General features: G+C 72.2%; 106 protein-coding genes and 1 pseudogene (2 of these 107 running past the window's edge). 49 read left to right on the top strand and 58 right to left on the bottom strand.

Annotated elements, in window-relative coordinates:
- The 3 genes from OOJ98_RS18540 to OOJ98_RS18530 all read left to right on the top strand — a co-directional run.
- On the top strand, window positions 1–984 hold the 3' portion of the coding sequence (locus OOJ98_RS18540; protein ID WP_267056006.1) for a hypothetical protein. It extends 123 nt beyond the left edge of the window; the window shows 984 of its 1,107 coding nt (coding positions 124–1,107); its start codon lies off the left edge, out of view; it ends in the stop codon at window positions 982–984.
- Window positions 985–1,087: 103 nt separating this feature from the next.
- Complete coding sequence (gene msrA / locus OOJ98_RS18535; RefSeq protein ID WP_267056005.1) at window positions 1,088–1,810, top strand: peptide-methionine (S)-S-oxide reductase MsrA; 723 nt, start codon at window positions 1,088–1,090, stop codon at window positions 1,808–1,810.
- A 182-nt stretch (window positions 1,811–1,992) separates the two neighbouring features.
- Window positions 1,993–2,199: a hypothetical protein gene (locus OOJ98_RS18530; protein WP_267056004.1), complete on the top strand. Its 207-nt coding sequence runs from the start codon at window positions 1,993–1,995 to the stop codon at window positions 2,197–2,199.
- Here the strand turns inward: OOJ98_RS18530 and OOJ98_RS18525 are convergent.
- The gene (locus OOJ98_RS18525) at window positions 2,196–3,011 is read right to left on the bottom strand and encodes a helix-turn-helix domain-containing protein (RefSeq protein ID WP_267056003.1); all 816 of its coding nucleotides are present in this window, start codon (window positions 3,009–3,011) and stop codon (window positions 2,196–2,198) included. The genes OOJ98_RS18530 and OOJ98_RS18525 overlap by 4 nt on opposite strands.
- 140 nt (window positions 3,012–3,151) lie before the next feature.
- On the opposite strand from OOJ98_RS18525, the gene OOJ98_RS18520 reads away from it, so the two are divergent.
- Both OOJ98_RS18520 and OOJ98_RS18515 read left to right on the top strand, forming a co-directional pair.
- Complete coding sequence (locus tag OOJ98_RS18520; protein ID WP_267056002.1) at window positions 3,152–3,589, top strand: VOC family protein; 438 nt, start codon at window positions 3,152–3,154, stop codon at window positions 3,587–3,589.
- Between the two features lie 30 nt (window positions 3,590–3,619).
- A pseudogene (locus OOJ98_RS18515) lies at window positions 3,620–3,721 on the top strand (DUF4291 domain-containing protein); the annotation flags it as partial.
- On the opposite strand, the gene OOJ98_RS18510 reads toward OOJ98_RS18515, so the two are convergent.
- Both OOJ98_RS18510 and OOJ98_RS18505 read right to left on the bottom strand, forming a co-directional pair.
- Window positions 3,703–4,209, bottom strand: coding sequence for a hypothetical protein (locus OOJ98_RS18510; protein ID WP_267056001.1), 507 nt, complete (start codon window positions 4,207–4,209; stop codon window positions 3,703–3,705). The pseudogene OOJ98_RS18515 and the gene OOJ98_RS18510 overlap by 19 nt on opposite strands.
- Before the next feature lie 369 nt (window positions 4,210–4,578).
- Entirely contained in the window at window positions 4,579–5,616 is a 1,038-nt protein-coding gene (locus tag OOJ98_RS18505; protein ID WP_267056000.1) for an NAD(P)-dependent alcohol dehydrogenase, read from the bottom strand.
- A gap of 157 nt (window positions 5,617–5,773) precedes the next feature.
- Between OOJ98_RS18505 and OOJ98_RS18500 the strand changes: the two genes are divergently transcribed.
- Entirely contained in the window at window positions 5,774–6,628 is an 855-nt protein-coding gene (locus tag OOJ98_RS18500; protein WP_267055999.1) for a helix-turn-helix transcriptional regulator, read from the top strand.
- A 72-nt stretch (window positions 6,629–6,700) separates the two neighbouring features.
- On the opposite strand, the gene OOJ98_RS18495 is transcribed toward OOJ98_RS18500, so the two are convergent.
- Together OOJ98_RS18495 and OOJ98_RS18490 are read right to left on the bottom strand one after the other, a co-directional pair.
- On the bottom strand, window positions 6,701–7,969 hold the full coding sequence (locus OOJ98_RS18495) for an Ig-like domain-containing protein (protein ID WP_267055998.1): 1,269 nt from the start codon (window positions 7,967–7,969) through the stop codon (window positions 6,701–6,703).
- A gap of 323 nt (window positions 7,970–8,292) precedes the next feature.
- Window positions 8,293–8,619, bottom strand: a complete 327-nt coding sequence (locus OOJ98_RS18490) for a hypothetical protein (protein WP_267055997.1) — start codon at window positions 8,617–8,619, stop codon at window positions 8,293–8,295.
- Window positions 8,620–8,727: 108 nt separating this feature from the next.
- Between OOJ98_RS18490 and OOJ98_RS18485 the strand changes: the two genes are divergently transcribed.
- Window positions 8,728–9,009, top strand: coding sequence for an LPXTG cell wall anchor domain-containing protein (locus OOJ98_RS18485; RefSeq protein ID WP_267055996.1), 282 nt, complete (start codon window positions 8,728–8,730; stop codon window positions 9,007–9,009).
- A gap of 92 nt (window positions 9,010–9,101) precedes the next feature.
- Here OOJ98_RS18485 and hutH read toward each other — a convergent pair whose 3' ends face one another.
- From hutH to OOJ98_RS18460, 5 genes are all read right to left on the bottom strand, one after another.
- Window positions 9,102–10,643: a histidine ammonia-lyase gene (hutH, locus tag OOJ98_RS18480; protein ID WP_267057019.1), complete on the bottom strand. Its 1,542-nt coding sequence runs from the start codon at window positions 10,641–10,643 to the stop codon at window positions 9,102–9,104.
- A 228-nt stretch (window positions 10,644–10,871) separates the two neighbouring features.
- Window positions 10,872–12,035 (bottom strand): GGDEF domain-containing protein, encoded by a 1,164-nt coding sequence (locus OOJ98_RS18475; protein ID WP_267055995.1) that lies wholly within the window; start codon window positions 12,033–12,035, stop codon window positions 10,872–10,874.
- A 92-nt stretch (window positions 12,036–12,127) separates the two neighbouring features.
- Window positions 12,128–12,916 carry an enoyl-CoA hydratase/isomerase family protein gene (locus tag OOJ98_RS18470; RefSeq protein ID WP_267055994.1) on the bottom strand — a complete coding sequence of 263 codons (789 nt, stop codon included), beginning with the start codon at window positions 12,914–12,916 and terminating at the stop codon, window positions 12,128–12,130.
- Window positions 12,917–12,979: 63 nt separating this feature from the next.
- On the bottom strand, window positions 12,980–14,203 hold the full coding sequence (locus OOJ98_RS18465; RefSeq protein WP_267055993.1) for an adenylate/guanylate cyclase domain-containing protein: 1,224 nt from the start codon (window positions 14,201–14,203) through the stop codon (window positions 12,980–12,982).
- Window positions 14,204–14,319: 116 nt separating this feature from the next.
- Window positions 14,320–15,180, bottom strand: a complete 861-nt coding sequence (locus OOJ98_RS18460) for a biotin--[acetyl-CoA-carboxylase] ligase (protein ID WP_267055992.1) — start codon at window positions 15,178–15,180, stop codon at window positions 14,320–14,322.
- Window positions 15,181–15,311: 131 nt separating this feature from the next.
- Between OOJ98_RS18460 and OOJ98_RS18455 the strand changes: the two genes are divergently transcribed.
- The 4 genes from OOJ98_RS18455 (at window position 15,312) to OOJ98_RS18440 (ending at window position 18,313) form a co-directional block, all read left to right on the top strand.
- Window positions 15,312–16,913 (top strand): acyl-CoA carboxylase subunit beta, encoded by a 1,602-nt coding sequence (locus OOJ98_RS18455; RefSeq protein ID WP_267055991.1) that lies wholly within the window; start codon window positions 15,312–15,314, stop codon window positions 16,911–16,913.
- Between the two features lie 25 nt (window positions 16,914–16,938).
- Window positions 16,939–17,145 carry an acyl-CoA carboxylase epsilon subunit gene (locus OOJ98_RS18450; RefSeq protein ID WP_267055990.1) on the top strand — a complete coding sequence of 69 codons (207 nt, stop codon included), beginning with the start codon at window positions 16,939–16,941 and terminating at the stop codon, window positions 17,143–17,145.
- A gap of 404 nt (window positions 17,146–17,549) precedes the next feature.
- Entirely contained in the window at window positions 17,550–17,678 is a 129-nt protein-coding gene (gene mmpB, locus OOJ98_RS18445) for a morphogenic membrane protein MmpB (protein WP_267055989.1), read from the top strand.
- 23 nt (window positions 17,679–17,701) lie between these two features.
- Window positions 17,702–18,313, top strand: coding sequence for a nucleoside triphosphate pyrophosphatase (locus OOJ98_RS18440; protein WP_267055988.1), 612 nt, complete (start codon window positions 17,702–17,704; stop codon window positions 18,311–18,313).
- A 20-nt stretch (window positions 18,314–18,333) separates the two neighbouring features.
- On the opposite strand, the gene OOJ98_RS18435 is transcribed toward OOJ98_RS18440, so the two are convergent.
- Complete coding sequence (locus OOJ98_RS18435; protein WP_267057018.1) at window positions 18,334–18,780, bottom strand: hypothetical protein; 447 nt, start codon at window positions 18,778–18,780, stop codon at window positions 18,334–18,336.
- A 391-nt stretch (window positions 18,781–19,171) separates the two neighbouring features.
- Here OOJ98_RS18435 and OOJ98_RS18430 point away from each other — a divergent pair, with 391 nt between their 5' ends.
- Window positions 19,172–20,926 carry a biotin carboxylase N-terminal domain-containing protein gene (locus OOJ98_RS18430; protein ID WP_267055987.1) on the top strand — a complete coding sequence of 585 codons (1,755 nt, stop codon included), beginning with the start codon at window positions 19,172–19,174 and terminating at the stop codon, window positions 20,924–20,926.
- A gap of 446 nt (window positions 20,927–21,372) precedes the next feature.
- Window positions 21,373–21,942, top strand: a complete 570-nt coding sequence (locus OOJ98_RS18425) for a TetR/AcrR family transcriptional regulator (protein ID WP_267055986.1) — start codon at window positions 21,373–21,375, stop codon at window positions 21,940–21,942.
- Here OOJ98_RS18425 and OOJ98_RS18420 read toward each other — a convergent pair.
- Window positions 21,939–22,898: a DeoR/GlpR family DNA-binding transcription regulator gene (locus tag OOJ98_RS18420; protein WP_267055985.1), complete on the bottom strand. Its 960-nt coding sequence runs from the start codon at window positions 22,896–22,898 to the stop codon at window positions 21,939–21,941. The genes OOJ98_RS18425 and OOJ98_RS18420 overlap by 4 nt on opposite strands.
- Before the next feature lie 153 nt (window positions 22,899–23,051).
- Complete coding sequence (locus tag OOJ98_RS18415; protein ID WP_267055984.1) at window positions 23,052–24,491, bottom strand: NAD(P)H-quinone dehydrogenase; 1,440 nt, start codon at window positions 24,489–24,491, stop codon at window positions 23,052–23,054.
- A gap of 224 nt (window positions 24,492–24,715) precedes the next feature.
- Between OOJ98_RS18415 and OOJ98_RS18410 the strand changes: the two genes are divergently transcribed.
- The 4 genes from OOJ98_RS18410 (at window position 24,716) to OOJ98_RS18395 (ending at window position 29,333) form a co-directional block, all read left to right on the top strand.
- Window positions 24,716–25,153 carry a gamma-glutamylcyclotransferase gene (locus OOJ98_RS18410; RefSeq protein ID WP_053728283.1) on the top strand — a complete coding sequence of 146 codons (438 nt, stop codon included), beginning with the start codon at window positions 24,716–24,718 and terminating at the stop codon, window positions 25,151–25,153.
- Window positions 25,154–25,373: 220 nt separating this feature from the next.
- Window positions 25,374–26,198, top strand: coding sequence for a purine-nucleoside phosphorylase (locus tag OOJ98_RS18405; RefSeq protein ID WP_267055983.1), 825 nt, complete (start codon window positions 25,374–25,376; stop codon window positions 26,196–26,198).
- 70 nt (window positions 26,199–26,268) lie between these two features.
- Entirely contained in the window at window positions 26,269–27,930 is a 1,662-nt protein-coding gene (locus OOJ98_RS18400; protein ID WP_267055982.1) for a phospho-sugar mutase, read from the top strand.
- A gap of 296 nt (window positions 27,931–28,226) precedes the next feature.
- Window positions 28,227–29,333 carry a glycosyltransferase family 39 protein gene (locus OOJ98_RS18395; RefSeq protein WP_267057017.1) on the top strand — a complete coding sequence of 369 codons (1,107 nt, stop codon included), beginning with the start codon at window positions 28,227–28,229 and terminating at the stop codon, window positions 29,331–29,333.
- Window positions 29,334–29,358: 25 nt separating this feature from the next.
- Here the strand turns inward: OOJ98_RS18395 and OOJ98_RS18390 are convergent, their stop codons facing one another.
- From OOJ98_RS18390 to OOJ98_RS18380, 3 genes are read right to left on the bottom strand one after another with little or no spacing between them, the layout of a single operon-like run.
- A complete protein-coding gene (locus OOJ98_RS18390; RefSeq protein ID WP_267055981.1) occupies window positions 29,359–29,994 on the bottom strand; it encodes a PH domain-containing protein in 636 nt (211 codons plus the stop codon).
- 38 nt (window positions 29,995–30,032) lie between these two features.
- Window positions 30,033–30,650 carry a class F sortase gene (locus OOJ98_RS18385; protein ID WP_267055980.1) on the bottom strand — a complete coding sequence of 206 codons (618 nt, stop codon included), beginning with the start codon at window positions 30,648–30,650 and terminating at the stop codon, window positions 30,033–30,035.
- Window positions 30,651–30,710: 60 nt separating this feature from the next.
- The gene (locus OOJ98_RS18380) at window positions 30,711–31,799 is read right to left on the bottom strand and encodes a hypothetical protein (RefSeq protein WP_267055979.1); all 1,089 of its coding nucleotides are present in this window, start codon (window positions 31,797–31,799) and stop codon (window positions 30,711–30,713) included.
- A gap of 243 nt (window positions 31,800–32,042) precedes the next feature.
- Here OOJ98_RS18380 and deoC point away from each other — a divergent pair, with 243 nt between their 5' ends.
- The 3 genes from deoC to OOJ98_RS18365 are packed head-to-tail and all read left to right on the top strand — an operon-like array spanning window position 32,043 to window position 35,368.
- Window positions 32,043–32,999, top strand: a complete 957-nt coding sequence (deoC, locus tag OOJ98_RS18375) for a deoxyribose-phosphate aldolase (protein WP_267057016.1) — start codon at window positions 32,043–32,045, stop codon at window positions 32,997–32,999.
- A gap of 10 nt (window positions 33,000–33,009) precedes the next feature.
- Window positions 33,010–34,482 (top strand): aldehyde dehydrogenase family protein, encoded by a 1,473-nt coding sequence (locus OOJ98_RS18370; protein ID WP_267057015.1) that lies wholly within the window; start codon window positions 33,010–33,012, stop codon window positions 34,480–34,482.
- Window positions 34,475–35,368 (top strand): aldehyde dehydrogenase family protein, encoded by an 894-nt coding sequence (locus OOJ98_RS18365; protein WP_267055978.1) that lies wholly within the window; start codon window positions 34,475–34,477, stop codon window positions 35,366–35,368. Before OOJ98_RS18370 ends, OOJ98_RS18365 begins: the two co-directional genes overlap by 8 nt.
- Window positions 35,369–35,462: 94 nt before the next feature.
- Here the strand turns inward: OOJ98_RS18365 and OOJ98_RS18360 are convergent, their stop codons facing one another.
- A complete protein-coding gene (locus tag OOJ98_RS18360) occupies window positions 35,463–35,873 on the bottom strand; it encodes a hypothetical protein (protein WP_267055977.1) in 411 nt (136 codons plus the stop codon).
- Between the two features lie 134 nt (window positions 35,874–36,007).
- Between OOJ98_RS18360 and OOJ98_RS18355 the strand changes: the two genes are divergently transcribed.
- Window positions 36,008–36,640 carry an ATP-binding protein gene (locus OOJ98_RS18355; protein WP_267055976.1) on the top strand — a complete coding sequence of 211 codons (633 nt, stop codon included), beginning with the start codon at window positions 36,008–36,010 and terminating at the stop codon, window positions 36,638–36,640.
- Window positions 36,641–36,776: 136 nt separating this feature from the next.
- Here the strand turns inward: OOJ98_RS18355 and OOJ98_RS18350 are convergent, their stop codons facing one another.
- Window positions 36,777–37,559, bottom strand: a complete 783-nt coding sequence (locus OOJ98_RS18350) for a SigE family RNA polymerase sigma factor (protein ID WP_267055975.1) — start codon at window positions 37,557–37,559, stop codon at window positions 36,777–36,779.
- Between the two features lie 193 nt (window positions 37,560–37,752).
- On the opposite strand from OOJ98_RS18350, the gene afsQ1 reads away from it, so the two are divergent.
- From afsQ1 to OOJ98_RS18325, 5 genes are all read left to right on the top strand, one after another.
- Window positions 37,753–38,430, top strand: a complete 678-nt coding sequence (afsQ1, locus tag OOJ98_RS18345) for a two-component system response regulator AfsQ1 (RefSeq protein WP_189762146.1) — start codon at window positions 37,753–37,755, stop codon at window positions 38,428–38,430.
- Between the two features lie 40 nt (window positions 38,431–38,470).
- Window positions 38,471–39,976 (top strand): HAMP domain-containing sensor histidine kinase, encoded by a 1,506-nt coding sequence (locus OOJ98_RS18340; protein ID WP_267055974.1) that lies wholly within the window; start codon window positions 38,471–38,473, stop codon window positions 39,974–39,976.
- A complete protein-coding gene (locus OOJ98_RS18335; RefSeq protein WP_267055973.1) occupies window positions 39,973–40,602 on the top strand; it encodes a hypothetical protein in 630 nt (209 codons plus the stop codon). The genes OOJ98_RS18340 and OOJ98_RS18335 overlap by 4 nt, the downstream gene beginning before the upstream one ends.
- Before the next feature lie 112 nt (window positions 40,603–40,714).
- The gene (locus tag OOJ98_RS18330; protein ID WP_267055972.1) at window positions 40,715–41,266 is read left to right on the top strand and encodes a VanZ family protein; all 552 of its coding nucleotides are present in this window, start codon (window positions 40,715–40,717) and stop codon (window positions 41,264–41,266) included.
- A gap of 93 nt (window positions 41,267–41,359) precedes the next feature.
- Window positions 41,360–41,563: a PspC domain-containing protein gene (locus tag OOJ98_RS18325; protein WP_267055971.1), complete on the top strand. Its 204-nt coding sequence runs from the start codon at window positions 41,360–41,362 to the stop codon at window positions 41,561–41,563.
- Window positions 41,564–41,572: 9 nt separating this feature from the next.
- On the opposite strand, the gene OOJ98_RS18320 is transcribed toward OOJ98_RS18325, so the two are convergent.
- The 3 genes from OOJ98_RS18320 to OOJ98_RS18310 all read right to left on the bottom strand — a co-directional run bounded on the left by OOJ98_RS18320 (window position 41,573) and on the right by OOJ98_RS18310 (window position 43,919).
- Entirely contained in the window at window positions 41,573–42,268 is a 696-nt protein-coding gene (locus tag OOJ98_RS18320) for a hypothetical protein (protein WP_267055970.1), read from the bottom strand.
- A 77-nt stretch (window positions 42,269–42,345) separates the two neighbouring features.
- Complete coding sequence (locus OOJ98_RS18315; RefSeq protein WP_267055969.1) at window positions 42,346–42,639, bottom strand: hypothetical protein; 294 nt, start codon at window positions 42,637–42,639, stop codon at window positions 42,346–42,348.
- A gap of 125 nt (window positions 42,640–42,764) precedes the next feature.
- On the bottom strand, window positions 42,765–43,919 hold the full coding sequence (locus tag OOJ98_RS18310) for an adenosine deaminase (protein WP_267055968.1): 1,155 nt from the start codon (window positions 43,917–43,919) through the stop codon (window positions 42,765–42,767).
- 114 nt (window positions 43,920–44,033) lie between these two features.
- Between OOJ98_RS18310 and OOJ98_RS18305 the strand changes: the two genes are divergently transcribed.
- The gene (locus OOJ98_RS18305) at window positions 44,034–44,798 is read left to right on the top strand and encodes a S9 family peptidase (RefSeq protein WP_267055967.1); all 765 of its coding nucleotides are present in this window, start codon (window positions 44,034–44,036) and stop codon (window positions 44,796–44,798) included.
- A 19-nt stretch (window positions 44,799–44,817) separates the two neighbouring features.
- Here the strand turns inward: OOJ98_RS18305 and OOJ98_RS18300 are convergent, their stop codons facing one another.
- The gene (locus OOJ98_RS18300; protein ID WP_267055966.1) at window positions 44,818–45,723 is read right to left on the bottom strand and encodes a LysR family transcriptional regulator; all 906 of its coding nucleotides are present in this window, start codon (window positions 45,721–45,723) and stop codon (window positions 44,818–44,820) included.
- A gap of 120 nt (window positions 45,724–45,843) precedes the next feature.
- Between OOJ98_RS18300 and OOJ98_RS18295 the strand changes: the two genes are divergently transcribed.
- Window positions 45,844–47,127, top strand: a complete 1,284-nt coding sequence (locus OOJ98_RS18295) for an MFS transporter (protein ID WP_267055965.1) — start codon at window positions 45,844–45,846, stop codon at window positions 47,125–47,127.
- A 91-nt stretch (window positions 47,128–47,218) separates the two neighbouring features.
- Entirely contained in the window at window positions 47,219–48,211 is a 993-nt protein-coding gene (locus OOJ98_RS18290; RefSeq protein ID WP_267055964.1) for a sigma-70 family RNA polymerase sigma factor, read from the top strand.
- Window positions 48,212–48,371: 160 nt separating this feature from the next.
- Here the strand turns inward: OOJ98_RS18290 and OOJ98_RS18285 are convergent, their stop codons facing one another.
- Window positions 48,372–49,709 (bottom strand): tetratricopeptide repeat protein, encoded by a 1,338-nt coding sequence (locus OOJ98_RS18285; RefSeq protein WP_267055963.1) that lies wholly within the window; start codon window positions 49,707–49,709, stop codon window positions 48,372–48,374.
- Between the two features lie 133 nt (window positions 49,710–49,842).
- On the opposite strand from OOJ98_RS18285, the gene OOJ98_RS18280 reads away from it, so the two are divergent.
- The 4 genes from OOJ98_RS18280 to OOJ98_RS18265 all read left to right on the top strand — a co-directional run bounded on the left by OOJ98_RS18280 (window position 49,843) and on the right by OOJ98_RS18265 (window position 51,986).
- Window positions 49,843–50,094 (top strand): hypothetical protein, encoded by a 252-nt coding sequence (locus tag OOJ98_RS18280; protein WP_267055962.1) that lies wholly within the window; start codon window positions 49,843–49,845, stop codon window positions 50,092–50,094.
- Window positions 50,091–50,369, top strand: a complete 279-nt coding sequence (locus tag OOJ98_RS18275) for a hypothetical protein (protein WP_267055961.1) — start codon at window positions 50,091–50,093, stop codon at window positions 50,367–50,369. Before OOJ98_RS18280 ends, OOJ98_RS18275 begins: the two co-directional genes overlap by 4 nt.
- Before the next feature lie 282 nt (window positions 50,370–50,651).
- Window positions 50,652–50,795, top strand: coding sequence for a hypothetical protein (locus tag OOJ98_RS18270; protein WP_267055960.1), 144 nt, complete (start codon window positions 50,652–50,654; stop codon window positions 50,793–50,795).
- 6 nt (window positions 50,796–50,801) lie between these two features.
- Entirely contained in the window at window positions 50,802–51,986 is a 1,185-nt protein-coding gene (locus tag OOJ98_RS18265) for a methyltransferase domain-containing protein (RefSeq protein ID WP_267055959.1), read from the top strand.
- 34 nt (window positions 51,987–52,020) lie between these two features.
- Here OOJ98_RS18265 and OOJ98_RS18260 read toward each other — a convergent pair whose 3' ends face one another.
- The 12 genes from OOJ98_RS18260 to OOJ98_RS18205 form a co-directional block, all read right to left on the bottom strand.
- Entirely contained in the window at window positions 52,021–52,314 is a 294-nt protein-coding gene (locus OOJ98_RS18260; protein ID WP_267055958.1) for a lipid asymmetry maintenance protein MlaB, read from the bottom strand.
- A gap of 209 nt (window positions 52,315–52,523) precedes the next feature.
- Window positions 52,524–53,801 (bottom strand): thymidine phosphorylase, encoded by a 1,278-nt coding sequence (locus OOJ98_RS18255; RefSeq protein ID WP_267055957.1) that lies wholly within the window; start codon window positions 53,799–53,801, stop codon window positions 52,524–52,526.
- 103 nt (window positions 53,802–53,904) lie between these two features.
- A complete protein-coding gene (locus OOJ98_RS18250) occupies window positions 53,905–54,297 on the bottom strand; it encodes a cytidine deaminase (RefSeq protein WP_267055956.1) in 393 nt (130 codons plus the stop codon).
- Complete coding sequence (locus tag OOJ98_RS18245; RefSeq protein ID WP_267055955.1) at window positions 54,294–55,583, bottom strand: ABC transporter permease; 1,290 nt, start codon at window positions 55,581–55,583, stop codon at window positions 54,294–54,296. The genes OOJ98_RS18250 and OOJ98_RS18245 overlap by 4 nt, the downstream gene beginning before the upstream one ends.
- Window positions 55,580–56,704: an ABC transporter permease gene (locus tag OOJ98_RS18240; RefSeq protein WP_267055954.1), complete on the bottom strand. Its 1,125-nt coding sequence runs from the start codon at window positions 56,702–56,704 to the stop codon at window positions 55,580–55,582. Before OOJ98_RS18240 ends, OOJ98_RS18245 begins: the two co-directional genes overlap by 4 nt.
- Window positions 56,701–58,266: an ABC transporter ATP-binding protein gene (locus OOJ98_RS18235; RefSeq protein ID WP_267057014.1), complete on the bottom strand. Its 1,566-nt coding sequence runs from the start codon at window positions 58,264–58,266 to the stop codon at window positions 56,701–56,703. The genes OOJ98_RS18240 and OOJ98_RS18235 overlap by 4 nt, the downstream gene beginning before the upstream one ends.
- Window positions 58,267–58,495: 229 nt before the next feature.
- Window positions 58,496–59,560, bottom strand: a complete 1,065-nt coding sequence (locus OOJ98_RS18230) for a BMP family protein (protein WP_267055953.1) — start codon at window positions 59,558–59,560, stop codon at window positions 58,496–58,498.
- A 140-nt stretch (window positions 59,561–59,700) separates the two neighbouring features.
- The gene (locus OOJ98_RS18225) at window positions 59,701–60,948 is read right to left on the bottom strand and encodes an amidohydrolase (protein WP_267057013.1); all 1,248 of its coding nucleotides are present in this window, start codon (window positions 60,946–60,948) and stop codon (window positions 59,701–59,703) included.
- A 181-nt stretch (window positions 60,949–61,129) separates the two neighbouring features.
- Window positions 61,130–62,221, bottom strand: coding sequence for a hypothetical protein (locus OOJ98_RS18220; RefSeq protein ID WP_267055952.1), 1,092 nt, complete (start codon window positions 62,219–62,221; stop codon window positions 61,130–61,132).
- Between the two features lie 15 nt (window positions 62,222–62,236).
- Window positions 62,237–63,196: an N-acetylneuraminate synthase family protein gene (locus OOJ98_RS18215; protein ID WP_267055951.1), complete on the bottom strand. Its 960-nt coding sequence runs from the start codon at window positions 63,194–63,196 to the stop codon at window positions 62,237–62,239.
- Window positions 63,197–63,208: 12 nt separating this feature from the next.
- The gene (locus OOJ98_RS18210; protein WP_267055950.1) at window positions 63,209–64,471 is read right to left on the bottom strand and encodes an acylneuraminate cytidylyltransferase; all 1,263 of its coding nucleotides are present in this window, start codon (window positions 64,469–64,471) and stop codon (window positions 63,209–63,211) included.
- Entirely contained in the window at window positions 64,471–65,844 is a 1,374-nt protein-coding gene (locus OOJ98_RS18205) for a DUF6716 putative glycosyltransferase (RefSeq protein ID WP_267055949.1), read from the bottom strand. The genes OOJ98_RS18210 and OOJ98_RS18205 overlap by 1 nt, the downstream gene beginning before the upstream one ends.
- 188 nt (window positions 65,845–66,032) lie before the next feature.
- On the opposite strand from OOJ98_RS18205, the gene OOJ98_RS18200 reads away from it, so the two are divergent.
- Both OOJ98_RS18200 and OOJ98_RS18195 read left to right on the top strand, forming a co-directional pair.
- Entirely contained in the window at window positions 66,033–67,016 is a 984-nt protein-coding gene (locus tag OOJ98_RS18200) for a glycosyltransferase family 2 protein (RefSeq protein ID WP_267055948.1), read from the top strand.
- The gene (locus OOJ98_RS18195; RefSeq protein ID WP_267055947.1) at window positions 67,016–68,380 is read left to right on the top strand and encodes an alpha-2,8-polysialyltransferase family protein; all 1,365 of its coding nucleotides are present in this window, start codon (window positions 67,016–67,018) and stop codon (window positions 68,378–68,380) included. The genes OOJ98_RS18200 and OOJ98_RS18195 overlap by 1 nt, the downstream gene beginning before the upstream one ends.
- A gap of 35 nt (window positions 68,381–68,415) precedes the next feature.
- Here the strand turns inward: OOJ98_RS18195 and dnaN are convergent, their stop codons facing one another.
- Both dnaN and OOJ98_RS18185 read right to left on the bottom strand, forming a co-directional pair.
- A complete protein-coding gene (dnaN, locus tag OOJ98_RS18190; protein WP_267055946.1) occupies window positions 68,416–69,573 on the bottom strand; it encodes a DNA polymerase III subunit beta in 1,158 nt (385 codons plus the stop codon).
- Window positions 69,574–69,650: 77 nt separating this feature from the next.
- The gene (locus OOJ98_RS18185; protein WP_267055945.1) at window positions 69,651–70,298 is read right to left on the bottom strand and encodes a TetR/AcrR family transcriptional regulator C-terminal domain-containing protein; all 648 of its coding nucleotides are present in this window, start codon (window positions 70,296–70,298) and stop codon (window positions 69,651–69,653) included.
- Between the two features lie 63 nt (window positions 70,299–70,361).
- Between OOJ98_RS18185 and OOJ98_RS18180 the strand changes: the two genes are divergently transcribed.
- Together OOJ98_RS18180 and OOJ98_RS18175 are read left to right on the top strand one after the other, a co-directional pair.
- Complete coding sequence (locus OOJ98_RS18180) at window positions 70,362–71,834, top strand: FAD-dependent monooxygenase (protein WP_267055944.1); 1,473 nt, start codon at window positions 70,362–70,364, stop codon at window positions 71,832–71,834.
- Window positions 71,835–72,080: 246 nt separating this feature from the next.
- The gene (locus OOJ98_RS18175) at window positions 72,081–73,262 is read left to right on the top strand and encodes an acyltransferase (RefSeq protein ID WP_267055943.1); all 1,182 of its coding nucleotides are present in this window, start codon (window positions 72,081–72,083) and stop codon (window positions 73,260–73,262) included.
- Here OOJ98_RS18175 and leuE read toward each other — a convergent pair.
- Both leuE and OOJ98_RS18165 read right to left on the bottom strand, forming a co-directional pair.
- The gene (gene leuE / locus OOJ98_RS18170) at window positions 73,249–73,902 is read right to left on the bottom strand and encodes a leucine efflux protein LeuE (RefSeq protein ID WP_267055942.1); all 654 of its coding nucleotides are present in this window, start codon (window positions 73,900–73,902) and stop codon (window positions 73,249–73,251) included. The genes OOJ98_RS18175 and leuE overlap by 14 nt on opposite strands.
- A gap of 78 nt (window positions 73,903–73,980) precedes the next feature.
- Complete coding sequence (locus tag OOJ98_RS18165) at window positions 73,981–75,561, bottom strand: methylmalonyl-CoA mutase (RefSeq protein WP_267055941.1); 1,581 nt, start codon at window positions 75,559–75,561, stop codon at window positions 73,981–73,983.
- A 204-nt stretch (window positions 75,562–75,765) separates the two neighbouring features.
- Here OOJ98_RS18165 and OOJ98_RS18160 point away from each other — a divergent pair, with 204 nt between their 5' ends.
- A complete protein-coding gene (locus tag OOJ98_RS18160) occupies window positions 75,766–76,668 on the top strand; it encodes a L,D-transpeptidase family protein (protein WP_267055940.1) in 903 nt (300 codons plus the stop codon).
- A gap of 283 nt (window positions 76,669–76,951) precedes the next feature.
- On the opposite strand, the gene OOJ98_RS18155 is transcribed toward OOJ98_RS18160, so the two are convergent.
- The 3 genes from OOJ98_RS18155 to OOJ98_RS18145 all read right to left on the bottom strand — a co-directional run bounded on the left by OOJ98_RS18155 (window position 76,952) and on the right by OOJ98_RS18145 (window position 80,699).
- Window positions 76,952–77,986, bottom strand: coding sequence for a hypothetical protein (locus tag OOJ98_RS18155; RefSeq protein WP_267055939.1), 1,035 nt, complete (start codon window positions 77,984–77,986; stop codon window positions 76,952–76,954).
- Window positions 77,986–78,648 (bottom strand): RNA polymerase sigma factor, encoded by a 663-nt coding sequence (locus tag OOJ98_RS18150; RefSeq protein WP_267057012.1) that lies wholly within the window; start codon window positions 78,646–78,648, stop codon window positions 77,986–77,988. The genes OOJ98_RS18155 and OOJ98_RS18150 overlap by 1 nt, the downstream gene beginning before the upstream one ends.
- A 305-nt stretch (window positions 78,649–78,953) precedes the next feature.
- On the bottom strand, window positions 78,954–80,699 hold the full coding sequence (locus OOJ98_RS18145) for a glycoside hydrolase family 20 protein (RefSeq protein ID WP_267055938.1): 1,746 nt from the start codon (window positions 80,697–80,699) through the stop codon (window positions 78,954–78,956).
- 190 nt (window positions 80,700–80,889) lie between these two features.
- Between OOJ98_RS18145 and OOJ98_RS18140 the strand changes: the two genes are divergently transcribed.
- The 5 genes from OOJ98_RS18140 to OOJ98_RS18120 all read left to right on the top strand — a co-directional run bounded on the left by OOJ98_RS18140 (window position 80,890) and on the right by OOJ98_RS18120 (window position 85,255).
- Window positions 80,890–81,618 (top strand): 2-oxo-4-hydroxy-4-carboxy-5-ureidoimidazoline decarboxylase, encoded by a 729-nt coding sequence (locus OOJ98_RS18140; protein ID WP_323177911.1) that lies wholly within the window; start codon window positions 80,890–80,892, stop codon window positions 81,616–81,618.
- A 203-nt stretch (window positions 81,619–81,821) separates the two neighbouring features.
- Complete coding sequence (gene sdhC / locus OOJ98_RS18135) at window positions 81,822–82,202, top strand: succinate dehydrogenase, cytochrome b556 subunit (RefSeq protein ID WP_267055937.1); 381 nt, start codon at window positions 81,822–81,824, stop codon at window positions 82,200–82,202.
- 8 nt (window positions 82,203–82,210) lie between these two features.
- Window positions 82,211–82,693, top strand: coding sequence for a succinate dehydrogenase hydrophobic membrane anchor subunit (locus OOJ98_RS18130; RefSeq protein ID WP_267055936.1), 483 nt, complete (start codon window positions 82,211–82,213; stop codon window positions 82,691–82,693).
- Window positions 82,694–82,724: 31 nt separating this feature from the next.
- Window positions 82,725–84,479, top strand: coding sequence for a succinate dehydrogenase flavoprotein subunit (gene sdhA, locus OOJ98_RS18125; RefSeq protein WP_267055935.1), 1,755 nt, complete (start codon window positions 82,725–82,727; stop codon window positions 84,477–84,479).
- Window positions 84,479–85,255, top strand: coding sequence for a succinate dehydrogenase iron-sulfur subunit (locus OOJ98_RS18120; RefSeq protein WP_267055934.1), 777 nt, complete (start codon window positions 84,479–84,481; stop codon window positions 85,253–85,255). Before sdhA ends, OOJ98_RS18120 begins: the two co-directional genes overlap by 1 nt.
- A 144-nt stretch (window positions 85,256–85,399) precedes the next feature.
- Here OOJ98_RS18120 and OOJ98_RS18115 read toward each other — a convergent pair whose 3' ends face one another.
- On the bottom strand, window positions 85,400–86,842 hold the full coding sequence (locus tag OOJ98_RS18115) for a protein kinase (RefSeq protein WP_267055933.1): 1,443 nt from the start codon (window positions 86,840–86,842) through the stop codon (window positions 85,400–85,402).
- A gap of 383 nt (window positions 86,843–87,225) precedes the next feature.
- Between OOJ98_RS18115 and OOJ98_RS18110 the strand changes: the two genes are divergently transcribed.
- Window positions 87,226–87,870, top strand: coding sequence for a TetR family transcriptional regulator (locus OOJ98_RS18110; protein ID WP_323177928.1), 645 nt, complete (start codon window positions 87,226–87,228; stop codon window positions 87,868–87,870).
- Here OOJ98_RS18110 and OOJ98_RS18105 read toward each other — a convergent pair.
- The 3 genes from OOJ98_RS18105 to OOJ98_RS18095 all read right to left on the bottom strand — a co-directional run bounded on the left by OOJ98_RS18105 (window position 87,867) and on the right by OOJ98_RS18095 (window position 92,238).
- Window positions 87,867–90,080, bottom strand: coding sequence for an alpha-N-acetylglucosaminidase (locus OOJ98_RS18105; RefSeq protein ID WP_267055931.1), 2,214 nt, complete (start codon window positions 90,078–90,080; stop codon window positions 87,867–87,869). The two genes, OOJ98_RS18110 and OOJ98_RS18105, sit on opposite strands and share 4 nt — an antisense overlap.
- A 190-nt stretch (window positions 90,081–90,270) precedes the next feature.
- Entirely contained in the window at window positions 90,271–91,833 is a 1,563-nt protein-coding gene (locus tag OOJ98_RS18100; protein ID WP_267055930.1) for an ABC transporter substrate-binding protein, read from the bottom strand.
- Between the two features lie 132 nt (window positions 91,834–91,965).
- Window positions 91,966–92,238 carry an SCO4848 family membrane protein gene (locus tag OOJ98_RS18095; RefSeq protein WP_267055929.1) on the bottom strand — a complete coding sequence of 91 codons (273 nt, stop codon included), beginning with the start codon at window positions 92,236–92,238 and terminating at the stop codon, window positions 91,966–91,968.
- On the opposite strand from OOJ98_RS18095, the gene OOJ98_RS18090 reads away from it, so the two are divergent.
- Window positions 92,237–93,673: a D-alanyl-D-alanine carboxypeptidase gene (locus OOJ98_RS18090; RefSeq protein ID WP_323177910.1), complete on the top strand. Its 1,437-nt coding sequence runs from the start codon at window positions 92,237–92,239 to the stop codon at window positions 93,671–93,673. The genes OOJ98_RS18095 and OOJ98_RS18090 overlap by 2 nt on opposite strands.
- Window positions 93,674–93,675: 2 nt before the next feature.
- Here OOJ98_RS18090 and OOJ98_RS18085 read toward each other — a convergent pair whose 3' ends face one another.
- Genes OOJ98_RS18085 through OOJ98_RS18070 form a run of 4 tightly spaced genes read right to left on the bottom strand, consistent with a single transcriptional unit; the run spans window position 93,676 to window position 96,540 of the window.
- Window positions 93,676–94,593 carry a YihY/virulence factor BrkB family protein gene (locus OOJ98_RS18085; protein ID WP_267055927.1) on the bottom strand — a complete coding sequence of 306 codons (918 nt, stop codon included), beginning with the start codon at window positions 94,591–94,593 and terminating at the stop codon, window positions 93,676–93,678.
- Entirely contained in the window at window positions 94,581–95,057 is a 477-nt protein-coding gene (locus OOJ98_RS18080) for a GtrA family protein (RefSeq protein WP_267055926.1), read from the bottom strand. Before OOJ98_RS18080 ends, OOJ98_RS18085 begins: the two co-directional genes overlap by 13 nt.
- Window positions 95,054–96,004: a decaprenyl-phosphate phosphoribosyltransferase gene (locus OOJ98_RS18075; protein ID WP_267055925.1), complete on the bottom strand. Its 951-nt coding sequence runs from the start codon at window positions 96,002–96,004 to the stop codon at window positions 95,054–95,056. The genes OOJ98_RS18080 and OOJ98_RS18075 overlap by 4 nt, the downstream gene beginning before the upstream one ends.
- Window positions 96,001–96,540, bottom strand: a complete 540-nt coding sequence (locus OOJ98_RS18070; protein ID WP_267055924.1) for a phosphatase PAP2 family protein — start codon at window positions 96,538–96,540, stop codon at window positions 96,001–96,003. The genes OOJ98_RS18075 and OOJ98_RS18070 overlap by 4 nt, the downstream gene beginning before the upstream one ends.
- 216 nt (window positions 96,541–96,756) lie before the next feature.
- Here OOJ98_RS18070 and OOJ98_RS18065 point away from each other — a divergent pair, with 216 nt between their 5' ends.
- Together OOJ98_RS18065 and OOJ98_RS18060 are read left to right on the top strand one after the other, a co-directional pair.
- The gene (locus OOJ98_RS18065; protein ID WP_267055923.1) at window positions 96,757–98,166 is read left to right on the top strand and encodes an FAD-binding oxidoreductase; all 1,410 of its coding nucleotides are present in this window, start codon (window positions 96,757–96,759) and stop codon (window positions 98,164–98,166) included.
- Between the two features lie 46 nt (window positions 98,167–98,212).
- Window positions 98,213–98,968 (top strand): decaprenylphospho-beta-D-erythro-pentofuranosid-2-ulose 2-reductase, encoded by a 756-nt coding sequence (locus OOJ98_RS18060; protein ID WP_267055922.1) that lies wholly within the window; start codon window positions 98,213–98,215, stop codon window positions 98,966–98,968.
- A 10-nt stretch (window positions 98,969–98,978) separates the two neighbouring features.
- Here OOJ98_RS18060 and OOJ98_RS18055 read toward each other — a convergent pair whose 3' ends face one another.
- The 3 genes from OOJ98_RS18055 to glyA all read right to left on the bottom strand — a co-directional run bounded on the left by OOJ98_RS18055 (window position 98,979) and on the right by glyA (window position 102,584).
- Window positions 98,979–99,557, bottom strand: coding sequence for a 2'-5' RNA ligase family protein (locus OOJ98_RS18055; protein ID WP_267055921.1), 579 nt, complete (start codon window positions 99,555–99,557; stop codon window positions 98,979–98,981).
- Between the two features lie 111 nt (window positions 99,558–99,668).
- Window positions 99,669–100,682, bottom strand: coding sequence for a tryptophan--tRNA ligase (trpS, locus tag OOJ98_RS18050; RefSeq protein WP_267055920.1), 1,014 nt, complete (start codon window positions 100,680–100,682; stop codon window positions 99,669–99,671).
- A gap of 630 nt (window positions 100,683–101,312) precedes the next feature.
- Window positions 101,313–102,584 carry a serine hydroxymethyltransferase gene (gene glyA, locus OOJ98_RS18045; RefSeq protein WP_267055919.1) on the bottom strand — a complete coding sequence of 424 codons (1,272 nt, stop codon included), beginning with the start codon at window positions 102,582–102,584 and terminating at the stop codon, window positions 101,313–101,315.
- Between the two features lie 210 nt (window positions 102,585–102,794).
- On the opposite strand from glyA, the gene rocD reads away from it, so the two are divergent.
- Window positions 102,795–104,030 (top strand): ornithine--oxo-acid transaminase, encoded by a 1,236-nt coding sequence (rocD, locus tag OOJ98_RS18040; RefSeq protein WP_267055918.1) that lies wholly within the window; start codon window positions 102,795–102,797, stop codon window positions 104,028–104,030.
- Window positions 104,031–104,064: 34 nt separating this feature from the next.
- Here rocD and OOJ98_RS18035 read toward each other — a convergent pair whose 3' ends face one another.
- The 5 genes from OOJ98_RS18035 to OOJ98_RS18015 all read right to left on the bottom strand — a co-directional run bounded on the left by OOJ98_RS18035 (window position 104,065) and on the right by OOJ98_RS18015 (window position 108,960).
- Entirely contained in the window at window positions 104,065–105,027 is a 963-nt protein-coding gene (locus OOJ98_RS18035; RefSeq protein WP_267055917.1) for a hypothetical protein, read from the bottom strand.
- A 7-nt stretch (window positions 105,028–105,034) separates the two neighbouring features.
- Complete coding sequence (locus OOJ98_RS18030) at window positions 105,035–105,448, bottom strand: hypothetical protein (protein ID WP_267055916.1); 414 nt, start codon at window positions 105,446–105,448, stop codon at window positions 105,035–105,037.
- 1 nt (window position 105,449) lies between these two features.
- Entirely contained in the window at window positions 105,450–107,213 is a 1,764-nt protein-coding gene (locus tag OOJ98_RS18025) for a hypothetical protein (protein WP_267055915.1), read from the bottom strand.
- A 225-nt stretch (window positions 107,214–107,438) separates the two neighbouring features.
- Window positions 107,439–108,626 (bottom strand): glutathionylspermidine synthase family protein, encoded by a 1,188-nt coding sequence (locus OOJ98_RS18020; protein WP_267055914.1) that lies wholly within the window; start codon window positions 108,624–108,626, stop codon window positions 107,439–107,441.
- Window positions 108,627–108,684: 58 nt separating this feature from the next.
- The gene (locus OOJ98_RS18015) at window positions 108,685–108,960 is read right to left on the bottom strand and encodes a hypothetical protein (RefSeq protein WP_267055913.1); all 276 of its coding nucleotides are present in this window, start codon (window positions 108,958–108,960) and stop codon (window positions 108,685–108,687) included.
- A 180-nt stretch (window positions 108,961–109,140) separates the two neighbouring features.
- Between OOJ98_RS18015 and OOJ98_RS18010 the strand changes: the two genes are divergently transcribed.
- Window positions 109,141–109,483, top strand: the start of a protein-coding gene (locus tag OOJ98_RS18010) for a hypothetical protein (RefSeq protein WP_267057010.1). Its footprint extends 545 nt past the window's final position; the window shows 343 of its 888 coding nt (coding positions 1–343); the start codon lies at window positions 109,141–109,143; its stop codon lies off the right edge, out of view.

Below are 109,483 nucleotides of genomic sequence, written 5' to 3'. Positions count from 1 at the left end.
GCGGCGTACGGGTTCGTCCGGCAGGAGGAGCTCGACGTGCGCCTGCCGGGCCCCGACCAGGAACTCCTCGACGTGCTCGCGGTGGTGCAGGGCACCCAGGACTGGAAGCCGGCCCAGCGGCTGCTCGCGGCGACGCCCAAGGAGGGCGAGCGGCGCTGGCAGCGCGTCCAGGCCTTCGCGGGCGCGGCCTCCCTCGAACTGGCCGGGCACCCCGGCGTCGGCGGGGCCTGGCTGCGCAAGTGGCGCTCGGAGGCGCCGAAGGACGCGGGGGCCGCGCAGGTGCACGCCGAGTTCCTGGTGCAGCAGGCGTGGCGCTCCTCGTCGGTGGGCCGGGACGACTTCCGCATCATCCTGGAGGAGGCCCGCACGGTGTGCGGCGAGGCCGCGCTGCTCGCCCCGGGCGACCCGGTGCCGTACATCGTCGAACTCGCCGTGGCCCGCGGACTCGCTTACCCGCGCGCGGAGTTCGACCAGCTGTGGGCGAAGGTGCTCGACCGCGCCCCGCAGCACATGGGGGCGCACCTCGCGGCGCTGCACTACCACTGCGAGAAGTGGCACGGCTCGCGCGCCCAGGCCGACGAGTTCGCCACGGCGTCCGCGGCCCGCGCCTCCCGGGGGTCCCTGCTCCCCGCGCTGCCGCTCTTCGCGGTGTACGAGCACATGACCGACATCGTGCTGGTCAGCGACTTCTACGGTACGGCGGTGGTGAGCCGGGCCATGGACGGCGCCCTGCACGCCGTGCACCAGGCCCGTCCCGAGGACCCGGCCCTGCCGCTCGTCCGCCATCTGCTGGCCTCCTTCCTGGTGCCGGCGCAGCGGTGGGCGGAGGCGATGGAGCAGTTCGTCGCCCTCGACGGCCATGTGGGCGCCGTGCCGTGGACGGTCTCCGAGGACCCGGCGGCGCAGTACACCCTGTGCCGGGCCCTCGCGGTGGCCGGCTACGAGGCGAACGGCGGGAACCCGGCGACGCTGGGGCGGCTCTAGGCGCGGGTCGGCGCGGCGGGGGTTCGGGTCCCTGACCGGTGCGGAATCTCTGGGCCCGCCCGTACGTTGCCCCTAGGCACCGGATCTCTCCGAGGAGCCCACGATGATCTTCGGCCGCCGCCCGCCCGAGCTGCCCACCCCCGAGCAGGCCCTGAAGGGCCGCCCGGAGCCCGAATTCACCCTGCCCGCACGGCACACGGTCCTCGGCAACCCGCTGGGCGGCCCCTACCCCGAGGCCCTGGAGGTCGCGGACTTCGGGATGGGCTGTTTCTGGGGCGCCGAGCGCAAGTTCTGGCAGACGCCGGGCGTCTGGACGACGCTCGTCGGCTACCAGGGCGGCAGCACCGTGAACCCTGCGTACGAAGAGGTCTGCTCCGGCCTGACCGGGCACACCGAGGCGGTCAGGGTGGTGTACGACCCCGCGGTCGTCCCGTACGAGCAGCTCCTGAAGGTGTTCTGGGAGAACCACGACCCGACGCAGGGCTTCCGCCAGGGCAATGACGTGGGCACCCAGTACCGCTCGGCGATCTACACCCACACCCCGGCCCAGGCGGCCACGGCCCAGGCCTCCCGCGAGGCGTACCAGAAGGTCCTCACGGCCGCGGGCCACCGCACGATCACGACGGAGCTGCTGCCCGCGGAGGGCCGCCCGTTCTACGCGGCCGAGCCGTACCACCAGCAGTACTTGGACAAGAATCCGGACGGCTACTGCGGTATCGGCGGCACGGGCGTCAAGCTGACGGCCCCCTTCGAGACGAACTGGGGCGCGTCCTGCCCGACGGGGATCGCTCCCGCGCCGGGGGTCACGTCGGAGACGAGCGAGTAGCCGAGGGCGCTGCGGCCGGACCGCCCCGGGCGTCCGGCCGTGTGGTGCGTTGCCCTTCCTGGCGTAAGCGGCACGCGTGGTCGGGTGATGTTGCGCGGCGGAGGGGGCCGGGCGGTCGCGGACGGGCCCGTCGTCGGGGTGAATGGCTCGCGTGAGAGCTGAGCGGGCGACGGGCGGCGGGCGTGAGTGATCCGAGGACGACCATGGGGGACGCGGTGCATCTGCGGCTGCCGTCCGCCCCGCCGAAGCCGGCGCCGGGGTGTCCGGTCTGCGCGGAGCTGGCCGTACGGCGGCGGACGGCGCGGGACCGGGGGGACTTCTCGGCCGCCACGGACGCCGATGTGGAGATCCGCCACCATCCCCATCCGGGGCGCGGGCGGCGGCGCTAGGACCGGTCCAGGCGCTGGACCAGGATCGCGTCCGTGCCCGACGCCGTCCCGGGGCGGAGCACGGTCATCGTCGAGCGGAGCGGGGGCGCGGGCGGCGCGGGGACCAGGTCCACCGTGCGGGAGGCGAAGTCGCCCACCGAGCGGCAGGACCACCAGGCGTCCAGGTCGGAGCGGGCCTCGCGCAGGCGGGCGCTCAGGCGGCGGACCCGGTCGTCGTCGGGGCTGCGGTCCGCGCGGCCGCGGAAGTGCCGGTGCAGGTCCCTCGCGACCGGTTCCCACGCGGGCAGCAACCGCTGGTGGGCCGGGTCGGTGAGCAGCAGCAGGAGCAGATTGCGGTCCGGGGCGGGGATGCGTCCCGGGTCGGGCCACAGGCGTGCGTACGCCTCGTTCCATGCGGTGATGAAGAGCGCCGGGTCCAGGGCCACGGCCGGGGTCTCGGTCCAACTCTCCATCAGGGCAAGGGTGTTGGGGTCGTGTGTCGCGGCTGACTGCTCGGGTGCCGCGTACCCGGCGAGAGTCAGCGCGTGGGCGTGGGCCGTCGCGTCCAGGCGCAGGGTGCGGCTCACCGCGTCGAGGACGTGGCGCGATGTCTCGACCCTGCCCTGTTCGAGCCAGGAGTACCAGGCCACGCCCACCCCGGACAGGGCGGCGACCTCCTCGCGGCGCAGGCCCGGCGTGCGGCGCCGACGGCCTTCGGGGAGGCCCAGATCGGCGGGGCGCAGGCGTTCGCGGTGGGCGCGCAGGAAACCGCCCAGTTCGCGCCGCCGAGACGGCTGTCCCGCGCCGGTGTCCGTGCTCGTGTCCGTCACCATGTCGTCCGCCCCTCTCTGCGGGCGCGTACGCCCGCACCCGCTCCGCGCCGGCACCCTCTGCCCGCCCTCAGCCTATGACCGGCAGTCACCGCATCAACCGGGTGCTGGTTCCGCCCGGCTGGAGCACGGAAGCTGCCGTCATGACGAAGCAACAGGACACCCTCCCTCTGGTACGGCGGCGCAGCAACGACTCCTCCGCCCTCACCGCGCCGCGCGCCTTCATCCGCGTGTTCACCGCGCCGGGCACCCTTGAGTCCCGCACCCGCTTCTACGAGGAGGTGCAGGGCCTCGAACGGGACATGTGGATCACCTATCCGGCCAAGGGGCTCGCGCTGGCGGCGGTCGGCGGATTCCTCGTCATCGAGGGGGCGGACGAGGACATCGCACCGTTCCTGTCCGCCGCCGGCACCCTGCTCGTCGACGACGCGGCCGCGCATCTGGCGCGGCTGACGGAGCGCGGCGCGGAGATCGTCGAGCCGCTGCACCAGGTGCCCACGGGCGCCGCCTTCTACGCCCGGCACCCGGACGGCACGGTGGTGGAGTACGTCGAGCACCGGCCGACCCCCGACGGCGACTAGCTCGGGCCGCCGCACATATTCGCTGGCCACACGCCGCTCGCGCACCGCGTCCACGGCCTTGTGCGGGCCGGGGAGCTCGCTGCCGCGCGGGAGCTGTTGCCGGACGAGCGGGTCTATCCCGGGCCCGGGTAGGCGCGCCGGGTCCGCCCGCTCCGTCCCTTCCCGACCGCGGCCCGGCAGCCCATCGCGGCGGACCCGGCGGCCCCGGCCAGGGAGAGCAGCAGCACCGGATCGACCCAGGACGGCACGAGTTGCACCGTGGTGCCGTCCGGCCAGGTGCAGAGGGTCGACGGGGGAAGGGTCCGGCTGACGATCGTGATGCCGTCGTTGCCGCCGTCTCGGTAGGCCTGCGCGGCATCGCGACCGGTGCGTGCCGTGACGCAGGCCCGGGTGGGCCGGGTGTCGAAGCCGCTCAGGTTGGCGAAGGTGAGCGTGACGACGGCGACGCTCAGGCAGAGCGTGGCCGCCTCGGCGCAGCGGCCGGGGCGGGTCCTGGCGTATCCGGCGCGCCGGGTCGCGAGCAGGTGGACGGCCTTGGCGAGGAGGAGGGCGGTGGCGGGGAGCGTCAGGAGGAGGATGGCGGTGTAGAGGATGGTGGGCTCCGGGGAGGGGTGGGGCACGACTGGGCCTCGCCGCACTTCGCCCCGGCCGGGCCCCAACCATCCTCTCTTACGCGGCAGTTACTCCCCTACCACCCGCGCCACCGCGCCGCCTGGACCGCGCCCCCAACCCCGCCTTCGTCTGCGGACCGTGCCCGCGTCCCGCGCAGTTCCCCGCGCCCCCAGGTGGGCTGCCCCTGGCAGGGTGCCATGCCCAGGCAACCCCGCCTACGTCTGCAGACCGTGCCCGCGTCCCGCGCAGTTCCCCGCGCCCCCAGGTAGGCCGACCTTGGCAAGGTGCCATGTCGAGGCCACCTCAGCCTGTCCGGCGTTTGAGGACGAGCGGCCTTCAGGCGCGAAACGGGGTCTGGGGCGGAGCCCCAGGGTGGGTCAGATCGTGGCGGTGTCGATGACGAAGCGGTAGCGGACATCGCTCGCCTCGACCCGCCCGTACGCCTCGTTGATCTGATCCGCCCGGATCAGCTCGATCTCCGCGCCCAGCCCGTGCTCCGCGCAGAAGTCCAGCATCTCCTGGGTCTCGTCGATGGAGCCGATCATCGACCCCGCGAGGATCTTGTTGCCGCCGATGAGGCCGAACATGTTGAGCGAGTTGGGCTCCTCGGGCGCGCCCACGTTGACGAACGCCCCGCCCGTCTTCAGGAGCGCCAGGTACGCGCCCAGGTCCAGCGGCGCGGAGACCGTGGACACGATGAGGTCGAAGGAGCCGGCGAGCTCCTTGAAGGTGGCCTCGTCGCTCGTCGCGTAGTAATGGTCCGCGCCCAGCTTGAGCCCGTCGTCCTTCTTGCGGAGCGACTGGCTGAGCACGGTCACCTCGGCGCCCAGCGCGTGCGCGATCTTCACGCCCATGTGGCCGAGGCCGCCGAGCCCGAGGATGGCGACCTTCTTGCCGGGGCCCGCCTGCCAGCGCTTGAGGGGCGAGTACAGGGTGATGCCGGCGCACAGCAGCGGGGCCGCGACGTCGAGCGAGACGCCCTCGGGAATGCGCAGGGTGTGGTCGGCGTCGACCACGATGTGCGTGGAGTAGCCGCCGTAGGCGGGCTTGCCGTCCCGGCCGATGGCGTTGTACGTCGAGACGCCGTCCGAGCAGAACTGGTTCTGCCCCGACCGGCAGGCCTCGCACTTCCCGCAGGAGTCGACGAAGCAGCCGACGCCCGCGTGGTCGCCCACCTGGAACGTGGTGACGTCCGAGCCGACCTCGGTGATCACACCGGCGATCTCGTGGCCGGGCACCATCGGGAAGATGGCCTGGCCCCAGCCCTCGTTCACCTGGTGGATGTCGGAGTGGCAGATGCCGGCGTACTTGATCTCGATGAGCACGTCGTTCGCGCCCACCGGACGGCGCTCGATGGTGGTGCGCTCCAGGGGAGCCTTGGGGGCGGGTGCGGCGTAGGCGGCGACGGTGGTCATGCCGTTCTCCTCAGATCTTTGGGGTACCCGATCAGCCTGCCCGACTTCCCTCCTGTCACCCAGGCCCCTGTTCTGCCTACGACCAGCGTGCGTACCACTGGCAGGGACAGGCTCCCGGTCCTACGTCCACGCCGTCGGGCGCGGATACTGGGGTGTCATGGACCAGCGCGCCGAACTCAGCGAATTCCTCCGCTCCCGCCGGGCCCGGCTGAAGCCCGAGGACGTGGGGCTGCCCGACCTCGGGCGCCACCGCAGGGTGCCGGGCCTGCGCCGGGAGGAGCTGGCGCAGCTGGCCGGGGTGTCGGTCGCGTACTACACGCGCCTGGAGCAGGGCAACGCGCAGAACGTCTCGGTGGAGGTCCTGGACGCGATCGGTCGGGCGCTGCGCCTCACCGACATCGAGCACGACCACCTCACCCACCTCGCCAAGGGCAAGACGAAGAAGAAGCGCGCGGCGTGCCGGCCCCAGCATGTGCGCCCGGCGCTGCAGCAGCTGATGGACGCGATGGACAACGTGCCGGCCCAGCTCATCGGCCGCCGTCTCGACATCCTCGGCTGGAACCGGATGGCGGCGGCGCTCCTCGGTGACATGGCGCAACTGCCGCCGCAGGAACGGAACATGGCGCGCCATGTCTTCCTCGACCCGGCGGCCCGCTCGCTGTACGTGGACTGGCACGGCAAGGCGGTCGACGTGGTCAGCATTCTGCGGCTGTGCGCGGGCTGCTACCCGGACGATCCTCAACTGTCCTCGCTGGTGGGCGAGTTGTCGGTGAAGAGCGAGGAGTTCCGCACCATGTGGGCGGCGCACACCGTCGCCGACAAGGGGCACGGCGTCAAGCGGCTGCGCCACCCGGTGGTGGGTGAGCTGACGCTGGCGTACGAGACGCTGACGCTGCCCGAGGAGCACGACCTGTCGCTGGTCACCTTCCACGCGGAGCCGGGCTCGGCCTCCGAGGAGTCGTTGCGGCTGCTCGGCAGCTGGAGCGCCGATCAGCCGGTGCGGGTGGCCTGAGCGGGCCCGGGGGGCGCGCGGCATGCGAACGGGGGCCCCGGAGGGCCCCCGTCGTGCGCTGCGGGTCGAGGGTCAGGCGGCGGAGCCCGCCGTCCACTGGTCCCAGCTCATGTTCCAGCCGTTGAGGCCGTTGTCCGGCTGGATCGTCTTGTCGTGGGAGTTCTTCATGATGACGACGTCGCCGGTGATCGAGTGGTCGTAGAACCAGGCGGCCTGGGTGCTGTCGTCGCCGGCGCCCTTGGTGTCGGACAGGCCCACACAGCCGTGGCTGGTGTTGGCGCTGCCGAAGACGGACTTCGCGCCCCAGTAGTTGCCGTGGATGAAGGTGCCGGACGCGGACAGGCGCATGGCGTGCGGCACGTCCTTGATGTCGTACTCACCCTTGCCGTCGTCGTCCGTGAAGCCGACCGTCGCACCGTTCATGCGGGTCTCCTTGTACTTCTCGGAGATCACCATCTGGCCGTTGTACGTCGGGTGCTCGGGCGAGCCCGCGGAGATCGGGATGGTCTTCACGACCTTGCCGTCCTGCGTGACGGTCATGGTGTGGGTGTTCGCGTCGACGGTGGAGACCTGGTTGCGGCCGATCTTGAAGGTGACCGTCTTCTCCTGGACGCCGGTGATCCCGTTGGCACCCTGGACGCCGTCGAGGTCCATCTTCATGGTGACGGTCGAGTTCTCCTTCCAGTACTCCTGCGGGCGGAAGTCGATGCGCTGCGAGCCGAACCAGTGCCCGACGACTTCCTGACCGCTGCTGGAGGAGACGGTGATCTTGGACTGAACATCCTTCTTGTTGGTGATCGCCTTGTCGAAGTTGATCGACACCGGCATGCCCACGCCGACGGTCGAGCCGTCCTCCGGCGTGAAGTTCCCTATGAAGCTGTTCTTCGGGGAGACGGTGGTGAAGGAGGTGTTCTCGTGCGCCTGGCGCCCCTTGGCGTCCGCCGCGGTCGCCGTGATCTTGTACGTGGCCGAACGCTTCAGCGCCTTGTCGGGCGCCCAGCTCAGGCCGTCCGCGGATATCTTCCCGTCGACCTTGGCGCCCTCGGCGGAGGTCATGGTCACATCGGTCAGCTTGCCGTCGGCGACGGCGACCTTGGTGTCGCTGTTGATGCCGACGTTGGTGGCACCGTTCTTCGGGGTGATGGTGATCTTGGCGTCGGAGGTGTCCTTCTCGGCGGCCTTGTCGGCCGCCGCCTGCGCCGATGACGAGCTGTCGGCCTTGGCGCCCTTGTCGCCGCCGCCGTTGCAGGCAGAAAGGACCAGTACGCCGCCGAGCACCGCGCACGCCGCCGCGAGCCCCTGCCTGCGCCGCTTACTCTCCGTCTTCACACGCTTCTCCATCGTCGCCGTCCCCCACGTCATCACCACTAGAACATCAGACTGCTCTACCCAGTTCCGCAGCGGGGGTGAATGTGGGACACACCACGCGTCGGAGGACGGGTCGGGGCGGGACGGTACAAGATCGCCGAAAGGCGTCCCTGTCGCGCCGTCCCGCCCCGGCCGCCGCCGGGCGGGGCGCGTCCGTCGGTCGTTGTCGCCGAGGCCGTCGTTCGGGCCCCGGCCGTCAGCCGCCGTCCAGCCGGCGGTCACCGTCCCTCACGCGATCGCCGTCTCTCCCGGGCGCACCGCACCTGCCCGGGGCACCGTCCGTCCCGCGGTCGTCTTCAGTCCTCGTCATTGCTGTCCTCATCGTCGAGGTCCCACTCCTCGTCATCGGGGTCGTATCCGACGCGCTCGCTGCTCCAGGAGGCCTGGACCAGTTCCGCGCCGGGCAGCGCCTCCACGAGGCCGACCGGGTCCACCAGGTAGGCGAGGGCCTCCGCTCCGTCTTCCCGTACCGCCGCCTCGGCATGCGCGCGTTCCTCGGGGCGCATCGCCGGATCCTCGGCGACGCGGGTCAGCGCGGCCGCCGCCAACTGCCCGGCGTCCTCGATCTCCAGGACCAAATCGACGCGCAGCCGCACATACCGTGATGTCTCTTCTTCGCTCATGCGAGGGAGCGTAGAGCTCAAGCCATCCGCGACTTTCCCGCGACCCGCTGCTTTCACTAGCATCAGCGCATCCCGTCAATTCGACGTACTCGCAAGGGGATCGCTCACTTGTCCGTCGCTCGTCGTCCCCTGCTCACCGCCACCGCGGCGGGGACTCTGCTCTGCGCTCTGTGGTTCGTGCCGTCCGCCAACGCCACGGATGAACACCACCCCACCACCGCCACCCCCCGCTCCGCCTACCGGACCGGTCCGGCCCAGGACGAGGCCCCCCTCGCCCTCGCCGACACCGGCGGCGCCGACACCTCCCCCTACTTGGTCGGCGGCACGCTGTTCCTGGGCCTCGGGGCGGGGTTCGTGATGTATTCGGTCCGCCGCTCGAAGCCCTGCTGAGCCTGCCGGCACGGGTGCCGGAGCGGGCGTACGCGAAAGGGCCGCCCGGGAGGTGACATCCCGGGCGGCCCTTCGCGTACGGCGGGAACGGGTCAGGCGAGCGGGCCCGTCACCGGTTCCACCGCGGCGACCAGCCCGCCCTCGCGGACGAACGTGTCCGCGGCGGCCAGGTCGGGGGCGAGGAAGCGGTCGGGGCCGGGGCCCTGGACGCCGGCCGCGCGGGCCGCGGCGATGGCGGCCTGCGAGGCGGGCGCCGGGGTGAGGCCCTTGCGCAGTTCGATGCCGCGGGTCGCCGCGTACATCTCGACGGCGATGATGCGGGCCAGGTTGTCGACGGCGGTACGCAGCTTGCGCGCGGCCGACCAGCCCATGGAGACGTGGTCCTCCTGCATGGCGGAGGACGGGATGGAGTCGGCGGAGGCCGGCACCGCGAGCCGCTTCATCTCGCTGACCAGGGCGGCCTGGGTGTACTGAGCGATCATCAGGCCCGAGTCGACGCCGGCGTCGTCGGCGAGGAACGGGGGCAGGCCGTGGCTGCGGTTCTTGTCGAGGAGCCGGTCGGTGCGGCGCTCGGCGATCGAGCCGAGGTCGGCGGCGACGATGGCGAGGAAGTCCAGGACGTACGCGACCGGGGCGCCGTGGAAGTTGCCGTTGGACTCGACGCGGCCGTCGGCCAGCACCACCGGATTGTCGACAGCGGAGGCGAGTTCGCGCTCGGCGACGGTCAGGGCGTACGCGATGGTGTCGCGCCCGGCGCCGTTGACCTGCGGGGCGCAGCGCACCGAGTACGCGTCCTGGACGCGCGGCGCCTCTTCCTCCTGGAAGTGGCCGACGAGGCCCGACCCCTTGAGCACGGCGAGCATGTTGGCGGCGGACGCGCCCTGGCCGGGGTGCGGGCGGATGGCGTGCAGCTCGGGCGCGAGCACCTTGTCGGTGCCGAGGAGCGCTTCGAGGGAGAGGGCAGCGGTGATGTCGGCGGAGGTGTAGAGCTTCTTCAGGTCGGCGATGGCCATGCACAGCATGCCGAGCATGCCGTCGGTGCCGTTGAGGAGGGCGAGGCCCTCCTTCTCGCGCAGCTCGACGGGTTCGATGCCGGCGGCGGCGAGCAGTTCACCGGCGGGCTTCACGACCCCGTCGGGGCCCTCGGCGTCGCCCTCGCCCATCAGCGTCAGGGCGCAGTGCGAGAGCGGCGCGAGGTCGCCGGAGCAGCCGAGCGAGCCGAACTCGTGGACGACCGGGGTGATGCCCGCGTTGAGCACGTCGGCCATGGTCTGCGCGACGGAGGGGCGTACGCCGGTGTGCCCGGAGGCGACGGTCTTCAGGCGCAGGAACATCAGCGCGCGCACGACCTCGCGCTCCACGCGGGGTCCCATGCCGGCCGCGTGCGAGCGCACGATGTTGCGCTGCAGCTGGGCGCGGAGCTCGGGGCTGATGTGCCGGGAGGCGAGGGCGCCGAAGCCGGTGGAGACGCCGTACACCGGCTCCGGCTTGGCAGCCAGCGCGTCGACGATCTCCCGCGCCCGCGCCAGAGCGGCGAGCGCGTCGGCGGAGAGCTCGACCTTCGCGTTGCCGCGGGCCACGGCGATGACGTCCTCGGGGGTGGTCCCGGAGGTCCCCACCACGACAGTGTGCATATCCATATTCAGCACCCTACGGATTGAATCGTCGCGTGTCACTAGCAGAGCCGCCAGCAGGCCGAGGAAGCACATGCCGCCCGGCACGAACCCCGCCAGGGGCGCGGGGAACTGCGCGAGACGCGGGCACGGTCCGCAGACGAAAGCGGGGTTGATCGGGGCCGCGGTGGCCGCATGGGCCGGGGCGGGCGGGCTGAGGCGGTTTCCGTTCGGCGCCCAGCCGAAGGGTCAGCTTCGGCCCCGGAAGCGGCGGCGGTCGTGCGGCGGGGTGGGCGGGTTTTCGGCGAGGGCGAGGACCGCTCCGTCCCGCCCCGCCACCACCGGCTTCGCCGACCGCGCCGCCTTCGCCCGGTACTGCGCCGCGTCCGCGAGGCGGAACAGGCGGCGTGCCGAGCGCACCTCGCCGATCGGGTCGCCCGTCGAGGCCACCCCGCACGCGACGCCCTCGCCGAGCTCCAACTCCCCTGCGCGCAGGCACAGTTCCTCGCCCACCGCCACGACCTCGTCCGCGGAGGGCCCGACCGCGAGGAGGCAGAACTCGTCCCCGCCGAGCCGCGCCGCCAGCGCCCCCGGCAGCTTCGCCCCGCACAGCGAGAGCACCGAGCCGAAGCGTTCGAGGAGCCGGTCCCCCACCGCGTGGCCGAGCGTGTCGTTGACCCGCTTGAGCCCGTTCAGGTCGCACACCACCAGGCTGACCACGGAGCCGCCCACCCGGTGCCGCTCGACCGCCTCGTCGAGGTGCATGTCGACGGCGCGCCGGTTGGCGAGACCGGTCAGCGGGTCGGTGAAGGCGAGGCGGCGCACCTCTTCGAGCCGCTCGGTCTGGGCGATCCCGGCGGCCACGACGGAGGCCAGCACGGTCGCGAAGTCCGCGTCCGCCGCGTCGAAGACGGCCGCGCCGACGGGCCGCGCCACATACAGCTCGCCCCACGCCCGCCCGTGCAGCACGATCGGGGCGACCACACAGCAGCCACGGCCGCGGCGGCGCAGCGCGGCCACGCGCTCGTGGCAGTAGCCCGCGTCGCCCTCGGGGGGCGCGACGGCCGTCTCGACCCACGCGTTGGGCTCGCCGCGGCCCTCCCCCGGGCTCTTGAAGAGCAGCGGAGACCCCCACCGCTCGTGCAGGAACTCGGTGATCTCGGGGAACTGGTGCACCGGATACGTCTCGTCCTCGGGGAACTCCTCCTCCCCGTGGGCCCGTTCGCCCTCGTTCACCAGCACGCGCAGCCGGCCCAGCTCGCGCTCCCACACCGAGAGCGCGGCGAAGCTCCCGCCGAGCGCTTCCTGCGCCCCGAGCGCCGCCGCGCGCCAGGATTCGCGCGGCGTGTGTGCCGCGGCCATGGCCTGTGCCAGCGAAACCACGGCCCGCAGCCGGGCATCCTCTCCACCCATTCCTCCAGCTTAGGGAGGTTTGGGAGGTTTTGACCCATGGGGGCGTCGACGCGTATTCCCTCACGCGTCCGCCGGTCCACCCGGCGGTACGGTCACTCCCCGGGCCACTCCGGCTTCCGCTTCTCGTTGAACGCGGCCACACCCTCCGCCCGGTCCCCCGAGAACGCCACCGAACGCCACGCCGCGTCCTCGACCTCCAGGCCGGCCCGCAGATCGAGCCCGTGCCCGAGCCGCATCGCCCGCTTCGCCGCGCGCAGCCCGACCGGCGAGTTGACCGCGATGCGCCCCGCGAGCGCGAGCGCCTCCGTACGGGCGTCCTCCGCGAGGATGTCGACGAGCCCCAACTCCCTTGCCTCCGCGGCCTCGACGCGGCGCGCGGTGAAGACCAGCTCGGCCGCGCGGGCGGCGCCGACCCGGCGCGGCAGGAGCTGCGTACCGCCGCCGCCGGGGATGACGCCGACGGAGACCTCGGGCAGGCCGACCACGGCGGTCGCGTCGGCCACGATCACGTCGCAGGCGAGCGCCAGCTCGAAGCCGCCGCCGAGCGCGAAGCCGTGCACGGCGGCGACGGTCGGCATGGGCAGGTCGAGCACGCCGGTGTAGGCGGCGCGGGCGGTGGGCCGCTGGCGTACCAGCTCGGCGTCGCTGAAGGAGTTGCGCTCCTTGAGGTCGGCGCCCACACAGAAGGCCCGCTCATGGGTCGAGGTCACCACGGTGACCCGGGCGTCGGGGTCGGCGCCGAGCGCGTCGCAGGCGGCCGCGATGGAGCGGGCCATCTCGCTGGAGACCGCGTTCATGGCCTTGGGCCGGTCGAGCACCAGCTCGGCGACGTGCCCCTCGCGCCGTACGACGACGAACTCCCCGAACCGCTGCTCAGCCATGGCAACCCCTCCGTTAACGAACGTTACGTCGGGGCGATCCTAGGCCGTGCCCGGCCCGGCCCTCTAGGACGGGCCCTGGGCCTCGCGGCGGTGCAGCAGCCAGGGCTCGACCACGCCGAGGCCGCGCACGGGCCGCTGCCACATGGGCTGGAGCGCGAAGCGGTACTTCGCGGCCGGTACGGGCTCCTCGCCCTCCTTCTCGGCGGCCAGCGCGTCCTGGGCGGCCTGCGCCTCGGAGACGGGTGCGTCCCCGGCGCGGGCCAGCTCCTCGGCGAACGCCCCGTCGACCAGGACGGCGTCCTTGGGGGCTATCGAGGTGAGCCGGCTCGCGAGGTTCACGGTGGTGCCGAACACGTCGCCCATGCGGGTCGTGACGGTGCCGAAGGCGATGCCCACGCGCAGGGCCGGCATCGTCTCGTCGCCGGCCATCGTCTCGATGAGCCGCAGCGAGATCTCGGCGGCCGTACCCGCGTCGTCGGCGGCGAACAGCACCTCGTCGCCCAGCGTCTTGATGAGCCGCCCGCCGTGCGCCGCGACCAGGTCGGCGGCGGTGGTCTCGAAGGCCTCGACCAGCTCGCCGAGCTCCTCCTCCTCCAGGCGCCGGGTGAGCCGGGTGAACCCGACGAGGTCGGCGAAGCCCACCGCGAGGCGGCGGTCCACCATCTCCTCGTCGTCGGCCGCCTGCACCACACGCCCGGTCGCGGCGGCCAGCTGGCGCCGCCACACGTACACGAGGAACTCCTCCAGCTCGGGCAGGAGCAGCTCGACCAGCGGATACGTGACCTCGGTGCGGGTCATGCCGGGCTCGGGGGGCTCGGTCAGGCCCTCCAGAAAAGAATCGATCTGCCATTCGGCCAGCCGGGCGGTGGTCTGCCCCGTGGAGCGCGCGACCTGCACCGCCATCGGCTCGCTGAGCAGCCCCGCCTCGACGAGACCGGCGAGCCGGCGCAGGGCCAGCACGTCGGCCTCGGTGAGCGCCTTGGCCTGCCCGATGTCGGCGAACCCCATCGCCCGCCAGAACCGGGACGCCAGCTCCATCGACACCCCGGCGGTCCGGGCCGCCTGGAACGGCGTGTAGCGCCGGTCCGCGCCGAGGATGAGCTGCTCCAGACGGATGGCGAGCGGGTCGTCGGTGGGCTCGGCGGTGTGGTCGACGGCGTGGTGCGGGGTCGGGTACGCGGACGACGCGGGTTCGGCGGGGGTACGGGAGCTGCCCGAGGTGGCCCCGGAGCCGCTGCCGGTGTCGCCACCGTCCTCCGCACCGGACCGTGTCTCGTCGACGGTCACCGGCCGCCTCCTGCCCGTTGCCTGCGCACTGCCCTGCCGATCTGTCGCTGGATCGGGCTCCACGATACGGCAGGTGTGCCGTAGCTCACGTCGCGGGAGCGTGTCCCGGCCAGGGCTTACGGTGCGTCCGGGCGCAGGTGGACGATGTCGCCCGCCGCCACCGGGCGCTGCACGCCCTCCCCGGTGGCCAGGACGAGCCGCCCGTCGCCGTCGACGGCCACCGCCTCGCCCCGCACCGACTGCCCGCCGGGCAGCTCCGCCCGCACGGTGCGGCCCAGGGTCGCGCAGCCCGCCGCGTACGTCTCCTGGAGCCCGGACGCCGCGGGGTCGCCCGCCGCCGCGCGCCAGCCCCCGTACCCCTGCTCAAGAGAGCGCAGCACGGCCCGCAGCAGGGTGTCGCGATCGGTGGAGACGGCGCCGGCGAGCGCGAGGGAGCCCGCGCCCGGCACCGGGAGTTCGTCCGCGCGCAGCGTCACGTTGAGGCCGATGCCGACGACGACACCGTCCGCGCCGGCCCGCTCGGCGAGGATGCCGCCGGCCTTGCGCTCGTCCCCGTCCACGGTGACCAGCAGGTCGTTGGGCCATTTCAGGGCTGTGTCGACGCCCGCCGCGCGCGCGAGCCCGGTCGCGACCGCGACGCCGGTGAGCAGCGGCAGCCATCCCCAGCGCTCCACCGGGACCGCCTCGCCCGGCTTGAGCAGGACGGAGAAGAAGAGCCCCGAGCGGGCCGGAGCGGACCAGCGCCGGTCGAGCCTTCCGCGCCCCGCGGTCTGCTCCTCGGCGACCAGGACCGCCCCCTCGTCGAGCGCGTCGGCCTTCGCCGCGAGGTCGGAGTTGGTGGAGCCGGTCGCCGTGACCACGTCCAGGGAGGTCCACAGCGCGTCCGGCCGCAGCAGGGCGCGGCGCAGCGCGGTGGCGTTCAGGGGCGGCCGGTCGAGGTCGGACCAGCGGCTGTCGGAAGCGTCCGGGGGTGTCATGCAGCCAGGTTAGGCGGCAAATGCAAGGGCCTCCGGGTGTGGCCAATGCCGCACTGCCGAACCGTATCGGCACCACTACCCTACGAGTCAGTAGCCACCATCCCCGTGACCAGGCAGGGAGCCGCATCCCGATGTCCGAGCCGGAAAACGCCCAGAGCGACGCCACCGTCGACGTCCACACCACCGCCGGAAAGCTCGCGGATCTTCAGCGCCGCATCGACGAGGCGACCCACGCCGGCTCCGCGCGTGCGATCGAGAAGCAGCACGCCAAGGGGAAGCTGACGGCCCGTGAGCGGGTCGAACTCCTCCTGGACGAGGGCTCGTTCGTGGAGCTCGACGAGTTCGCCCGGCACCGCTCGACCAACTTCGGGATCGAGAAGAACCGCCCCTACGGCGACGGTGTCGTGACCGGGTACGGAACGGTCGACGGCCGCCCGGTCTGCGTGTACTCGCAGGACTTCACCATTTTCGGCGGCTCGCTCGGCGAGGTGTACGGCGAGAAGATCGTGAAGGTCATGGACTTCGCGATGAAGACCGGCTGTCCGGTCATCGGCATCAACGACGGTGGCGGCGCGCGCATCCAGGAGGGCGTCGTCGCGCTCGGCCTGTTCGCCGAGATCTTCCGCCGCAACGTCCACGCCTCGGGCGTCGTGCCGCAGATCTCGCTGATCGTCGGCCCGTGCGCGGGCGGCGCGGTGTACTCCCCCGCGATCACCGACTTCACCGTGATGGTCGACCAGACCTCGCACATGTTCATCACCGGGCCCGACGTCATCAAGACGGTCACCGGCGAGGACGTCGGCTTCGAGGAGCTCGGCGGCGCCCGCACCCACAACACCACGTCGGGCGTGGCGCACCACATGGCGGGCGACGAGAAGGACGCCATCGAGTACGTCAAGTCCCTTCTCTCCTACCTCCCTTCGAACAACCTGAGCGAGGCGCCGGCCTTCCCCGAGGTGGCCGATCTGGAGACCTCGGACGAGGACCGCGAGCTCGACACGCTCATCCCGGACTCCGCGAACCAGCCGTACGACATGCACACGGCGATCGAGCACGTCCTGGACGACGGCGAATTCCTGGAGACCCAGGCCCTGTTCGCGCCGAACATCATCACCGGCTTCGGCCGCGTGGAGGGCTTCCCGGTCGGCATCGTCGCCAACCAGCCGATGCAGTTCGCGGGTTGCCTCGACATCGACGCGTCCGAGAAGGCCGCGCGGTTCGTGCGGACCTGCGACGCGTTCAACGTGCCGGTGCTGACCTTCGTGGACGTGCCGGGCTTCCTGCCCGGTGTCGACCAGGAGTACGGCGGCATCATCCGGCGCGGCGCCAAGCTGATCTACGCGTACGCGGAGGCGACGGTGCCGCTGATCACCGTCATCACGCGCAAGGCGTTCGGCGGCGCGTACGACGTCATGGGCTCCAAGCACCTGGGCGCGGACCTCAACCTGGCGTGGCCGACGGCGCAGATCGCGGTGATGGGCGCGCAGGGCGCGGTCAACATCCTGCACCGCCGCACGATCGCCGCGGCCGAGGACCAGGAGTCGACGCGGGCCGAGCTGATCGCGGATTACGAGGACACGCTCCTGAACCCGTACATCGCGGCCGAGCGGGGGTACGTGGACGCGGTGATCATGCCGTCGGAGACGCGGGCGCACATCGTGAAGGGGTTGCGTCAGCTGCGGACGAAGCGGGAAGCGCTGCCGCCCAAGAAGCACGGCAACATCCCTCTCTAACCATGACGTGCCGTCAGGAGGCGCTGTGATCAAGGTAGTTCGGGGCAATCCGACCCCGGAGGAGTTGGCTGCCGCGCTCGCGGTGGTGCAGGCGCGGGCCGCGGCGACGGCGTCCGCGGTGCCGGGTCCTCCCCAGCCCCCCGAGGGCTGGTCCGACCCGGCCCGCATCGCCCGCCGCACCCTGCCCCACCCGGGCACCCGCACCTGGGCCCGCACGTACTGGCCGTCGTAGCCTCCCCTGGGCAGGGAGCCCAGCGCCCTTTCAGCCCGTCCGGCGTTTGAGGACGAGCGCCCTTCAGGCGCGAACGGGGTCTGGGGCAGAGCCCCAGGTCCTGAACCCCAGCCCCTTTCCCCCGGAGGTTTCGGGAAGGGGCGGGGTGGGGCCATCCCGGGGCCTGGGGCGGAGCCCCAGCAACCCCGGTCTACGTCTGCGGACCGTGCCCGCGTCTCGCGCAGTTCCCCGCGCCCCTAAAGAGGTAGGGCACCCGGCGTCGCAGCCCACCGCCCGCGCCCACCGCGGCGGAGCCGCGCAAGGGCACAGCCCCGCGCCCGGCGCGGCGGGGCTGAGTTGCGGCTCAGGGGAGTGAGTACCCGTACTCAGGCGCGGCAACAGGCACCCGCCGCACTATCGGTTGCATGCTGTGGTCAGACCCCGAGAACGAGCCGCCCAAGGAACTGCGCGACGCGCAGGCGATGATGCGCCGGGCGGGGCTCTTCCTCGCCCTCGCCATGGTCGTGGCGATGGTCGTCGTCGGTCTCCACTGAGCGGGCCGCGCGGGGCGCCTACGATGGCGCCCATGACTGCTCAGCGCCGCCTCGTCCTCGCCTCCCAATCCCCCGCCCGGCTCGGGCTGCTCCGGCAGGCCGGCTTCGCGCCCGAGGTGATCGTCAGCGGCGTCGACGAGGACGCCCTGACCGCGCCGAGCCCCGCCGAACTCGCCCTCGTCCTCGCCGAGGCGAAGGCCGACGCCGTGGCCGGCCGCCCCGAGGCCGCGGGCGCCCTCGTCATCGGCTGCGACTCCGTGCTCGAACTCGACGGCCGCGCGCTCGGCAAGCCCGCCGACGCCGAGGACGCGACGGCCCGCTGGAAGTCGATGCGCGGCCGCTCCGGCGTCCTCCAGACCGGCCACTGCGTGATCGACACGGCGACGGGCGAGCGCGCCGCGCGCACCGCGTCGACGGTCGTACGGTTCGGCGAGCCCACCGACGCGGAGATCGCGGCGTACGTGGCGAGCGGTGAACCCCTGTACGTGGCGGGCGCGTTCACGCTCGACGGCCGCTCGGCGCCGTTCGTCGACTCCATCGAGGGCGATCACGGCAACGTCATCGGCCTCTCGCTGCCGCTCCTGCGCAGGCTGCTCGCCCAGCTGGGGCTCTCGGTCACCGACCTCTGGGCGTAAGGGCGCCGGGGCGCGGACGCTCAGGCGGTGGCCGGGGCTCCTCCGGGCGCGTCCTCCGGCTCCGGTCCCGGCGCGGGCCGCTCCTTCGCGTACGCAAGGAGTACGAAGACGAGCAGCGCCAGCACGACCATCAGGCACGCGAACGCGGACCAGCCGACCAGGCCGACCAGGAACGCGCCGAGCACGGCGTGCACCACCGCGCAGGCGATGAGCGTGATGCGCGCGACCCGGCCGGGCGCGCGGTCGCGTATCCCGATGATCAGCAGCAGGATCCCGCACACCGTGAGGAAGAGCCCGAAGAGTCCGCCCGCGACCCAGGCGCCGCTGGAGATCGCCTTCGGATCGACGCCCGCGAGGGACATGTGCTGGTTCGCCGCGACCCTCCCCAGCACCCAGTTGACGAGCACGATGGCGCAGGCCTCGGCGAAGAGAACGAGCGCGGCCACGATGGCGATCAGTCGTCGCAGCACGGCACGACCCCCTGTTACCCCTAGTACGGCTGTGGCGCGCAGGCTACTAACCAGTAATGGTTCGTACAAGGGTCCGGGCGAGAACGGTCGCGCCCGCGCGGCCGGGCGTCCCGCCGCGCGGCGTTCCGGTCGCAAAGAATCATTCGGCCCTTCGTAGGGACCCGACAAAGAAACGCAGGGACCTGCTGGTGCCCGAGACAGAGACCTTGACCACACCCCACCGCTACTGTGCGGTACGGGAGCCCGGCGTACCGTGGTGCGACAAGGGATTTCGCGACTTGAGCGTGCCTCGAATCACACTCCGTGTGGGCAAGCTCACCATTGGGGACGGGTCGTAAGCCAGTGTGCGGCTTCCCTAAACTCAGCTTGTTTCAAGGAGGGAGCCATCGTGCGCAAGGTGCTCATCGCCAACCGAGGCGAAATCGCTGTCCGCGTTGCTCGGGCCTGCCGGGATGCCGGAATCGCGAGCGTAGCCGTCTACGCCGATCCGGACCGGGATGCGTTGCATGTCCGGGCAGCGGACGAGGCATTCGCCCTGGGCGGTGACACCCCGGCGGCCAGCTATCTGGACATCGCCAAGGTGCTCGCGGCCGCGGCCGACTCGGGAGCGGACGCCGTCCACCCGGGTTACGGATTCCTTTCCGAGAACGCCGAGTTCGCCCAGGCGGTGCTCGACGCGGGTCTGACGTGGATCGGCCCGCCGCCGCAGGCCATCCGTGACCTGGGTGACAAGGTGGCGGCCCGTCACATCGCCCAGCGCGCGGGCGCCCCGCTCGTCGCGGGCACGCCGGACCCGGTGTCGGGTTCGGACGAGGTCGTGGCGTTCGCCCGCGAACACGGCCTGCCCATCGCGATCAAGGCCGCCTTCGGCGGTGGCGGCCGCGGCCTGAAGGTCGCCCGCACCCTCGAAGAGGTGCCCGAGCTCTACGACTCGGCCGTACGCGAGGCCGTGGCGGCGTTCGGCCGGGGCGAGTGCTTCGTCGAGCGCTACCTCGACAAGCCGCGCCACGTCGAGACGCAGTGCCTGGCCGACACCCACGGCAACGTGGTCGTCGTCTCCACTCGTGACTGCTCGCTCCAGCGCCGCCACCAGAAGCTGGTGGAGGAGGCCCCGGCGCCCTTCCTGACCCAGGCGCAGAACGCGGAGCTGTACGCCGCGTCGAAGGCGATCCTGAAGGAGGCCGGCTACGTCGGCGCGGGCACCGTCGAGTTTCTCGTCGGCACCGACGGCACGATCTCCTTCCTTGAGGTCAACACCCGCCTCCAGGTCGAGCACCCGGTCACCGAAGAGGTCACCGGCATCGACCTGGTCCGCGAGATGTTCCGCATCGCCGACGGCGAGGAGCTGGGTTACGACGACCCGGCCATGCGCGGTCACTCCTTCGAGTTCCGTATCAACGGCGAGGACCCGGGCCGCGGCTTCCTGCCCGCGCCCGGCACCGTCACCCTGTTCGCACCGCCGTCCGGTCCCGGCGTGCGCCTCGACGCGGGCGTCGAGTCCGGCTCGGTCATCGGCCCCGCCTGGGACTCGCTCCTCGCCAAGCTCATCGTGACCGGCGCGACGCGTGAGCAGGCGCTCCAGCGAGCGGCCCGTGCACTGGCGGAGTTCACCGTGGAGGGCATGGCGACCGCGATCCCCTTCCACCGCGCTGTCGTCGCCGACCCCGCGTTCACCTCCGACCCGTTCACCATCCACACCCGGTGGATCGAGACGGAGTTCGTCAACGAGATCCCGGCGTTCACGGCCACGGCCGACGCGGACACGGACGAGGAGCCGGGGCGCGAGACGGTGGTCGTCGAGGTCGGCGGCAAGCGTCTTGAGGTCTCGCTGCCCTCGTCGCTCGGCATGACGCTGGCGCGCACCGCCGCGGCCGGCGGCGCCAAGCCCAAGCGCCGCGCCGCCAAGAAGGCCGGCTCCGCCGCCTCCGGCGACACCCTCGCATCGCCCATGCAGGGCACGATCGTGAAGGTGGCGGTCGAGGAGGGCCAGGAGGTCAAGGAGGGCGACCTCATCGTCGTACTCGAAGCCATGAAGATGGAGCAGCCGCTGAACGCGCACCGGGCGGGGACGGTGAAGAGCCTCTCCGCGGAGGTGGGGGCGTCGGTGTCGTCCGGCGCGATGATCTGCGAGATCAAGGACTGACGCGTCCACGCGGAGAGCCCCGGCCGAGCACACGGGCCGGGGCTCCCCCACACCCCCTGGGGCTCCGCCCCAGCCCCCGTTCGCGCCTGAAGGCCGCTCGTCCTCAAACGCCGGACGGGCTGGGGCGACCTGTACTGGGCATGCCGCCCGGCCTGGAGTAGCCAGGGGCGCGGGGAACTGCGCGAGACGCGAGCACGGTCCGCAGACGAAAGCGGGGTTGCTGGGGCTCCGCCCCAGACCCCGTACGCGCCTTAAGGGCGCTCGTCCTCAAACGCCGGACAGGCTGAGGGGGCCCGCATGGGCCGGGTCGGGCAGCCGTACACGCTGAGGTGGTCTCGGCATGGCACCCTGCCATGGGCAACGCACCCAGGGGCGCGGGGAACTGCGCGAGACGCGGGCACGGTCCGCGGACGGAGGTGGGGTCGCCGGGGTGGCATCCTGGGGGTATGGATGGGACATCGGGGCGGCCGTTGCGGGCGGACGCGCGCCGCAACCACACCCGCCTCCTCACCACGGCCAGAACCGCCTTCGCGGAACACGGCACGGACACCTCCCTGGAGGACGTGGCCCGCGGGGCCGGTGTGGGCATCGGCACCCTGTACCGGCACTTCCCCACCCGGCACGCCCTGCTGAGCGCCGTCTTCCAGAGCGAGGTCGACATACTGCTCGCGCGGTCACGGGAGTTGCTCGACGCCGAGCAGCCCTGCACCGCCCTCATCGAGTGGCTGCGCGCCATCATCACGCACGCCGGGGTGTACCGCGGCCTGGCCCGCGCCCTCATGTCCGCGTCGGGCGACGCGAGTTCCGCCCTCGCGCGGTGCAGCGAGCCGATGCGGGAGGCGGGCGACGCCCTGCTCGTACGGGCCCGTGAAGCCGGTTCCGTACGCGCCGACGTCACCATCGCCGACCTCATGCAGCTGACCAACGCCATCGCGCTCGCGGCCGAACAGACCCCGGACGACCCGGAGTTGGCCGACCGGCTGCTCGCCCTCACCTACCGGGGGCTCAAGGGCTAACGCCGGCGCAGGTCCGCCACCCTCGCGCGCTCCGCCGAACCCTGCGGCTCGCCCATCGCCGCCGCGCTGCGCAACTGCGGTCCCGTACCGGGTGCGTGGGTGCGGCGCTGGCCGGGGAGGGGCATGTCGCGGCGGGGCGGCCGGCCGGGCGCGGCCTCGCCGGAGGGCGCTCCCGACGAGCCCGCCACGGCGATCTGCACCCCCTGGTCGGCCAGCGCCTGCAACTCGGTCGCGGCCCGGTCGTCGTGGCCCGGGGGCTCGTCGGTGACCAGGCGTGTGATCACGTCCGTCGGCACCGTCTGGAACATGGTGTCGGCGCCCAGCTTGGTGTGGTCGGCGAGGACCACGACCTCGGCCGCCGCCTGGACCAGCGCCCGGTCCACGCTCGCGGAGAGCATGTTGGAGGTGGACAGACCGCGCTCGGCGGTGAGGCCGCTTCCGGACAGGAAGGCGCGCGAGACCCGGAGGCCCTGGAGGGACTGCTCGGCTCCGCTGCCCACGAGGGCGTAGTTGGAGCCGCGCAGGGTGCCTCCGGTCATGACGACCTCGACCCGGTTGGCGTGGGCCAACGCCTGGGCCACCAACAGGGAGTTGGTGACGACGGTCAGGCCGGGGATCCGCGCGAGCCGGCGGGCCAGCTCCTGCGTGGTGGTCCCCGCTCCGACGACGATGGCCTCGCCCTCTTCGACGAGACCGGCGGCGAGGTCGGCGATGGCCGTCTTCTCCGCGGTGGCTAGATGGGATTTCTGCGGGAAGCCGGACTCGCGGGTGAACCCGCCCGGCAGTACCGCACCGCCGTGCCGGCGGTCGAGGAGTCCTTCGGCCTCCAGCGCCCGCACGTCCCGCCGTACGGTCACTTCGGAGGTCTGGACGACACGGGCGAGCTCACGGAGCGATACCGCCCCGTTGGCGCGCACCATTTCGAGGATCAATTGGCGACGTTCTGCAGCGAACACGAAACTGACAGTAACCTGGGCGGCCGAATCTTCTCAGCAGTTTCCGCCGAATAACGGAAGGTGCACCCAAAGGGGGTCGCCGAGTGGTATACGGGCCCCGAGTGTTCCCCGGGCCCGTTCCTCCCTCGCCAACCCCCAGCCCCACCAGGGGAGTTACGCCTCGCCCGCCTTCTTACGGGTGTGCAGCTGGCGGGCCACCTCGGCGATCGATCCCGACAGCGAGGGGTACACGGTGAACGCGTTCGCGATCTGCTCCACCGTCAGGTTGTTGTCGACCGCGATCGAGATGGGGTGGATCAGCTCGCTGGCGCGCGGCGCGACGACACAGCCGCCGACGATGATGCCGGTGCCGGGGCGGCAGAAGATCTTCACGAAGCCGTCCCTGATGCCCTGCATCTTGGCGCGCGGGTTGCGCAGCAGCGGCAGCTTCACGACCCGGGCGTCGATCTTGCCCGCGTCGACGTCGGCCTGGGTGTAGCCGACGGTCGCGATCTCGGGGTCGGTGAAGACGTTGGAGGAGACCGTCTTCAGGTTCAGCGGGGCCACCGCGTCGCCCAGGAAGTGGTACATCGCGATGCGGCCCTGCATGGCGGCGACCGAGGCGAGCGCGAAGATGCCGGTCACGTCGCCGGCCGCGTACACGCCGGGGGCGGAGGTGCGCGAGACCTTGTCGGTCCAGATGTGGCCCGACTCCTTCAGGCGGACGCCCGACTCCTCCAGGGCCATGTTCGCGGTGTTGGGGATCGCGCCGACCGCCATGAGGCAGTGGCTGCCGCTGATGACACGGCCGTCGGAGAGGGTGACCTCGACACGGTCGCCCACGCGCTTGGCGGACTCGGCGCGCGAGCGGGCCATGACGTTCATGCCGCGGCGGCGGAACACGTCCTCCAGGACGGCGGCCGCGTCCGGGTCCTCGCCGGGCAGCACGCGGTCGCGCGAGGAGACGAGGGTGACCTTGGAGCCGAGCGCCTGGTAGGCGCCGGCGAACTCGGCGCCGGTGACGCCGGAGCCGACCACGATGAGCTCCTCGGGCAGCTCGTCCAGGTCGTACACCTGCGTCCAGTTGAGGATCCGCTCGCCGTCGGGCTGCGCGTCGGGCAGCTCGCGCGGGCTGCCGCCGGTGGCGATGAGGACGGCCTCGCAGGTGAGGATCTCCTCGGTGCCGTCGGCGGCGGTCACGATCACGTCGCGGGTGCCGTCGATGCCCTGGGGTCCGGCGAGCCGGCCGCGGCCCCGCATGACGCGGGCGCCCGCACGCGTCACGGAGGCGGTGATGTCGTGGGACTGGGCGAGCGCGAGGCGCTTGACGCGCCGGTTCACCTTGCCGAGGTCCACGCCGACGACCCGGGCCGACTGCTCCTCCGGCGGGGTGTCGTCGGCGACGAGGATGCCCAACTCCTCGTACGAAGAGTCGAAGGTCGTCATCACCTCGGCCGTCGCGATCAGGGTCTTCGACGGCACGCAGTCGGTGAGCACCGACGCCCCGCCCAGACCGTCGCAGTCCACGACGGTCACCTCCGCGCCGAGCTGGGCGCCCACCAGGGCCGCCTCGTATCCGCCCGGTCCGCCACCGATGATCACGATCCGCGTCACGAAAAAGTCCGCCTCGTAGTGTCGATCCCGGCCTGCCTGCCCGCCCGGCCGGGGGTCCGGGGCGGGGCCCCGGGGGAACGCAGTACGTACCTCATTGTCCCGCACGCTTCAAGCGTCTTCGCCCCGGGGGCGCCATTCGGCCGTGGTGGCGGATCACGGCGCGGCCCCGCCGCGGGCGGGCGGCGCGAAGAGCCCCCGCGGGCCACTGTCGTACCCTCGACACCATGTCGCTCTACGCCGCGTACGCCGGCAACCTGGATCCGCGGCTGATGACCCGCCGCGCCCCGCACTCTCCGCTGCGCGGCACCGGCTGGCTCAACGGCTGGCGCCTGACGTTCGGCGGGGAGCAGATGGGCTGGGAGGGCGCCCTCGCGACGATCGTCGAGGCACCGCGCTCGCAGGTCTTCGTCGCCCTGTACGACATCGCGCCGCTCGACGAGGAGTCGATGGACCGGTGGGAGGGTGTCGGGCTCGACATCTACCGCCGGATGCGGGTGCGCGTGCACACCCTGGACGGGGAGGACGCGGCCTGGCTGTACGTCCTGAACGGGTACGAGGGCGGCCTGCCCTCCGCCCGCTACCTCGGCGAGCTGGCCGACGCGGCCGAGTCCGCGGGCGCGCCCCACGACTACGTGATGGAGCTGCGCAAGCGGCCCTGCTGAGGCCCGCCGCAGGTCACGGGCGCCCGGTCACCTCGTGTGGCCGGGCTTTCGTGTGAAGCCACAAACGGATCGGACAGTTCCGTTATCCTGCACATCTACGCGCGTAGGACTTCAGCGGTTACGCTCGTGCGCGTACTTCTTCTTTACCGGGGGAAAACCCCCCGGACCCGGCCGGACAGACCCGGGCGGGACGACGTTCCTTCGCGAGGCGAGAGACCCAGTGAACGCATCTGCCATCCCGGACCTGCTCCAGGACGACCCCCACGCCGCCGCCGACGCCGCCGCCACGCGCCTGCGCGAACTCACCGGCGCCGAGACCCACGACGTCGCCCTGGTGATGGGCTCCGGCTGGGCCCCCGCCGTCGACGCGCTCGGCACCCCCGAGGCCGAGTTCCCCGTGACCGAGCTGCCCGGCTTCCCGGCGCCGGCCGTCGAGGGCCACGGCGGCAAGATCCGCTCCTACAAGATCGGCGCCAAGCGCGTCCTGGTCTTCCTCGGCCGTACGCACTTCTACGAGGGCCGCGGCGTCGCCTCCGTCTCGCACGGCGTGCGCACCGCCGTCGCCGCCGGCTGCAAGACCGTCGTCCTGACCAACGGCTGCGGCGGTCTGCGCGACGGCATGCGCCCCGGCCAGCCCGTCCTGATCAGCGACCACATCAACCTGACGGCCACCTCGCCGATCATCGGCGCCAACTTCGTGGACCTCACCGACCTGTACTCGCCGCGCCTGCGTGCGCTGTGCAAGGAGGTCGACGAGACGCTGGAAGAGGGCGTCTACGTCCAGTTCCCCGGCCCGCACTACGAGACCCCGGCCGAGATCAACATGGTCCGCGTGCTCGGCGGCGACCTCGTCGGCATGTCCACCGTGCTCGAAGCCATCGCCGCCCGCGAGGCCGGCGCGGAGGTCCTCGGCATCTCCCTGGTCACCAACCTCGCCGCCGGCCTGACCGGCGAGCCGCTCAACCACGAAGAGGTCCTCCAGGCCGGCCGCGACTCGGCGGCACGCATGGGCGAGCTCCTCACCCGGGTGCTCGACCGCATCTGAGCCGCACCGGCGCCCTCCCCCGAACCGAAGCACCTACAGCACCGAAAGCCCTCCCCGAAAGGCTGACAACGTGACGCAGGATCTGATCGCGCGGGCCAAGGCCTGGCTGGCCGAGGACCCCGACAGCGAGACGCGCGACGAGCTGGCCAAGCTCATCGAGAGTTCGGCCGACGCCGGGCACGCCGCGGAACTGGCCGCGCGGTTCAGTGGCACGCTCCAGTTCGGCACCGCCGGGCTCCGCGGTGAGCTGGGCGCCGGGCCGATGCGGATGAACCGCTCCGTCGTGATCCGTGCCGCCGCCGGCCTCGCCGCGTACCTGAAGGCCAAGGGGCAGGGCGACGGACTGGTGGTCATCGGGTACGACGCCCGCTACAAGTCGGCGGACTTCGCGCGGGACACCGCGGCCGTCATGGTCGGCGCCGGGCTGAAGGCGACGGTCCTGCCGCGACCGCTGCCCACGCCCGTACTGGCCTACGCCATAAGGCACTTGGGCGCCGTCGCCGGTGTCGAGGTGACGGCGAGCCACAACCCGCCGCGCGACAACGGCTACAAGGTGTACCTCGGCGACGGCTCCCAGATCGTGCCGCCGGCCGACGCGGAGATCGCCGCCGAGATCGACGCGGTCGCCTCGCTGCACGACGTGCCGCGCCCCGAGAGCGGCTGGGAGGTGCTCGGGGACGAGGTCCTGGACGCCTATCTGGAGCGTACCGACGCGGTGTTGACCCCCGGGTCCCCCCGCACCGCGAACGTCGTCTACACGGCGATGCACGGCGTCGGCAAGGACGTGCTGCTCGCCGCGTTCGCACGGGCCGGGTTCCCCGAGCCGGTGCTCGTGGCCGAACAGGCCGAACCGGACCCGGCGTTCCCGACCGTGGCGTTCCCCAACCCGGAGGAGCCGGGCGCGATGGACCTGGCGTTCGCCACGGCCCGCCGCGAGGAGAGCCGGGCCGGCGGGGTGGACCTCGTGATCGCCAACGACCCGGACGCCGACCGCTGCGCCGCCGCGGTCAAGGACCGCGACGGCCAGTGGCGGATGCTGCGCGGCGACGAGGTCGGCGCGCTGCTCGCCGCCCACCTGGTCGCCAAGGGCGTGACCGGCGTGTTCGCCGAGTCGATCGTGTCGTCCTCGCTGCTCGGCCGCATCGCCGAAGCCGCGGGCCTCGGCTACGAGGAGACGCTCACCGGGTTCAAGTGGATCGCCCGCGTCGAGGACCTGCGCTACGGCTACGAGGAGGCGCTCGGCTACTGCGTGGACCCCGAGGGAGTGCGCGACAAGGACGGCATCACGGCCGCCCTGGTCTTCGCCGAGCTGGCCTCCGCCCTGAAGGAGCAGGGCCGCACGGTCCTGGACCTCCTCGACGAGCTGGCCCTTGCGCACGGCCTGCACGCCACCGACCAGCTGTCGGTCCGCGTGGACGACCTCACCGTGATCTCCGACGCGATGGCGCGCCTGCGCGAGCAGCCGCCCGCCTCGCTGGCCGGCCTCGCGGTGACGAAGGCCGAGGACCTCACCGAGGGCACCGAGCACCTGCCGCCCACCGACGGCCTGCGCTACTACCTGGAGGGCGCCCGGGTGATCGTGCGCCCGAGCGGCACCGAGCCGAAGCTCAAGTGCTACCTGGAGGTCGTCGTGCCGGTCGCCTCCGCCGAGGGGCTCGACGCGGCCCGCGCCAAGGGCGCCGAGCTGCTCGCCGGCATCAAGAAGGACCTGGCGGCCGCCGCCGGCATCTGACGGACACGGGCGCGCGAACCGGGGCGGTGGTCAATCGACCACCGCCCCGGTCCTGCTTTCGGGTGATTTCGTACGGCAGTTGACGCAAGGGTGCCCCCGGGAGCCGGGACGCGCGAGAAAGGGTGACCCGTACCTCTCGCCGTGCCCGAGCCAAGGAGCTGCCCCACGTGCCCCCGACCGGCCCGCCCCCAGCGACGGCCACGGACCGTCGCGGCCCCGTCCCCGCCGCCCGCCGCCGGGCGGTCCCGCGCGGCGCGGCCGCCCGGCCCCCGGCCCGTGAGCGCGCCCGCACCGCCCTGCGGTACGCGGGGCCCGCACTGCTCGGCTATCTCGCGGTACGCCTCTTCGGGGTGGCCGTCCTCGCGCAGTGGGCGCACGTCCGCCACCACGGCCTGTGGCCGGTGCTCGCGAAGTCCTGGGACTCCAACTGGTACCTGGGCATCGCGAACCACGGCTATGTGCTGCCCGCCGACCCCAAGGAGCCCAGCGACCTCGCGTTCTTCCCGCTGTACCCGGTCCTGGTGAAGGCGGTCGCCGCGGTCACGCCGGGCTCCCGGGCCAGTGTCGGGCTGCTGCTCGCCGTCGCGTTCTCGCTCGTCGCCGCCTGCGGGGTCTTCGCGGTCGGCGACCGGCTGCACGGCCGCCGCACGGGCACCCTGCTCACGGTGGCGTGGGCCGCGCTGCCGGTCGGGGTGGTGCAGTGGATGGGGTACACCGAGTCCCTTTTCACCGCGCTGACCGCCTGGTCGCTGTATGCCGTCCTGACCCGGCGCTGGGTCCTCGCGGGCTCCCTCGCGGCGCTCGCGGGCCTCACCCGCCCGACCGGCGTCGCGCTCGCCGCCGCGGTCTCGCTGGCCGCGCTCGTCGCCCTCGTGCGCGACCGGCACGTGGCGGGGCGCCCGGCGCGCGCCGTGGTCCTCGGCGGGCTGCTCGCACCGGCCGGCTGGTGCGCCTACGTGGCGTGGGTGGGGGTGCGGATGGGGCGCTGGGACGGCTACTTCGCGGTGCAGAAGGTGTGGGAGAACCAGTGGGACGGCGGCATCGGCACCCTGCGCGACATGCGCGAGCTGCTCGTGTACGCGAACCGTCCGCCGCTGTTCCTGGTCCTGGTGACCGTGGTCCTGATCCTGTCCGCCGCGCTGTACGTGCTCTCGCTCGCGGACCGACAGCCGCTGGTGCTGCTGGCCTTCACGGGCGTCCTGCTCGTGGTGGTGCTCGGCAGCGGCGGCGTCTACTTCCCGCGGGCCCGCTTCCTCGTCCCCGGCTTCCCGCTGCTGCTCCCGCTCGCGCTCGCCCTGGCGCGGGCCCGGCGTACGACGACCGTCCTGGTGCTCGGCGCGGCCACCCTGTCGTCGGCGTGGCTCGGCGCGTACATGCTGCTGGTGTGGCCGGGCCCGCCGTGAGGGGGCCCGGCCACCTGCGAGCGGGTCAGCCGATGGCGAGCAGGACCACGAACAGGACCGCCCCGACGACCGCGGGGACGATGACCTCGTACGCCCAGCGGATGCCCACCGCACCCTGCGCGCTCTCGCGTGACGCGCCCTGTTCGGCGAGGTCGCGTAGGTCGCGGATGTTCTGGTCGGTCGACGCCATCCGCGCGGTGGAGTCGGTGACGTCGGCGGTCGCCGACACGCCGCGGCCCGCGTCGAGCGAGGCGTCCCGTGCCTGGCGGCGGGCGGCGCGCTTGCGCTGGCGCAGCGAGACGGGGAGCGCCCACAGCTGGTACTTGCCGCCCGACTGGTCGAAGACCTCGCTGGAGTAGCCGGCTCGTACGTCCGCGACCGACGCCCACGGCAGGGTGATGGTGCGGAACGGGTTGCGGACCAGGAGCCGGTCGGCACTGGCGAAGACCACGGGGCGCAGGCTGAACGCGACGATCAGCGGCACCACGCAGAGCAGCACGGCGAGCGACAGCCAGGGGGCGTTGCCGTGGCCCTGGACTACGGCGTCGATGCCGAGCCAGAGGCCGAGCGCGAGCAGCAGCGAGCCGCCCGCGATGCCGGCGGTCGAGCGGTAGGTCCGGTCGGCGTAGGCCGGCTCGGTGGGCGGCTTGGGGCTCGTCATGGCCCGATTCTGCCTCACGCCCCCGGAGCCGGTCTTCCTCAGGCCACCAGATCCGCGTAGACGATGATGTTGTCGGGCCGGTGGCCGCCGGTCAGCGCTCCGCCGCAGGTGATGATCCGCAGCTCGGGGCGGTCGGTGTCGCCGTACACCTTCGCGGTCGGGAAGGTCTTCTTGTCGACCTGTTCCAGGGCCCGGACCGTGAAGCGTGCCGTTCTTCCGTCGGCGCGGTCGACGGTGACGAGATCACCGACCTTGACCTTGGAGACATCGCGCAGGACGGCCGGGCCCTCGACGGTGTCGAAGTGGCCGATGAGCACGGCGGGTCCGGTCTGGCCCGGGGTGACCCCCTTGTCGTACCAGCCGATCCGGTCGGCGTCGGCGACGGAGGGCACCTCGACGGAGCCGTCGGCGGCGAGCCCGAGGTCGAGGACGGGAGCGGCGTCGACCCCGGCCGACGGGATCCGTACGCGCACCGGCCTGGAGGCGGGCAGCGGGGCCGCGGCCCGGGGGGAGGCGGGTGCGCTGGAGGCGGCGGAGATGCTCGGCGGCGGGGTGGCGGGCTGCGCGGCGTCGGATCCGCAGCCGGTGGCCGAGGCGCCGGCGGCGAGCAGGAACAGGGCGGCGGCGGCCGAACGGGCGGCGCGGGTACGGGACATGGGGCGCTCCGGGGACGGAAGAGCGGCGGGCCTCCCCGGGGGGAGGCCCGCCGTGGACGATCAGATGCGGGCGGCCGAGCGGCGCCGCACCGCGACGAACCCGACCGCGCCGGCGGCGGCGACCGCGGCCGCGCCCCCGATCAGCACGCCCTTGTCGTTGCCGTCCTGCTGGAACTCGGCGCCGGCCGCGACGGCGCCCTTGGGCACGACGGTGGTCTGGCCGGCGTTCTGGGCGGGGGTGTTGGCGGCGGGGAGGCTCGCCGCGGTCTTGGCGGGCGTGGTGTTCACGCAGCCGGCCGGGAGCTTGGGGAAGGCGGTGTAGCCGTACGGGGTCCCGCCCTGGGTGCGCTGTCCGAGCCTCGGCGTGCTGGTGTTCGCGCCGTCGATGATCACGCCGAGGGCCTTGTCGTTCGGGTGGGCGCGGTCGACGGTGGAGACGGTCTTGAACCGGGTGTCCCGCAGGACCGCCTTCGGACCCTGGGGGCTGTTGGTGAGCTTCACGGAGTCACCGGCTCCGTAGACGCTGCTGACGACCAGCGTCACGGTGCAGCCCGAGCGGGTCGCGGTGTACTCCGAAAGCACCGCGCCCGTCGAGGCGTTGAGCGTCAGGTGCATGCCGCCGTAGAAGCCGTCGACGTCCTGGCCCTCGGTGCGGAGCACCGTCCTGCCGCTGCTCGCGAGGTCGGCGCGGTAGCGGCCCTGGGCGGTCCTGGTCACCTCGACCTTCTCGCCGTCGACCAGCTTGTAGGTGCCGGAGACGAGGCAGGAGGCGGGCAGCGCCGGGAAGGGCTGCGCCTTCCAGGACTTGTCGCCGGTCTCGGTGCGCTGGAAGAAGGTCACCTTGCCGTCGGTGCCCTCTTCGAGCCGGATGCCGTGGCCGTAGTCCATCGGGTGGGCGCGGTCGACGGTGGCGAGGACGGCGCCCTTGGTGTCCAGGAGCTCCGCCTTGGGGCCCTTGGCCAGGTCGTTGCTGAGGACGACGGTGGTGTCCGGCAGCTGCGACACGACGGTCTTGGTCACGTGGCAGGGGGCGGCGGCCGGGGTGGCCGCGAAGGCGGCGGCCGGGGTGAGGAGGGCTCCGGCGAGCGCGGCGACGGCGATCGTGGCGCGGAGCGGGGTGCGGAGGGAGGTGCGGGCGTAGGTCGACATGAACGACTCCGTGGAACAGGGCGGCCGAAGGGCCGGAGACAGTGGTGGTGGAGGTCGCATGCCGCCTCCTCTGCCGGGTGGGGCCGTTGAGGCTGGGCGGGGCTGCAAGGAGAAATCTATGGATCACCTGTACGAGAAGGGTCCATTCCATGTCACAGCGGTGTGACAGACCTCACCCGGGGTCGGCTGCCCCGGGAGGGCTGTACAGGCAGCTACGCGCGTAGATATGCTCATCTGGTGACCATGCCCACCAATGCACCTTCTGCTGCCCTCGCCGACGCGACCGCGTCCGACGGCGCGCTGCGTCGCTTCCTCCACGGGCTCCCCGGCATCGACCCGGTGGGCCTGGAAGCGCGTGCCGCGTCCCTCGGCACCCGCTCGATCAAGACGTCGGCCAAGGCGTACGCCATCGACCTGGCCATTTCGATGATCGACCTGACGACGCTGGAAGGCGCGGACACCCCGGGCAAGGTCCGGGCGCTCGCCGCCAAGGCCGTCAACCCCGATCCGACCGACCGCTCCGCTCCGCACACCGCCGCCGTCTGCGTGTACCCGGACATGGTGGCGACCGCCAAGGAGGTGCTGAAGGGCTCGGACGTCAAGGTCGCGTCCGTCGCCACCGCCTTCCCGGCGGGCCGCGCCGCCCTGCCCGTCAAGCTCGCCGACGTACGGGACGCGATCGCGGCCGGCGCCGACGAGATCGACATGGTGATCGACCGGGGCGCGTTCCTCGCCGGTCACTACCTCAAGGTCTACGAGGAGATCGCGGCCGTCCGCGCCGAGTGCGGCGACCGGGCCCGCCTCAAGGTCATCTTCGAGACCGGCGAGCTGTCGACGTACGACAACATCCGCCGCGCCAGCTGGCTCGGCATGATGGCCGGCGCCGACTTCATCAAGACGTCGACGGGCAAGGTCGCGGTCAACGCCACCCCCGCCAACACCCTGGTCCTGCTCGAAGCCGTACGGGACTTCCGCTCCCAGACCGGGACCCAGGTCGGCGTGAAGCCGGCCGGCGGCATCCGCAACACCAAGGAAGCCATCAAGTTCCTGGTCCTGGTCAACGAGACCGTGGGCGCGGACTGGCTGGACAACCACTGGTTCCGCTTCGGCGCCTCCTCGCTGCTCAACGACCTCCTGATGCAGCGTCAGAAGCTGGCGACCGGCCGCTACTCCGGCCCTGACTACGTGACGGTGGACTGAGACCATGGACATGAAGACACCGACATCTGTTTTTGACTACGCGCCGGCTCCCGAGTCCCGCTCGGTCGTCGACATCGCGCCGTCCTACGGCCTGTTCATCGACGGCGAGTTCACCGAGGCCGCCGACGGCAAGGTCTTCAAGACCGTCTCGCCGTCCACCGAGGAGGTCCTGTCCGAGGTCGCCCGCGCCGGCGCCGAGGACGTGGACCGCGCCGTGAAGGCCGCGCGCAGGGCGTTCGTGAAGTGGTCGGCGCTGCCCGGCTCGGAGCGCGCCAAGTACCTGTTCCGCATCGCCCGGATCATCCAGGAGCGCAGCCGCGAGCTGGCCGTCCTGGAGACCCTGGACAACGGCAAGCCGATCAAGGAGACCCGCGACGCGGACCTCCCCCTGGTCGCCGCGCACTTCTTCTACTACGCGGGCTGGGCCGACAAGCTCGACCACGCCGGGTTCGGCCGGAGGACGACAGACGGGCACAGCGGTGCGAACCCCCGTCCGCTGGGCGTCGCGGGCCAGGTCATCCCGTGGAACTTCCCGCTCCTGATGCTGGCCTGGAAGATCGCCCCGGCGCTCGCCACCGGCAACACGGTCGTCCTGAAGCCCGCCGAGACCACCCCGCTCTCCGCGCTGTTCTTCGCGGACATCTGCCGCCAGGCGGGCCTGCCCAAGGGCGTCGTCAACATCCTCACCGGGTACGGCGACGCGGGCGCGGCCCTGGTCGAGCACCCCGACGTCGACAAGGTCGCCTTCACCGGCTCGACCAACGTCGGCAAGGCCATCGCCCGCTCGGTGGCCGGCACCTCCAAGAAGGTCACCCTGGAGCTGGGCGGCAAGGGCGCCAACATCGTCTTCGACGACGCCCCCATCGACCAGGCCGTCGAGGGCATCGTCACCGGCATCTTCTTCAACCAGGGCCAGGTCTGCTGCGCGGGCTCGCGCCTCCTGGTCCAGGAGTCGATCCAGGACGAGCTGCTCGACTCGCTCAAGCGGCGCCTGTCCACGCTGCGCCTCGGCGACCCGCTGGACAAGAACACCGACATCGGCGCCATCAACTCCGCCGAGCAGCTGGCCCGTATCACCGCGCTCACCGAGACCGGCGAGGCGGAGGGCGCCGAGCGCTGGTCCGCCCCGTGCGAACTGCCGTCGGCGGGCTACTGGTTCGCGCCGACGCTGTTCACCAACGTCACCCAGGCGCACACCATCGCCCGCGACGAGATCTTCGGCCCGGTCCTGTCGGTGCTGAGCTTCCGCACCCCGGACGAGGCCGTCGCCAAGGCCAACAACAGCCAGTACGGCCTGTCGGCCGGCATCTGGACGGAGAAGGGCTCGCGCATCCTCTCGGTGGCGAGCAAGCTCCGGGCCGGAGTGGTGTGGGCCAACACGTTCAACAAGTTCGACCCGACCTCGCCGTTCGGCGGCTACAAGGAGTCGGGCTTCGGCCGCGAGGGCGGCCGGCACGGCCTGGAGGGCTACCTCGATGTCTGAGACTCCGACGCGGCTGCGCGTCTTCAAGACCTACAAGCTGTACGTCGGCGGGAAGTTCCCGCGTTCCGAGAGCGGCCGGGTGTACGAAGTGGTCGACAGCAAGGGCACGTGGCTGGCCAACGCTCCGCAGTCCTCCCGCAAGGACGCGCGGGACGCGGTCGTCGCGGCCCGCAAGGCGTTCGGCGGCTGGTCCGGCGCGACCGCGTACAACCGGGGCCAGATCCTCTACCGCGTCGCCGAGATGCTGGAGGGCCGCAGGGCCCAGTTCACGCACGAGGTCGCCGAGGCCGAGGGGCTCTCCAAGTCCAAGGCGGGCGCCGTCGTGGACGCGGCGATCGACCGCTGGGTCTGGTACGCGGGCTGGACCGACAAGATCGCCCAGGTCGTGGGCGGGGCCAACCCGGTCGCCGGCCCGTTCTTCAACCTCTCCACGCCCGAGCCGACCGGCGTCGTGACGGTCCTGGCCCCCCAGGACTCGTCCTTCCTCGGCCTGGTCTCGGTGATCGCGCCGGTCATCGCGACCGGCAACACCGCGGTCGTCATCGCCTCCGAGAAGGCGCCCCTGCCGGCGCTCTCGCTGGGCGAGGTGCTCGCCACCTCCGACCTGCCGGGCGGCGTCGTCAACATCCTGTCGGGCAGGACCGCCGAGATCGCGGCGCCGCTCGCCGCGCACCAGGACGTCAATGCGATCGACCTGACGGGCGCGGGCGCCGACCTCGCGCGCGATCTGGAGATCGCGGCGGCGGACAACCTCAAGCGCGTGCTGCGCGCCAAGGCCGTGGACTTCACCGCGGACCCGGGCACCGACCGCCTCACCGCGTTCCTGGAGACCAAGACGGTGTGGCACCCGACGGGCTCGCTCGGCGCTTCCGGCTCGGCGTACTGAGCCGACGTACGGGGCCCGGGTGGGCCACCCGGGCCGTTCCGACCACGCGAAGGGGCCCCGCCGGTGACGGCGGGGCCCCTTCGCGTGCGCCGGGTCAGCTCGGCAGGATGCCGGTGACCCCCTCCACCAGCGGGAGGTCCTTGAGGGCGGCGCCGCTGGTCAGGACGCCGGTCGCGGCGGTCGTCGACACCGGCTTGAAGTCGGCGACCTGGGTGGCGACGCCGTTGGTGAGCGGGTCGACGCCGGTGTTGGCCAGCGGGTCGAGCCGGAGCCCCGTCAGCGGTCCGACGGCGTGGCCCACCGACCCGGTCAGACCCTGCGCGGCGGCCGTGAGGTCGTCGGCGGTCGCGCTGTGACCGAGCGCGGCCGCGGGGAGCGGCGCGGCCTGGGCGGCCGTGCCCGCGCCGGCGAGGGCCGCGCCGGCCGCGGTGACGGTGAGCCCGGCACGCAGCAGCGCCCGGCGACGCCGGGCCCCGGCGGGGTTGGGGGCCTCGTGATGTCCCATGGGGTTCCCACTCACTCTCGTACGAAATGGAGCGTAATCACGCGATCGCGAAGCGTAGTTGAGATGTGATGCTCGATACCAACGGCGTCCCGGAGGGGTCCCACGCACGGGTGCATGGCCCACACTGGTGACCCGTGAGTTCATCTGCCATTGTCACGCGCGTCGTTCTGCTCTCGGGGCCCTCCGGCTCCGGCAAGTCGTCCCTCGCGGCCCGCACCGACCTGCCCGTGCTGCGCCTCGACGACTTCTACAAGGAAGCCGACGACCCGACCCTGCCGCTGGTGGCGGGCAGTTCGGACATCGACTGGGACTCCCCGCTGTCCTGGGACGCCGACGCCGCGGTCCGCGCCGTCGTCGAGCTGTGCGGGACGGGCCGTACCGAGGTGCCCGTGTACTCGATCGCGACGAGCTCCATCACCGGCAGCACCGCGCTCGCCATCGGCCGCACCCCGCTGTTCATCGCGGAGGGCATCTTCGCCGCCGACATCGTCACGCGCTGCCAGGAGCTGGGGGTGCTCGCGGACGCGATCTGTCTGCGCGGCCGCCCTGCCACGACCTTCCGCCGCCGGCTGCTGCGCGACCTGAGGGAGGGCCGCAAGTCGGTGGCGTTCCTGCTGCGCCGCGGCTGGCGGCTGATGCGCGACGAGCGTGCGATCGTGGCCCGCCAGTCGGCGCTCGGCGCGCACCCGTGCGACAAGGGGGAGGCGCTGGGCCGTATCGCCGGAGCGGCGGCGGGCCGCTCCCGCACGGCGGCCACCGCCGTCTAGCGCGCCCGGACCCCTGATCCGCCCGGACCCGTCCGGATCCGCCGGGACACAACGAAGCGGCGGGGCCGATGGCCCCGCCGCTTCCCCGTGTCCCCCCGCGGGTCCCCCGTGGACCCCGCGTCCCCTCCCCCTGCCTTCAGGCCACCAGCTCGCCGAAGGACTCCTCCTCGTCACGGCCGAAGCTGAGGACCTCGTCCTCGCGCAGCCGGCGCAGCGAGCGCCAGATGCTGGACTTCACCGTGCCGACACTGATGTCGAGTATGTCCGCGATCTCCGGGTCGGTACGCCCCTCGTAGTACCGCAGGACCAGCATCGTGCGCTGCGTCTCGGGCAGGCGGGCCAGCGCCTGCCAGAGCACCGCGCGCAGTTCGGTGCCGCGCATCGCGTCCGTGTCGCCCGCCGTCTCCGGCAGCTCCTCGGTCGGGTACTCGTTCAGCTTGCGCCGCCGCCAGGCGCTGATGTGCAGGTTGGTCATGGTGCGGCGCAGGTAGCCGCCGACCGCCGCCTTGTCGCTGATGCGGTCCCAGGCGCGGTAGGTGGAGAACAGCGCGCTCTGGAGCAGGTCCTCCGCCTCGAAGCGGTCGCCGGTCAGGTGGTAGGCGGTGGCGTACAGGGAGGCGCGGCGCTCCTGGACGTAGGCGGTGAACTCCGCCTCCGACACCGTCGCGCGCTCCCCCGAGCCCTCCCGGTACGCCGCCTCTCCGGTTCCCCCCGGAATGTTGCCCGCGGCCGGAACCGCGGGAGTGTCGAGCACCGTCATGTAGGGCACGAGGTTCGGCTGTGCGGACGACGGGTGCTGACGCCCGGCGCCGCGGGCGCACCCCCGCATGCTCGCGGCACCGGACTTCTCGGTGCTCCGTACGACGTCGTGGAGACGCGTCACAACTGCGCTGGAGTTGGTGCTGTGCAGTGCGTTCATCTCGCGCCCCCCGTCGGGTGGAGTCTGTGTTTCATCGGCGTGCTTGGTTACGAGGAAGAGCCTGCCCGGGGGAGTTCATCGAGCTGTCCGCCGAGTGTCACAGGCCTGTCACAGCGCTCCCGCCGCGCGCCGGTGCGGTCCCGGGGGCGGACGGGGGTCGTGCTCCTTCTCCCCATGGGCCAGAATGACCTCTGTGCCTTTCCTGTTGCTGATCGAGGACGACGACGCCATCCGCACGGCCCTCGAACTCTCCCTGTCACGCCAGGGCCACCGTGTGGCCACCGCGGCGACGGGAGAGGACGGCCTGAAACTGCTGCGCGAGCAGCGGCCGGACCTGATCGTGCTGGATGTGATGCTGCCCGGGATCGACGGTTTCGAGGTGTGCCGCCGTATCCGGCGCACCGACCAGCTGCCGATCATTCTGCTGACCGCGCGCAACGACGACATCGACGTGGTGGTGGGCCTGGAGTCCGGCGCCGACGACTATGTGGTCAAGCCGGTCCAGGGACGGGTCCTCGACGCCCGGATCCGGGCGGTGCTGCGCCGCGGCGAACGGGAGGCCACCGACTCGGCGGCGTTCGGCAGCGTGGTGATCGACCGGGCCGCGATGACCGTCACCAAGAACGGCGAGGACCTTCAACTCACCCCCACCGAGCTGCGGTTGCTGCTCGAACTGAGCCGCAGGCCCGGCCAGGCGCTCTCCCGTCAGCAGCTGCTCCGGCTCGTGTGGGAGCACGACTACCTCGGCGACTCCCGGCTCGTCGACGCCTGTGTGCAGCGGCTGCGCGCCAAGGTCGAGGACGTACCGTCGTCACCGACCCTGATCCGTACGGTCCGCGGCGTCGGCTACCGCCTGGACACCCCGTCGTGAACCTGTCGCACCGTCCCCGTACCCCCGAGAAGCAGGGCAAGTGAAGCGAGCCGTCCTCGCCGGTCTGCGCTGGACCAGTCTGCGTCTGCGGCTCGTCGTCGTGTTCGCGCTCGTCGCGCTCACCGCCGCCGTCTCCGCGTCCGGCATCGCCTACTGGCTCAACCGCGAGGCCGTACTCGTCCGTACGCAGGACTCGGCGCTCAACGACTTCCGCCAGGGCATGCAGAACCGGGCGGCGTCCCTGCCGCTCCAGCCGTCCGAGCACGACCTCCAGGTGGCCGCGCAGCAGATGGCGGACAGCTCCAACTCCCGTTACAACGTGGTGCTCGTGGACGAGCGCGCCCCGGGCAAGCCGGTCGCGGGCGCCTCGAACCTCGACGACTTCACGCTCGACGACGTCCCCGACCCGCTCCAGGACGCGGTGACCAAGAAGCAGAAGGTCACCCAGGCCAACGCCTACCCGTACCACCTGTTCTGGCAGCGGATCACGCTGCACGGCCATCCGTACCTGGTCGGCGGCACGAAGATCATCGGGGCCGGTCCGACCGGATACATGCTGGCCCCGCTCGACCAGGAGCGGCGCGACCTCAACTCGCTCGCCTGGTCGCTCGGCATCGCCACCTTCCTCGCGCTGCTCGCCTCCGCGCTGCTCGCGCAGGCCGCCGCGACCACCGTGCTGCGGCCCGTGCAGCGGCTCGGGGACGCGGCGCGCCGGCTCGGTGAGGGCAAGCTCGACACCCGGCTGCGGGTCTCCGGCACCGATGAACTCGCCGATCTGTCACGGACGTTCAACCGGACGGCCGAGAACCTGGAGAAGAAGGTCACCGACATGAGCGCGCGCGAGGAGGCGAGCCGCCGCTTCGTCGCCGACATGTCGCACGAGCTGCGCACGCCGCTGACCGCGCTGACCGCCGTCGCCGAGGTCCTCGAAGACGAGGAGGACAGCCTCGACCCGATGATCGCGCCCGCGGTGCGGCTCGTGGTCTCCGAGACCCGGCGGCTCAACGTCCTGGTCGAGAACCTGATGGAGGTGACCCGCTTCGACGCGGGCACCGCCCGGCTGGTCCTGGACGACGTGGACATCGCCGACCAGATCACCGCCTGCATCGACACCCGGGCCTGGCTGGACGCCGTCGAGCTCGACGCGGAGCGCGGGATCATGGCCCGCGTCGACCCGCGCCGCCTGGACGTGGTGCTCGCCAACCTGATCGGCAACGCCCTCAAGCACGGCGGCTCCCCGGTGCGGGTCGCGGTCCGCGTCGAGGGCGACGAGCTGGTGATCGCGGTACGCGACCACGGGCCCGGCATCCCCGAGGACGTACTGCCGCACGTCTTCGACCGCTTCTACAAGGCCAGCGCCTCGCGGCCGCGCTCGGAGGGCAGCGGGCTCGGCCTGTCCATCGCCATGGAGAACGCGCACATCCACGGCGGCGACATCACCGCCGCCAACTCGCCCGAGGGCGGCGCCGTGTTCGTGCTGCGCCTGCCCCTGGACGCCACCCCGCCCGCCGACCCCGAGACGCCGGAAGGGAGCGGGGCGCCGTGAGGAACCTCCGTCACCGGGCAGCCGTCGTGCTGGCCGGGCTGCTCGCGCTGGGCGCCACCAGCGGCTGCGGCATCCGCCCCACCTCCGTCCCCGTCGACGCGGGCCCCGCTCCCTCGCGGGTGGCGTGCACGGTCCCGCAGTCCGCGATGACGCCGCAGTTCGAGGGCGTCACCGTCGAGGTCTATCTGGTGTGCGGAGCGCAACTGGTCACGGCCGAGCGTTCGGTGCGCATCCCCGAGAGCAAGGGCGCGGCCGACCGGGTCCGCTTCGCGCAGACGCTGCTCGACCAGCTCATCACCGAGCCCTCGGCGGCGGAGAAGGACGCCGGGTACACCACGGAGGTCAAGGGCCCGCTCACCGTCACGGCGGCCCGCGCCCACGACGCGGCGGGCGCCCTGCGGCTGAGCCGTGAGCCCGACGACCTGTCCGCGCTCGCCCTCTCGCAGGTGGTGTGCACGTTCGCGGAGAACACCCCGGCCGCGCCCGGCACCCAGCAGGTGGTGCTCGGCGGGCCCGGCGAGGACCCGGCGCGCGGGTACACCTGCACCGCGGAGATGAAGTCCCGCCCGGACAGCACGGCCACCCTCGGCGAGATCCCCGCTCCCCTGCGCTCGCCGGGCTCCTAGGGCGCGCACGGCGCCGGGCGCGTACGGAGCGGCGGGAGTGTGACGCGTCGCGCACCCGGAATCACCCGGGTGCGGCGGAACCGTTCGCGGCGCGGGCCGCGTCTTGGGCAGCGTGCAGCAGCAACTTGGTCACGACGGCGGCGCCGTCATCCGGTTCCGCGTGGTGGGAGGCGTGCTCCTCCTGGCGCATCTGCTGCTCGTGGCGTGGGTCACGCTCCGGCCACGGGACGTGATGTGGGTGACGCCCACCAACCTCACACCGTTCGCCGGCATCAAGGCCGACCTCGCGCTCGGCCCCCTGGAGGCGGCCCACCGCATCGGCGAGGGCCTGCTGCTCCTGGCCCCGCTGGGGATACTGCTCCCCCTGGCCGGCGGCCGGCTCTCGGTCTCCCCGTTCGCCTCGCTGGTCCGCACGGTCCTGGCCGGGGCGCTGATCTCGCTCGGCATCGCCCTGCTCCAGACGTCCGTGCCGGGACAGGTGCCCGATGTGGACGCGCTGCTCCTGAACACCGCGGGCGTGGCCCTCGCCCACCTCGCGGTGGTGCCGGCGGGCCGGCGCAATCTCCGTCGCAGGAACCAGCGCGAGCACCCCGCGCCCGTCCTTCGGGAGGAGTCTCCTCAGGGGCGTACCCCGACGATTCCCAGGGTCGGTATCGCCCCGTAGCCCGACGCCCCCCGGCGCGTGCGGCGGGACCATGGACACATCGCGAGGGAGCCCACACGGAGCGGCTCCCCTCCAGCTCCGAAGGAGCCTTCCATGAGCGCCCCTCTCATCCGCCCCACCGAAGGCCGCAGGATCGGCGGGGTGTGCGCAGCGCTCGCACGGCGCTTCGGCACCTCCGCCACCACGGTGCGCGTGATCTTCCTGGTGTCGTGCCTGCTGCCGGGACCGCAGTTCCTGGTCTACCTGGCCATGTGGGCCCTGATCCCCGGCGAGAAGTCGCCGCGCGCCGCCTGGTAGCCCCGGTGCTCAGCCCGGCAGGGTCCTGGCGAGCTTGGTGAGCTGCGCGTCAGCCACCTCGTGCGGCACGGTCACCGTCGTGGGCGCCCGCGGAGACAGGTCGATCGCCATGAACCGTACGACGGTGGCGCCCCGGCGCACCACGACGATGTGCACGGGCGCGGTCTCGCCCTGGCCGAGCACCGACGCCGTCCAGCTGACCGACTCGTCGCCGCCGACCGCGTACGGCAGGGGCCGCACCTCGCGGTAGGCCGCCGCACGGCCGTCGAGTACGGTGCCGAACCCGCCGCCGCAGCGGGTCAGGGCGGTGCGCAGGCGGCCGAGGAGCTCCCGGGCGTCCGGGGCCGCGTAGGCGGAGAGCGACGCGGAGACGGCGAGGCCGGGGGTGTCGCGCGCGCCGAGCCCCCGGCTCACGGTCGCGCGGGCGCGGTCGTCGGGCCGCTCGCCCATGACCTCGGCCAGCGGCGCGCAGGCGGCGCGGTCGGCCCGCGGGGTGCCCCGGGTGGCGTCGGGCGGGGGATCGCCGGAGACCTGGTAGCCGGGCACGTCGGCCGGGGCGAGGGCGGCGCGTTCGAGGGCGGCCGGGGTCCGGGAGGCGCCGCCGACGGATTCGACCGGGCCGGGCGGCGCTCCGGTGCAGGCGGTCGCGGCGAGCAGCGCGGTCAGGGTGAGCACCGCCGCTCGGGCGGATGCCGTCGGACGCATGATCCCGACCCTACTCACACGCCGCAGGGGCGCGCACCCGGCTCACGGGTGTGCGCCCCTGCGGGGGTCGGCGTGGGTCAGCTGAGGCCGGGCAGGCCGCCGCCGGCGAGGTTGCTCGCCACGGGGCCGGTGGGCAGACCGCCGAGCAGCCCGGTGACGGGGTTGGAGTCCGAACCCTTCTGGCCGCCGGCCAGCGCCTCGGGGGAGGCAGCGGGCAGCGCCTTGGAGACGAGGCCGAGCGGGGTCCCGGCGGTCACGCTCGACAGCGTGCCCATCGGGAGCGCGGGGGCGGCGGACGCCGTCCCGGCGGCAGCGGCGGCGAAGGCGGCACCGAGGGCAACGACACCGAGCGTCTTGGCAGACTGCTTCATCAGAAATTCGTCCTTGGGGTGGGGAGGGTGAGCGGCTCGCCAAGTTAGTCAGCGAACGGCTCGTGCCGCAAACACCCGAAAACGGCCGGTCGTTCACACGTCCGGCCGTTTCACGCCCCTCGGGATCAGTCGCCCTGTACCGAAGAACCGCTGGTCGTAGCGGTCTGCTGGAACAGCCATTCGGACTTCAGCTCGGCATAACCGGGCTTGATCACGTCATTGATCATGGCCAGCCGTTCGTCGAAAGGAATGAATGCTGATTTCATCGCATTGACTGTGAACCACTGCATGTCATCGAGTGTGTAGCCGAACGCCTTCGTCAGGTGCTCGAATTCCTGGCTCATGCTGGTGCCCGACATGAGCCGGTTGTCGGTGTTGACCGTGGCCCGGAAGTGCAGCTTGCGCAGCAGCCCGATGGGGTGGTCGGCGTACGAGGTCGCGGCCCCGGTCTGGAGGTTGGAGGTGGGGCACATCTCCAGCGGGATCCGCTTGTCGCGCACGTACGAGGCGAGCCGGCCGAGCTTCACCGTGCCGTCCTCGGCGACCTCGATGTCGTCGATGATGCGCACGCCGTGGCCGAGCCGGTCGGCGCCGCACCACTGGAGCGCCTGCCAGATCGACGGCAGGCCGAAGGCCTCACCGGCGTGGATGGTGAAGTGGTTGTTCTCGCGCTTGAGGTACTCGAAGGCGTCGAGGTGGCGGGTGGGCGGGAAGCCCGCCTCGGCGCCCGCGATGTCGAAGCCGACGACGCCCGAGTCCCGGTAGGAGTTGGCGAGTTCGGCGATCTCCAGGGCGCGGGCGGCGTGCCGCATCGCGGTGAGCAGCGCACCGACGCGGATGCGGTGTCCGCCCGCGCGGGCCCGCCTCTCCCCTTCGCGGAAGCCCGCGTTGACCGCCTCGACGACCTCGTCGAGGGTGAGGCCCTGCTCCAGGTGCTGCTCGGGCGCGTACCGCACCTCGGCGTAGACGACGCCGTCCTCGGCGAGGTCCTCGGCGCACTCGGCGGCGACGCGGAACAGCGCGTCGCGGGTCTGCATGACGGCGCAGGTGTGCGCGAAGGTCTCCAAGTACCGTTCCAGCGAACCGGAGTCGGCGGCCTCGCGGAACCAGATGCCGAGCTTGTCGGCCTCGGTCTCGGGCAGTCCGTCATACCCGGTCTCGCGGGCGATGTCGATGATGGTCCCGGGACGCAGACCCCCGTCGAGGTGGTCGTGGAGCAGCACCTTCGGGGCACGGCTGATCTGATCCGGGGTGGGCACGGATGCGGTCTGGCTCGTCATCTGGGCACTCTAGCCCCTACGCGCGTAGATCGCCGGGCGTCCGAACGCCGTCGATACGTAACAGTGACCGTGCGGACGGGTGGAGTACACCTCGGCTTCTGAGACTGTTCTGCCATGGCACAGCAAGCGATTCCCCTGCCTGCTGCCCGGCTGGGACGGGCCGTCGGTGCGACCGGCACCGGCGCGACGGTCAGCGGCGTGGTCCTCGTACTGCCGGACGGCGATCCCGTCTCGGTACGCCGGCCCTCCCCCCTGGCGTACGCGGCCGCGCTGCCGCTCGCCCGCAGACTGGCGCGGGACGGACGCGGAGCGGGACTGGTGGCGCACGGCGTGCACTACCGCGGCAACGGCTGGAACGGCGGCGACGCCCGGCTCGCCCTGGACGCGGAGTGGGCGGCCGACGAGGCCGTACGCCGCTACGGGGACGTGCAGGTGTGCCTGGCCGGGCACGGCATGGGCGGCCGGGCGGCGCTGCGGGCGGCGGGCCACCCCGCGGTCAACTCCGTTCTGGCGCTGGCCCCGTGGATCCCGCCGGACGACGTGGCGGCCGATCCCGAGCCGGTGAAGCAGCTGGTGGGCCGCCGCGTGATGATCGTGCACGGCACCAATGACGCGCGCTGCGACCCGGAGCTGTCCTTTCGGCTCGCCGAGCGCGCCAAGAAGGCCAACCGCGACACCTGCCGCTTCGAGGTCCACTCCGACGGCCACACGATGCGCCAGCACCGGCCCGAAGTCCACGCCCTGGCCGTGGACTTCGTCCTCGGCACCCTGCTCTCGCGCCCGTACGCCCGGCCGGTCGAGGACGCCTTCGCCGCACCCCCGCCGCTGGGGCTGCGCATGCCGCTGGCCGCCGGATTCGGCAAGTCCCTCCATCCGTAGGGGACTTGGCGCACGCTCCCTATTCGGGGATCAGCTTGCCCCGCCGGGAGAGCAGGAAGGCCTTGAAGGCGGCCACCGGCGGGGTGTCCGGGTGGCCGTCGAGCCAGGCGACACCGATCTCGCGCACCGCGCGCGGGGCGGTCACGGTCAGCTCGACGACGCCCGGCCGCGCCACCGCGGGCGGCGGGAGCAGCGCCACCCCGAGCCCGGCCGCGACGAGCCCGCGCAGCGTCTCGGCCTCCTCGCCCTCGAAGGCGATGCGCGGCGCGAACCCGGCCTCCGCGCACAGGTCGTCGGTGATGCGGCGCAGGCCGTAGCCGGGCTCCAGGGTCACGAACGTCTCGTCGGCGGCCTCCGCGAGCCGCACCCGCTTGCGCCCCGCGAGCCGGTGGTCGTCCGGCACCACCAGACGCAGCCGCTGCTCGTCGAGGCGCCGGGCCACCAGATCGGGCGCGTCGGGCACCGGCGAGGTCAGACACAGGTCGAGCTCACCGGCCCGCAGCCGCTCGATCATCGCCTCGCCGTAGTTCTGTACGAGGGTGAAGCGGATCCGGGGGTGGTCGGCCCGGAAGGCGCGGATGAGGCCCGGCACGGTCTCGGAGCCCATGGTGTGCAGAAAGCCGAAGGCGACCTTGCCGGTGCCGGGGTCGGCGTCGGCGCGCACCGACTCGGCGGCGCGGGCGATCTCGGCGAGCGCCCGTTCGGCCGAGCCGAGGAAGGCGCGGCCCGCGGCGGTCAGCGCGACGGTGCGGCCCTTGCGCGCGAACAGGGCGACCCCCAGGTCCTGTTCGAGGCGGACCATGGCGCGCGAGAGCGTCGACTGCGGCACGCCCAGCTCGACGGCGGCCCGGGTGACGTGCTCGTGCCGGGCCACCCCGACGAAGCCGGCGAGGCGCGGCGCGAGCTTCATCGCGGCGTCTTCCATGGATTCTTCGTAACTGTTCAATGACACGCGCGCCTCTGGCCTCGGCTGATGCGGGAGTGGATCGATTATCCCCCATCTGTGCATTGGACGCATAAATGCAGGCGGGCCTACGGTTTGGTCATGCCTCCCGCCAGTACCGGGGCGTCCACCACCGTGGCCGCCTCGACCTCGCCGTCCCCGCTCCAGCTCACCCCGGGCGCCGCCGGTTACCGCCGGATGAGCTTCGCGCTCTTCGCCGCCGGTGTCGCCACCTTCGCCCTCCTCTACTCCACCCAGGCCCTGCTGCCGCTGATCTCCGCCGACCTCGGCGCCACGGCGAGCGCGGCCAGTTGGACGGTGTCGGCCGCGACCGGCGCGCTCGCCCTGTTCGTGCTGCCGCTGTCCGCCCTGTCCGAGCGGTTCGGGCGGACCCGGATGATGACGGTGTCCCTGGCGGTCGCGGTCCTGGTGGGTCTCCTCGTGCCGTTCGCGCCCAGCGTGGGCTGGCTGGTGGCGCTGCGCGCGGTGCAGGGCGCGGCGATCGCGGGACTCCCCGCGTCGGCGATGGCGTACCTGGCGGAGGAAGTGAAGCCGAAGGCGCTGGTCGCGGCGATCGGCCTGTTCGTCGCGGGCAACTCGATCGGCGGCATGAGCGGCCGCATCCTGACCGGCTGGGTGGCGCAGGCCTGGGGCTGGCGCGCGGCGCTCGTCGCGGTGGGCGCACTGGCCGCCGTGTGCGCGGTGGTGTTCCGCCTGCTCCTCCCCAAGGCCCGCAACTTCACGCCGGGTTCGCTGAACCCGCGCGCCCTGGCCCGCACCGTGCGCGGCCACCTCACCGACCCGCTCCTGGTGCGCCTGTACATGATCGGCGCGCTGTTCATGACGGTGTTCGGCGCGGTCTACACGGTGATCGGCTACCGCCTCACCGCGGCCCCCTTCCACCTGCCGCAGGGTTTGATCGGCTCGATCTTCCTGGTCTACCTGGTCGGTACGGTCTCCTCGGCCGCGGCCGGCAGGCTGGTGGCGCGGGTGGGCCGCCGGGGCGCCCTGTACCTGGCGGTGTCCACCACGACGGCGGGCCTGCTGCTCTCGCTGGCCTCGTCGCTCCCCGCGATCCTCGCGGGCCTCGTCCTGATCACCGCCGGATTCTTCGCGGGCCACGCGGTCGCGTCCTCCTCGGTCAGCCACACCGCCAAGCAGGGTCGCGCCCAGGCGTCCGCGCTGTACCAGTCCGCCTACTACCTGGGCTCCAGCGCGGGCGGCACGCTCGGCGCGGTCGCCTTCCACGCGGCGGGCTGGCCGGCCACCGTGCTGCTCGGGCTCCTCGCGGTGCTCGGCGTCGTCTCCGTCACCCTGTACGGCTCGCACGCGGCCCGCGCCGAGCGCCGCACCCAGCGCCTGCACCTGGCACACGCCCGCCACTGACCTGCGCCTTCGCGGGTTCCCGCGCGATTGTCAGTGGGGTCGGGTAGCTTCCGAAGTGCTGGTATCGCGCGGCACGACACGGGGTGGACCGATGAGTGATCTGGTGACGGCGACGGATCTGGACGTACGCCTCGAAGAGCACCGCAGGGAGCTGACGGGGTACTGCTACCGGATGCTCGGCTCGGCCTTCGAGGCGGAGGACGCGGTACAGGACACCCTGGTGCGGGCGTGGCGAGGCATCGACACGTTCGAGGGCCGCTCCTCGCTGCGCTCGTGGCTGTACCGCATCGCGACCAATGTGTGCCTGGACATGCTGACGGCGGGCAACAAGCGGGCCCGCCCCATGGACCTGACGGCCGCCACCCCGGTGGCCAACGCCCAGCTCAACTCGCGCCCCGAGGTGACCTGGCTGGAGCCGGTGCCGGACGGGCGGGTGCTACCCACCATCGAGGACCCGGCGGAGGCGGCGCTGGCCCGCGAGTCGGTGCGGCTCGCCTTCGTCGCGGCGCTCCAGCACCTGCCGCCCAGGCAGCGCGCGGTGCTGATCCTTCGGGAGGTCCTCGCGTGGAAGGCGGCGGAGGTCGCCGAACTCCTCGGCACGACGGTCGCGTCGGTCAACTCGGCGCTCCAGCGCGCCCGTTCGACGCTGGCGGACTCCGGCCCGAAGCAGACGGACCCGGCGGACCCCCTCGACGAGGAACAGCAGAAGCTCCTCGACCGCTATGTGGCGGCCTTCGAGGGCTACGACATGACGGCCCTGACCGCCCTGCTCCACGAGGACGCGACGCTGTCCATGCCGCCGTACGACCTGTGGCTGCGGGGCCACGACGACATCGTGGGCTGGATGCTGGGGGTGGGCTCGGTCTGCCGCAACTCCCGCCTCCTGCCGACGGTGGCCAACGGCACCCCGGCCTTCGCCCACTACCACCCGGACCCCGAGGGCGGGTTCACCCCATGGGCGCTGATGGTCATCGAGACGACCGAGGGCAAGGTCTCGGGCATCACCTCCTTCCTGGACACGTCCCGCTGGTTCCCCCTCTTCAACCTTCCGGCCCGTCTGGACGGGGAGGGTGAGCCGGCCTGACCGGGGGCCGCGGCCCAGGGTGCCCTGTAGGGGCGCGGAGCGGAGCCTTGTGCGCGGTTTCAGTGCGACGTCCGCGACCGGTGGGCACCGGGCGCCCCTGCAGGGGCCGGGAGGAACTGCGCGAGACGCGACCAGGGCCAGTGAGAGCGGGTCACGAGCCCTACGCGTAGAGCCGGCCCGGCACCACCACACGTGCGCGGTCGAGCAGTTCACGGGCCACCGCGTTCTTGGCATGGGGCCGCAGCATCCCCACCATGCGGGACATCCGGTCATCCGCTCGCCCCGACTGCACCAGCGGATAGTCGTCGAGCGCCAGACCCCAGGTATGGCAAGCCGCTTCGAGGTGTCCAACCTGCAATTGCCGTTCCGCCAGAAGCCCCCGGCGGTGCACACGGGAGCGCCGGTAGACGCTGTGCCGACTTCGGTCGGACTCCAGCATGGCCTCGACCGAGCCGGCCACATCGCCCAGCTCGTACCGGACCTGACTCACGTGGTAGTGAAGGGAAGCGGGATCGTACGAGCCGAAGGCCTTCCCCCGGGATTCGGCTCGGTCCATGGCGACCTCGGCCTCACTGATGTATCGCAGCGCGCCGACTCGGTCTCCGGTCTGCGCGGCGGCATGAGCTTGTTGCCCGGCCAGGAAGGCCCGCATGCGCGGCCCTGCGGCCGGCGAGGCCGCGGCTGCCGAGTCGGCAAGCCGCGCCGCCGTTCGGCCGTGCCCCAGATCGACGGCCTGAACACTCATCCCCCGCAGCGTGGTGCAGTAGGTCAGATGGTCGTCGGCCGCACCCGCGAGCTCAAGGGCCTTCACGTAGTAGCCCTGGGCCAGCCCGTGCAGCCCCTCGTCCACCGCCATGTATCCGGTCAGGTAGCTGAGGTCCGAAGCGGCCGACCGCATGGCGTTCTTGACCGCTTCGGAGCCGTCGGCGCGGAGGGCGGGTGCCACCGTGTTGACGAGAAACGCGGCAGCCATGGGGCGTGCGTACCGCCCCCCGAACTCGTCGTCCAGGTCGGAGACGCGCTCAGTCATGGCGACGACCATGTCGACGTCGTGCGGGCCGATATGCGTGGCCTTCCCTGACTGCAAAGCTTCCGCACGGCCTACGACGTCCGGCCATCCGGGGATCGTGAGCGCCACGGAGAAGAGGCCCGCACCGAGCACGCCTCGACGTGACGGGTCCATGTCCCCCCTCCCCAACTCGACCAGCCCTTCCACCGTATCCGGCGCGGGCGTCGACGGGGCAGAGAGGCTGCCGAAGCCCGCCTCGGCGTGGGTCACCGGCCGCTGAAGCCGTCGCGACAGCGCTTCGACGATGAAGCGCCGCACCCGCTCCCGTGGCGTCGTACCGCCCAGCCAGTGATGAGCCGCGGAGGCGTTGTATCGCAGGGGTGTGCCGTTCTCGCTCCCCACCAGGTTCACGGCCCGCGCCCATTGGCTGAGCGTCCAGCCAGTCTCGGCGAAGAGGCGTCGCAGGTGATCGTTGGGCGTGTTCGGCATGATCGCGCTCAACTCCCCACGCAGGTAGGCGCTTTAAACGCTCTAAATTCGTTCCGCTGCACCAACGGTACCGCTGAGCGTGGTCATGCGGTTGCTTAGAGACAGGAGAGGCCACCGAGAAAGGAACCGCGCCGTGGACGTGCACAGCACCATGCACCGGGCAGAGGACGCCCCCGAAAGCCCCGCCGAGTACGCGGTGGACACCGCGAACGGCAACCGAGTCGGCGTCGTACAGGAACGCTTCGAGGGGAGCGTGTACCTGCGCCCGCCAGGCGGCGGGGCCGGATGGGCCACCTCGCCCGAGGCCCTGCGCCCGCCGACGCCCGCCGAGCTGGCCCGGGTACGCGTACTCGACACCCCGGTCGAGGGGCGGCGGCGCCCATGACCCACGAGAGCCCGGCCCGCTACCGGATCGACGAACGCCCGGCCCGGTACCGGGTCATGGCCCACCCGGACGGGTCGTTCCGCATCTCGGCCACGTGCACCCACGGGACCTGCCACTTCGCGGTGTTCCCCACCGGCAACCACAACGAGGTCGACGAACACATGCAACAGCACACCGCGCGCACCGGTCACGCCGTCTTCTCCCGCACGGTCCAGGACACGGCCGCCGTCGTACTGGCCGACCGCGCCGCCGACGACGTGCGGACCGAGTCGTGAGGTGCCGAACCGCCCGGAGGGACAAGGTGCACGACCGAAGGACGAGGATGACGGCCATCGAAGCCAAGTCAGCTGACACGACAGCCCAGTTCGAGTACGTGACCTACACCGCCGAGCGCGAGACGTGCCCGGCCTGTCGCGAGCCGATCCCCCTCCACCTCCCCGCCCGGCGCGGAATGCTTGCCCCCAGGGACGGACCGGCCCGCGTCGCCTACTGGCATCTCCCGTGCACCCGAACCGACTGACCCCCATCCCCCGTCCTCACGAGAGAAGGAGCAGCACATGCCCAAGCACGGCGGCGGTACCGGAAGCGGACAGGGCGGCAGCCAGCAGGACGACAGCAACAGCGGTCGCGGCCACGGTGGCGGCGGCTCCGAGACGAGTGGCGGCAACTCCTCCGACGGCTCCGGCCCCGCGAAGAAGTAGCGCCCGATGATCACGCGCACCGAGGGGGCGGGCCCCGCGCGGCTCGCCTCTGCGCTCGTCGCTGCCGGCGCCCTGAGATCGGACTGGCTGCCGGCCTTCCACGCAGTCCCCCGGGACTTGTTCGTCCCCGACCGCATCTGGCCGGGCATCTCTGACGGCACCCGGCAGAACCCCCTGGTCGACCGCGGGAAGGACCCGGACGCATGGCTCCGGGCGGTGTACTCCGACATCCCGCTGACCACGCAGTGGGACGACGGCAGCCATACCGGGGACGGCCTGGGCAGGGCCCCTTCCAGCTCCAGTTCCCAGCCCTCCATGGTGTTCTCCATGCTGGCCGATCTCGATGTGCGGGACGGACAGCGGGTGTTGGAGATCGGGACGGGGACGGGCTGGACCTCCGCCCTGCTCGCGCACCGGCTCGGCGCGGGGAACGTCGTTTCCGTCGAATACGACCCCGGGGTCGCGAGGGCGGCCCAGGAGAACCAGCGCCGTGCCGGGCCGTCCCCCCTCGTCGTCGTCGGGGACGGGCAGCTCGGCCACGCCCGTGGGGCGCCGTACAAACGGGTCGTCGCCACCTGTTCGGTCGGCAGGATTCCGCGGGCGTGGGTGGAGCAGACATCCCCCGGCGGCCTGGTCGTGACCCCTTGGGGGACGCTGTACGGCGGCGAGGCGATCGCCAGGCTGACAGTGGGCGGCGACGGCACCGCCCACGGCCGGTTCACGCGCTCAAGTGCCTTCATGCGGCTCCGCCAACAACGCCGTGTCCTGCCTCCGCACACCGCCTTCCTCGGCGGTCAGGAGTGGCCGGCCGACGGCGCCCGGACGACCACCGCCCTCTCCCCGGTCGACCTGAGCGGGTGGGTGGAACAGTTCGTCACCGGGCTCCAGATGCCCGGGGCGTTCTGGAGCGTGGAGCGCTACGACGACGGCTCGTACACGCTGTGGACGTACAGCACCGACGCGCTGTCCTGGGCATCCATCGACTACGAGCCGGGGGCGGACCGCTTCGAGGTCGTGCAGAGCGGCCCCCGCAGGCTGTGGGACGAGACGGAGGCCGCGTACCTCTGGTGGGACGCGCGGGGCCGGCCCGGGTTCGAGCGGTTCGGGCTGACCGTCGACGGCGACGGTGAGCGGGCCTGGCTCGACTCCCCGGACCACCCCGTCCCGGCCGTGGGCGACGCGCACACGTAGGCGCGGCCTTCAAAAGCGGGGCCGGAGCCGGGGCCTACGGAGCTTCCAGCCCCAGCCCCGCCAGATCCAGCAACGCCACCAGCCCCGCCCCGGCGTTGCGCAGCACCACGCGGCCCCCGGCCCGGCGCGCGGTGAGCCGCAGTCTCGCCACCGCCTCGACCGCCGCCAGGTCGGCCCGGCTCAGCGCGGCGAGATCGCACACCACGACACGGGCACCCGCGCCGTACAGCCGGCGCAGCCGCTCGCACAGCAGCGGGACGTCGGCGAAGGTGAGGGGGTCGGGGAGGACGAGGACAGGGGGCTGCTCCAGGGGATCGGTGGCTTCCACACCGATGAGACCGGATCGGCGCGCCGAACTCATCGGTAGGGCGCGGACGGGGCTAGCGAACCGGGAAGCTCCCGGTGTCGATCACGCTGAGTGCGCTCACGGCGGTCTCCCTACGTCGGTTCGTCACACAGCCCAGCATGCCGAACGGGACCGGCGATGGTCCACCGGTCCCGTTCACCCATACGTGGGCGTCAGCCCAGAAGCGCAGGTCAGGCGATACGTTCCCGCACGATCGGGGTGGCCGAGAAGGCCGTTCCGGCGGGTGCCACGTCGTACGAGCCGCCCAGGGACTCCAGCGCGTACTCGAACTTCTCCGGCGTGTCCGTGTGCAGGGTCAGCAGGGGCTGGCCCGCGGTCACCGTGTCGCCGGGCTTGGCGTGGAGTTCGACGCCCGCGCCGGCCTGCACCGGGTCCTCCTTGCGAGCGCGGCCCGCACCGAGGCGCCAGGCGGCCACGCCGATGTCGTACGCGTCGAGGCGGGTCAGGACGCCCGAGGAGGGGGCCGTTACGACGTGCTGCTCGCGGGCGACCGGCAGGGTCGCGTCCGGGTCGCCGCCCTGCGCCGCGATCATCCGGCGCCACACGTCCATCGCGGAGCCGTCCGCGAGGGCCTTCGCCGGGTCGGCGTCCTTGATGCCCGCCGCGTCCAGCATCTCGCGGGCCAGCGCGATGGTGAGCTCGACGACGTCGGAGGGACCGCCGCCCGCCAACACCTCGACGGATTCCCGGACTTCGAGGGCGTTGCCGGCGGTGAGGCCGAGCGGGGTGGACATGTCGGTGAGGAGCGCCACCGTCTTCACGCCGCTGTCCGTGCCCAACGCGACCATCGTGGAGGCCAGTTCGCGCGCGTCCTCGATGGTCTTCATGAACGCGCCGGTGCCGACCTTCACGTCGAGGACCAGGGAGCCGGTGCCCTCCGCGATCTTCTTCGACATGATGGAGGAGGCGATGAGCGGGATCGCCTCGACCGTGCCGGTGACGTCGCGCAGCGCGTACAGCTTCTTGTCGGCGGGGGCCAGGCCGTCGCCCGCGGCGCAGATCACCGCGCCGGTGGTGTCGAGGACGTTCAGCATCTCCTCGTTGGAGAGCAGCGCGCGCCAGCCGGGGATCGACTCCAGCTTGTCGAGGGTGCCGCCGGTGTGGCCGAGGCCCCGGCCGGAGAGCTGCGGCACGGCCGCGCCGCACGCGGCGACCAGCGGGGCGAGCGGCAGGGTGATCTTGTCGCCGACGCCGCCGGTGGAGTGCTTGTCGGCGGTCGGCCGGGAGAGCGCGTCGAAGTTCATGCGCTCGCCGGAGGCGATCATCGCCGCGGTCCAGCGGGCGATCTCCGTGCGGTTCATGCCGTTGAGGAGGATCGCCATGGCCAGGGCCGACATCTGCTCGTCGGCGACGACGCCGCGCGTGTACGCGTCGATGACCCAGTCGATCTGCTCGGGAGACAGCTCGCCCCGGTCTCGCTTGGTGCGGATGACGGAGATGACGTCCATGGCATTCCTTCCGGCTTGGTGCACGTTGGTACCTGCGCGACTCTACGCGCATAGAGGGGTGGTGAGAGTGCGGCCCCCGCACCGGAGTGCGGGGGCCGCGGGGTTACTTCAGGTGGTCCGGGCCGAAGGCCTGGGGCAGCATCTCCGAGAGGGTGAGGATGCCCTTCGGGGTCTCCAACAGGAGCTCGGGGCCCCCGAATTCGAAGAGCAGCTGACGGCAGCGGCCGCACGGCACGAGCACGTCGCCGTGACCGTCGACGCAGGTGAAGTGCGTCAGCCGGCCGCCGCCGGAGAGCTGGAGCGCCGAGACGAGCCCGCACTCGGCGCACAGGCCGATGCCGTACGAGGCGTTCTCCACATTGCAGCCGGTGACGGTGCGCCCGTCGTCGACGAGGGCGGCCGCGCCGACCGGGTAGCCCGAGTACGGCGCGTACGCGCGGGACATGGCCTCGCGCGCCGCGGTCCGCAGGGCGTCCCAGTCGGGCGTCGGCGTCACTTGCCCTGGCCCTTCCGGTAGCGCATGCCGTCCGCCTTGGGCATCCGCAGACGCTGGGCGGAGAGCGAGAGGACCAGCAGCGTCACGACGTACGGCGTCGCGCCGACGAAGTCGCCGGGCACGTCGTCGGTGACCAGGTACCAGACCAGGATGAGCGCGGCCATCACCGCGCTGACCACGGCCTGGATCGTGGCCTTCTTGTACGCCTTCCAGCCGGCGAGCACCGCGAGGAGCACGACGAGCAGGAGCAGCAGGGCGTGCACGGTGGTGCCGCCGTTGCGGAGCTGGAGCGCGTCGGAGAAGCCGAACAGGCCGGCGCCCATGGCGAGTCCGCCCGGACGCCAGTTGCCGAAGATCATCGCGGCGAGGCCGATGTAGCCGCGGCCGCCGGTCTGGTTCTCCAGGTAGATGTGCGAGGTGACCAGGGCGAGGAAGGCACCGCCGAGTCCGGCGAGACCGCCGGAGATGGCGACCGCGGCGTACTTGTAGGAGTACACGTTGACGCCGAGCGACTCCGCCGCGATCGGGTTCTCGCCGCAGGAGCGCAGGCGCAGGCCGAAGGCGGTCTTCCACAGCACCCACCAGGTGCCGACGAAGAGCGCCGCGGCGATGACGGTGACCCAGGAGACCTCGGTGACCAGGCCGCCGATGATGCCGGCGAGGTCGGAGATCAGGAACCAGTGGTGGTTCTGGATCGACTCCAGGCCCGAGGAGAGGCCCGGGATGCTGAAGCTGGGCAGCGAGTCGGCGGGCGGCGACTGCTTGGGGTTGCCGCCCTTGACCTGGGCCTCGCCGCCGTTGAAGAAGAGCTTGGCGAGGTACTGCGTCACGCCGAGCGCGAGCAGGTTGACCGCGACACCGGAGACGATGTGGTCGACGCCGAAGGTGATGGTGGCGACCGCGTGGACGAGACCGCCGAGGACACCGAAGCCGATGCCGGCGAGCAGGCCGAGCCAGGGGCTGGACTGCCAGCCGACCCAGCCGGCGCCGAAGGTGCCGAGGATCATCATGCCTTCGAGGCCGATGTTGACCACGCCGGCCCGCTCGGACCACAGGCCGGCCAGGCCCGCGAGCCCGATCGGCACGGCGAGGCCGAGCGCGGCGCTGATCTGGCCCTCGCTGGTGAGCTGGTCGGCGCCGGTGATGATGCGGACGGCGGAGACGAGGATCAGCGCGCCCGCGATGATCATCAGGACCTGCGCGAGGGAGAACTTGCGCTTGGCGTTGCCCCGCTTGACCCCGGCCGGAGGCGGTGGGGTCGTGGTCGTGTCGGTCGTGACGCTCATGCCGTCACCTCCGTCTCGGTCTTGGCGGCCTGGGCGGCCAGCTCGGCGCCGACGCGCTGCTGCTGGCGCTTGATGCCGTAACGGCGGACGAGTTCGTAGGCGATCACGACGCACAGGACGATGACGCCCTGGATCACGCCGAGGATCTCCTTGTCGTAGCCGATCACTTCGAAGTGGCCGGTGGTGCGCTCCAGGTACCCCCAGAGCAGCGCGGCGAGCGCGACGCCCACCGGGTTGTTGCGGCCGAGCAGCGCGATGGCGATGCCGGTGAAGCCGAGTCCGAGCGGGAAGCTGTTGTCGAACTGGTGGCTGTCGTTGAGCAGCGTCGGCATGCCGACGAGGCCGGCCACCGCGCCCGAGATGATCATGCTGGTGACGATCATCTTCTTGACGTTGGCGCCGCTCGCCGCGGCCGCGGACTCGGACTGGCCGACGGCCCGCAGGTCGAACCCGAAGCGGGTGCGGCCGAGCGTGAACCAGTACGCCACGCCGACCAGGACCGCGACGACGATGAAGCCCCACAGCTGGCCGGCCGGGCCCATGTCCAGGGTGAAGAACCAGGACGAGCTGGGCAGCGGCTTGGTGGAGACCAGCGTGCCGGCCTCGTCGAGCTGGCCGAGCCGGTCGGGCTGGAGCAGATAGGCGATGATCGCGGTCGCGATGGCGTTCAGCATGATGGTCGAGATGACCTCGCTGACGCCCCGGGTGACCTTGAGGATGCCCGCGACCGCCGACCACATCGCGCCGACCAGCATGGCGACGATGATGATGATCGGGATCTGGACGATGCCGGGCAGGCTCATCGCGCCGCCGACGACGGCCGCGAGGAACGCCGCGAGGCGGTACTGGCCGTCGACGCCGATGTTGAAGAGGTTCATGCGGAAGCCGATGGCCACCGCGATGCCCGCCAGGTAGTACGTCGTCGCCTTGTTGAGGATGTAGACCTGGCTGTCGCTCGCCGAGCCGTACGACAGCATGTCGTTGAAGGCCGGGAACGGGTTCTTGCCGGTGGCCAGGATGATCAGGGCGGTGACGACAAGGGCCGCGACGAGCGCGAGCACGGGGGCCGCGATCGCGAGGAGCAGCTTCTCCTTGTCGATCCGGGAGATGAGCTTCTTCATCGGTCCTCTCCCCCAGTGTTCTGCTGGTGCTCCAGGTGGCCGCTGGCGGCACCGGTCATGGCGGAGCCCAGTTCCTCGGGGGTGATCGTGGCGGGGTCGGCGTCGGCGACCAGACGGCCCCGGTACATCACCCGCAGGGTGTCGGACAGGCCGATCAGCTCGTCCAGGTCGGCGGAGATCAGCAGCACGGCGAGGCCCTCACGGCGGGCCTCGCGGATCTGGTCCCAGATCTGCGCCTGCGCGCCGACGTCGACGCCCCGGGTGGGGTGCGCGGCGATCAGCAGCTTGGGGTTGTGGCTCATCTCGCGGCCGACGATCAGCTTCTGCTGGTTGCCGCCGGACAGCGACGCCGCGGTGACCTCGATGCCGGGAGTGCGCACGTCGTACTCGCGCACGATCCGCTCGGTGTCGTGGCGGGCGGCCTTGTTGTCGAGGAGGGCGCCCTTGGAGTTGGGCCTCTCGGTGACGTGGCCGAGGATGCGGTTCTCCCACAGCGGCGCTTCCAGGAGCAGGCCGTGGCGGTGGCGGTCCTCGGGGATGTAGCCGACGCCGCTCTCACGGCGCTTGCGCGTCGGAGCCGTCGAGATGTCGGTGGTGTCGAGCGTGATGACGCCGCCGTCGGGGATGCGCATGCCCATGATGGCCTCGACGAGCTCGGCCTGGCCGTTGCCCTCGACGCCGGCGATGCCGAGCACCTCACCCTTGTGGATGGTGAAGGAGACCGAGGACAGCACTTCGCGCACCATCCCGTCGGGGTCGGTGGCGGCGAGGCGCAACCCCTCGACCCGGAGCATCGGCGTCGTGGTGACGGTCGACTCGCGGGTCTCGGGCGAGGGCAGCTCGCTGCCCACCATCAGCTCGGCGAGCTGCTTGGTGGTGGTCGTGCGGGGGTCGGCGGTGCCGACCGTGGTGCCGCGCCGGATCACCGTGATCTCGTCGGCGACGGAGAGGACTTCGCCGAGCTTGTGCGAGATGAAGATGACGGTCAGGCCCTCGGCCTTGAGCTCGCGCAGGTTGTCGAAGAGCGCCTCGACCTCCTGCGGGACGAGGACCGCGGTCGGCTCGTCGAGGATGAGGGTGCGCGCGCCGCGGTAGAGGACCTTGAGGATCTCCACGCGCTGGCGGTCGGCGACGCCGAGGTCCTCGACGAGGACGTCGGGGCGGACCCCGAGGCCGTACGCGTCGGAGATCTCCTTGATCTTGGCGCGGGCCTTGGCGCCGATGCCGTACAGCTTCTCGCCGCCCAGGACGACGTTCTCCAGGACGGTCAGGTTGTCGGCCAGCATGAAGTGCTGGTGGACCATGCCGATGCCGAGCGCGATGGCGTCCGCGGGGCTGGAGAAGGAGGCCTGGGTGCCGTCGATGGTGATGGTGCCCTCGTCCGGCTTCTGCATGCCGTAGAGGATCTTCATCAGGGTCGACTTGCCGGCGCCGTTCTCACCGCACAGGGCGTGCACGGTGCCCTTGCGGACGGTGATGTCGATGTCCTTGTTGGCGACGACACCGGGGAATCGTTTGGTGATGCCGCGCAGTTCGACGGCGGGAGGGCTGGACGCGTTGATGGCGCACTCTCCTCGTGGGCAGGAGCAGGGGGGCGGGGAGCTTCCGGGGAAGCCGGGAAGCGTACTGATGTGCCACGCCGGGCCTCCGGCGTAGTAGTTCAGCACACTCACGGCGCGCCAACTCCGGCCTACGCGCGTAGAGTTGACACTTCGTTACGGCCCGGTGAGGCAGGGCGGTCCCTGCTCACCGGGCCGGTTCGCGACGGGGGCGGTCAGCGACCGCCGTGGGTCACGGGGTCGTCTTGACCTTGATGGTGCCGTCGACGATCTTCTTCTGGGCCGCGTCGAGCTGCGACTTCAGGTCGTCGATGAAGCCACCGCTGGTGGCGAGCGAAACGCCGCCCTTGGCCAGCGGGTAGCTGTTGGTGCCGACCAGCGGCTTGCCGTCCTTGATCGACTTGATCAGGTCGTAGACGCCGATGTCGACGTTCTTCACGACCGAGGTCAGGATCGAGTTCTTGTACTTGGAGAGCGAGGCCTGCTGGTACTGGTCGGAGTCGACACCGATCGCCCAGGCGCCCTTCTTGCCCGCGACGGCCTCGATCGCGCCGGTGCCGGAGGAGCCGGCCGCGGTGTAGATCACGTCGGCGCCGTTGTCGAGCATGCCCTGCGCGGCTTCCTTGCCCTTGTCGGGGCTGGCGAAGCCGGACGTGTCCGAGCCGTGCGACAGGTACTGGTTGTCGACCTTGACGTCGGGCTTGGTGTCCTTGACGCCCTGGTTGAAGCCCGCCTCGAACTTCTTGATGAGGGGGACGTCGACGCCGCCGATGAAGCCGACGTGGTTGGTCTTGGTCTTCAGCGCCGCGGCGACACCCGCGAGGTAGGAGCCCTGCTCCTCGGTGAAGACGATGTTGTCGATGTTCTTCGGGCCCTCGACGACGGAGTCGACGATGCCGAAGGTGACGTTCGGGTACTTGACCGCGACCTTCTTCATCGAGTTCGCGTACGCGTAGCCGATGCCGATGACCGGGTTGTACCCCGCGCCCGCGAGGTCGGTCAGCCGCTGCTCGCGGTCGGCCTCGGTGTCGGTGGTCTTGGCGGTCAGCTCCTTGACGTCACCGCCGAACTCGGCCTTGGCCTTGTCGATGCCGCGCGCGGCGGAGTCGTTGAACGAGTGGTCACCGCGGCCACCGACGTCGTACGCGACACCGATCTTGACGCCCTTGCCGCCCGCGGAGGACGACGAAGAGGTGCCCGAGTCCTTCTGGGTGGACGTGGAGCCACAGGCGGTGGCGGAAAGCGCGAGCGCGGCGGTGGCGATACCTGCCGCAGCGATCTTGGATACCCGGCGCAAGAGGAGGTCCCTTCAAACCTGAACCGAGGCGCCCCTACCGGCGCTGGTTTCGCGTCGGATCGTAACGCGCGTAGATGTCGCGTAAAGCCCTGTTCGGAAGCCGTTATCGAATCGCCGCGAACAGGGGATGAAGTGTCCGGTTACGAGCGGTTGCCATCGAGGAGCGCAGCGGCGGTGAAGAGCTCCACTCCCACCTTGATGGCGGCCTCGTCCGCGTCGAAATCACCCCGATGGAGGTCAAGCCGGGCATGGGAGCCCGGCGTACGGACCCCGAGGCGGGCCATCGCCCCTGGTACGTGCTCCAGGTACCACGAAAAGTCCTCGCCACCCAGCGACTGTTCCGTGTCCTCGACCGAGAAGGCACCCCGGCGGGCCGACATCGCGTCGCGCAGCAGCTCGGTCACGACCGGATCGTTGACGACCGGGGGCACCCCCCGCACGTAGTTGATCTCCGATTTGGCCCCGTGCAGGGTGGCCACCTCGTCGATCGCGGCGTGTACGAGGTCGGGCGCGTCGCGCCACGCCGACAGGTCGAGGCAGCGCACCGTACCGGCCAGCTCGGCGTGCATCGGGATCACGTTGCAGGCGTGGCCCGACTCGATGCGGCCCCAGGTGAGGGCGAGCCCGGCGCGGGCGTCGATCCGGCGGGCGAGCAGCGCGGGCACATCGGCGGCGACGCGCGCGACCGCGGTCACCAGGTCGGTGGTGAGGTGGGGGCGCGCGGTGTGGCCGCCCGGCCCGTCGAGGAAGACCTCCAGGCGGTCGCAGGCCGAGGTGATGGGGCCGGGCCGCAGCCCGATCCGGCCGGCGTCCACCCGCGGGTCGCAGTGCACGGCGATGATCCGGCCCACCCCGTCCAGCACCCCGGCCACGATGGCGTCGGCGGCGCCGCCGGGCAGCACCTCCTCGGCGGGCTGGAACAGCAGCCGCACCGGCGCGGGCAGCAGGCCCTCGCGGTGCAGCTCCGCCAGGACCAGGCCGGTGCCGAGGACGGTGGTGGTGTGCACGTCGTGGCCGCAGGCGTGGGCGCGGTCCGGGACCGTGGAGCGGTAGGGGACGCCGGCCTTCGCGTCGGGGATGGGCAGGGCGTCGATGTCCGCGCGGATGGCGAGCATGGGGCGCGCCCCGCCGCTCTGGGCCTGGGTGCGCGCGGGCGGTGTGCCGATGTCGCAGATGAGCCCGGTGCCGCCCGGCAGGACGCGGGGTTCGAGGCCGGCCGCTTCGAGGCGGGCTCTGATCGCGGCGGTGGTCCTGAACTCCTGGTTGCCCAGCTCGGGGTGCATGTGCAAGTCCCGCCGGAAGGCGATGAGTTCGGCACACAGGGCCTCGCTCAGCTCGCCGGGCAGCGGTGCTTCGCCGGGCAGATCGGCTTCGGACTCACGGGACATCAACTGGTTCACTCGTTGAGGGTAGGCCTTTTCGAGGCTCAACTCGCTCGCGATCAACAAAAGTTCAGCCGCATAGGGGAAAGAAAGCCGGTCGCATGGCGCATGTCGATCGCTTCGGCTGGGTAAGGTATTTCGTCCTTCTGCCCGATGCCGGGAACGGGCGTTCCCCCCGCAGGAGGGCTCAGGCCGCCACCGTCGCGAGCCCGTGGGCCTTGCGGGCGGTTCCCGTCACCCCGTCGAGGAAGCCCTGGGCCCGGGGCGAGGCGCGTTCCGTGAGCCAGCGCGGGTCTATGTCGCAGACCACGACGGTCACGCCGGTGCCGGCGAGCGCGAGCGGCAGGGTGTGGACGACGGTGGAGGGGAAGCTCAGGACCGTCCGGCCGATGGGCCCCCGGCGTGCGATGAGTTCGAGCGGCAGGTCGGGCCTGACCACTTCGAGCCCGGTCCTGGCGTGCAGGGCGTGCAGCTTGTCGGCGGATTCGCGGCGGTGCGCGAAGTAGCGGGTCACCCCGTGCGCGCGGGCCAGCTGGCCGACCGCGTCGAGATAGCTCTCGGGGTCGACGACACCGGTCTCCACCAGCGACGTCCCCACCAGGTCGGCGCCCTTGGTCAGCCGCGGCGGGCCGAAGTGCGCCCGGGTCCAGCCGAAGGTGTTGGGCGTGACCGTGACGCCCTCGGGCGCCTCTATCGGCATCGCGCTGAACACTTCGACGGCGCGGCGCCGCGCGGGGGTGAGCCGGCGCCGGGCGGCGGCGGAGACCGGCGCGAACAGCAGCTCGCGCGCACCGGCCCTGCTGCCGCGCCGGTGCCAGCGCACCAGGCGCTCGCCGCGGGCGAGTTGGGAGACGAACTCCATGGTGGCGGTCCCGTCGTCGACGACCACCAGGTCGCGGGCGCGGGAGACGGTCAGGAGCAGCTGTACGTAGCGCGAGAACGGGTCGCCCATGACGATCCGCTCCGCGCGCCGCAGCATCGGGGTGAGCCCGGCCACGGTGTGCAGCGGGGCGGTGGGCCCGCCCCTGGCCTCCTCCCACCGCACCTTCGCGCCCGCGTCGCGGGCCAGCTCCGCCATCCGGCGCAGCTGGCCGCGCGACATGGGGTCGGTCGGCGAGAGCACCACGACGGTTAGGCCCGCCAGGTCCGGCGCGACGGAGCGCTGCTGTGCGGGCACGCCGTCGAGCAGCGGGCCGGGCGCGTGGGCCCACTCCAGGACGTTGAGGAGCTGGACCGGGCTCTCCACGAAGGCGACGGTGTCGGTGGTCTCCCGAGGCACGGCGGGTACGCCCCCTCAGACCGCGGCCGGAGCGCGGTCCCCGGTGGCGGCGCCGGCCTGGTCGGCGTTGGTGTCGCCGTCCGGCTGGGCGACGACACCGGGGACGCGGCGCAGCTTCTTCATGGGGGCGAGCTCGGAGTCGTAGACCTTCTTGACGCCGTCGCCGAGCGCCGCCTCGATGGTGCGGATGTCACGGACCAGGCGGGTCAGGCCGCCGGGCTCGACGGACGCGGCCTGGTCGGAGCCCCACATCGCGCGGTCCAGGGTGATGTGGCGCTCGACGAAGGCGGCGCCGAGCGCGACGGCGGCGAGCGTGGTCTGCAGGCCCGTCTCGTGGCCGCTGTAGCCGATGGGCACGTTCGGGTACTCGGCCATCAGGCTGTTGATCACGCGCAGGTTGAGCTCCTCGGCCTTCGCCGGGTACGTCGAAGTGGCGTGGCAGAGAAGGATGTTGGCGCTGCCGAGCACCTCGACGGCGTGGCGGATCTGCTGCGGCGTGGACATGCCGGTGGAGAGGACGACGGTGCGGCCGGTGGCGCGCAGGGCGCGCAGGAGCTCGTCGTCGGTGAGGGAGGCGGAGGCCACCTTGTGGGCCGGCACGTCGAACTTCTCCAGGAAGGCGACGGCCTCGGTGTCCCACGGGGAGGCGAACCAGTCGATGCCGCGCCGGGCGCAGTGCGCGTCGATGGCGCGGTACTCGTCCTCGCCGAACTCCACCCGGTGGCGGTAGTCGATGTACGTCATCCGCCCCCACGGCGTGTCCCGCTCGATGTCCCACTGGTCGCGCGGGGTGCAGATCTCGGGGGTGCGCTTCTGGAACTTGACCGCGTCGCAGCCGGCGTCGGCGGCGACGTCGATGAGGGCGAGCGCGGTGTCGAGGTCGCCGTTGTGGTTGATGCCGATCTCGCCGGTGACGTACACGGGGTGGCCCGGACCTGCGGTGCGGCTGCCGAGGGTGCGCAGACGGTTGCTCATGAGGAGGGTTCCTTAGCTGTGCTGGGGTGTGGTGGGGGACTGTGCGGGGGTGTGGTGGGGCTGGGGGTCGGGCCGGGGTGACGGGGTGCGGTCGAGCTCGGGTCCGAGGAGCCAGGCGGCGATCTCGCGGATCGCTCCCTCGCCGCCGGGGGCGGCGGTGACGGCGCGCGCGGCGGCGCGCACCGAGTCGTGGGCGCTCGCGACGGCGACGGGCCAGCCGGCGAGCGCGAAGCAGGGCAGGTCGTTGACGTCGTTGCCGGCGTAGAGCACGCGTTGCGGGTCGACGTGCTCGTCCTCGCACCACTGCTTGAGGGCGAGGTCCTTGCGGTCGATGCCGTGCAGGACGGGGATCCTGAGCTTGCGGGCGCGGGCGGCGACGACGGGGTTCTGCTCGGTGGAGAGGATGAGCAGCTTCAGTCCGGCGCGGCGCAGGGCGGCGATGCCGAGGCCGTCGCCCCGGTGCACGGCGACGAGTTCGCGTCCCTCGGCGTCGATGAGCACCTTGTCGTCGGTCTGGGTGCCGTCGAAGTCGAGGACGACCGCGTCGACGTCGTCGAGGGTGGGGGCGGCGGCGCGGTCGACGAGGGGGGCGAGCGCGCGGGCCCGTGCCAGGTCGTGCGGCTCGTCGATCTCCAGGACCCGGGCCGGGTCGGTGCGTACCAGCGCGGTGCGGCCGAAGAAACGGTGGCGGTGGATGCGGAACCCGGCCGCGTCCATGGCGTAGGCGGCGCCCGTCTCCAGGAAGTCCTGGGGGCGGTCCTGGCGGCGCGGCCGGACCGTCTTGTCGTGGCCCATGCCCTGGCCGCAGGGGGCCCCGTCCTCGAGGGACTCGCGCCACAGGAAGCCATGGAAGGGGGCGACGGTGACGGCGGTGTCGGCGCCGTCCTCGACGACCGCGCCCGCCACGCCCTCGACGTCCTCGCGGGTGAGGAAGGGGCTGGTGCACTGCACGAGCAGCACGGTGGCGGTGCCGGGGTAGGCGTCGAGGGCGTGCAGCACGGCGGCTTCGCTGGAGGCGGTGTCGCCCGCGATGGCGGCCGGGCGGACCACCACGTCGGCGCCGGCCGCACGGGCCGCGGCGGCGATCGCGGGGTCGTCGGTGGAGACGGCGACGTCGGTGACGTGACGCGCGGCGCGGCAGGCGAGCACGGCCCGTACGACGAGCGGGACTCCGGCGACGGGCGCGAGGTTCTTGCCGGGCACGCCCTTGGAGCCGCCGCGCGCGGGGATCACGGCGAGGACCCTTCGGGCGGGGGCGGCGGTCGCTGTGCTCATCACAGTTCTCCCATCCGGCGGATCACGGGCGCGACCCGCTGTACGCCGTGGCGGTAGGCGCCGCGCGCCGTGTCGCGCACGGCGTCCCTGATCAGCCGGCGCAGCCCGCTCGGTTCGTGCGCGGGGGCCGCGCCCGGCAGCGGGGTGCCGTCGGGGGCGAGGTGGTGCCGGGCGAGAAGGCCCGGCAGATAGCCGGGTGCGGTGGTGGCGGTGTAGTACGGCGCGATCGGCGGCAGACCCTCCTGTGCCAGCAGCGCGCCGAGGCGCCCGCGTGCCCGGTCGAAGGCGCGCCGGTAGGCCGCGCCGGGAGCCACGCCCTGGTCGGCGAGCCAGCCGGCGTCGGGCGCCGGCCGGTCCCCGGCGTCCAGCCGGTCCCAGGAGGTGAGGCAGCCGGAGCCGAGGAAGTGGTGGTTGCCGAGGGGCTCGCGCACCCCGAGGTCGGTCAGGACGGCGGTCGGTACCGAGCGGTGCAGGGATTCGAGCGCGGCGGTCGAGGAGACCGTCACCAGGAGGTCGGCGCGGTCCAGGAGGTCGCCCATGTTTCCGTACGCGAGACGGAAGTTGGGCGGCACGTCCATGCCTTTGACGAGTCGCTGGTAGGGGTGTTCCTCGATGTGGGTGGTGTGCTCGCCCGGCTTGGAGCGGAGCTTGAGGACCACCTCGCGTCCGGGGTGGCGGCGGGCGTGCTCGACCAGGCGGCGCAGCAGGTACTGCCGGTCGGCTCGGCTCTCCGGCACGGAGGGCTGGGCGGCGAAGACGACCGTGTCGCGTCCCGGCTCGGGCCGGTAGGGAGCGCCGCCGAGGAAGGGTAGCGCGGCCTCGGTGACCGCGCCGGCGCCGGCGCCCACGCCCTCGTAGACCGCGCGGAAGCGGTCCGCGTCGTGGCGGGAGTTGGCGAGCACGATGTCCGCGCCGTGGCGCAGCAGCAGGCCGTCGGCGAGCTTCTCGTAGACGACGCCGACGTAGCCGGTGACGACGACGGGCCGCCGTGCGCGGCCCCGCCACCGGGCGGCGAGCCCGTGCAGCGCCGCCTGGGCGGCGCCGCCGACGAGCGCGAGCACGATCACGTCGTACGCCTCCCCGACCTGCCCGCCGTCTCCCAACCCACTTGCCCGGTCCAGGAATTGAGCCATCGTCACTTCGCGCAGGCTGTCGGCGCTCGCCCCGACCTCGTCGAGCTGACGCGAGGTGGGGGTGGCGCGGCCGCGGAGCAGGAAGCCGTCCAGGTCGGGGGTGGTGGGCCGGGGCACGGCGGTGTCGGTTCCGGGCACCTCGTCGGCGAGACGGCGCGCGGTGAGCGCGCCCCATTTCCACCGGGTGTCCGAATCCGCGAGAACCGCGATCCGCAGCCGTGAGTCGGTACGTGATGGCACGCCGTAGAAACTAGGAAGCCGGGCGGATTCGCGGCCCAACTCGGCTGCAACAACGGGTTAACAGCGTGACTACGCCCGGCGCCCGGGGTGATCGCACGGGCCGGTTAACGGTCCCGCCTTTCTTCGTTCACCCGGCATCCGGGCGCCGGACAGGACGCAGGACGCGCGGCGCCCCTAGCGTCACCGCCGTGGTCAAGCTCTCCGTCATCGTGCCGTTCTACAACGTGCGCTCCTACGCACCCGACACCCTGCGAAGTCTGCGCGCGAACACCCGTGACGACTTCGAGTTCCTGCTCGTCGACGACTGCTCGTCGGACGGCACGGTCGAGCTGCTCGAACGCGCCGAGCGCGAGCTGCCGGGGGCGGTGCTGCTGCGGCACGCCCGCAACGGCGGCCTCGCGACGGCACGCAACACGGGCCTCGACGCGGCCCGCGGCACCTATCTCGCCTACCTGGACGGCGACGACTGGGTGGCACCCGGCTACTTCGCCCAACTGCTCTCCTCCATGGAGGAGTTGGGCTGCGACTTCATACGCACCGACCACATCCAGGTGACCGGCACGGAGCGTACGGTGCACCGCGTACCGCACGGCAGGCGCGGCGAGGTGATGTCGCCGCGGGACGCCATCCTGCCCGCCACCCGCTCCACCTCCGTGGACTACGCGTACGCCTGGGCCGGGATGTACCACCGCAGGCTCGTCGACCGCGGCCTGCTGCACTTCACCGACGGGCTGCGCACCGCCGAGGACCGGCCCTGGATATGGCGGCTGCACCGCGAGGCGGAGTCGTTCGCGGTCACCGGGCAGCTCGGCGTCTTCTACCGGCGCGGTGTCGCGTCCTCGCTCACCCAGATCGGCGATGTGCGCCAGCTCGACTTCATTCGCGCCTTCGACCAGGTCATCGAGGAAACGGCGAAGGACCGCGATGCCGCGGAGCTGCTCCCCAAAGCGGTACGGACGTACTGCGCGATCATTTCCCACCACATGAGCAGCATCGAGAGGTTCGAACCCGCCGTGGCCAGAAAACTGCGGTCGCTGACCGCGGGTGCCCTGCGGCGGCTGCCGCAGGACCACCTCAAGGACGCGCTGAATTCCATGGACTCCCGCCGCGCCGCCCGGTTGCGCCGGCTGCGCCGCCGGCCGGCCGGGGTCTCGGCGGGGGCGGTCGCCTGATGGGTACGGCACCGGGTCCGCGCACGACACAGATCTTCGCCGCGTCCACGCTGTACGGGGTGGCCACGCTGGCGGCCGCGCTCGACAGCGGCTGCTTCCCGGCGGCCGGCCGGCGGCTGCTGCTGCTCAGCAACAACGCCTACGCGCCGGAGACTTCGGCGCCGCTCGACGCGCTGTCGGGGTTCGAGCGGCTGCGGGGCCGCTTCGACGGCGTGCTCTCCTGGAACGACACCATCGCCCCCTTCCACCCCGCCGGATGGTCCCCGCGCGCCGACGACGCGCCGTTGTGGGAGCGACAGTTGAGGACCTTGTGGGAGCTCGGCGACGACCGTGTCGAGCTCGCCCTGGAGTCCATCCAGGTGAACCCGGCGCAGGCGGTGGCCCAGCTCTTCCCGGACGCGCCGATCACGGTGTACGCGGACGGCCTGATGACGTACGGCCCGACGCGCAACAAGCTCGACCCGCTGATCGGCGGCCGGGCGCGCCGGGTGCTCCATCTGGATCTGGTGCCGGGGCTCGCGCCGCTGCTGCTCGGCGAGTTCGGCGTGCCGTCCGAGCCGGTGCCGACGGCGGCCTTTCTCAAGGTGGTGAGTGAACTCGGCGTCACCGCGACCGAGTTGGAGGTGGGCGGCGACGGCGAACCGATCGCGCTCCTGCTCGGCCAGTACCTGTCCGCGCTCTCCATCCTCACCCCGGAGCAGGAGGAGGAGCTGCATCTGCGGATGGTGCGGGGCGCCGCGGCGCGCGGGCACCGCCGCCTCGTGTTCAAGCCGCACCCCTCGGCGCCGGCCGCCGGGTCGGAGGCCCTGGTGCGCGAGGCGACGGCGCTCGGCGTCCACCTCACGGTCCTGGACAGCCCGTTGCTCGCCGAGGTCCTGTACGAACGGCTCTCCCCCGCGCTCGTGGTGGGCTGCTTCTCCACGGCGCTGCTCACGGCGTCGGCGTTCTACGGCCTCCCGGTCGCCCGGGTCGGCACCGAGCTGCTCTTGGACCGGCTCGCGCCCTACCAGAACAGCAACCGGGTGCCGGTGACCATCGCGGACGCCCTGCTCCCGCCCCTCGAAGCGGGCCCGGACGCGCCGTCCGTCGACCTTCCCGGGCTGCTCGGCGCGGTCGGGTACGCGATGCAGCCCGAGCTGCGGCCGGACCTGCGCGGCGCGGCCGAGCGCTACCTCGCGGGGTCGCTCGACGCCCACACCTGGCGCTACTTCAAGCGGCGCCGGCTGACCGTGCTCGGCCTGCCGGGCGCGGTCCCGGCCCGGCTCGGCTTCGTACCGCGCAACGCGACGGTCCGCAGAATCGCCCGCCGCGCCCGAGCCCTGACCCGCAACCACCCCCTGCTCCGCACTCCGGCCCGGCGCTGAGGCGGTCCCGGCCGCGGCCGGGTGGGCGCCCCGACTCAGCTGAGCTGGCGTACGGACATCAGCAGATGCCGGTGGTCCTGCGGCGCCGGGGCCTCCTCCGCCTCGGCGTCCGGGGCGCCGCTGAGCAGGCTGCGCTGGCCGGCGCCCAGGAGTTCGAAGCGGACCCTGGGCGAGCGGAAGGAGGCCAGGGCGTCCAGCAGATACGCGGGGTTGAAGGCCACGGACAGCTCGTCGGCGTCGGCCAGGGTGGCGGGGAGGCGCTGCGAGGCGACGTCGTCCTCGTAGCCGGCCTGGAGGAGCACCGTGCCGTCGGCACGGAAGTCGAGCCGCACCGGGCTGTTGGGTTCGGCGACGACGGCGACCCGGCGGACCGCGTCGGCGAGCGCCTCGCGCCCGGTGACCGCGACGGCCGGGTTCTCCAGCGCGAACAGCTTGCCGTAGCGCGGAAGGCGACCGTCGAGGAGCCGCAGGGTGGTGCGCATCCGGACGCCCTCGAAGGCGATCAGGCCGGCGCCCGAACCGCCATGCTCCGCCGGCCCGTTGAGACCGATGCGTACCGTGCCCGTCTTCGCGAGGGAGCGTGCCAGCTCGGTCAGGCGGCGGCCCGGCACCACCACCTCGACCGCCTGCGGGTCCGCGGTGTCCGGCTGCCAGGGCAGGGTGCGCACGGCGTAGCGGTAGCGGTCGGAGGCGGCCAGGGTCATGGACGCTCCGTCGAGGCGGAGCTGAATGCCGGTGAGCACCGGCAGCGCCTCGTCGCGGCCCGCGGCGATCGCCACCTGGGCGACCGCTTCGGCGAACCGTGCCGCGTCCACCGTGCCGCGCGGCGCCGGGAGTGCGGGCAGCGCCGGGTACTCCCCCACCGGCAGGGTGGACAGGCCGAAGCGGGTGCCGCCGCCCTCGACCGTGAAGCGTGCGCCTTCCGTCGCGCAGGTCAGCGTCGACTCGGGCAGCACCTTGCAGATGTCGAGCAGTCTGCGGCCCAGCACCAGTGCCTGGCCGGCGCGTCCGGTGTCGGCCGCGACCTCGATGTACGCGGAGGCCTCGTAGTCGAACCCCGACAGGGCGAGCCGGCCCTCTCCCGCCGTCAGGAGCAGGCCGCCTAGGACCGGGACCGGTGACCGGGCGGGCAGGGAGCGGGCCGCCCACGCGACCGCCTCGGCCAGCGCGCCCCGCTCGATCCGGAACTCCATGTGGACCCTCCCCGTTTCCTCGCCGTCCGTGGTGCGCGCACGCTATCCGCCACCACTGACAACGGGCCGCGCTCGCCTTACCCGCCGGGGCGGTACGTGGCCTCGATGCCCGCCACCAGGACGGTCAGGCCTTCCTCGAAGCGTTCGTCGTACGAGGCGAAGATCTCGGGGCCGGCCGCGGCGGCCAGGGGGTAGGCGGCCAGGCGCTCGGCGCGGGCGGCGATGTCGACGGGGCCGTCCTTGTCGTCCGGCCGGGGCGCGCTGCCCTGTTCCTCCGCGACGAAGCCCATCGTGTAGGCGTACACCAGCGTTCCGGCCCGTACCGCGTCGCGCGGCTCGAAGCCCTCCTGACGCATCCGGCCGAGGTAGACCTCCAGGGACTCCGCGTGCTCGGTGCCGGTGAAGCGGGCGCCGCCGTACACCTTCGCGCCGTCGCGGTGGCTGAGCAGCATCGCGCGCAGGGTGCGGTTGACGGTGCGCAGCTGCTCCTGCCAGGTGGGCGCGTCGGCGCCGGGCGGACCGTCGGCGGTCATCCGCCGGTACATGACGGTGGCCATCTCGTCGAGCAGGGCCTGCTTGTTCTTGAAGTGCCAGTAGAGCGCGGGCGCCTGGACGCCCAGCTCCTTGGCGATCGCGCGCAGGGTGAGGCCGTCGAGGCCCACCTCGTTCAGGAGCCGCAGCGCGGTGTCGGCGACCTGCGCCCGGTCGATCTTCGTCGTAGCCACCCCGCCAATCTAGCGTCGCCCCCGCCTTGACAACTTAACACCGTTAAGTGCACGCTTCCCGGCATGGAACTTAACGTCGTTAAGGAACCCGGCCCCGACGCCACCACCGACGTCCTCGTGGTCGGCGCGGGCCCCACCGGCCTCGTCCTCGCCATCGACCTGGCCCGCCGTGGCATCCCCGCCCTGCTCGTCGAGAAGTCCGACCGCCTCTTCCCCGGCTCGCGCGGCAAGGGCGTCCAGCCGCGCACCCTGGAGCTCCTCGACGACCTCGGGCTCGTCGAAGCCGTCCTGCGCGCCGGCCGCGCCTACCCCCGGATGCTCAGCTGGGAGGGCCCGGACGGCGCCGTGCGCGGACGCGAGTGGGACATGATCGAGCGCGCGACCCCCACCGAGCAGGAGCCCTACGCCAACGCCCTGCTCATCGGCCAGTCCCGCCTCCAGGACGTGCTCCACGCCCATCTGCGCGCGCTCGGCGGCGAGGTTCTCTTCGGCGCCGAGGTGACCGGGCTCGTCCAGGACGCCGACGGCGTCACCGCCGCCTTCGCCGACGGGCGCACCGTCCGCGCCCGCCACCTCGTCGCCGCCGACGGCGGCCGCTCGGCGGTCCGGCGGGCGGTCGGCATCGCGATGGAGGGCGAGAGCATCGACCCCAGGCCGATGCTCGTCGCGGACGTCCTGCTCACCCCCGACGTCCTCGTCGACGACCTCAACTGGCATGTGTGGCGCACCCCGACGGACAGCGGCGCCGTGCTCTGCCCGCTGCCCGGCGAGCCCGGCCTCTACCAGCTGATCGTCCGGTTCGACGACGAGCACGCGGCCCCCGACACCAGCGACGCCGGCGTCGTCGGCCACCTCACCGCGCACACCCCGATCACGGCCGGCCAGGTCACCGAGGTCGTCTGGGCCTCCGACTTCCGGCCGCGCGCCGCGCTGGCCACCCGCTACCGCGCGGGCCGGGTCCTCCTCGCGGGCGACGCCGCGCACATCCACTCCCCGGCCGGCGGCCAGGGTCTCAACACCAGCGTCCAGGACGCCTACAACCTCGGCTGGAAGCTCGCCCAGGTGCTCCGCCACGGCGCCCCCGACGAACTCCTCGACACCTACGAGGACGAGCGGCGGCCCATCGCGGCCGGTGTGCTCGGCATGAGCACCCGGCTGCACCGCTACCGCATGCTCGCCGAGAACAACCAGGCCCGCGGGGAGACCCGCCAGCTCGGCCTCGGCTACCGCGGCGGCCCGCTCGCCACCGGGTGCGCGGGCGCCCTGGAGGCGGGCGACCGCGCCCCGGACGGCCCGCTGCCCGACGGGAGGATCTTCGACCTGCTGCGCGGCCCGCACTTCACCCTCCTCGCCTTCGGCACCCCCGCCCCCGCGCTCGCGTCCGCGCAGGTCCACGTCCACGAACTGGGCGCGTACAAGGCGTACGGGCGCGGCCTGTTCCTGGTGCGTCCCGACGGGTACATCGGCTGGGCGGGCGAGGACGCGACGGGCCTCGACGGCTACCTCGCGGCGCTGGGGGTCACGGACCATCTCTGATGACGCCGGACTCGGCTGGTTCCGGGCGGAGTTGAGCCCTCCCGCGCGGCCGGACGACCCGCGCCCGGGGGCGGCCGGTCCCGGTGAAACCGACGCGCGGGCAAACGCGCCGCGGCGGCAGATGAACGGGCCGCGTCGGGTGCGGGAACTCCCCGGCGGCGGCCCCTTCTGCGGCTCCCGGCGGTCCTACTCTGTCGACGCCGCCGCCCACCGGGCCGCGGCCGAACGCCGGGCAAGAGGAGAGCCGTGACCAACACCCTGCCGCGGGCAGACACCACCGCCGCCCGCGGGCCGCACCGGCCGACGGACCGGCACACCCCGGTCGCGGCCCCCGTCTCCCGGCTCCGTGCCCTCGACGGACTGCGGCTCGTCGCCGCCCTGATGGTCGCGCTCTACCACTACGGCGGCCGCTCCGGCGACATCAGCAGGGGCTGGGGCGTCTCGCCGAAGAAGCTGTTCCCCGCCACCCACGAATGGTTCTCCTACGGCTGCCTCGGGGTGCAGATCTTCTTCGTCATCAGCGGCTTCGTCATCTGCATGAGCGGCTGGGGCCGCCCCCTGCGCGCGTTCTTCGCCTCGCGCGTCGCGCGGCTCTACCCGGCGTACTGGGCGGCGCTGATCATCGTCACCGCGGTGTTCGCACTGCCCTGGGTGGTCTACCGGACCGTCACGCCCAGCGAGTTCGTGGTGAACCTGACCATGCTCCAGATGCCCGTCGGCGCGCACCGGGTGCTCGGGGTCTGCTGGACGCTCTGGGCCGAGCTGCGCTTCTACGCCCTGTTCGCCGTCTGCGTGGTGCTGCCCGGCGCGACCCGGCGCCGCGTCGTGCTGTTCTGCGCGGGCTGGACCCTGGCCGCCGCGCTCACCGCGACGACCCGACAGCCGTTCCTGGACGCCGTGTTCATGCCCGAGTACGCGTCCTTCTTCATCGGCGGCATGGGCCTGTACCTGCTCCACCGCAACCGGCGCGACGTGACCGCGTGGGGCATCGTCGCCGTCAGCTGGGCCATCGGCCAGCACTGGGCGGTCGCGGGCCTGTGGCACAAGCCCAGCGCGGCCGCCTTCTCCAACCGGCACGCCTCGGTGATCATCCTCATCATCACGCTGGGCTTCGTGCTCGTCGGCGCGATCGCGTTGGGCCACCTGCACTGGGCGAACTGGCGCTGGCTCACCGTGGCGGGGGCCCTGACCTACCCGTTCTACCTGGTCCACGAGCACCTGGGCTGGGTCGTCGTCGGCGTACTCCACCGCGGGTTCGGCATCCCCGCGCCGGTCACCTTCGGCCTCACCATCGCCTCGATGCTGCTCCTGGCGTGGCTGCTCCACCGCTTCGTGGAACGCTGGGCGACACCGCTGCTGCGCGGGGCGCTCACACGACGGCCGGACACCCGGCAGCCGGACACCCGGCAGCCGGTCACACCCCGCTGAGCGACAGCTTCACCGCGAAGCCGAGGAAGAGCGCGCCCGCCGCGGACGCCGCGCCCGCCGAGAGCCGCTTGCGGCGGCGGAACGCGGCCGCGAGGCGGGTGCCGCTGAATATCAGCGTCGACAGATAGAGGAAGCTGCCGAGCTGGAGCAGCGCGCCGAGCAGCAGGAACGACAGGGCCGGGTAGGCGTAGTCGGGCCGCACGAACTGCACGAAGAAGGAGATCATGAAGAGGATCGCCTTCGGGTTGAACAGGCTCAGCATCAGCGCCCGCCGGTAGGGCCGCTCGCCCGCCGCGTCGGGCGCCGCGACCGGCCCCTCCTGCGCCTTGTCGTGCCGGGAGCGCCACATCGCCACCGCCTGCCGGAGCATCCCGAACGCCAGCCAGCTCAGATAGCCCGCGCCCGCGTACTTGACGACGGCGAACAGCACCGGCGTCGTCTGGAGCAGCGAGGCCACACCGAGCGCGGAGAGCGTCATCAGCACCGTGTCACCGGTGAAGACCCCGGCGGCGGCCGCGTACCCGGTGCGCACCCCGCGGCGCGCGGCGACGGACAGCACGTACAGCGAGTTCGGCCCCGGCAGCAGGACGATCAGCGCCACGCCGGCAAGATAGGTCGGAAGATCGGTCACACCCAGCATGCGGCCGAGTGTCGCATGCGGGTACGACACCGGGCATCCGGGTTTCACGGAGCGGAACAGACCGTTCCGTCGGCTCCCTCAGAACGCGTCCGTCGGCACGTACGTCCCCCACACCTCGCGGAGCGCGTCGCAGACCTCGCCCACGGTCGCGCGGGCCTTCAGGGCGGTCTTCATCGGGTACAGCACGTTGTCCTCGCCCGCCGCCGCCTTCTTCAGCTCGGACAGGGCCGCGTCCACCGCCGCCTGATCGCGCTCGGCGCGCAGGGCGGCGAGGCGGGCCGCCTGCTGGGCCTCGATCGCCGGGTCGACGCGGAGCGGCTCGTACGGGTCCTCGGTCTCGACCTGGAAGCGGTTGACGCCGACCACCACGCGCTCGCCCGCGTCGGTCTCCTGGGCGATGCGGTAGGCGGAGCGCTCGATCTCGCCCTTCTGGAAGCCGTGCTCGATCGCGGTGACCGCGCCGCCCAAGTCCTCGACGCGCTCCATCAGGTGGAGGGCGGCCGCCTCCACCTCGTCCGTCATCCTCTCGACCACGTACGACCCGGCGAAGGGGTCGACGGTCGCGGTCACGTCGGTCTCGTAGGCCAGGACCTGCTGGGTGCGCAGGGCGAGCCGGGCGCTCTTGTCCGTCGGCAGGGCGATCGCCTCGTCGAAGGAGTTGGTGTGCAGCGACTGGGTGCCGCCGAGCACGGCCGCGAGGCCCTGGACGGCGACGCGGACCAGGTTGACCTCGGGCTGCTGGGCGGTGAGCTGCACACCCGCGGTCTGGGTGTGGAAGCGCAGCATCAGCGACTTGGGGTTCTCGGCGCCGAACTCGTCGCGCATCACCCGGGCCCAGATGCGGCGCGCGGCACGGAACTTGGCGACCTCTTCGAGGATGGTCGTACGGGAGACGAAGAAGAAGGAGAGGCGCGGCGCGAAGTCGTCCACGTCCATGCCGGCCGCGACGGCGGTGCGTACGTACTCGATGCCGTCGGCCAGCGTGAACGCGATCTCCTGCGCGGGCGAGGCGCCGGCCTCAGCCATGTGGTAGCCGGAGATCGAGATGGTGTTCCACTTGGGGATCTCGGCCCTGCAGTACTTGAAGATGTCGGCGATCAGCCGCAGCGAGGGCTTCGGCGGGAAGATGTAGGTGCCCCGCGCGATGTACTCCTTCAGCACGTCGTTCTGGATCGTGCCGGTCAACTGGTCGGCGGCGACGCCCTGTTCCTCGCCGACGAGCTGGTACATCAGGAGCAGCAGCGCGGCCGGGGCGTTGATCGTCATCGACGTGGAGACCTTGTCGAGCGGGATGCCGCCGAACAGGATCCGCATGTCGTCGAGGGAGTCGATGGCGACGCCCACCTTGCCGACCTCGCCGGAGGCGATCGCGGCGTCGGAGTCGTGGCCCATCTGGGTCGGCAGGTCGAAGGCGACCGAGAGGCCCATGGTGCCGTTGGCGATGAGCTGCTTGTAGCGGGCGTTGGACTCGACGGCGGTGCCGAAGCCGGCGTACTGCCGCATGGTCCAGGGCCGGCCGGTGTACATCGACGGGTAGACGCCGCGCGTGAAGGGGTACGCGCCGGGCTCGCCGAGCTTCTCGGCGGGGTCCCAGCCGGCGAGGGTGTCCGGCCCGTAGACCGGCTCGATAGGCAGACCGGATTCGGACTCGCGCGTCATGTGCTGTGCCTCCCGTTGGAGTTCCGCTGCTTTATTACTCACTGGTACCCACCCTCGCGACGGACTGTAGCGGCGCGGGCGCCACGGGTGGACAGGCGCACGCTGGGAGCTTGCTCACAACTTTCGCGACGCGGTCGCCCGCTTTTGCAACCGTTCGGCGCGGGAATCTGTCTCTGGGGACACAGAGAATCAGGGGGGCGACCGATGCGCCAGAACCACCGCACCACTGTCATAGCCAAGACCCTCGCCGCGAGCGCCGTCGTCGCGGTGGCCGCCGTCGGCTGCGGGCCGGGCGCCAAGCCGCTGTCGGACGGTCCGGCCGCCCCCGGATCGCCCGCGGCCCCGTCGTCGTCCGCGTCCTCCTCGCACTCCCCCTCCGCGGCGGCTTCCACCGACGACAAGCCCGCCGCCGCGCCCAGCGCGTCGGCCGCCGCCGCCAAGCCCGCCGCCAAGCCGTCGGCCGGGCCCGCGCCCAAGGTGCTGATGGCGAACGGCTCCAAGGGCGCCCAGGTCAAGGAGCTCCAGGCCCGGCTCGCCCAGATCGGCTGGTTCGACTCCGCCCCGACGGGCACGTACGGTGCCGCGACGACCGCCGCCGTCAAGGGCTTCCAGGGCAAGCGCGGGCTCCCCGCGACGGGGAAGACGGACAGCGTGACCTGGGACCGGCTGCTCGCCATGACCACCGAACCGACGGCGCAGGAGCTGGCGGGCACGGCCGTCAACAAGCCGGCCGCCAAGCTCGACCCGCGCTGTATGACCGGCCGCACGATGTGCATCAGCAAGACGAGCCGGACGCTGTCCTGGGTCGTCGACGGCAAGGTCCAGTCGACGATGGACGTGCGCTTCGGCTCGGAGTACACGCCGACCCGCGAGGGCGTCTTCAAGGTGTTCGAGAAGAGCCGCAACCACGTCTCGACGATCTACCACACGGCCATGCCGTACGCGATGTTCTTCAGCGGCGGCCAGGCGGTGCACTACTCGTCGGACTTCGCGGCCCGCGGCTACAACGGCGCCTCGCACGGCTGCGTCAACGTCCGGGACAAGGCGAAGATCGCGGCGCTCTTCGACCAGGTGCGGAACGGCGACAAGGTCGTCGTCTACTGGTGAGCCGCCCGGGGCCGGTCGGGGCCGGCCAAGAAGGGGGGCGCGGGCGGGACCGGGGGAACGTGTCCCGCCCGCGCCATTCGCGCGGAGCCGTGGGTACGGGGGGAACCCCGGCTCATCTGCGCCGCCGATGACCAGTCGGCTCACTCAGTACTGCGCCGCCGTCTCAAAAAACGTTACTCCCGGTTTTGACCGGGCCCTTTTCCGCGCGCTCGGGACGCGACCGCAGAGGGATCGGGAGCGTTCGGTGCGGGGCGGGGCGTTCAGGCGAGTGCGTGCGGGGCGTTCAGGCGAGTGCGGGTGCGGCGGGGCTGAGCCGGCCGAGCAGCCCGTCGGGCCTGGTCACCGAGGACTGCTTGCCGCCGCCCCCGCCGCCGGCGGTCTTCCCGGGGACGTCGCCCTTCCCCTTGCCCGGGGCGCCCGGACCGCCCGATCCGCCGCCGCCGTCCGCTCCGCCGGGCCTGCCGCCCTTGTCGGCGCCGTCGCCCTTGCCGCCCTTGTGGTCGAGCAGCAGATCGCAGAACGCCTTCACCGCGGCCGGGCCGTGGGCGGCCGACTCCAGGGTGCGGCGCTTGCTCTGGTCGAGCCGGCCCGAACGGTAGTCGCGGCAGTCGTCGGCCCTGTTCGCGAGCCACTGCTGGGTGCCGCCGCCCTCGGTCCCCGCGCCGGGGGCCGGGCCGCCCTGCTCGGTGCCGTCCCCGTCCCCGTGGCCGGGGCCGGTGCCGGTGTCCGCGCTCGGCCCGCCCGGGGTGGCCGCGGCCGAGGGGTCGCCGCCGGTGCTGCCGGGCGCGGTCGGCTGCCCGTGCCGGTCGCCGGGGGTCGCGGTGGAGGGGCCGGGCGGCAGCGAGTGCGAGGGCGAGGTGTCGACGGGTCCCGGAGTCATGTCGGCGGACACGGTCGACGCGGGGGTGGGGTCCTGCTCGTCGAAGGCGAAGGGACCCGGCAGCACACCGGTGCCCGCGGCGACGGCGACCCCGCCGAGCGCACAGCAGGCCAGCGCGGCGGCGAGTCCGAGGCGCACGGGCGCGAAGCGTCTGCGCCGGGGGGCGTCGGCCTGCCGTGCCACGCGCCCGACCTTGACGAGGCCGAGACCTTCGGTGTCCGCGGCATCGGCGGTGCGGGCCTTGCGGAAGGCGGCGAGGGCGGCCGCCTCGCCGGGCAGTTCGGTGGTGGCCGGCTCGGTGGCGCCGAGGGAACGCAGCAGGGCCGCGAGGACGGCTGCGTCTTCGCGGGCCCGCTCGTCGCCGGGCTCGACGCCTTCGCCGCGCAGCAGTCGCTCGGCGGCATCCCCGTCAAGCCACTCGTGCCGCTCGTCAGCCATCACATGTCCTTCTGCGTCCGGGCGGGCGATTGCGTCACACCGCGTTCCGGCGCGCGCTGCGACGGCATGGCGCCCAGCTCCTCCGCATCCTGGGCCACATCCTCCGCGGAGCCCTCCGCGCCGAGCAGTTCAGCAAGCCGCTTCAGGCCCCGGTGCGCGGCGGTCCGCACCGCGCCGGGCCGTTTGCCCAGGGTCTGCGCCGCGCTCTTCGCGTCGAGGCCGACCACCACGCGCAACACCACGGCCTCGGCCTGGTCCTGCGGGAGCTGGGCGATGAGCGCCATCGTACGTCCGGTGCCGAGCGCCTCCATCGCCTCGTCGGCGGTGTCCGACTCGGCGGGGCGCGCGGTCAGCTCGCTCTCGTCGCCGCCGACGGCGGGCCTGCGGCCGCGCATCCGGATGTGGTCGAGGGCCCGGTTGCGGGCGATGCGGGCGGCCCAGCCGCGGAACCGGTCGGCGTCGCCCGTGAAGCGTTCCAGGTCGCGGGCGATCTGGAGCCAGGCCTCGGAGGCGACGTCCTCGGAGTCGGGTTCGCCGACCAGCGTGCGGATGTAGCCGAGCAGGCGCGGGTGCACGGCGCGGTAGACGGCACGGAACGCGTCCTCGTCCCCGTCCTGCGCCCTGAGCACCGCGGCGGTCAGCTCCGCGTCGTCCCCCAGCAATCCCTGCACCCTGTCTTGACTGACTGTCTCGATGTCACCGCTGGTCATCACGGTCGCATCCGCGTACGCGAATCTGCACGCTACGGCCTTGACGCCCCATAAGTCCACGCCTTGTACAACCCGCAACTATCTCCTGACGCAGCGCGGTGTGACAGAAAACGCACCCTCGGCGCTGAAGGGAGTACGGGGTCGCCACAACGACCCCGCCGGAAGACGGCCGGGGCCTCTCCTGTGGGGGGTGGCGGCCCCGGTCGTCCTCCGCACCCGCGGGGCCCTCCGCCGCTCGCGGAGAGCAGGAGCCGCGCTCAGCCCAGCCGGTCGGCCAGGGACTTGAACTCTTCCCACGCCATCGACGGCGCGCGCGTGTCCCACAGCTTCTGGGCCGTCGCGCGCAGCGGCATCCGGATGCCGCGGGCCACCTGTTCCTCGGTCTGGGCGCCGGGGATGTCCGACCAGACGGCGAACCGGCCGCCGAGGATCTGGCCCGCGTACTTGGCGTCCACCGGCTTGGTGGAGCGCAGGACCAGCGGGGTCCACTCCTCGTAGATCCGCTTGCCCGTCGGGTACTTGAAGGTGTTGGGCTCGCCGACCACGTAGTACAGGTACTCGTCGTTGAGGTTGACCACCGGGCGGCCCTCGGCGAGGTAGTCCTCGGGCGGGCGCACCCCGATCTCCTTGCCCGTCCAGTACTCGACCTCGCGGCCCTGGTCGGCCGAGACCTGGCCGCCGGCGAAGAAGCCGTCGTTCCACGCCTTGAAGGTGCGGCCCGCGCTCGCCGAATCGACCGTCTCCTCGCGGTCGTTGAGCCAGCCCGTCGCCAGGTCCTTGATGTCACCCTTGGCGCCGTACTTGGCGCGGGCCGCGTCCGCGAGACCGGGGAAGGCGGATTCGGGGGTGGCCGGCGCCTTCACCACGAGCGCCTGGTACTCGTCGCCGCCCAGGTGCCAGTACTGGCCGGGGAAGAGGTCGGCGTACTCGCGCAGCAGGTCGTCGACGATGCGCGCCGAGTCGGGGTTGGCGATGTCGATGGCGCCCTTGACGGCCTTGCCGTCCTTGTCGCGCAGCTGGAGGTCGGGGTGGGCGGCGATCACCGCGCCGAGGTGGCCCGGCGAGTCGATCTCGGGGACCACCGTGATGTGCAGCTTGGTCGCGAGGGCCACGATCCGCTGGACGTCGCGCTTGCTGAGGTGGTCGCGGGAGACGATCTCGGGGTGGCTCTGCGACTCGATGCGGAAGGCCTGGTCGTCGGAGAAGTGCAGGCCGAGCTGGTTCATCTTCAGGTCGGCCATCTGCCGCAGCTGGTCCTCGATCCAGGTCTCGCTGTACGGCTTGCGCGCGATGTCGAGGTTGAGCCCCCGCTGCGGCTTGTCGGGGCGGTCCTTGACGACGCCCTCGGGCATCACCCCGCCGCCCTTGAGCGCCTGCTTGAGGGTGCGGGTGCCGTAGAACACCCCGGCGTCGTCGTCGCCGGTGATCCGCACCCGGCGGTCGGTGGTGGTGAGGGTGTACGACTCGGGCACGGGCTTCTGCCCGGCGGGCGGCCGGTTCAGCGCCAGCTCGATGTCGCCCGCGCCCGGCTTCGCGCCGGTGGTGTAGCCGACGCCCAGCTCCTGCGCGAACAGCTTCCCCTCGTCGGCGAGGCTCTCGCTGCCGGTGGCCACGATCACCCGGGTCGAACCGACCGGCCGGAACCCGGGCCCCCGGGCCGCGCGGTGTTCCCGTACGGAGGGGATCGTGCGGGGCGGTGACGAGATCGGGTAGATCGGCGAGGGGGCCGGCAGCGCCGAGGAGGCGCGCCGGGTGTCGACCGGGCCGCCGTGGCCGCCGTGGGTGTCGTCGTCCGGCCAGACCGCGATGATCAGCGCGAGGACCGCGAGGCAGCCGAGGCCGACCTTCAGCATCAGGGCACGCCGGCCGCGCGGCCGGTGGAGCCAGGCGGGCCGGGCCCACGGGCGCGGCTGGGAGGCGCGCGCCTCGGACGACGGCGAGGACGACCCCTTCGGGTCGCCGGACCGCGGCGTCCGGGCCCGTGACATCCTGAAACGCGACATCACTCAGAAACCTCCCGTCGCCCAAGGGTAAGGGCCAAGCCGGGTCCCCCGCCCGTCGACCGGACGGCCCGGCAACCCGGCGACCTGGCGCCGAAGTGCCGGGGAAACCGTCCACCGCGCGTGGCCCGGTGCTCACGTCCGGGTGAAATTTCGCGCAACCCTCGGACGCCTCCCGCTCCACGTCGATAGCGTGGCGGCACTCCCACCTCTCTGTCCCCTCCAGTTTTCGCGCTCCGAGCCCGTCCGTCCCGCACTGCACCGTCCCGCGCGGTGTTTCGAGGAGCCCACGCTGTCCAGCGATTCCCACACCGGCCCCCGGAAGCGACCGCCGACACTCCATCACACTCCTCGTGCCCAGGGGCGGGCGGCCATACCGAATCAGGTACGGGGCACATCCGTTCCGGCTGCCCCGCCGCGCCTCGGCGGACTCGACCGGTTCAACCACGCGTCGTCCGGCGCGGCCGAGGCCGCCCTGCTCGCCTGCTGCGCAAGCCGCCGCTGGGCGCTGCGGATCGCCGCCCACCGCCCCTACCCCGACCTGGGCTCCCTTCTCGCCGCGGCCGACGAGGCGAGCTACGACCTGAGCGCCGCCGATCTCGACGAGGCGCTGGCCGACGAGTCCTCGCCCGGCCTGCACGAGAGCGCCCCGCAGGCCGCGCACACGGCGCTCGCGGCGGCACACGCGGCGTACGAGAGCAGCTTCCGGCACGCCTTCGTGATCTGCCTCGACGGCGTCGACCCGGCCGAGCACCTGGACCGGGTGCTCACCGGGATCCGCGTACGGATGAGCAACGAGCGGGACGAGGAGCGCTCGATCGCCGCGGACGAACTGCGCCGGCTGGCCCGCGCCCGGCTCGCCCATCTGGTGGCGAGCCACCCCGAACCCGACGCGTGGAGTGCCGCACCCCACTTCCTGTAGGGCCGTCGCGCAGGTCGGCCTCCCGCCCGTCCTCTAGGCCGTACGAGCCTGTTTGATTGCCTGTTTGATCACACCTATGGACCCGGCGCGAGGGAACCGACAACTCGTCGCTACGATGACCGGGGCCGGTGGACCGTACCCGGCCGGGTCAGACCGACACTGAAGCCGGCCGGCCCTTCACACCGCTCCCGGAGGGTTCTTCCGTGCCGGCTGGAACGCTGTACCGCGGCCGGGAAGGAATGTGGTCCTGGGTGGCTCATCGAGTCACCGGCGTCCTCATTTTCTTCTTCCTGTTCGTCCACGTCCTCGACACCGCTCTCGTGCGTGTCTCCCCCGAGGCGTACGACAAGGTCGTGGCCACCTACAAGACGCCCATCGTTGCGTGTCTGGAATACGGCCTCGTCGCCGCGATCCTGTTCCACGCGCTCAACGGCCTGCGCATCATCGCCGTCGACTTCTGGGCCAAGGGCCCGCGCTACCAGAAGCAGATGCTCTGGACCGTCGTCGGTATCTGGGTCGTGCTGATGGTGGGCGCGCTCTACCCGGTGCTCGGCCACGCCGTCCGTGAACTGTTCGGGAGCTGAGGACTGAGATGTCTGCCGAAACCTCTTCCGCCGCCGCCATCGGGGAAGTCGAGGGCGCGAGCCTGTACGACACCGATCACCCGGCCCCGCTCATCGAGGCCCCGCGCCGGCGCACCAAGAAGACCCCGAAGTCCACCCGTACGAACTTCGAGCTGTACGGCTGGATGTTCATGCGGCTGTCCGGCATCGTGCTGGTCGTCCTGGTCCTCGGGCACCTGCTGATCCAGCTCGTCCTCGACGGCGGCGTCTCCAAGGTCGGCTTCGCGTTCGTCGCGGGCCGCTGGGCGTCCCCGTTCTGGCAGATCTGGGACCTGGCCATGCTGTGGCTGGCCATGCTGCACGGCGCCAACGGCCTGCGCACCGTCGTCAACGACTACGCGCAGCGGGACAACACCCGCTTCTGGCTGAAGATGCTGCTCTACACCGCCACGGTGTTCACCGTCCTGCTGGGCACGCTGGTGATCTTCACCTTCGACCCGAACATCCGCTAGGCCACGGGCTGAGGGACTGAGGAATTCTCTGATGAAGATCCACAAGTACGACACCGTCATCGTCGGCGCCGGCGGCGCCGGCATGCGCGCGGCCATCGAGTCGACCAAGCGCAGCCGCACCGCCGTGCTGACCAAGCTCTACCCCACCCGCTCCCACACCGGTGCGGCGCAGGGCGGCATGGCTGCCGCGCTCGCCAACGTGGAGGAGGACAACTGGGAGTGGCACACCTTCGACACGATCAAGGGCGGCGACTACCTGGTCGACCAGGACGCCGCCGAGATCCTGGCGAAGGAGGCCATCGACGCGGTCCTCGACCTGGAGAAGATGGGCCTGCCGTTCGGCCGCACGCCCGCCGGTGAGATCGACCAGCGCCGCTTCGGCGGTCACTCCCGCAACCACGGCGAGGCCCCGGTCCGCCGTGCCTGCTACTCGGGCGACCGCACCGGCCACATGATCCTCCAGACCCTCTACCAGAACTGCATCAAGGAGGGCGTGGAGTTCTTCAACGAGTTCTACGTCCTCGATCAGCTCCTGGTCGAGGAGGACGGCGTCAAGAAGTCCGCGGGCGTCGTCGCGTACGAGCTGGCCACCGGCGAGATCCACGTCTTCCAGGCCAAGTCGGTCATCTACGCCTCCGGCGGCACCGGCAAGTTCTTCAAGGTGACGTCCAACGCCCACACCCTGACCGGTGACGGCCAGGCCGCGTGCTACCGCCGCGGGCTGCCCCTGGAGGACATGGAGTTCTTCCAGTTCCACCCGACGGGCATCTGGCGCATGGGCATCCTGCTGACGGAGGGCGCCCGCGGTGAGGGCGGCATCCTCCGCAACAAGGACGGCGAGCGCTTCATGGAGAAGTACGCGCCGGTCATGAAGGACCTCGCGTCCCGTGACGTCGTCTCGCGCTCCATCTACACGGAGATCCGCGAGGGCCGCGGCTGCGGTCCCGAGGGCGACCACGTCTACCTCGACCTGACGCACCTCCCGCCGGAGCAGCTCGACGCCAAGCTCCCGGACATCACGGAGTTCGCGCGCACCTACCTCGGCATCGAGCCGTACACGGACCCGATCCCGATCCAGCCCACCGCGCACTACGCCATGGGCGGCATCCCGACCAACGTCCAGGGTGAGGTCCTCAGCGACAACACCACGGTCGTGCGGGGTCTGTACGCGGCCGGCGAGGTCGCCTGTGTCTCCGTGCACGGCGCCAACCGTCTGGGCACCAACTCGCTCCTGGACATCAACGTGTTCGGCAAGCGCGCGGGCATCGCCGCGGCCGAGTACGCGCACACCACCGAGTACACCGAGCTTCCGGAGAACCCGGCGGCGCAGGTCGAGGCGCAGGTCGCGAACCTGCTGTCGGCGACCGGCACCGAGCGCGTGGCGGTCATCCGCAAGGAGCTGCAGGAGACCATGGACGCCAACGTCATGGTCTTCCGCACCGAGCAGACGATCAAGACGGCGGTCGAGAAGATCGGCGAGCTGCGCGAGCGCTACCGGAACGTGTCCGTCCAGGACAAGGGCAAGCGGTTCAACACCGACCTCCTGGAGGCCATCGAGCTGGGCAACCTGCTCGACCTGGCCGAGGTCATGGCCGTCTCCGCCCTGGCGCGCAAGGAGTCCCGCGGCGGTCACTACCGCGAGGACTACCCCAACCGCGACGACGTCAACTTCATGCGCCACACCATGGCGTACCGCGAGGTCGCGGACGGCGGCAAGGACTCGATCCGCCTCGACTACAAGCCCGTCGTCCAGACCCGCTACCAGCCGATGGAGCGTAAGTACTGATGGCAACCCCGACGATGGACAAGCCCGGCACCACCGGAGCGCCGGAGCCCGGCTTCGCCGACTCGCCGTACATCACCGTCACCTTCCGGATCCGCCGGTTCAACCCGGAGGTCTCGGACGAGGCGCAGTGGCAGGACTTCCAGCTGGAGATCGACCCGAAGGAGCGTGTGCTCGACGGTCTCCACAAGATCAAGTGGGAGATCGACGGGTCGCTGACCTTCCGTCGCTCCTGCGCCCACGGCATCTGCGGTTCCGACGCCATGCGCATCAACGGCAAGAACCGCCTCGCCTGCAAGACCCTGATCAAGGACATCAACCCCGCCAAGCCCATCACCATCGAGGCCATCAAGGGCCTCACGGTCCAGAAGGACCTGGTGGTGGACATGGAGCCGTTCTTCCAGGCCTACCGCGACGTGATGCCCTTCCTCATCACGAAGGGCAACGAGCCGACGCGCGAGCGTCTGCAGTCGCCGGAGGACCGCGAGCGCTTCGACGACACGACCAAGTGCATCCTGTGCGCCGCGTGCACGTCGTCCTGCCCGGTCTTCTGGAACGACGGCCAGTACTTCGGCCCGGCCGCGATCGTGAACGCGCACCGCTTCATCTTCGACAGCCGTGACGAGGCGGGCGAGCAGCGCCTGGAGATCCTCAACGACAAGGACGGCGTGTGGCGTTGCCGCACGACGTTCAACTGCACCGACGCGTGCCCCCGTGGCATCGAGGTCACCAAGGCCATCCAGGAAGTGAAGCGCGCGCTGATCACGCGCCGCTTCTGACCCTTCCCGGCCGTACGTGTGCGAGGGCCCCGCACCTGGAAGTTCGCTTCCGGGGGCGGGGCCCTCACCCGTACCGGTGAACGCGCGGTGATCCCCTCCGGGGAGCCGGCCCGTCCTGTACGCCCCCCACCGCGTCCACGCCCCCTACGGCGCCGACAGCACCGTAGCGATGTCGACCAGGGCGGCGAGTCCGAGTGCGGAGTGGATCACCAGCGGCAGCAGGGCGCTCACCTGAAGGAGCCCGGACCCCACGCGACGCGATTCGGTCAGTGATGCCACACCGCCCTTGCCCGCCAGCCAGAATCCACAGGCGGAGGACACCGCGGGCAGCACGACCAGGCCCCGTGGGATGTTCGCGCGGTACACCAGAACGTCGAGCAGCAGGGTCAGCACGATCAGCGCGTACGAGCGGCCGATCAAACGCCGACGCTCGCGCAGGCCACGAGGCGTCGTGGGCGCTGGTCCGGCGAACGGGGCGGTCGGCGGCAGGACGTACGCGAGCGTGGGCGGAGACTGGGGCGGCGCGGGCACATGGGCGGGCTCTGATGCCGGTCCCGCCGGGACGGGCGGGTGGACCGGCGGAGCCAGAAGTGCGGGCGGGCGGCCGGGCCCACCCCCGGGCACGGGCCCGGTCCGCGTGCGCGCCGCGTGCAGGTCGGTATCGGCCGCCGTTGCACCGCTGTCCAGCACGGTCGGGCGATTTCCCGCCTCCTCCTCAAGGCGTTTGGGCAGCAACCGCACCAGCGCCAGCCGCATGGACGGTGCGTCGGGGAACCGGTCCTGCCGGCTCTTGGCCAAGGCGCGCGCCACGATGTCCTCGACCGCGGAGGGAACGTCGGCGCCCGCCTCGGCGAGTGTCGGGGGTGTCATCGTGCAGTGCTGGTAGCCGATCGCGTTCCCGGTGTCCGCGTCGAACGGGACAGCGCCGGTGAGCAGTTCGAAGAGCATGACGCCCACCGCGTACAGGTCTGCCCGCTCGTCGATGGCTCCGCGCCCCTCGAACTGCTCGGGCGCCATGTAGTGCGGTGTGCCGATGACGAAGCCGGTTCCTGTGAGAGCCGTGCCCGCGCCGTCCTGGCAGAGCGCCCGAGCGATGCCGAAGTCCGTCACTTTCACCGACCCGCGCTCGGTCACCAGGACGTTGGCGGGTTTGATGTCCCGGTGTACCAGCCCCTGGGCGTGGCTCGCGGCGAGTGCCATCAGCACGTCCGCGGTGATGCGCAGTGCTTGGTCGAGAGGAAGGCCGCCGGGCCGTTCCCGAAGATACGCGCCGAGGTCGCGCCCTCTTACGTACTCCATGACGAGGAAGGGAACGACGGCCCCGGCCAGGCTCTCCTCCCCCACGTCGTGCACCGCGACCACATGGGGTTCGCTCAGCCGGGCCATCATCCGGGCCTCGCGGCGGAACCGCTCGCGGTTGCCGGGCACGGATGCCACGGCGGCGTTCATCGTCTTGACCGCGACGACCCTGCCAAGCGAGGTGTCCACGGCCCGGTACACCGCGGCCATGCCGCCCTCGCCGATCAACTCCTCAATGACATAACGGCCTTGGGCCAGTGCTTGGCCCGCCCCGAGAATCACCGCCACCGCCGGATCACCCTCCCCTGTCCGACGGTCACGCTACAGCGGGCGGCCGGTGTAGATCATGACGAGTGCCGGATCGGCTCGTCATCGACGGCGCCCGGGGGCGGTCCGGCCCGTTGGGCACACCCTGGCGCAGCGCCGCCGGTGCGACCCGTACGGCACATGCACCCGGGGCGACTGCGCGTCCTCGCCTCCCAGTGCTCCCTGGTGATGAACGTGACGGGGCTGCCGCGCGCGGGTGTGAACCCTGGCCTCCGCGCTTCCACCTGGCCGATTAGGCTCGTGGCGTGCCAGCAGAGAACGTGTCCGAAGAGACGGCCCCGGATGGGGCCGGGTCCCGGCCCGCCAAGGGCGAGCAGACCCGCACCCTGATCCTGGAGACCGCGATGCGGCTCTTCCAGGAGCGGGGGTACGACAAGACCACGATGCGGGCCATCGCCCAGGAGGCCGGGGTCTCGGTCGGCAACGCGTACTACTACTTCGCCGGCAAGGAGCACCTGATCCAGGGCTTCTACGACCGGATCGCCGCCCAGCACCACGCGGCCGTGCGGGAGGTCCTGGACACCGAGACGGATCTGGAGGCGCGGCTCGCCGGGGTGCTGCGGGTCTGGCTCGACATCGCGTCGCCGTACCACGAGTTCGCGGCGCAGTTCTTCAAGAACGCGGCGGATCCGGACAGCCCGCTCAGCCCGTTCTCCACGGAGTCGGAGCACGCCCGCGAGGCCGCGATCTCCGTGCACCGCGAGGTCCTGGCCGGCACGAAGACCAAGGTGCCGGCCGAACTCGTCGACGTACTGCCCGAGTTGATGTGGCTGTCGCAGATGGGGCTCGTCCTGTACTGGGTGTTCGACCGCTCCGAGGGCCGCGAGCGCAGCTACCGGCTCGCGGCGCGGGGCGCCAAGCTCACCACCCGGGGCGTCGCGCTCGCCCGGTTCCGGGTGCTGCGGCCCCTGGTCCACGAGGTGCACGAGCTGTTCACGGACTTCCTGCCGGGGATGTCGCAGGCCGCGGCCTCCCGCAAGAAGAGTTAGCCGAGGCCGAGGGTCCGGCTCACCTCCCCCGCCACCTTCACGATGTCGCCCCTGGGCTCCGTCGCGAACGGCGGGTGGGTGCGCACCCAGGTGTCCTCCAGGGCGTACCAGTCGACGGGGGCCGGGGGGCGGCCCGTGGTGAGGGCCGTGGTCAGGGTGTCGAAGAAGGTGCGCCAGCGCAGGGTGTAGAGGCCGCCGACCAGGCCGGACCACTCGCGGTTGGCGTAGTCCCGCAGATGCCCGTCGTCGGCCGCCGCGCGGGGCCCCCACACCGTGAGGAGGGTCAGCGCGTCGTACTCCAGGCGGCCCTTCTCCTCGGCCGTCGCGCCCCACGACCGGGCGTCTGCGAGCCACCGCCCCAGGAGATGGCCCCGGTCGGTCGCGACGACGCGTTCCAGGAGGTCCAGGTCGCGCAGCCACTCCCCCGTGAGGCTCGCGAAGCGCTGGGTGTCCTTAGCCGTGTAGGCGGCGCGGATGTCCGGGAGCAGCCGGCGGGACCGGTTGGAGAGGGTCTGGCGGGCCACGTCCAGCAGGTCGTAGCGGTAGGCCGACGAGGTGCGCAGGGCGGGCGCCACGGCCAGGAGCGCGGGCAGCGCCTTGGCGAACTCGGCCGCGTCGTACCGCAGTTGGTGGGGCGAGAAGTATGCGGCCGCCAGGACGTTCAGGTCGGGGCGGGCGCCGAACAGGCCGTCCGCGCCCTCGCTCCAGGAGTCGGCGCGCGTGGTGCCGTACGCGGTGCGGCGCAGCACGTCCCACGCGAGGGCCGCGTGCGGGTCGTCGGCGCCGTACCGGTAGCGCGGCCACTGCCGGAACCACTCCTGGAGATCGAGCGGGCCGTCCGTCCAGGGCAGGTCGGAGAAGAGGGCGAACGCGGCGGGGTTGTTGTCCGCGCCCTCCGGCATGAGCGCGATCCCGTCGAGCGCGCTGTCGGGCTTGGTGCGCCACTTCTCGTACAGGGACGCCCAGTCGGGGGTGTTGGCTCCCATCGCGGTGTGGCCGCCGAAGTTCCAGATGGAGCCGAAGGCGTAGGGCGTGCCCTCCCAGCTCTTCTCGCGGTCGGTGACGGAGGGGAAGCGGTCGGAGAGGCCGTCGACGATGAGGAGCCGGGTCGTGTCGACGGCTTCGACGATCTCGCGGTGCGGGTTGTTCTGCCAGCCCAGGATGGTCCAGAGCGCCCCGGGGTGCGCCGTGCGCAGCGCCGTTTCGACGGCCCGCGCGGCGTCGCCGATCGGCACGTCGCCGGGGGTGCCGCCCTCGTGCAGCAGGTCCATCTTGTAGGCCGGTGCGGCGCCGAGCAGTTCGGTCTGTACATCGTAGAACGTCTGCGCGACCCGGGCGAAGGAGTCGGTGCGCGGGTCGAGCCAGTCGGGCCGGGGGAAGCCGCCCCAGACGCCCTGCGGCACCACACGGGCCTCCGGGTCGCGGTCGGTGAAGCCCGGCGGGACCGTGCCGAAGTAGCCGGGCAGCACCGGACTCATGCCGAGTTCGCGCAGCCGGGTCACGACACGGACCGCCAACTCGGCGCGCTCGTCGAGGAGTTGACGGCTGAGCGGACCGCCGAACCCGGACATGTTCTGGAGCAGCCACCAGGGCTGGTGCGCGGGCCCGGGGAGCCAGGCGCGCAGTTCGGCGTCGTCGTAGCCGTGCTGGAGGAAGGTGCGGTGGTAGACGCTGTCCGCGCCGAGGTAGACGAGCACCTCGTTGTAGCCGTGCAGGGCCAGGACGTCGAGTTCGCGCTCCCAGTAGGCCCAGTCGTGGTACGGGCCGGTGTAGCCGTCGTTGGTGTCGTTGAAGGCGAAGCGGTGGGTGACGCCGGCCGACCTCTCGATGGGCGCGGGCACGGCGGGCAGGGTGGCGGGCAGGGCGGTCTGCTCGCCGGCCCAGGAGATGTGGGCGTGGGCCACCTGCCGCAAGTACCAGTGGAATCCGGTGAGTTGGACGGCCGGGGTGGTGCCCTCGACGAGGATGCGGCCGGCGCCGCCCGAGACGCGGAAGCGATCGCGGTCCCGGTCGCGGTCGGCCGCGTCCGCCGGGGCGCGGAAGGTGACCTGGCCGGTGTGGCGGGGCAGCAGCCGGGCCAGGGCCCGCGCGGCCGGGTCCGGCGCGGCGGGGCCCCGGGCCCCGGCGGCGTGTCCGGTCCCGGTGCCCGCCCCGAGGGCGAGGGCCGATCCGGCGAGCGAGCTCAGGAGCGTACGGCGGGAAAGGCGCATCCCTCGACGGAAGCAGCGAGTCCGGGCGGGGTCAATGGAGCAGAACCGGTGGCGGCTTGGACAGAAGCCCTTTGGGTGAACCCCACCGGTTCACTCCGGCCCCACGGGCCCCATCGGCCCGACGCCACCGGACGCGGCCCGGGGCCGGCCCCACCGCCCCCGGCGGCCCGGCCGGCGTGCGGCCCGCGGCTCAGATCCAGCCCAGCTCCCACAGCCGCCATACGCCCGTGCCGTCCGAGAGGTACTGCGAGCCGCTGATGTCCTTGTTGCCGAGCACGTAGTTCTTGCCCTGCCACAGCGGGATCAGCGGAACGTCCTCGGCGACCTTCTCCTGGAGCGCCTTGAAGTCCTCGGCGGTGCGGCCGCGGTCGGTGTACTCCTGGGTCTGGCGGATGAGTTCGTCCGCCGTCTTGTCGGAGTAGTTGTTGTGGAGGCTGTTGCCGGTGCCGACGAGCGGCTGGCTGAAGTTGTCGGGGTCGGGGAAGTCGGCGAGCCAGCCCGCCGTGTACGCGTCGTACTTGCCCTCGGCGTAGTTCTGCTGCATCTTCGGCCAGTCGGCCTCGGCGATCAGGTTGACCTTGAACAGGCCGTCCTTTTCGAGCTGCTTCTTGATCTCCTCGGCCTCCGCGCCGTTGGCGCCGAGCTTGCGGTACGCCATGTCGAAGCGGACCGGGAGCTGTTCGCCCTTCAGGAGCGACTTCGCCTTGACCGCGTCGGGCTGCGGGTAGGCGTCGAAGAACGCGGTGCTGTGGCCGGTGAAGCCCTGCGGGATCACCGAGTACAGCGGGTCGACGGTGCCGCTGTAGACGGCGTTGACGAGCGCTCCGCGGTCGATGAGCGCCGCGGCGGCCTCGCGGACCTTGACCCTGGAGACCGGGCTCGGCGACTTGAGGTTGAAGTTCATCGCGCGGATGTCGTAGCCGGGCGAGGTGGTGATGCGCAGATCGGGGCCCGGCGACAGCTTGGCCAGCACCGACGGCGGCATCTCACGGTGGGTGACGTCGACCTGCTTCGCCTGCCAGGCGTCGTTGAGCTGGTCGGCCTCGGCGAAGTAGCGCACCGTGATGGGCAGCCCCGACTTGGTCACGGCGCCGTGGTAATGCGGATTGGGCTCCAGGCTCGCGCTGACGGGGTGCCCCGAGGAGTCCTTCGTGTACCCCTTGAGCAGGTACGGGCCCGAGCCGCTCACCGAGTCGCCCTTGCGCAGCCCGTCCGCCGGGTACTGGCTGCTGTCGACGATGGAGCCCGCGCCGGTGGCGAGCTTCGAGGGGAAGGTGGCGTCCTTCGTCTTCAGGTTGAAGGTGACCGTGTTCCCCTCGGCCTTCACCGAGGCGATCATCGAGAACAGCGGCTCGGGGCCGAGGTCCGATTTGATCTTGAAGATGCGGTCGAAGGAGAACTTCACGTCCTCGGCGGTCATCTTGTGCCCGCTGGAGAAGCTGACGTCGTCGCGGAGTTCGCACTGGTACGTCTGGAGCTTCTGCCCGACGAAGGTGCAGCTCTTGGCGGCGTCCGGCACCGGCGTCGAGCTTCCCTCACGGAAGGTGAGCAGCGACTGGTAGACATTGTTGTAGACCGCCCAGGACCCCGCGTCGTAGGCGCCCGCCGGGTCGAGCGACGTGATGACGTCGGTCGTGCCGACGACGATGGGGTCCTTCTTCTCGTGATCGGACGGCAGCAGCTGCCAACCCCCTACGCCGGCGACCACCACCGCCGCGCCTATTGCCACCATCCGCATACGGATCGACCGCATCGCCGTGCTCTCCTCGGAACGCCCCACCCTTGCCGGGCGCGCGGAGTCGGCACGCTGCGCCCGTGATGGGGCTCAGCCAATCACACGACCTTCACATTGTGGAAGAGACAACCAATCACTCACAGCCACTCGTTAGCCGAGCGTGACGGAACCCTCCGTAGCCGCCTGTTCACGGCGCAGGACCCGCAGCGAACGGAACCCGATCGCCCCCACCGCCGTCCCCAGGAGAAACGACGTGATGGCGAGCAGCAGGTGGACCCAGAAGTACGCGGTGGGGTCACCGGCGGCGTCGAAGGCGAGCCCGCTGCCGTCCTTCCACAGGTTCTTCACGAAAGTGATCCAGATGACCCAGCTCCACGCACCGAAGACGAGCAGGAACCAGGAGAGGGGGCGGCTGAGTTTCATGGCTCCAGTATCGGCGTCCGCCCTCGGACACCTCCGGCCGGGTGGGAGCTCCCGGCGGGTCATCCGTACGATGATCGGATCGCCGGTCGCAGCCTGTACGTTCTCGAACGTGTCTCCCGTGAACGTGATCAAGAGCGCCGAGCATCCCCTCCTCCCCGCGTCGCGTCCGCGCGCGCCGAAGCGGGCCGCCGGGCTGGCCCTGTCCGTCGCCGTGGCCGCCGCCGTGCTGCCCGCGCTCGCGGCGGCACCCGCCGCGGCGGCGCCCCGGGACGACAAGCCGGCCGCCTCGCCGACGCCCGGCGCCCCGGGCCAGCGCAATGACGCGCCGCCCACCGGCATGTCGAAGGTGGGCGGGGACCTGCTCGGCGAGGCCGGCACGCAGGTGCGGCTGGGCGCCGGTGCGCCCGTGCTCCCCAAGGACGTGACGGGACGGTCCTGGATCGTCGCGGACGCCGAGAGCGGCAAGGTGCTCGCCTCGCACAATCCGCACTGGCGGCTGCCCCCCGCGTCCACCCTGAAGATGCTCTTCGCCGACACCGTGCTGCCCAAGTTCCCCCGGGACGAGCAGCACCTGGTGGTCGCGAAGGACCTGGCCGGGCTCGGCGCGGGCAGCAGCCTGGTCGGCGTGAAGGAGAACCTGTCGTACTCGGTGCACGACCTGTGGCTCGGGGTCTTCCTGCGCTCGGGCAACGACGCCGTGCACGTGCTGTCCTCGATGAACGGCGGCGTGGCCAAGACCGTCCAGGACATGCAGACCCAGGCCGACGACCTCCAGGCCCTCGACACACGGGTCGTCTCACCGGACGGCTACGACATGCCGGGCCAGGTCTCCAGCGCCTACGACCTGACGCTGTTCGCCCGCTCGGGGCTGCAGAACAAGGACTTCCGCGAGTACTGCGCGACGGCGACCGCCAAGTTCCCCGGCGCCGAGAACAAGGACAAGAAGCGCGAGACGTTCGAGATCCAGAACACCAACCGGCTGCTCACCGGCGACTTCGGGCTCAACCCGTACAAGGGCATCGCGGGCGTCAAGAACGGCAACACCACCAACGCGGGTGCCACCTTCACCGGGGTCGCCGAGCGGAACGGCAAGGTGCTCCTCGTCACCGTCATGAACCCCGAGGCGCGCGAGAGCCAGGCCGTCTACAAGGAGGCGGCGCGGCTGCTCGACTGGGGGTTCGCGGCCAGCGGGAAGGTCACCCCGGTCGGTGACCTGGTCCCGCCGAAGTCGGCGACGGCCAAGACCGGCACGAGCACGGGCGCGAGCGCCGGCAGCGCGCAGGCCGGGGCGAAGAACCGCCCCGGGCAGGCGTCCGCGGCCAAGGGCGAGAGCGGCGGCGCCGGCACCGCGCTCGGGATCGCCGGCGGCGCACTGGCCCTGGTGGCCGGCGCGGTCTTCCTGATCAACCGGCGCTGGCCGCTCCGGCGGCGCTGACCTCAGTCGGTGGCGACCGCTCCGGAGGCGCCGGGGCCGGGGTCCTCGGCGAGAGCCGGGTCGTCCTCCTTCGACGGGGTGGCCGTCCACGCCGCGCAGAACAGGAGCAGCTTCGCCGTGAAGTTGATCCAGAGCAGCAGCGCGATGGGCACCCCGAAGGCCCCGTACATGCTCTTGGCCGCGACGCCCTTGATGTAGCCGCCGAGCAGCAGCTTCAGGAGTTCGAAGCCGATCGCGAAGACCAGCGCCGCCACGAAGAGCCTCCGGCGCGGCGGGCTCACGCCGGGCAGCAGCGTCAGGACGTACAGCAGGAGCAGGAAGTCCGCGACGACGGCGACGGCGATCGCCGCGACGCGCAGGAACACGCCCCCCGCGCCGCCCTGGTCGATGCCGAGCTTGTCGGCGGTCCAGCCGACGGCGGTGGAGCCGACGGAGGACGCGGCCCAGGAGGCGAGCCCCGCGGCGCCGAGGCCCAGCAGGATGCCGCCGTCCTTGAGCTTGCGCAGGACGGGGTTCTCCTCGGCGTCGGTGTCCTCGGCCTCCCACACCACGCGCAGACAGCCGCGCATCTGGGAGACCCAGCCGATGCCCGTGAAGAGCAGCAGGGCACCGGCCACGAGGCCGACGGTGCCCGCGTTGTCGATCAGGGACTGGAGGTCGAGCTGGTCGGAGATGCCGGGGACCTGCTCGGCGATGGTGTGCTGGAACTTCTGCACCTGGTCGCCGGAGAGCAGCGCGGCCGCGACGGCGGCGCCTACGGTGAGCAGCGGGAACAGCGCGAGGAAGCTGATGAAGGTGATGGCGGCGGCCAGCCTGGACCAGTAGACGCGGTCGAGCCGCTCGTAGGAGCGCCAGGCGTGGGTCCGCATGAGCCGGACGATCCAGGGCCCCACAACGGGAAGTTTCTTCAGCCAGTCCATGACGTACGACTACCCTCTCCGGCTCGACCGTGTCCGTGCGGAGGCAATCCTTCCGGTCCCCCGCCGAAGACCAGCGTTCTCGTTCCCCAGAAGCGCAAACAGGTCGCGAGGGCCATGCCGAACACCGCTCCCGAGAGGGTGTCGGCGCGCGGCGACGTGTACCCGAGGCCGTAGTGCGTGACCGCGATGCACAGGAGCTGGACCAGGGCACCCGCGAGGTTCACGGCGAGGAAGACGACGTACTCGCGCCGGCCGGCCCCGCGCCCCCGGTAGGTGCCGAAGGCGTTGCCGAGGTAGGCGACCGTGCAACCGGCCACGAACGAGAGGGACTTGGCGGCGACCGGGTCCCAGCCGAGGCCCGAGCGCAGCCACACGAAGAGGCCGAGGTCGACGGCGTACGCGCAGACCCCGGCCAGTGCGAAGCCGACCACCTCGGACCGGGCGATGGAGCGGGCGGTGCTCACAGGTCGGTCACCGCGAGCGCGTACATGGCGACCCAGACGAGGCCGATGACGGCGAGGGCGCGGTCGTGCAGCACGACGTCCTCGGGGGCGCCGGCGCTGCCCCGGTCGGCGAAGACGGCGTAGCGCAGGATCGCCCCGATGAAGGGCACCATCGACAGCTGCCGCCAGGGCAGCAGCGCGCCGTTGGCGACACCGCCCGCCTCCAGCGCCCACATGCAGTACGCGAGCACGGCGACGCCCGCGGCGAGCTGCCACACGAAGCGCAGATAGCCGGTGGTGTAGGCGTCGAGGAGCGCGCGGGTGGCGGCGCCCTTGCCCTCCATCCGGAGCGCCTCGGAGTACCGCTTGGCCGAGACCATGAACAGGGCGCCGAACCCGGCGGTGATGAGGAACCAGCGGGAGAGCGGGATGCCGAGCGCGACTCCGCCGGTCATCGCCCGCATCAGGAACCCGGTGGTGACCACGACCAGGTCGACGACGAGGACGTGCTTGAGCTTGACGCAGTAGGCGAGCTGCATGACGACGTACGACGACAGCAGCGTGGCCGTCATCGCGTTGCAGGTCAGCGCGGCGGCCAGCGGAGCGAGCACCGCGAGGACCCCGCCGGCCGCGTAGGCGGCGGCGACCGGCACCTGCCCGGCGGCGACCGGGCGGCGGCACTTGTCGGGGTGGGCGCGGTCGGCCTCGGCGTCGCGGGCGTCGTTGATGAGGTAGACGGCCGACGCCGCGGCGGTGAACAGGCAGAAGACCAGGGCGAGTCGGGTGATGTCGTGCGGACTCGACAGCCGTCCCGCGGCGGCCGGCGCCGCCATCACGAGCACGTTCTTGACCCACTGCCGGGGCCGCGCGGTCCGCACGAGGGCGCCGGGCAGCGCGAGCAGGCGCCGGTGCGCCGGGGCCGCCGCGGCCCCGTGGTCGTCGAGGAGGACGACGCCGGGCTCGGTCATCGGCGCGCTCCTTCGAGGGCGCCCAGCATCCAGGCCGCGCCCGCCCGCGCGGTGACACCGCCGAGCAGCGCGCCGGCCGCGATGTCGCTCGGGTAGTGCACCCCGGCGACCAGGCGCGAGACGCACACGGCGGCGGCGAGCGGCGGCACCAGGTGCGCGCCGGCGGGCCGCAGCGCCCCGTAGGCGACGGCGGCGGCCGCCGCGGAGCTGGCGTGCGAGCTGGGGAAGGAGTGCCGCCCCGCGGTCCGCACCAGGGGTTCGGCCGCGGCGAGCGACGGGCGCGGTCGGCGCACCAGGCGCTTGACGCCCATGCTGGCGAGGTGGGCGGCGGCGACCAGGGCGGTACCGCGCAGCCAGGGGCCGCGCCGGTCCCGGTCGACTGCGGCGCCCGCGAGCCCGGCCGCGAGCCAGAGCGCGCCGTGCTCACCGGCCCAGGACAGGGTGCGGGCGGCGGCGGCCACCCGCGGGTCCGCGCCGCAGTCGCGCAGCGCGGCCAGGAGCCGCTCGTCGGCGTCGGCGCACGACGGTCTCTGCATCTGCCACCCCTCTTCCATGACGTCGTCGGCCCGCCAACTGGCCGCAGGCCACCGGCGACTCTCCTGCGCCTCACGGGTGTATTACGGGACAAATGGGACTGACACTCAGGTAATCACCCATTTCGGTGAGTGATGATCTGCACGCCCGGCGCGACGCGGGCGAGGGAGCGGCGCGAGTGGGGCAAAGGGGATGAGTTAGGCGATACGGTCACATTCATGTCTGCCGAGACGACACCCGACACGGCGCCCACCACCGGGCCCGACACCGTGCCCGCACCCGCCGGCGCCCCGACGTCCGTGAGCGGCTGGGGCCGCACCTCCCCCACCACGGCCCGGCTGTTCCGCCCCCGCAGCTACGAGGAGGCGGCGGACGCCGTGCGGGCGTGCGGCGCGCGCGGCACCATCGCCCGCGGGCTCGGCAGGGCGTACGGGGACGCCGCACAGAACGCGGGCGGCGCGGTCCTCGACATGACCGGACTCGACCGCATCCGCACCGTGGACGTCGAGGCCGGCGTGGTCGTCTGCGACGCGGGCGTCAGCCTGCACCGCCTGATGGAGGTGCTGCTGCCGCTCGGCTGGTTCGTCCCGGTGACCCCCGGCACCCGCTACGTCACGGTCGGCGGGGCGATCGGCGCCGACATCCACGGCAAGAACCACCACGTCTCGGGCTCCTTCACCCGCCATGTCCGCTCCCTCGACCTGCTCACCGCCGACGGCACGGTACGCACCGTCGACGCGGACAGCGAGCTGTTCGACGCGACGGCCGGCGGCATGGGCCTGACCGGAGTGATCCTGCGCGCCACGATCCAACTCCTGCCGGTCCAGACCTCGTTGATGGCCGTCGACACCGAACGGGCGGTGGACCTGGACGACTTGATGACGCGGCTCGAATCGGGCGACCACCGCTACCGCTACTCGGTGGCCTGGATCGACCTGCTCGCACGGGGCGGCGCGACCGGGCGCGCGGTGCTGACCCGCGGCGAACACGCCCCGCTCGACATGCTGCCGCCCCGCGCCGCCCGCACCCCGCTCGCCTTCCGGCCGCGCCGGCTGCCGGCCGCGCCGTCCTTCCTGCCCGAGGGGCTGCTCGGCCGCGCCTCCGTCACCGCGTTCAACGAGCTCTGGTACCGCAAGGCGCCCAAGCACCGCACGGGCGAACTCCAGCGCATCTCGACCTTCTTCCACCCCCTCGACGGGGTGCCGCACTGGAACCGCGTCTACGGGCGCGGCGGCTTCGTGCAGTACCAGTTCGTCGTCGGGTACGGCCAGGAGGAGGCCCTGCGCGCCATCGTGCGCCGCATCTCGCGGCACGGCTGCCCCTCGTTCCTCGCCGTGCTCAAACGCTTCGGCGAGGCCGACCCCGGCTGGCTGTCGTTCCCCCTCCCCGGCTGGACCCTCGCCCTCGACATCCCCGCCAAGCTGCCGGGTCTCGGCCTCCTCCTCGACGAGCTGGACGAGCAGGTGGCCGGCGCGGGCGGCCGCGTCTACCTCGCGAAGGACGCGCGGATGCGCCCGGAGCTGGTCGAGCGCATGTATCCGATGCTGCCCCAATTCCGTTCGCTGCGCGCCGAGTTGGACCCACGCGGAGTCTTCACCTCGGACATGAGCCGCCGCCTGGGCCTGTGACCCGCGCCGCTCCCCCGCCCCTCCCCTTCTGCCTCAAGGAGCCCTGATGAAGGACGCGTTCGGCACCCCGCAATCGCTGCTCGTGCTCGGTGGTACGTCCGAGATCGGCCTCGCCACCGCCCGCCGCCTGGTGGCCCGCCGCACCCGTACGGTCTGGCTCGCGGGCCGCCCCTCGCCCGCCCTCGACGCGGCGGCGGCCGGTCTGCGCGAGCTGGGCGCGGACGTCCACACCGTCGCCTTCGACGCCCTCGACCCCGCCGCGCACGAGGTCGCCCTCGGCAAGGTGTTCGCCGAGGGCGACATCGACATGGTGCTGCTCGCGTTCGGGGTGCTCGGCGACCAGTCCCGCGACGAGGGCGAGCCGCTCGCCGCGGTACGCGTCGCGCAGACCAACTACACCGGCGCGGTCTCCGCCGGCCTCGTCTGCGCGAAGGCGCTCCAGGCCCAGGGCCACGGCTCGCTCGTCGTGCTGTCGTCGGTGGCCGGCGAGCGCGCCCGGCGCAGCAACTTCATCTACGGATCGAGCAAGGCCGGACTCGACGTGTTCGCCCAGGGCCTCGGCGACGCGCTGCACGGCAGCGGGGTGCACGTCATGGTCGTACGCCCCGGATTCGTCCGTACGAAGATGACGGCCGGGCTCACCGAGGCGCCGCTCGCCACGACGCCCGAGGCGGTGGCCCTCGCCATCGAGACGGGGCTGCGGCGACGGGCCGAGGTGGTGTGGGTGCCCGGCGCGATGCGGCTGGTGATGTCCGCGCTGCGGCACGTGCCGCGCGGGGTGTTCCGCCGGCTGCCGGTGTGAGCGGCCGGAGCTAGCGCAGGGAGGGGTGGTCCAGGCAGGCGCCCTGCGCGGGGACGCCGAGCGCCCCGATGCCGAAGGGGTAGTCGCGCAGCTTGCGCCACACCCCGTCGGCGCCCTGCTCGTAGAGGGCGAACCCGTCGCACGTCCAGGACGCCGAGAAGCCGGCGAGGGACTCGTACGCCACGTCCATCGCCTCCTCGGAGATGCCGTGCGCCACGGTGACGTGGGGGTGGTACGGGAACTGGAGCTCGCGCACCAGCGGGCCCGCCTCGTCGCGCACCCGCTGCTGGAGCCACGCGCACTCGCCGGCCCCCTCGGCGACCTGCACGAAGACGACCGGGGAGAGCGGGCGGAACGTGCCCGTGCCGCCGAGCCGCATCGTGAAGACGCGGCCCGCCGCCGCGACCGAGGCCAGGTGGGCCTCGATCTCCGGCAGGCACGCCGCCTCGACCTCGTGCGGCGGCAGCAGCGTGACGTGCGTGGGGATGCCGTGCGCGGCGGGGTCACCGAAGCCCGCGCGCCGCTCCTGGAGCAGGCTGCCGTAGGGCTCCGGGACCGCGATCGAAACGCCGAGCGTTACGGTCCCCACGTCGTTCTCCTCCGTGCTGTGGTGTCGATGGTGTGCAGTGTGACGCGCCGGACGGCCGCTGACCAGAGGCCGGGGCCGGGCTCCGGCCACGCCGTCCCGATCCGGACCCGGTCAGTGCTTGGCGGGCAACATGCCGACCTTGTCGTACGCCGTCGCCAGCGTCTCGGCGGCGACCGCGCGGGCCTTCTCCGCGCCCTTGGCGAGCAGCGCGTCCAGCGTCTCGGGGTCGTCGAGGTACTGCTGCGTACGGGACCGGAACGGGGTGACGAACTCCACCATGACCTCGGCGAGGTCGGTCTTGAGCGCGCCGTACATCTTGCCCTCGTAGTCGGCTTCGAGCTCGGCGACCGTGCGGCCCGTGAGCGTCGAGTAGATGGTCAGCAGGTTGGAGACGCCCGGCTTGTTCTCGGTGTCGTACTTGATCACCGTGTCGGTGTCGGTGACCGCGCTCTTGACCTTCTTCGCCGTCGTCTTCGGCTCGTCGAGCAGGTTGATGAGGCCCTTCGGCGTCGACGCCGACTTGCTCATCTTGATCGACGGGTCCTGGAGGTCGTAGATCTTCGCCGTCTCCTTGAGGATGTACGGCTCCGGGACGGTGAACGTGTCGCCGAAGCGGCCGTTGAACCGCTCGGCGAGGTCCCGGGTGAGCTCGATGTGCTGGCGCTGGTCCTCGCCGACCGGGACCTGGTTGGCCTGGTACAGCAGGATGTCGGCGACCTGGAGGATCGGGTACGTGAACAGGCCGACCGTGGCGTTGCCGGCGCCCTGCTTGGCCGACTTGTCCTTGAACTGCGTCATCCGGCTGGCCTCGCCGAAACCGGCCAGGCAGTTCATGATCCAGGCGAGCTGGGCGTGCTCGGGCACGTGGCTCTGCACGAACAGGGTGCAGCGCTCGGGGTCGACCCCGGCGGCGAGCAGCTGCGCCACGGCGAGCCGGGTGTTGGCGCGCAGCTCGGCGGGGTCCTGCGGGACGGTGATCGCGTGGAGGTCCACGACCATGTAGAACGCGTCGTGGGACTCTTGCAGCGCCACCCACTGGCGGACCGCGCCGAGGTAGTTGCCGAGGTGGAACGAGCCTGCGGTGGGCTGGATTCCGGAGAGCACGCGCGGACGATTCAGGGCCATGCTCAGCATTCTCTCAGGTGGGCGCGCCCACCCGGAAACCCCACACTTGTGACCGCCCCCACAACCGAACGAGGCCCGGGGCAAAGCCCCAGGAACCCCGGCCTCCGTCTGCGGACCGTGCCCGCGTCCCGCGCAGTTCCCCGCGCCCCTGACTACTCCATGCCGGGCAGCATGCGCATCCTCAGCCTGTCCGGCGTTTGAGGACGAGCGCCGTTCAGGCGCGTTCGGGGCCTGGGGCGGAGCCCCAGCGACCCCGGTTTCGTCTGCGGACCGTGCGGGGCTGGTCGCGCAGTTCCCCGCGCCCCTGTAGGGCTCCCTGCGTCGCGCCCACCGCGGCGGAGCCGCGCACGGGTCACAGCCCCGCGCCCCTGGCGGCACTGGTGCCGGGCAGCATGCCCATCCCGGGCCACCTCAGCCCGTCCGGCGATTGAGGACGAGCGCCCTCAAGGCGCGAACGGGGTCTGGGGCGGAGCCCCAGGCAACCCCGCCTTCGGCTGCGGACCGTGCTCGCGTCTCGCGCAGTTCCCCGCGCCCCTGGGTGGGCTGCTCTTGGCGGGATGCCCAGCTTCGGCATCTTCAGCCCGTCCGGCGATTGAGGACGAACCGGGCGGGGTCCCAGGTGGGGCGGGGTCAGGTCAGGGGGAGGCCGGGGGCCGGGTGGGTGGAGAGGAGGTCGGTCACCTCGGAGCGGATGGCCGACAGGGCGCCCTCGTCACCGGACCGGGCCGCCGCGACACCCCGGTCGATCCACTCCGCGACCAGCGGCATGTGCTCGACCACCAGACCCCGTGACGTCAGGGACGGCGTACCGATGCGGATCCCGGACGGGTCGAACGGCTTGCGGGGGTCGTACGGAACCGTGTTGTAGTTGACGACGATCCCCGCCCGGTCAAGCCCCTTCGCCGCGATCTTGCCGGACACGTCGCGCGCCGTCAGGTCCATCAGGATCAGGTGGTTGTCCGTGCCGCCGGACACCAGGTCGAACCCCCGGTCGAGCAGCGCGTCCGCGAGGGCCTTCGCATTGGCCACGACCTGGTGCGCGTACGCGCAGAACGCCGGCTGCGCCGCCTCGTGCAGCGCGACCGCGATCGCCGCGGTGGTCTGGTTGTGGGGCCCTCCCTGGAGCCCCGGGAAGACCGCCTTGTCGAGGGCTTTCGCATGCTCCTCGCGGGACATCAGCATCGCGCCCCGCGGCCCCCGCAGCGTCTTGTGCGTGGTCGTCGAGATGACGTCCGCGTACGGCGCCGGCGACGGGTGCGCGCCGCCCGCGACGAGCCCCGCGATGTGCGCGATGTCCGCGACGAGCACCGCCCCCGCTTCCTTCGCGATCTCCGCGAACGCGGCGAAGTCGATCGTGCGGGGCAGCGCGGTGCCCCCGCAGAAGATCAGCTTGGGCCGCTCCTTGAGCGCGAGCTCCCGTACCTCGTCGAAGTCGATGAGGCCCGTGTCGGCCCGCACCCCGTACTGCACCCCGCGGAACCACTTGCCGGTCGCCGAGACGCCCCAGCCGTGCGTGAGGTGGCCGCCCATGGGCAGCGCCATGCCCATGACGGTGTCGCCCGGCTCGGCGAAGGCGAGGTACACGGCGAAGTTGGCGGGCGAGCCCGAGTACGGCTGGACATTGGCGTGCTCGACGCCGAACAGGGCCCTGGCGCGCTCCACCGCGAGCGTCTCGACCTTGTCGATGTTCTGCTGGCCCTCGTAGTAGCGGCGGCCCGCGTACCCCTCGCTGTACTTGTTCTGGAGCACCGTCCCCGACGCTTCGAGGACCGCCGTCGAGACGTAGTTCTCGCTGGGGATCAGGCGCAGGGTGTCGGACTGGAGCCGCTCCTCGGCGGCGACCAGGCCGGCCAGCTCGGGGTCGGCGGCCAGCAGGGCTGGGTGGGAAAGGGGAAGGCTCATGGCGTCCTCCGGGGTCCGTGGTCGGGTTCCCGGGGTGCCCAGGCGGGCGGCACCTCTGCGGCAGGCCGCGCACGGCTCCCCCGGGGTCGCTTCCCCGCTCGCCAGTCGCCGCGCGTACCGAACACCCTACCGGCCGCCTCGAACGGCAAGGTTTCTTCGTCCAGCATCCGAGCGACGATAGAAAAGGGCACCATCGACGCCCCATGCCGCATGACGATCGGAGAACCCGTGTCGACCCACGCAGCGACCGAAGACGCCATCCGTTCCGCCGAGGCACACAGTGCGCACAACTACCATCCCCTGCCCGTCGTCGTCGCCTCCGCCGAGGGCGCCTGGATGACGGATGTCGAGGGCCGGCGCTATCTCGACATGCTGGCCGGCTACTCGGCGCTCAACTTCGGCCACGGCAACCGCCGTCTCATCGACGCCGCCAAGGCCCAGCTGGAGCGCGTGACCCTCACGTCGAGGGCGTTCCACCACGACCGCTTCGCCCAATTCTGTACGGAGCTCGCCGAGTTGTGCGGCAAGGAGATGGTGCTGCCCATGAACACGGGGGCGGAGGCGGTGGAGACCGCCGTCAAGACCGCCCGCAAGTGGGGCTACCGGGTCAAGGGCGTACCGGACGGGCAGGCGAAGATCGTCGTCGCCCGGAACAACTTCCACGGCCGTACGACCACGATCGTCAGCTTCTCCACCGATCCGGAGGCCCGCGCGGACTACGGCCCCTACACGCCGGGCTTCGAGATCGTCCCGTACGGCGACCTCACCGCGATGCGCGCCGCGGTCACCGACACCACCGTGGCGGTGCTCATCGAGCCGATCCAGGGCGAGGCGGGCGTACTGGTTCCGCCGCCCGGATACCTCGCGGGCGTACGGGAGTTGACGCGCGAGCGGAACGTGCTGTTCATGGCGGACGAGATCCAGTCCGGGCTCGGCCGCACCGGCAGGACGTTCGCGTGCGAGCACGAGGGCGTGGTGCCCGACGTCTACATCCTGGGCAAGGCGCTGGGCGGCGGCGTGGTGCCGGTGTCGGCGGTCGCCGCGTCGGCGGAGGTGCTCGGGGTGTTCCGGCCGGGCGAGCACGGCTCGACGTTCGGCGGCAACCCGCTGGCCTGCGCGGTCGCCCTGGAGGTCATCGCGATGCTGCGCGGCGGTGAGTACCAGCAGCGGGCCACCGAGCTGGGCGACCATCTCCACCGCGAGCTGGGGCTGCTGACCGGCGGCGGCGCGGTGGAGGCGGTCCGCGGGCGCGGCCTGTGGGCGGGCGTGGACATCAACCCCTCGTACGGCACCGGGCGCGAGATCTCGGAGAAGCTGATGGGCCGCGGGGTCCTGGTCAAGGACACCCACGGCTCGACCATCCGCATCGCCCCGCCGCTGGTCATCAGCAAGGAGGACCTGGACTGGGGGCTCGACCAGCTGCGCGCCGTGCTCGACGAGCACTAGGGCCCGTCCGGCGGCGGCAGTCGGCTGCGGGGCGTCAACTCGGCGACGGAGAGCCGCAGTTGGCGCCCGCGCAGAAGACGCTGAGCGCCGTCTTGAGCGTGGACTCCTGTTCCGGCCAGGCGTCGGCGGGGGCCGCGGACAGGACGGCGTACTGCTGTCCGCCGGGCGTCACGAATGCGTAGTCCGCCACCTGGCGCCGGTGGCCGAGCTCCGTGTTGTCGTAGGCGTAGACGAGCCGTGCGACCGGCCCGGAGATGCCGGGCACGGTGGCGTCGTCGGCGAGGCTGATCTCCTGGTAGCCGGACTTGGACGCGAGTTCGCCGGAGGTCTGCTTCAGCGCGTCGTACGGGGTGAGGCCGCTCGCGCCGAGCGCGTACACCTGGATCAGGCGCTTGCCGTCGGGGGCGTTGAAGAAGATGCCGTGGCTGCCCTGGTCCTCGCGGGTCCAGCCCTGCGGCACGTAGAGCCGGAACCCCTGGGGGTCCTGGGTGAGCAGGAACCCGGCGGGCACGGTCGCGGTCGGCGAGGGCGACGCCGTGGGTGAGGGGCTTCCCTTGCCGTCGGCGGCGCGGTCCGGGGTGGCGGAGGGCGCGCCGGAGACGGAGGAGGCGGGTGCGGCCTTGGCGTGGTGCGGGCCGCCGCGCGCAAGCAGATAGCCGCCGCCCGCGCCGGCCACCGCGACGACGACCAGCGCGACCAGGACCGCGACGGGCACGCGCCGCCCGCGGGACGGTCCGGTGGGCGGCAGGGACTCGGGCTGGTACGCCGAGTGCCCGTCCGCCGTCTGATATCCGCCCTCGGGGTGCGCGTACCCGTCGGGGTGCGCGTACCCGTCCGGCCGGGGCCCGTCGGCGGCCTGCGCCGGCGGCACGAAGGGCGGCGCCGGGGGCGCCGGCGGCACGGCCGGCACCCCCGGCGGGGCCGACGGTCCGGCCGCCACCGGCTCCCACTTCTGCGTCTCCGCGTTCCAGCGGACCTCGCCCTGGCCACCGCTCACCGCGCCCTCACCCGCCGATCAGGGCGTGGACGCGCTGGACCAGCGCCTCGCCGGAGGCGAGCAGGCCCGTGAGGGAGGTGGCGCCCGCCAGGAGTTCACCGAGCCGGGCCAGGCGTCCCGGCGCCGCGCGTCCGTCGGCGCGGATCTCGTCCTCGGCGCCGGCGAGCTCGGTGTCCAGGGCGCGGGTACGGTCGTTGACCACGAGCTGGGCGAGCCCGGCCCTGAACTCGACGATGGCGTCCAGGAGTTGACGGTGGGCCTCGTCGTCTGCGGTGCCCGAGTGGTAGGTGCTGTGCACCGTGTTGTGGTCGCCGACCGAGACGGATCCGGTCACTCCGCTGATCTGCACCGACCGCTGGGCGCGGTCGCGGCGCGCCTCGTCCCGGTCCCGCTGTGTGCTGTCGTCTCCCGGCATGGTCATCTCAGCCCTCGTTCTTGACGGTGTTGTGGTCGCCGACGCTGATCGCCCCTCGGGAGTTCTCGATCATGACGCCGCCCTGGGCGATGTTGACGATCTTCTGCTCGAACTGCCCGGTGTCGTAGCCGGCTTCGTACAGCGCGCTGCGCACCCCGCTGGTCACCCGGTCCTCGATGGACTTCACATACCGCCGGCAGTCCATCGCCTGGAACAGCGAGGCCTCGGGCGCCGCGGCCAGCTCGCGCACCGAGCGGGCCGGGCCGTCGGGCAGCGCCCGCCCGAACCCGCCGGTCAGGCGGACCCAGCCGGAGCAGAGCGCGCGGACCACCACGACGAGGGAGGCCACGAGCGAGCCCGGGGTGCGCCGCAGCGCCCAGCCGGCCTTGCCCAGCGGGGTGCGGCAGCCGAAGTCGTGCGCGGTGCGGTCGGCGCGGAAGAAGTCCTCGCGCAGCGGGGCCAGGACGTGCGGCGCGATCTCCAGGACCAGCATGCCGCCCTGGGTGTGGACGCGGACGAAGACGGTGGTGACGAGGTGCTCCTCCCAGCCGCCGACCCGGATCCGCAGGTAGTGCCGGCGCGCCTCGCCGCCCTCCTCCAGGGCGGCGGCGCGATGCTGCTCGAAGTCGCCTTCGCGGTACGGCGCGTGGCTGCGCGAGGGCAGCCCGTCGACGGGCAGGAAGACGTACTCGGTCACCTCCAGCTGGCGCAGCCGGTCGCGCACGGCGGTGGCCCGGTCCGGCGCGGCGGGCGCGGGGACGCGCAGCTGGGTGATGAGGGGCTCGACGATGCGCAGGACCTCGGCGTTGCTGATCGGCAGGGGGCGCTTCTCTCCGAGCGACGCGCGGGGCCGCAGCTGGATGGAGACCGACCAGGGGTCGAGGGCGTCGCCCGCGCCGCGGAAGGGCGCGTCGGCGCGGTAGACCGCGAGCGGCGCGTGCTGTTCGGCGCGGATCAGGGCGCTGAGCCGCCGGAGCCGGCCGTTGTCGTTGTTCTGCGCGGGGTCGGCCGCGAAGTCCTTGAAGCCGTCCGGGGAGAGCTCGCCCGCCATGATCCGGCCGAGCTGGAGGCGCCGCAGGAGGACGCAGAGGGCGAGCACGGCGAAGCAGGCGAGGATGCCCCAGCCGAGGCCGGGGCTGAACCCCTCGTTCGCCGCGGTGAAGGCGGTGCCGCCGACGAGCTGCGCGGGCCCCGCGACGAGCGGCGGGACGGTGTTGCCCGCGCCGGCGTAGGCGTCGCCGTACGGGTCCTCGTAGCTCGTGTAGGAGTCCTGCGAGGAGGAGTCGTAGCCGCCGAAGAGGGAGATGACCACCGCGACGGCGAACACGGTCATCAGCACGCGGCCCCACCAGCGCAGCAGGAAGGCGGGCACGGTGCGGTACCAGGGCGCGGTGCGGGCCGTGCCGCGGACGAGGCGGCCGACTCCGATGTAGAGGGACGGCACCACGAAGAGGAACAGGATCGCGTTGCGGGTGACGACCGAGCTGAGCGCCCAGAGCGCCAGCATGCCGATGGACCAGGCGAGTTCGAGGGTCCGGGCGCGCAGCGCGTGGGCGAGGACGCGGGCCGCGTCGAAGCCCAGCGAGGGCGCGGCGACCCGCTCCTCGTGGACGTACAGCTCGTCGATGACCGCGTCGCGGTACTCCGGGTCGAGGTAGGTGCCCGCCGCCATCAGACGCGTCGCCTCGCTGAGCGAGGGGTGGACCGGCGGCAGCGCGCCGGGCCGCTCGCCCGGCGGTTGCGCCTGCTCTGGCACCTGAGTCTGCGTCATGTCCTGCTCCCCGGGGCGACGGGCGGACGCCGCATTCCTCAACCCGCTTGGGCGGAAGGGGTGTTCCGGGGCGCCGCCAGCTGGACATGGTAGCGGTGCGTCACCTCTGGCGCCGCCCTGTTCACACCCTCCCCACCACCTTTTGCGGGGCATCACGCGGGGGCAGAGGGGGCACGCGGGGGCGCACGGCGCGAGAGGCGCGGCACACCCGGCCGGCAGCCGCCGTCAGCCCCTGATCACGTGCGGCAGGAACCTCGCGTACTCGTCCGTGACGAGCCCCGCGGACTCGCGGATGCCGAGACCGGCCGCCTCGTCCTCCACGACCCACGCCCCGAGGACCACCCGGTTGCCGTCGAAGTCGGGCAGCGGGGCCAACTCCTGGTAGCAGCAGGGCTCTTCGGGTGTGAGCGCGGGAGGTGAGCCCGGCGGGTGGAGGGTGACGCCCGCGCCCTCGCGGCCGAGCAGCGGCTTGGCGACGTACCCCCGGCCGGTGGCGAGGTCGCGCGGTCCGTCCAGGTAGGCGGGGAGCAGGTGGGGGTGGCCGGGGTACAGCTCCCACAGGATCGCGAGGAGCGCCTTGTTGGAGAGCAGCATCTTCCAGGCCGGCTCGATCCAGCACGTCGTCCCCGTGCCGCCGCCGTTGTCGAGGGTGTCGAGGACCTGCGGCCCGAACGCGTCCGACGCGAGCCACTCCCACGGGTACAGCTTGAAGCAGGCGCGGATGAAGCGGAGCCGCTCGTCGACGAAGCGGCCGGTGACGCTGTCCCAGCCGATGCTCTCCACCGACAGGGCCTCCGTGTCGAGGCCCGCCTGCTCGGCGGTCTCGCGCAGATAGGCGACGGTCATGAGGTCCTCGCCCAGCTCGTCGCCGTCGGAGTGGGCGAAGTGCACGGGTCCGGGCGGCAGCAGCGGGGCCTGTCGCCGCCAGGCCTCGACGAGGCGTTCGTGCAGCGAGTTCCACTGGTCGGCGCTGGGGAAGCGGTCCTCCATCCAGAACCACTGCGCGCTCGCCGCCTCGACGAGCGAGGTCGGGGTGTCGGCGTTGTACTCCAGCATCTTGGCGGGGCCGGTGCCGTCGTACCGCAGGTCGAACCGGCCGTACAGGGAGGGGAGTTCGGCCCGTCTGCGCCAGGATTCGGCGATGAGGTCGGCGAGCCGGCCGTCCATGATGCCGAGGTCGGCGAAGCGGCCCTTCTCCACGATGTGCGCCGCCGCGGCGAGGCACATGGCGTGCAGCTCCTCGACGGTCTCCTCCAGCGCCTCGACCTCGTCCGGGGTGAAGGAGTAGTAGGCGCTCTCGTCCCAGTAGGGGCGCAGCGAGTCGTCGGGGTAGCGGGTGAGCGGATAGATCACGCCCTGTTCCTCGACCGTCCGCTGCCAGTCGGGGCGGGGCTGTATGTGATGGCGTTCCATGTGTTCGCCCTACGTCGTTCCTGCGAGCGGGTGGGCCGGGGCCGGTGGGCCGGGGCGCTCAGCCGCCGCTGCTGCCGCCGTCGCTGCCGTGGCCGAACCCGCCGCGCGACACCCCGGACTTGTCGAAGGAGCCGCCGGACACCTTGCCGCTGCGGCTCTTCCCGCCGTAGTAGTACTGGCCGGTGCCGCCGCTCTTGCACTGGTACGACGGGAGTTCCTTGTACGTGACCGGGTCGACGCACCGCCGGTCCGGCTCGTCGCTGCATGCCGTGAGCGTCGCGGCGAGCACGCCCATGCCGCCGAGCACCACCGTCGTGGACCTGAACCTGCGCATTGTCCGGCCTCCCCCGCTCGTCCTGCCGTTGCCGTCGTGTCCTGCTTGTCCTGTCCCTGCCGTGAACTCTGCTGTGGGACGCGTTCCGGCCACACCCTAGTTCCCGGGCTGCGGCGACCCTCCCCCGGGCTTTCTCCGGCCGTTCGGGCCTGCGGCTACAGTCCCCTTGTGTTCCTCGGGATGATCTGCGCGCTCGCCTCCTCGGTCTGCTTCGGCACGGCCACCGTCCTCCAGGCCGCCGCGACGCGCGCCGCCGAGCCCAGTACGGGGGCGGGGGCCGGCTCCGGCGTCGACGCGGCGCTGCTGCTGCGCGCGGTGCGCCAGTGGCGCTATGTCGTGGGGCTCGCGCTCGACGGGCTCGGCTTCGTCTTCCAGATCGTCGCCCTGCGCTCGCTGCCGATCTACGCGGTGGGTGCGGCGCTCGCGGCGTCCCTCGCGGTGACGGCGGTGGTCGCGGCGCGCGTCCTGAAGGTGCGGCTCTCCGGCACGGAGTGGGCGGCGGTCGGGGTGGTGTGCGCGGGGC

The organism is Streptomyces sp. NBC_00083 (assembly GCF_026343295.1).
Taxonomy (GTDB): Bacteria; Actinomycetota; Actinomycetes; order Streptomycetales; family Streptomycetaceae; genus Streptomyces.
The sequence above is the reverse complement of the archived record's forward strand: the minus strand, read 5'-3'. Positions and strand labels throughout refer to the sequence as shown.

What these genes read in the sequence shown, in the direction of transcription:
- msrA (WP_267056005.1), top strand. Translation starts at nt 1,088, where the DNA reads ATGATCTTCGGCCGCCGCCCGCCCGAGCTGCCCACCCCCGAGCAGGCC.
- OOJ98_RS18525 (WP_267056003.1), bottom strand. Translation starts at nt 3,011, where the DNA reads ATGGTGACGGACACGAGCACGGACACCGGCGCGGGACAGCCGTCTCGG.
- OOJ98_RS18520 (WP_267056002.1), top strand. Translation starts at nt 3,152, where the DNA reads ATGACGAAGCAACAGGACACCCTCCCTCTGGTACGGCGGCGCAGCAAC.
- OOJ98_RS18505 (WP_267056000.1), bottom strand. Translation starts at nt 5,616, where the DNA reads ATGACCACCGTCGCCGCCTACGCCGCACCCGCCCCCAAGGCTCCCCTG.
- OOJ98_RS18500 (WP_267055999.1), top strand. Translation starts at nt 5,774, where the DNA reads ATGGACCAGCGCGCCGAACTCAGCGAATTCCTCCGCTCCCGCCGGGCC.
- OOJ98_RS18495 (WP_267055998.1), bottom strand. Translation starts at nt 7,969, where the DNA reads ATGGAGAAGCGTGTGAAGACGGAGAGTAAGCGGCGCAGGCAGGGGCTC.
- OOJ98_RS18490 (WP_267055997.1), bottom strand. Translation starts at nt 8,619, where the DNA reads ATGAGCGAAGAAGAGACATCACGGTATGTGCGGCTGCGCGTCGATTTG.
- hutH (WP_267057019.1), bottom strand. Translation starts at nt 10,643, where the DNA reads ATGCACACTGTCGTGGTGGGGACCTCCGGGACCACCCCCGAGGACGTC.
- OOJ98_RS18475 (WP_267055995.1), bottom strand. Translation starts at nt 12,035, where the DNA reads ATGGGTGGAGAGGATGCCCGGCTGCGGGCCGTGGTTTCGCTGGCACAG.
- OOJ98_RS18470 (WP_267055994.1), bottom strand. Translation starts at nt 12,916, where the DNA reads ATGGCTGAGCAGCGGTTCGGGGAGTTCGTCGTCGTACGGCGCGAGGGG.
- OOJ98_RS18460 (WP_267055992.1), bottom strand. Translation starts at nt 15,180, where the DNA reads ATGACACCCCCGGACGCTTCCGACAGCCGCTGGTCCGACCTCGACCGG.
- OOJ98_RS18455 (WP_267055991.1), top strand. Translation starts at nt 15,312, where the DNA reads ATGTCCGAGCCGGAAAACGCCCAGAGCGACGCCACCGTCGACGTCCAC.
- mmpB (WP_267055989.1), top strand. Translation starts at nt 17,550, where the DNA reads ATGCTGTGGTCAGACCCCGAGAACGAGCCGCCCAAGGAACTGCGCGAC.
- OOJ98_RS18440 (WP_267055988.1), top strand. Translation starts at nt 17,702, where the DNA reads ATGGCGCCCATGACTGCTCAGCGCCGCCTCGTCCTCGCCTCCCAATCC.
- OOJ98_RS18425 (WP_267055986.1), top strand. Translation starts at nt 21,373, where the DNA reads ATGGATGGGACATCGGGGCGGCCGTTGCGGGCGGACGCGCGCCGCAAC.
- OOJ98_RS18410 (WP_053728283.1), top strand. Translation starts at nt 24,716, where the DNA reads ATGTCGCTCTACGCCGCGTACGCCGGCAACCTGGATCCGCGGCTGATG.
- OOJ98_RS18390 (WP_267055981.1), bottom strand. Translation starts at nt 29,994, where the DNA reads ATGACGAGCCCCAAGCCGCCCACCGAGCCGGCCTACGCCGACCGGACC.
- OOJ98_RS18385 (WP_267055980.1), bottom strand. Translation starts at nt 30,650, where the DNA reads ATGTCCCGTACCCGCGCCGCCCGTTCGGCCGCCGCCGCCCTGTTCCTG.
- OOJ98_RS18380 (WP_267055979.1), bottom strand. Translation starts at nt 31,799, where the DNA reads ATGTCGACCTACGCCCGCACCTCCCTCCGCACCCCGCTCCGCGCCACG.
- deoC (WP_267057016.1), top strand. Translation starts at nt 32,043, where the DNA reads ATGCCCACCAATGCACCTTCTGCTGCCCTCGCCGACGCGACCGCGTCC.
- OOJ98_RS18370 (WP_267057015.1), top strand. Translation starts at nt 33,010, where the DNA reads ATGAAGACACCGACATCTGTTTTTGACTACGCGCCGGCTCCCGAGTCC.
- OOJ98_RS18365 (WP_267055978.1), top strand. Translation starts at nt 34,475, where the DNA reads ATGTCTGAGACTCCGACGCGGCTGCGCGTCTTCAAGACCTACAAGCTG.
- OOJ98_RS18360 (WP_267055977.1), bottom strand. Translation starts at nt 35,873, where the DNA reads ATGGGACATCACGAGGCCCCCAACCCCGCCGGGGCCCGGCGTCGCCGG.
- OOJ98_RS18350 (WP_267055975.1), bottom strand. Translation starts at nt 37,559, where the DNA reads ATGAACGCACTGCACAGCACCAACTCCAGCGCAGTTGTGACGCGTCTC.
- OOJ98_RS18325 (WP_267055971.1), top strand. Translation starts at nt 41,360, where the DNA reads ATGAGCGCCCCTCTCATCCGCCCCACCGAAGGCCGCAGGATCGGCGGG.
- OOJ98_RS18320 (WP_267055970.1), bottom strand. Translation starts at nt 42,268, where the DNA reads ATGCGTCCGACGGCATCCGCCCGAGCGGCGGTGCTCACCCTGACCGCG.
- OOJ98_RS18315 (WP_267055969.1), bottom strand. Translation starts at nt 42,639, where the DNA reads ATGAAGCAGTCTGCCAAGACGCTCGGTGTCGTTGCCCTCGGTGCCGCC.
- OOJ98_RS18310 (WP_267055968.1), bottom strand. Translation starts at nt 43,919, where the DNA reads ATGACGAGCCAGACCGCATCCGTGCCCACCCCGGATCAGATCAGCCGT.
- OOJ98_RS18305 (WP_267055967.1), top strand. Translation starts at nt 44,034, where the DNA reads ATGGCACAGCAAGCGATTCCCCTGCCTGCTGCCCGGCTGGGACGGGCC.
- OOJ98_RS18300 (WP_267055966.1), bottom strand. Translation starts at nt 45,723, where the DNA reads ATGGAAGACGCCGCGATGAAGCTCGCGCCGCGCCTCGCCGGCTTCGTC.
- OOJ98_RS18295 (WP_267055965.1), top strand. Translation starts at nt 45,844, where the DNA reads ATGCCTCCCGCCAGTACCGGGGCGTCCACCACCGTGGCCGCCTCGACC.
- OOJ98_RS18290 (WP_267055964.1), top strand. Translation starts at nt 47,219, where the DNA reads ATGAGTGATCTGGTGACGGCGACGGATCTGGACGTACGCCTCGAAGAG.
- OOJ98_RS18285 (WP_267055963.1), bottom strand. Translation starts at nt 49,709, where the DNA reads ATGCCGAACACGCCCAACGATCACCTGCGACGCCTCTTCGCCGAGACT.
- OOJ98_RS18275 (WP_267055961.1), top strand. Translation starts at nt 50,091, where the DNA reads ATGACCCACGAGAGCCCGGCCCGCTACCGGATCGACGAACGCCCGGCC.
- OOJ98_RS18270 (WP_267055960.1), top strand. Translation starts at nt 50,652, where the DNA reads ATGCCCAAGCACGGCGGCGGTACCGGAAGCGGACAGGGCGGCAGCCAG.
- OOJ98_RS18265 (WP_267055959.1), top strand. Translation starts at nt 50,802, where the DNA reads ATGATCACGCGCACCGAGGGGGCGGGCCCCGCGCGGCTCGCCTCTGCG.
- OOJ98_RS18255 (WP_267055957.1), bottom strand. Translation starts at nt 53,801, where the DNA reads ATGGACGTCATCTCCGTCATCCGCACCAAGCGAGACCGGGGCGAGCTG.
- OOJ98_RS18245 (WP_267055955.1), bottom strand. Translation starts at nt 55,583, where the DNA reads ATGAGCGTCACGACCGACACGACCACGACCCCACCGCCTCCGGCCGGG.
- OOJ98_RS18240 (WP_267055954.1), bottom strand. Translation starts at nt 56,704, where the DNA reads ATGAAGAAGCTCATCTCCCGGATCGACAAGGAGAAGCTGCTCCTCGCG.
- OOJ98_RS18225 (WP_267057013.1), bottom strand. Translation starts at nt 60,948, where the DNA reads ATGTCCCGTGAGTCCGAAGCCGATCTGCCCGGCGAAGCACCGCTGCCC.
- OOJ98_RS18215 (WP_267055951.1), bottom strand. Translation starts at nt 63,196, where the DNA reads ATGAGCAACCGTCTGCGCACCCTCGGCAGCCGCACCGCAGGTCCGGGC.
- OOJ98_RS18210 (WP_267055950.1), bottom strand. Translation starts at nt 64,471, where the DNA reads ATGAGCACAGCGACCGCCGCCCCCGCCCGAAGGGTCCTCGCCGTGATC.
- OOJ98_RS18195 (WP_267055947.1), top strand. Translation starts at nt 67,016, where the DNA reads ATGGGTACGGCACCGGGTCCGCGCACGACACAGATCTTCGCCGCGTCC.
- dnaN (WP_267055946.1), bottom strand. Translation starts at nt 69,573, where the DNA reads ATGGAGTTCCGGATCGAGCGGGGCGCGCTGGCCGAGGCGGTCGCGTGG.
- OOJ98_RS18180 (WP_267055944.1), top strand. Translation starts at nt 70,362, where the DNA reads ATGGAACTTAACGTCGTTAAGGAACCCGGCCCCGACGCCACCACCGAC.
- leuE (WP_267055942.1), bottom strand. Translation starts at nt 73,902, where the DNA reads ATGCTGGGTGTGACCGATCTTCCGACCTATCTTGCCGGCGTGGCGCTG.
- OOJ98_RS18165 (WP_267055941.1), bottom strand. Translation starts at nt 75,561, where the DNA reads ATGACGCGCGAGTCCGAATCCGGTCTGCCTATCGAGCCGGTCTACGGG.
- OOJ98_RS18160 (WP_267055940.1), top strand. Translation starts at nt 75,766, where the DNA reads ATGCGCCAGAACCACCGCACCACTGTCATAGCCAAGACCCTCGCCGCG.
- OOJ98_RS18155 (WP_267055939.1), bottom strand. Translation starts at nt 77,986, where the DNA reads ATGGCTGACGAGCGGCACGAGTGGCTTGACGGGGATGCCGCCGAGCGA.
- OOJ98_RS18145 (WP_267055938.1), bottom strand. Translation starts at nt 80,699, where the DNA reads ATGTCGCGTTTCAGGATGTCACGGGCCCGGACGCCGCGGTCCGGCGAC.
- OOJ98_RS18130 (WP_267055936.1), top strand. Translation starts at nt 82,211, where the DNA reads ATGTCTGCCGAAACCTCTTCCGCCGCCGCCATCGGGGAAGTCGAGGGC.
- sdhA (WP_267055935.1), top strand. Translation starts at nt 82,725, where the DNA reads ATGAAGATCCACAAGTACGACACCGTCATCGTCGGCGCCGGCGGCGCC.
- OOJ98_RS18120 (WP_267055934.1), top strand. Translation starts at nt 84,479, where the DNA reads ATGGCAACCCCGACGATGGACAAGCCCGGCACCACCGGAGCGCCGGAG.
- OOJ98_RS18110 (WP_323177928.1), top strand. Translation starts at nt 87,226, where the DNA reads ATGCGGCTCTTCCAGGAGCGGGGGTACGACAAGACCACGATGCGGGCC.
- OOJ98_RS18105 (WP_267055931.1), bottom strand. Translation starts at nt 90,080, where the DNA reads ATGCGCCTTTCCCGCCGTACGCTCCTGAGCTCGCTCGCCGGATCGGCC.
- OOJ98_RS18100 (WP_267055930.1), bottom strand. Translation starts at nt 91,833, where the DNA reads ATGCGGTCGATCCGTATGCGGATGGTGGCAATAGGCGCGGCGGTGGTG.
- OOJ98_RS18090 (WP_323177910.1), top strand. Translation starts at nt 92,237, where the DNA reads ATGGCTCCAGTATCGGCGTCCGCCCTCGGACACCTCCGGCCGGGTGGG.
- OOJ98_RS18095 (WP_267055929.1), bottom strand. Translation starts at nt 92,238, where the DNA reads ATGAAACTCAGCCGCCCCCTCTCCTGGTTCCTGCTCGTCTTCGGTGCG.
- OOJ98_RS18085 (WP_267055927.1), bottom strand. Translation starts at nt 94,593, where the DNA reads ATGGACTGGCTGAAGAAACTTCCCGTTGTGGGGCCCTGGATCGTCCGG.
- OOJ98_RS18075 (WP_267055925.1), bottom strand. Translation starts at nt 96,004, where the DNA reads ATGACCGAGCCCGGCGTCGTCCTCCTCGACGACCACGGGGCCGCGGCG.
- OOJ98_RS18070 (WP_267055924.1), bottom strand. Translation starts at nt 96,540, where the DNA reads ATGCAGAGACCGTCGTGCGCCGACGCCGACGAGCGGCTCCTGGCCGCG.
- OOJ98_RS18065 (WP_267055923.1), top strand. Translation starts at nt 96,757, where the DNA reads ATGTCTGCCGAGACGACACCCGACACGGCGCCCACCACCGGGCCCGAC.
- OOJ98_RS18060 (WP_267055922.1), top strand. Translation starts at nt 98,213, where the DNA reads ATGAAGGACGCGTTCGGCACCCCGCAATCGCTGCTCGTGCTCGGTGGT.
- trpS (WP_267055920.1), bottom strand. Translation starts at nt 100,682, where the DNA reads ATGGCCCTGAATCGTCCGCGCGTGCTCTCCGGAATCCAGCCCACCGCA.
- glyA (WP_267055919.1), bottom strand. Translation starts at nt 102,584, where the DNA reads ATGAGCCTTCCCCTTTCCCACCCAGCCCTGCTGGCCGCCGACCCCGAG.
- rocD (WP_267055918.1), top strand. Translation starts at nt 102,795, where the DNA reads ATGACGATCGGAGAACCCGTGTCGACCCACGCAGCGACCGAAGACGCC.
- OOJ98_RS18030 (WP_267055916.1), bottom strand. Translation starts at nt 105,448, where the DNA reads ATGACCATGCCGGGAGACGACAGCACACAGCGGGACCGGGACGAGGCG.
- OOJ98_RS18025 (WP_267055915.1), bottom strand. Translation starts at nt 107,213, where the DNA reads ATGACGCAGACTCAGGTGCCAGAGCAGGCGCAACCGCCGGGCGAGCGG.
- OOJ98_RS18020 (WP_267055914.1), bottom strand. Translation starts at nt 108,626, where the DNA reads ATGGAACGCCATCACATACAGCCCCGCCCCGACTGGCAGCGGACGGTC.
- OOJ98_RS18015 (WP_267055913.1), bottom strand. Translation starts at nt 108,960, where the DNA reads ATGCGCAGGTTCAGGTCCACGACGGTGGTGCTCGGCGGCATGGGCGTG.